General features: G+C 67.6%; 104 protein-coding genes, 1 tRNA gene, 1 pseudogene and 1 riboswitch (1 of these 107 only partly in view). Of the genes and pseudogenes, 62 read left to right on the top strand and 44 right to left on the bottom strand.

Features of this window, described 5'->3' with window-relative positions:
• From LRH25_RS17810 to LRH25_RS17775, 8 genes are all read left to right on the top strand, one after another.
• Positions 1–878, top strand: the 3' portion of a protein-coding gene (locus LRH25_RS17810) for an acyl-CoA dehydrogenase family protein (protein WP_141286909.1). 370 nt of this gene lie to the left of the window's left edge; only the last 878 of its 1248 coding nucleotides appear in the window; the start codon falls outside the window, past its left edge; it ends in the stop codon at positions 876–878.
• Between the two features lie 69 nt (positions 879–947).
• The gene (locus LRH25_RS17805) at positions 948–1871 is read left to right on the top strand and encodes an AraC-like ligand-binding domain-containing protein (RefSeq protein WP_141286907.1); all 924 of its coding nucleotides are present in this window, start codon (positions 948–950) and stop codon (positions 1869–1871) included.
• 280 nt (positions 1872–2151) lie between these two features.
• Complete coding sequence (locus tag LRH25_RS17800) at positions 2152–3666, top strand: amidase (protein WP_141286905.1); 1515 nt, start codon at positions 2152–2154, stop codon at positions 3664–3666.
• 54 nt (positions 3667–3720) lie between these two features.
• A complete protein-coding gene (gene nthA / locus LRH25_RS17795) occupies positions 3721–4344 on the top strand; it encodes a nitrile hydratase subunit alpha (protein WP_141286903.1) in 624 nt (207 codons plus the stop codon).
• Between the two features lie 25 nt (positions 4345–4369).
• On the top strand, positions 4370–5023 hold the full coding sequence (nthB, locus tag LRH25_RS17790) for a nitrile hydratase subunit beta (RefSeq protein ID WP_141286902.1): 654 nt from the start codon (positions 4370–4372) through the stop codon (positions 5021–5023).
• On the top strand, positions 5020–5457 hold the full coding sequence (locus LRH25_RS17785; RefSeq protein ID WP_141286900.1) for a nitrile hydratase accessory protein: 438 nt from the start codon (positions 5020–5022) through the stop codon (positions 5455–5457). The genes nthB and LRH25_RS17785 overlap by 4 nt, the downstream gene beginning before the upstream one ends.
• 79 nt (positions 5458–5536) lie before the next feature.
• Positions 5537–6220 (top strand): energy-coupling factor ABC transporter permease, encoded by a 684-nt coding sequence (locus tag LRH25_RS17780; protein WP_141286899.1) that lies wholly within the window; start codon positions 5537–5539, stop codon positions 6218–6220.
• Positions 6221–6377: 157 nt separating this feature from the next.
• The gene (locus LRH25_RS17775; RefSeq protein WP_211361341.1) at positions 6378–7244 is read left to right on the top strand and encodes a transporter; all 867 of its coding nucleotides are present in this window, start codon (positions 6378–6380) and stop codon (positions 7242–7244) included.
• 45 nt (positions 7245–7289) lie between these two features.
• Here the strand turns inward: LRH25_RS17775 and LRH25_RS17770 are convergent, their stop codons facing one another.
• Together LRH25_RS17770 and LRH25_RS17765 are read right to left on the bottom strand one after the other, a co-directional pair.
• Complete coding sequence (locus LRH25_RS17770; RefSeq protein ID WP_231011857.1) at positions 7290–7619, bottom strand: high-potential iron-sulfur protein; 330 nt, start codon at positions 7617–7619, stop codon at positions 7290–7292.
• Position 7620: 1 nt separating this feature from the next.
• On the bottom strand, positions 7621–7821 hold the full coding sequence (locus LRH25_RS17765) for a heavy-metal-associated domain-containing protein (protein ID WP_231011856.1): 201 nt from the start codon (positions 7819–7821) through the stop codon (positions 7621–7623).
• A gap of 216 nt (positions 7822–8037) precedes the next feature.
• Here LRH25_RS17765 and LRH25_RS17760 point away from each other — a divergent pair, with 216 nt between their 5' ends.
• From LRH25_RS17760 to LRH25_RS17725, 8 genes are all read left to right on the top strand, one after another.
• Positions 8038–10263, top strand: coding sequence for a heavy metal translocating P-type ATPase (locus tag LRH25_RS17760; RefSeq protein ID WP_310742432.1), 2226 nt, complete (start codon positions 8038–8040; stop codon positions 10261–10263).
• 22 nt (positions 10264–10285) lie between these two features.
• Positions 10286–10747, top strand: coding sequence for a Cu(I)-responsive transcriptional regulator (cueR, locus tag LRH25_RS17755; RefSeq protein WP_310733397.1), 462 nt, complete (start codon positions 10286–10288; stop codon positions 10745–10747).
• A 63-nt stretch (positions 10748–10810) separates the two neighbouring features.
• Positions 10811–11215: a hypothetical protein gene (locus LRH25_RS17750; RefSeq protein ID WP_231011854.1), complete on the top strand. Its 405-nt coding sequence runs from the start codon at positions 10811–10813 to the stop codon at positions 11213–11215.
• Between the two features lie 116 nt (positions 11216–11331).
• Complete coding sequence (locus LRH25_RS17745) at positions 11332–12720, top strand: TolC family protein (protein WP_231011852.1); 1389 nt, start codon at positions 11332–11334, stop codon at positions 12718–12720.
• An 11-nt stretch (positions 12721–12731) separates the two neighbouring features.
• On the top strand, positions 12732–14132 hold the full coding sequence (locus LRH25_RS17740; protein ID WP_231011851.1) for a multicopper oxidase family protein: 1401 nt from the start codon (positions 12732–12734) through the stop codon (positions 14130–14132).
• A gap of 135 nt (positions 14133–14267) precedes the next feature.
• A complete protein-coding gene (locus tag LRH25_RS17735; protein ID WP_141289765.1) occupies positions 14268–15197 on the top strand; it encodes a hypothetical protein in 930 nt (309 codons plus the stop codon).
• Positions 15198–15279: 82 nt separating this feature from the next.
• Positions 15280–15687, top strand: coding sequence for a hypothetical protein (locus tag LRH25_RS17730; protein ID WP_141289766.1), 408 nt, complete (start codon positions 15280–15282; stop codon positions 15685–15687).
• Positions 15684–16520: a leucine-rich repeat domain-containing protein gene (locus LRH25_RS17725; RefSeq protein WP_141289767.1), complete on the top strand. Its 837-nt coding sequence runs from the start codon at positions 15684–15686 to the stop codon at positions 16518–16520. Before LRH25_RS17730 ends, LRH25_RS17725 begins: the two co-directional genes overlap by 4 nt.
• 9 nt (positions 16521–16529) lie before the next feature.
• Here the strand turns inward: LRH25_RS17725 and LRH25_RS17720 are convergent, their stop codons facing one another.
• The 9 genes from LRH25_RS17720 to flgA all read right to left on the bottom strand — a co-directional run bounded on the left by LRH25_RS17720 (position 16530) and on the right by flgA (position 23124).
• Positions 16530–17033, bottom strand: a complete 504-nt coding sequence (locus LRH25_RS17720; RefSeq protein ID WP_141289768.1) for a GNAT family N-acetyltransferase — start codon at positions 17031–17033, stop codon at positions 16530–16532.
• The gene (locus LRH25_RS17715; protein WP_231011850.1) at positions 17030–17950 is read right to left on the bottom strand and encodes a winged helix-turn-helix domain-containing protein; all 921 of its coding nucleotides are present in this window, start codon (positions 17948–17950) and stop codon (positions 17030–17032) included. The genes LRH25_RS17720 and LRH25_RS17715 overlap by 4 nt, the downstream gene beginning before the upstream one ends.
• A 143-nt stretch (positions 17951–18093) precedes the next feature.
• Entirely contained in the window at positions 18094–18732 is a 639-nt protein-coding gene (locus LRH25_RS17710) for a YceI family protein (protein WP_170201129.1), read from the bottom strand.
• 152 nt (positions 18733–18884) lie between these two features.
• Entirely contained in the window at positions 18885–19295 is a 411-nt protein-coding gene (locus LRH25_RS17705) for a type II toxin-antitoxin system VapC family toxin (protein ID WP_141291182.1), read from the bottom strand.
• Between the two features lie 2 nt (positions 19296–19297).
• Positions 19298–19570: a type II toxin-antitoxin system Phd/YefM family antitoxin gene (locus tag LRH25_RS17700; RefSeq protein ID WP_141291180.1), complete on the bottom strand. Its 273-nt coding sequence runs from the start codon at positions 19568–19570 to the stop codon at positions 19298–19300.
• Between the two features lie 120 nt (positions 19571–19690).
• Entirely contained in the window at positions 19691–21151 is a 1461-nt protein-coding gene (locus tag LRH25_RS17695) for a M20/M25/M40 family metallo-hydrolase (RefSeq protein ID WP_231011849.1), read from the bottom strand.
• 119 nt (positions 21152–21270) lie between these two features.
• On the bottom strand, positions 21271–21657 hold the full coding sequence (locus LRH25_RS17690) for a hypothetical protein (RefSeq protein ID WP_231011847.1): 387 nt from the start codon (positions 21655–21657) through the stop codon (positions 21271–21273).
• Positions 21658–21803: 146 nt separating this feature from the next.
• On the bottom strand, positions 21804–22103 hold the full coding sequence (gene flgM, locus LRH25_RS17685) for a flagellar biosynthesis anti-sigma factor FlgM (RefSeq protein ID WP_141289757.1): 300 nt from the start codon (positions 22101–22103) through the stop codon (positions 21804–21806).
• Between the two features lie 112 nt (positions 22104–22215).
• Positions 22216–23124, bottom strand: a complete 909-nt coding sequence (gene flgA, locus LRH25_RS17680) for a flagellar basal body P-ring formation chaperone FlgA (RefSeq protein ID WP_231011845.1) — start codon at positions 23122–23124, stop codon at positions 22216–22218.
• Positions 23125–23309: 185 nt separating this feature from the next.
• Here flgA and flgB point away from each other — a divergent pair, with 185 nt between their 5' ends.
• From flgB to flgF, 6 genes are all read left to right on the top strand, one after another.
• Positions 23310–23723: a flagellar basal body rod protein FlgB gene (flgB, locus tag LRH25_RS17675; RefSeq protein WP_141286388.1), complete on the top strand. Its 414-nt coding sequence runs from the start codon at positions 23310–23312 to the stop codon at positions 23721–23723.
• 28 nt (positions 23724–23751) lie between these two features.
• Complete coding sequence (locus LRH25_RS32840; RefSeq protein WP_259374078.1) at positions 23752–23880, top strand: hypothetical protein; 129 nt, start codon at positions 23752–23754, stop codon at positions 23878–23880.
• Positions 23877–24326, top strand: coding sequence for a flagellar basal body rod protein FlgC (gene flgC / locus LRH25_RS17670; protein WP_141286390.1), 450 nt, complete (start codon positions 23877–23879; stop codon positions 24324–24326). The genes LRH25_RS32840 and flgC overlap by 4 nt, the downstream gene beginning before the upstream one ends.
• A gap of 43 nt (positions 24327–24369) precedes the next feature.
• Positions 24370–25023, top strand: a complete 654-nt coding sequence (locus tag LRH25_RS17665; protein ID WP_141286392.1) for a flagellar hook assembly protein FlgD — start codon at positions 24370–24372, stop codon at positions 25021–25023.
• Between the two features lie 78 nt (positions 25024–25101).
• Positions 25102–26364, top strand: a complete 1263-nt coding sequence (flgE, locus tag LRH25_RS17660) for a flagellar hook protein FlgE (RefSeq protein ID WP_141286394.1) — start codon at positions 25102–25104, stop codon at positions 26362–26364.
• Positions 26365–26383: 19 nt separating this feature from the next.
• Positions 26384–27115 (top strand): flagellar basal-body rod protein FlgF, encoded by a 732-nt coding sequence (gene flgF, locus LRH25_RS17655; RefSeq protein ID WP_141286396.1) that lies wholly within the window; start codon positions 26384–26386, stop codon positions 27113–27115.
• A gap of 13 nt (positions 27116–27128) precedes the next feature.
• Here the strand turns inward: flgF and LRH25_RS17650 are convergent, their stop codons facing one another.
• From LRH25_RS17650 to LRH25_RS17640, 3 genes are read right to left on the bottom strand one after another with little or no spacing between them, the layout of a single operon-like run.
• On the bottom strand, positions 27129–28925 hold the full coding sequence (locus LRH25_RS17650) for an ATP-binding protein (protein WP_141286398.1): 1797 nt from the start codon (positions 28923–28925) through the stop codon (positions 27129–27131).
• Between the two features lie 15 nt (positions 28926–28940).
• Positions 28941–29333, bottom strand: coding sequence for a response regulator (locus LRH25_RS17645; RefSeq protein WP_141286400.1), 393 nt, complete (start codon positions 29331–29333; stop codon positions 28941–28943).
• Positions 29334–29335: 2 nt separating this feature from the next.
• Positions 29336–30835 (bottom strand): PAS domain S-box protein, encoded by a 1500-nt coding sequence (locus LRH25_RS17640; protein WP_259372429.1) that lies wholly within the window; start codon positions 30833–30835, stop codon positions 29336–29338.
• A 212-nt stretch (positions 30836–31047) separates the two neighbouring features.
• Here LRH25_RS17640 and flgG point away from each other — a divergent pair, with 212 nt between their 5' ends.
• The 7 genes from flgG (at position 31048) to LRH25_RS17605 (ending at position 39143) form a co-directional block, all read left to right on the top strand.
• Positions 31048–31830, top strand: a complete 783-nt coding sequence (flgG, locus tag LRH25_RS17635) for a flagellar basal-body rod protein FlgG (RefSeq protein WP_141286402.1) — start codon at positions 31048–31050, stop codon at positions 31828–31830.
• Between the two features lie 20 nt (positions 31831–31850).
• Positions 31851–32597, top strand: a complete 747-nt coding sequence (locus tag LRH25_RS17630) for a flagellar basal body L-ring protein FlgH (RefSeq protein ID WP_141286404.1) — start codon at positions 31851–31853, stop codon at positions 32595–32597.
• Between the two features lie 61 nt (positions 32598–32658).
• The gene (locus tag LRH25_RS17625; RefSeq protein WP_211361322.1) at positions 32659–33786 is read left to right on the top strand and encodes a flagellar basal body P-ring protein FlgI; all 1128 of its coding nucleotides are present in this window, start codon (positions 32659–32661) and stop codon (positions 33784–33786) included.
• A 1-nt stretch (position 33787) separates the two neighbouring features.
• The gene (gene flgJ / locus LRH25_RS17620; RefSeq protein WP_141286406.1) at positions 33788–34708 is read left to right on the top strand and encodes a flagellar assembly peptidoglycan hydrolase FlgJ; all 921 of its coding nucleotides are present in this window, start codon (positions 33788–33790) and stop codon (positions 34706–34708) included.
• A gap of 10 nt (positions 34709–34718) precedes the next feature.
• Entirely contained in the window at positions 34719–36668 is a 1950-nt protein-coding gene (flgK, locus tag LRH25_RS17615) for a flagellar hook-associated protein FlgK (protein WP_141286408.1), read from the top strand.
• Between the two features lie 68 nt (positions 36669–36736).
• The gene (flgL, locus tag LRH25_RS17610; RefSeq protein WP_141286410.1) at positions 36737–37930 is read left to right on the top strand and encodes a flagellar hook-associated protein FlgL; all 1194 of its coding nucleotides are present in this window, start codon (positions 36737–36739) and stop codon (positions 37928–37930) included.
• A 16-nt stretch (positions 37931–37946) separates the two neighbouring features.
• Positions 37947–39143, top strand: coding sequence for an EAL and HDOD domain-containing protein (locus LRH25_RS17605; protein WP_231011842.1), 1197 nt, complete (start codon positions 37947–37949; stop codon positions 39141–39143).
• Between the two features lie 235 nt (positions 39144–39378).
• On the opposite strand, the gene LRH25_RS17600 is transcribed toward LRH25_RS17605, so the two are convergent.
• The gene (locus LRH25_RS17600) at positions 39379–39819 is read right to left on the bottom strand and encodes a hypothetical protein (RefSeq protein WP_141290562.1); all 441 of its coding nucleotides are present in this window, start codon (positions 39817–39819) and stop codon (positions 39379–39381) included.
• Positions 39820–40361: 542 nt separating this feature from the next.
• Positions 40362–40823 (bottom strand): MarR family winged helix-turn-helix transcriptional regulator, encoded by a 462-nt coding sequence (locus LRH25_RS17595; protein WP_141290560.1) that lies wholly within the window; start codon positions 40821–40823, stop codon positions 40362–40364.
• 54 nt (positions 40824–40877) lie between these two features.
• Between LRH25_RS17595 and LRH25_RS17590 the strand changes: the two genes are divergently transcribed.
• The 3 genes from LRH25_RS17590 to LRH25_RS17580 all read left to right on the top strand — a co-directional run bounded on the left by LRH25_RS17590 (position 40878) and on the right by LRH25_RS17580 (position 45188).
• Positions 40878–41246, top strand: a complete 369-nt coding sequence (locus LRH25_RS17590) for a VOC family protein (protein WP_141290558.1) — start codon at positions 40878–40880, stop codon at positions 41244–41246.
• Between the two features lie 132 nt (positions 41247–41378).
• On the top strand, positions 41379–44429 hold the full coding sequence (locus LRH25_RS17585) for a PAS domain S-box protein (protein ID WP_231011840.1): 3051 nt from the start codon (positions 41379–41381) through the stop codon (positions 44427–44429).
• 66 nt (positions 44430–44495) lie between these two features.
• Entirely contained in the window at positions 44496–45188 is a 693-nt protein-coding gene (locus tag LRH25_RS17580; protein ID WP_231011839.1) for a response regulator, read from the top strand.
• A gap of 285 nt (positions 45189–45473) precedes the next feature.
• Here LRH25_RS17580 and LRH25_RS17575 read toward each other — a convergent pair whose 3' ends face one another.
• Positions 45474–47117, bottom strand: coding sequence for a sensor histidine kinase (locus LRH25_RS17575; protein WP_231011836.1), 1644 nt, complete (start codon positions 47115–47117; stop codon positions 45474–45476).
• A gap of 232 nt (positions 47118–47349) precedes the next feature.
• Here LRH25_RS17575 and LRH25_RS17570 point away from each other — a divergent pair, with 232 nt between their 5' ends.
• The 3 genes from LRH25_RS17570 to LRH25_RS17560 all read left to right on the top strand — a co-directional run bounded on the left by LRH25_RS17570 (position 47350) and on the right by LRH25_RS17560 (position 51917).
• Positions 47350–47730: an Hpt domain-containing protein gene (locus LRH25_RS17570; RefSeq protein WP_141290495.1), complete on the top strand. Its 381-nt coding sequence runs from the start codon at positions 47350–47352 to the stop codon at positions 47728–47730.
• Positions 47727–50039: a putative bifunctional diguanylate cyclase/phosphodiesterase gene (locus LRH25_RS17565; RefSeq protein ID WP_231011833.1), complete on the top strand. Its 2313-nt coding sequence runs from the start codon at positions 47727–47729 to the stop codon at positions 50037–50039. The genes LRH25_RS17570 and LRH25_RS17565 overlap by 4 nt, the downstream gene beginning before the upstream one ends.
• 114 nt (positions 50040–50153) lie before the next feature.
• The gene (locus tag LRH25_RS17560; protein WP_231011830.1) at positions 50154–51917 is read left to right on the top strand and encodes a GGDEF domain-containing protein; all 1764 of its coding nucleotides are present in this window, start codon (positions 50154–50156) and stop codon (positions 51915–51917) included.
• Between the two features lie 30 nt (positions 51918–51947).
• Here the strand turns inward: LRH25_RS17560 and LRH25_RS17555 are convergent, their stop codons facing one another.
• The gene (locus LRH25_RS17555) at positions 51948–54530 is read right to left on the bottom strand and encodes an ATP-binding protein (RefSeq protein WP_231011827.1); all 2583 of its coding nucleotides are present in this window, start codon (positions 54528–54530) and stop codon (positions 51948–51950) included.
• Between the two features lie 76 nt (positions 54531–54606).
• Here LRH25_RS17555 and LRH25_RS17550 point away from each other — a divergent pair, with 76 nt between their 5' ends.
• Positions 54607–54879, top strand: coding sequence for a DUF4242 domain-containing protein (locus LRH25_RS17550; RefSeq protein WP_141292070.1), 273 nt, complete (start codon positions 54607–54609; stop codon positions 54877–54879).
• A 5-nt stretch (positions 54880–54884) separates the two neighbouring features.
• Here LRH25_RS17550 and LRH25_RS17545 read toward each other — a convergent pair whose 3' ends face one another.
• On the bottom strand, positions 54885–55811 hold the full coding sequence (locus LRH25_RS17545) for an AraC family transcriptional regulator (protein ID WP_231011825.1): 927 nt from the start codon (positions 55809–55811) through the stop codon (positions 54885–54887).
• A gap of 147 nt (positions 55812–55958) precedes the next feature.
• Between LRH25_RS17545 and LRH25_RS17540 the strand changes: the two genes are divergently transcribed.
• Together LRH25_RS17540 and LRH25_RS17535 are read left to right on the top strand one after the other, a co-directional pair.
• A complete protein-coding gene (locus tag LRH25_RS17540) occupies positions 55959–56846 on the top strand; it encodes an SDR family NAD(P)-dependent oxidoreductase (RefSeq protein WP_231011823.1) in 888 nt (295 codons plus the stop codon).
• Positions 56843–57406, top strand: a complete 564-nt coding sequence (locus tag LRH25_RS17535) for a DNA-3-methyladenine glycosylase I (RefSeq protein WP_231011817.1) — start codon at positions 56843–56845, stop codon at positions 57404–57406. The genes LRH25_RS17540 and LRH25_RS17535 overlap by 4 nt, the downstream gene beginning before the upstream one ends.
• Here LRH25_RS17535 and LRH25_RS33150 read toward each other — a convergent pair.
• Positions 57400–61113 (bottom strand): patatin-like phospholipase family protein, encoded by a 3714-nt coding sequence (locus tag LRH25_RS33150; protein WP_310742431.1) that lies wholly within the window; start codon positions 61111–61113, stop codon positions 57400–57402. The two genes, LRH25_RS17535 and LRH25_RS33150, sit on opposite strands and share 7 nt — an antisense overlap.
• A gap of 233 nt (positions 61114–61346) precedes the next feature.
• Here LRH25_RS33150 and LRH25_RS17520 point away from each other — a divergent pair, with 233 nt between their 5' ends.
• Both LRH25_RS17520 and LRH25_RS17515 read left to right on the top strand, forming a co-directional pair.
• The gene (locus LRH25_RS17520) at positions 61347–62921 is read left to right on the top strand and encodes a methyl-accepting chemotaxis protein (RefSeq protein ID WP_141286307.1); all 1575 of its coding nucleotides are present in this window, start codon (positions 61347–61349) and stop codon (positions 62919–62921) included.
• A 124-nt stretch (positions 62922–63045) separates the two neighbouring features.
• A complete protein-coding gene (locus LRH25_RS17515; RefSeq protein WP_141286305.1) occupies positions 63046–64155 on the top strand; it encodes a beta/gamma-crystallin in 1110 nt (369 codons plus the stop codon).
• A gap of 57 nt (positions 64156–64212) precedes the next feature.
• Here LRH25_RS17515 and LRH25_RS17510 read toward each other — a convergent pair.
• Together LRH25_RS17510 and LRH25_RS17505 are read right to left on the bottom strand one after the other, a co-directional pair.
• Positions 64213–64302: transfer RNA gene (locus tag LRH25_RS17510), tRNA-Ser, on the bottom strand.
• Between the two features lie 23 nt (positions 64303–64325).
• The gene (locus tag LRH25_RS17505; protein WP_141286303.1) at positions 64326–65147 is read right to left on the bottom strand and encodes a symmetrical bis(5'-nucleosyl)-tetraphosphatase; all 822 of its coding nucleotides are present in this window, start codon (positions 65145–65147) and stop codon (positions 64326–64328) included.
• A 70-nt stretch (positions 65148–65217) separates the two neighbouring features.
• Here LRH25_RS17505 and LRH25_RS17500 point away from each other — a divergent pair, with 70 nt between their 5' ends.
• Together LRH25_RS17500 and LRH25_RS17495 are read left to right on the top strand one after the other, a co-directional pair.
• Positions 65218–66522: a hemolysin family protein gene (locus LRH25_RS17500; protein WP_141286301.1), complete on the top strand. Its 1305-nt coding sequence runs from the start codon at positions 65218–65220 to the stop codon at positions 66520–66522.
• Positions 66519–67268 carry a SapC family protein gene (locus LRH25_RS17495; RefSeq protein WP_170200782.1) on the top strand — a complete coding sequence of 250 codons (750 nt, stop codon included), beginning with the start codon at positions 66519–66521 and terminating at the stop codon, positions 67266–67268. Before LRH25_RS17500 ends, LRH25_RS17495 begins: the two co-directional genes overlap by 4 nt.
• Before the next feature lie 78 nt (positions 67269–67346).
• Here LRH25_RS17495 and LRH25_RS17490 read toward each other — a convergent pair whose 3' ends face one another.
• Positions 67347–67925 carry a tRNA-uridine aminocarboxypropyltransferase gene (locus tag LRH25_RS17490; protein WP_141286309.1) on the bottom strand — a complete coding sequence of 193 codons (579 nt, stop codon included), beginning with the start codon at positions 67923–67925 and terminating at the stop codon, positions 67347–67349.
• Positions 67926–68412: 487 nt separating this feature from the next.
• Here LRH25_RS17490 and LRH25_RS17485 point away from each other — a divergent pair, with 487 nt between their 5' ends.
• Positions 68413–70404 carry an alpha/beta hydrolase family protein gene (locus LRH25_RS17485; protein ID WP_141286297.1) on the top strand — a complete coding sequence of 664 codons (1992 nt, stop codon included), beginning with the start codon at positions 68413–68415 and terminating at the stop codon, positions 70402–70404.
• Between the two features lie 161 nt (positions 70405–70565).
• Entirely contained in the window at positions 70566–72416 is a 1851-nt protein-coding gene (locus tag LRH25_RS33145; protein ID WP_141286295.1) for a S9 family peptidase, read from the top strand.
• Here LRH25_RS33145 and LRH25_RS17475 read toward each other — a convergent pair.
• The 3 genes from LRH25_RS17475 to LRH25_RS17465 all read right to left on the bottom strand — a co-directional run bounded on the left by LRH25_RS17475 (position 72413) and on the right by LRH25_RS17465 (position 75871).
• Positions 72413–74944 (bottom strand): GspE/PulE family protein, encoded by a 2532-nt coding sequence (locus LRH25_RS17475; RefSeq protein ID WP_141286293.1) that lies wholly within the window; start codon positions 74942–74944, stop codon positions 72413–72415. The genes LRH25_RS33145 and LRH25_RS17475 overlap by 4 nt on opposite strands.
• A gap of 135 nt (positions 74945–75079) precedes the next feature.
• The gene (locus LRH25_RS17470; RefSeq protein ID WP_141286291.1) at positions 75080–75304 is read right to left on the bottom strand and encodes an anti-sigma factor family protein; all 225 of its coding nucleotides are present in this window, start codon (positions 75302–75304) and stop codon (positions 75080–75082) included.
• Between the two features lie 6 nt (positions 75305–75310).
• A complete protein-coding gene (locus tag LRH25_RS17465) occupies positions 75311–75871 on the bottom strand; it encodes a sigma-70 family RNA polymerase sigma factor (RefSeq protein WP_141286289.1) in 561 nt (186 codons plus the stop codon).
• A 205-nt stretch (positions 75872–76076) separates the two neighbouring features.
• Here LRH25_RS17465 and LRH25_RS17460 point away from each other — a divergent pair, with 205 nt between their 5' ends.
• The 4 genes from LRH25_RS17460 to LRH25_RS17445 are packed head-to-tail and all read left to right on the top strand — an operon-like array spanning position 76077 to position 78623.
• Positions 76077–76358 (top strand): BufA1 family periplasmic bufferin-type metallophore, encoded by a 282-nt coding sequence (locus tag LRH25_RS17460; RefSeq protein ID WP_141286287.1) that lies wholly within the window; start codon positions 76077–76079, stop codon positions 76356–76358.
• Between the two features lie 38 nt (positions 76359–76396).
• Positions 76397–77275, top strand: a complete 879-nt coding sequence (locus tag LRH25_RS17455; protein WP_231011816.1) for an MbnB/TglH/ChrH family RiPP precursor modification enzyme — start codon at positions 76397–76399, stop codon at positions 77273–77275.
• Positions 77272–78111, top strand: a complete 840-nt coding sequence (locus LRH25_RS17450; RefSeq protein WP_231011815.1) for an HvfC/BufC family peptide modification chaperone — start codon at positions 77272–77274, stop codon at positions 78109–78111. The genes LRH25_RS17455 and LRH25_RS17450 overlap by 4 nt, the downstream gene beginning before the upstream one ends.
• Positions 78108–78623, top strand: a complete 516-nt coding sequence (locus LRH25_RS17445; protein ID WP_231011814.1) for a DoxX family protein — start codon at positions 78108–78110, stop codon at positions 78621–78623. The genes LRH25_RS17450 and LRH25_RS17445 overlap by 4 nt, the downstream gene beginning before the upstream one ends.
• Positions 78624–78646: 23 nt before the next feature.
• Here the strand turns inward: LRH25_RS17445 and tolA are convergent, their stop codons facing one another.
• The 10 genes from tolA to ribD form a co-directional block, all read right to left on the bottom strand.
• Positions 78647–79597, bottom strand: coding sequence for a cell envelope integrity protein TolA (gene tolA / locus LRH25_RS17440; RefSeq protein ID WP_231011812.1), 951 nt, complete (start codon positions 79595–79597; stop codon positions 78647–78649).
• Between the two features lie 4 nt (positions 79598–79601).
• The gene (locus LRH25_RS17435) at positions 79602–80030 is read right to left on the bottom strand and encodes an ExbD/TolR family protein (RefSeq protein ID WP_141290444.1); all 429 of its coding nucleotides are present in this window, start codon (positions 80028–80030) and stop codon (positions 79602–79604) included.
• Between the two features lie 16 nt (positions 80031–80046).
• Positions 80047–80733, bottom strand: coding sequence for a protein TolQ (gene tolQ / locus LRH25_RS17430; protein ID WP_141290446.1), 687 nt, complete (start codon positions 80731–80733; stop codon positions 80047–80049).
• Positions 80730–81161: a tol-pal system-associated acyl-CoA thioesterase gene (gene ybgC, locus LRH25_RS17425; RefSeq protein ID WP_141290448.1), complete on the bottom strand. Its 432-nt coding sequence runs from the start codon at positions 81159–81161 to the stop codon at positions 80730–80732. Before ybgC ends, tolQ begins: the two co-directional genes overlap by 4 nt.
• 80 nt (positions 81162–81241) lie before the next feature.
• Entirely contained in the window at positions 81242–82543 is a 1302-nt protein-coding gene (locus LRH25_RS17420; protein WP_231011808.1) for a serine/threonine-protein kinase, read from the bottom strand.
• 70 nt (positions 82544–82613) lie between these two features.
• Entirely contained in the window at positions 82614–83798 is a 1185-nt protein-coding gene (locus tag LRH25_RS17415) for a pyridoxal phosphate-dependent aminotransferase (protein ID WP_231011807.1), read from the bottom strand.
• A gap of 66 nt (positions 83799–83864) precedes the next feature.
• Positions 83865–84359, bottom strand: a complete 495-nt coding sequence (nusB, locus tag LRH25_RS17410) for a transcription antitermination factor NusB (RefSeq protein ID WP_231011806.1) — start codon at positions 84357–84359, stop codon at positions 83865–83867.
• Complete coding sequence (ribH, locus tag LRH25_RS17405; RefSeq protein ID WP_141291016.1) at positions 84356–84820, bottom strand: 6,7-dimethyl-8-ribityllumazine synthase; 465 nt, start codon at positions 84818–84820, stop codon at positions 84356–84358. The genes nusB and ribH overlap by 4 nt, the downstream gene beginning before the upstream one ends.
• A gap of 66 nt (positions 84821–84886) precedes the next feature.
• Positions 84887–85984: a bifunctional 3,4-dihydroxy-2-butanone-4-phosphate synthase/GTP cyclohydrolase II gene (gene ribBA, locus LRH25_RS17400; RefSeq protein WP_231011805.1), complete on the bottom strand. Its 1098-nt coding sequence runs from the start codon at positions 85982–85984 to the stop codon at positions 84887–84889.
• A gap of 87 nt (positions 85985–86071) precedes the next feature.
• The gene (ribD, locus tag LRH25_RS17395; protein ID WP_375142180.1) at positions 86072–87193 is read right to left on the bottom strand and encodes a bifunctional diaminohydroxyphosphoribosylaminopyrimidine deaminase/5-amino-6-(5-phosphoribosylamino)uracil reductase RibD; all 1122 of its coding nucleotides are present in this window, start codon (positions 87191–87193) and stop codon (positions 86072–86074) included.
• A gap of 200 nt (positions 87194–87393) precedes the next feature.
• Between ribD and LRH25_RS17390 the strand changes: the two genes are divergently transcribed.
• The 7 genes from LRH25_RS17390 to LRH25_RS17355 all read left to right on the top strand — a co-directional run bounded on the left by LRH25_RS17390 (position 87394) and on the right by LRH25_RS17355 (position 95078).
• Positions 87394–87975, top strand: a complete 582-nt coding sequence (locus LRH25_RS17390; RefSeq protein ID WP_141287547.1) for a GspH/FimT family pseudopilin — start codon at positions 87394–87396, stop codon at positions 87973–87975.
• 114 nt (positions 87976–88089) lie between these two features.
• Positions 88090–88674 carry a GspH/FimT family pseudopilin gene (locus tag LRH25_RS17385; protein ID WP_141287546.1) on the top strand — a complete coding sequence of 195 codons (585 nt, stop codon included), beginning with the start codon at positions 88090–88092 and terminating at the stop codon, positions 88672–88674.
• A complete protein-coding gene (pilV, locus tag LRH25_RS17380) occupies positions 88671–89243 on the top strand; it encodes a type IV pilus modification protein PilV (RefSeq protein ID WP_141287545.1) in 573 nt (190 codons plus the stop codon). Before LRH25_RS17385 ends, pilV begins: the two co-directional genes overlap by 4 nt.
• Positions 89244–89257: 14 nt before the next feature.
• A complete protein-coding gene (locus tag LRH25_RS17375) occupies positions 89258–90151 on the top strand; it encodes a PilW family protein (RefSeq protein ID WP_170200847.1) in 894 nt (297 codons plus the stop codon).
• Positions 90148–90696 carry a pilus assembly PilX family protein gene (locus LRH25_RS17370; RefSeq protein WP_141287543.1) on the top strand — a complete coding sequence of 183 codons (549 nt, stop codon included), beginning with the start codon at positions 90148–90150 and terminating at the stop codon, positions 90694–90696. The genes LRH25_RS17375 and LRH25_RS17370 overlap by 4 nt, the downstream gene beginning before the upstream one ends.
• Before the next feature lie 66 nt (positions 90697–90762).
• A complete protein-coding gene (locus tag LRH25_RS17365) occupies positions 90763–94578 on the top strand; it encodes a pilus assembly protein (protein ID WP_141287542.1) in 3816 nt (1271 codons plus the stop codon).
• A gap of 62 nt (positions 94579–94640) precedes the next feature.
• Complete coding sequence (locus LRH25_RS17355) at positions 94641–95078, top strand: type IV pilin protein (RefSeq protein WP_310733319.1); 438 nt, start codon at positions 94641–94643, stop codon at positions 95076–95078.
• 53 nt (positions 95079–95131) lie between these two features.
• Here the strand turns inward: LRH25_RS17355 and nrdR are convergent, their stop codons facing one another.
• The 3 genes from nrdR to LRH25_RS17340 form a co-directional block, all read right to left on the bottom strand.
• The gene (nrdR, locus tag LRH25_RS17350; RefSeq protein ID WP_141287540.1) at positions 95132–95575 is read right to left on the bottom strand and encodes a transcriptional regulator NrdR; all 444 of its coding nucleotides are present in this window, start codon (positions 95573–95575) and stop codon (positions 95132–95134) included.
• 124 nt (positions 95576–95699) lie between these two features.
• Positions 95700–96950 (bottom strand): serine hydroxymethyltransferase, encoded by a 1251-nt coding sequence (glyA, locus tag LRH25_RS17345; RefSeq protein ID WP_141287539.1) that lies wholly within the window; start codon positions 96948–96950, stop codon positions 95700–95702.
• Between the two features lie 77 nt (positions 96951–97027).
• Positions 97028–97145: riboswitch (ZMP/ZTP riboswitch) on the bottom strand.
• Positions 97146–97298: 153 nt separating this feature from the next.
• Positions 97299–98273, bottom strand: coding sequence for a lytic transglycosylase domain-containing protein (locus LRH25_RS17340; protein WP_231011798.1), 975 nt, complete (start codon positions 98271–98273; stop codon positions 97299–97301).
• Between the two features lie 262 nt (positions 98274–98535).
• On the opposite strand from LRH25_RS17340, the gene LRH25_RS17335 reads away from it, so the two are divergent.
• The 4 genes from LRH25_RS17335 (at position 98536) to LRH25_RS32830 (ending at position 103905) form a co-directional block, all read left to right on the top strand.
• Complete coding sequence (locus LRH25_RS17335; RefSeq protein WP_141288815.1) at positions 98536–100110, top strand: UbiD family decarboxylase domain-containing protein; 1575 nt, start codon at positions 98536–98538, stop codon at positions 100108–100110.
• Positions 100111–100582: 472 nt separating this feature from the next.
• A complete protein-coding gene (gene msrA / locus LRH25_RS17330) occupies positions 100583–101143 on the top strand; it encodes a peptide-methionine (S)-S-oxide reductase MsrA (protein ID WP_141288817.1) in 561 nt (186 codons plus the stop codon).
• A 6-nt stretch (positions 101144–101149) separates the two neighbouring features.
• Positions 101150–101551, top strand: a complete 402-nt coding sequence (locus LRH25_RS17325; protein ID WP_141288813.1) for a hypothetical protein — start codon at positions 101150–101152, stop codon at positions 101549–101551.
• Positions 101552–101754: 203 nt separating this feature from the next.
• Positions 101755–103905, top strand: coding sequence for a TonB-dependent receptor (locus LRH25_RS32830; RefSeq protein WP_259374077.1), 2151 nt, complete (start codon positions 101755–101757; stop codon positions 103903–103905).
• Between the two features lie 187 nt (positions 103906–104092).
• Here the strand turns inward: LRH25_RS32830 and pdxH are convergent, their stop codons facing one another.
• Positions 104093–104728 (bottom strand): pyridoxamine 5'-phosphate oxidase, encoded by a 636-nt coding sequence (gene pdxH, locus LRH25_RS17305; protein ID WP_141288405.1) that lies wholly within the window; start codon positions 104726–104728, stop codon positions 104093–104095.
• Between the two features lie 162 nt (positions 104729–104890).
• Here pdxH and LRH25_RS17300 point away from each other — a divergent pair, with 162 nt between their 5' ends.
• The 3 genes from LRH25_RS17300 to eda all read left to right on the top strand — a co-directional run bounded on the left by LRH25_RS17300 (position 104891) and on the right by eda (position 108245).
• Positions 104891–105508, top strand: a complete 618-nt coding sequence (locus LRH25_RS17300; protein WP_141288404.1) for a nucleotidyltransferase family protein — start codon at positions 104891–104893, stop codon at positions 105506–105508.
• 228 nt (positions 105509–105736) lie between these two features.
• Positions 105737–107566 carry a phosphogluconate dehydratase gene (gene edd, locus LRH25_RS17295; protein WP_141288403.1) on the top strand — a complete coding sequence of 610 codons (1830 nt, stop codon included), beginning with the start codon at positions 105737–105739 and terminating at the stop codon, positions 107564–107566.
• Positions 107567–107621: 55 nt separating this feature from the next.
• The gene (gene eda, locus LRH25_RS17290) at positions 107622–108245 is read left to right on the top strand and encodes a bifunctional 4-hydroxy-2-oxoglutarate aldolase/2-dehydro-3-deoxy-phosphogluconate aldolase (protein ID WP_141288407.1); all 624 of its coding nucleotides are present in this window, start codon (positions 107622–107624) and stop codon (positions 108243–108245) included.
• 1 nt (position 108246) lies between these two features.
• Here eda and LRH25_RS17285 read toward each other — a convergent pair whose 3' ends face one another.
• The 4 genes and pseudogenes from LRH25_RS17285 to LRH25_RS17270 all read right to left on the bottom strand — a co-directional run.
• Positions 108247–108957 (bottom strand): FMN-binding negative transcriptional regulator, encoded by a 711-nt coding sequence (locus LRH25_RS17285; protein ID WP_231011796.1) that lies wholly within the window; start codon positions 108955–108957, stop codon positions 108247–108249.
• Positions 108958–108964: 7 nt separating this feature from the next.
• Positions 108965–109930 (bottom strand): MBL fold metallo-hydrolase, encoded by a 966-nt coding sequence (locus LRH25_RS17280; protein ID WP_141288402.1) that lies wholly within the window; start codon positions 109928–109930, stop codon positions 108965–108967.
• A gap of 58 nt (positions 109931–109988) precedes the next feature.
• Positions 109989–111194, bottom strand: a complete 1206-nt coding sequence (locus tag LRH25_RS17275) for a hypothetical protein (RefSeq protein ID WP_141288401.1) — start codon at positions 111192–111194, stop codon at positions 109989–109991.
• A 181-nt stretch (positions 111195–111375) separates the two neighbouring features.
• A pseudogene (locus LRH25_RS17270) lies at positions 111376–111468 on the bottom strand (biopolymer transporter ExbD); the annotation flags it as partial.

Here is a 111468-nt window from a genome sequence, read left to right as displayed (position 1 = left end):
ACGGCTCGCGCCTGGCCGCACTGGCATTCACCGAAGTCACCGGCGGGGCCAACTACGACAACCCCGACCCGTCCGTTGGCGTGCAGACCTTTGCCCGGCGCGAAGGCGACGAATGGGTCATCAATGGCGCCAAGCACTACACCACCAACGGCACCGGCTGGGATGGCAAGGGCGCGCACTTGTACAGCGTCATCTGCCGCACCGACCCGGCCCTTTCGCCGCAGGATTCACTGGCGGTCATCATGGTGCCGGGCGGCACGCCGGGCATCGAGATCGTGGGCATTCTCGACACCGTGGGCCACCGCGCGACGATCTCGCCGCGCATCCACTTCAACAACGTGCGCGTGCCGGCCGCCAACATCGTGGGCAAGCCCGGCGACGGCATCGCCATGGTGGAGGGCGCCTTCGCATGGACAGCGGCGCTGATCGGCGCGGCCTGCGTGGGCGTGATGCGCGCGGCCTTCGACGTGGCGTTGAAATTCGCCCGCAGCGACAAGCGTTCCGGCACGGTGCCGGTGATCGAGCACCAGAACGTCGGCTTCATGCTGGCCGACATCAAGATGCGCATCGAGGCCGCGCGCTACCTGACCTGGAAAGCCTGCCACCAGCTCGACCTCACCGAGGGCCGCAGCCGGGAGCTGGCCATCATCACCAAGGTGCACTGCTCGGAGCTGTGCGTGCAGGCGGTGTACGACACCATGCGCGTGGTCGGCGTGGACGCCTACACCGACATGCACCCGCTGGCCGGCCTGATGCAGGACGCGCTGTGCTTCCCGCTTTACGACGGCGGCAACATGGGCGTGCGCCGCCGCCAGCTGCATGCGCTGCTGCGCTCGCCGGACTACAACCCCATGGCCTCGGCCGAGGCGCTTGGATGAGGCCTGCCGCCGCTTGATTGTTCGACCGTCTGACCGTTTGACCGTTTGACATCGCCGAGGGTCACGCCGATGAAGCTCCAATACTCTACCGAGATCGTTGACGCGCCCAGGCGCTTCGACTACTGGAACGAGGTCGTCTGCCGCCATTGCCTGCTGGCGGACAGCAAGTCGCTCAAGGAGAGGCCGTTCGACGGCAAATTGCATGTCGGAGCGGCGGGCACCGTGGGTGTCAGCATCATGTCCGCCCCTTGGCATCACTGGCGGCGGGACGCGCACCACATCCGCATCCGGCCGGACGACGACCTGTGGTTGGCGTACATGGTCAGTGGCGAAGCCCGCATCAGCCAGGACGGACGCCAGGCGCATCTGCGCAGCGGCGACATGGCCCTGTACGACGCGACGCGGCCTTTCGAGTTCGACATGGCGCCGGAGAAGGTGTGCGTGGTGCGCCTGCCGCGCAAGTCCATGCTCAGCCGCGTGCCCTGCGCAGACCGCATGACGGCCCAACTGATCGACCCCCGGCGGCCGGGGGGTGCCGCTGTGCGTTCGATGATCGAGGAAGCCGCGCGCACCGAATTCTCCGATGCGGATGCTGCTGCCCGCTACGGAAGTGCGCTGCTGGATGTGCTTTCGCTGCACCTGGACATGCCGTCGGACGCGAGGACCGTGGTCAGGGAACGGGATCTCTACGCGCGCCTGGTGGCCCATATCCGCGAGAACTTCGCGGACACCGGCTTGACGCTGCAATCGCTGGCGCAAACGCACCACGTGTGCGAGCGCACCGTCGCGCGCGCCTTTGCGCGCCACGGCCAGACCCCCATGGAAGTCCTGCGCCGGGCGCGCCTGCAGGCCAGCCATCGCGCGCTGGCTGAAAGACAGGCCGACAGCGTGACGACGGCAGCCTTGAGCTGCGGCTTCACCGACCTGTCCCACTTCAGCCGCGTGTTCCGTGTGGCTTACGGCTACACCCCGCAGAGCCTGCTGTCGCATTGAGCTTGGCGGCGACCGCCGCTGCGTGCTTCGACAGGTCGCGTTGCGCATCAGGCACGCGCCCGGTGCCGTGAAACCGACAGCCCCGCAGCTTGTCATTCCTCGTCAAGCGCATGTCCTTCTGAAGCAAGCGCCGGCACCCGGTTTGGCCAACCATGGCATCCACCCGCTGCACGAAAGCGAGCGGGGCCTGTGGCCCCTCCCGCCTTCGATGTGTGCGTCCTTCATCTTTCGTTTTCAGTTTCCGGATCGGCTGGCCGACCGGAACCAGGAGCAGGCATACATGGCCATCGACCGTCCCACGACCGAGCAGCTTGCGGCGCTTGCAAGCCGTCTTCACATGCGGCTCACGCCCGAGGAGGCCAGCGAGTACCTGGCGCTGATGCAGCCCAGCTTCGACGCCTACGACCTGATCGACGAACTGCCCGACGAAGTGCCCGAGCTGCGCTATCCGCGCGCCGCCGGCCATCGCCCCAGCGGTGACATGAACCGCTACAACGCCTGGGCCTGCAAGACCGAGGTGAAGGGTGCACCCGCGGGCAAGCTGGCCGGCCGCACGGTGGTGCTCAAGGACAACATTGCGCTGGCAGGCGTGCCGATGATGAACGGGTCTTCGACGCTCGAAGGCTTCGTCCCGGCCTATGACGCCACCGTGGCCACCCGGCTGCTGGACGCGGGCGCCACCATCGTCGGCAAGGCGACCTGCGAGCATTTCTGCCTTTCGGGTGGCAGCCACACTTCGGATCCCGCGCCGGTGCACAACCCGCGCCGCCATGGCCATTCGTCGGGCGGTTCATCTTCCGGCAGCGCCGTGCTGGTGGCCGCTGGCGAGGTGGACCTGGCGGTGGGCGGCGACCAGGGCGGCTCGGTCCGCATTCCCGCGGCGTGGTGTGGCATCTACGGCCTCAAGCCAACGCACGGGCTGGTGCCCTACACCGGGATCATGCCCATCGAGTCCACCCTGGACCACACCGGTCCGATGACCGCCAACGTGCGCGACAACGCGCTGATGCTGGAGGTCATGGCGGGGGCCGACGGGCTCGATCCGCGCCAGGCGGCGCCCAAGGTCGATGCCTATACCGAGGCGCTGGGGCGCGGCGCCGATGGCCTGCGCATCGGCATCCTCAGCGAAGGCTTCCAGCTCGCCAACCTGGACCCGCGGGTGGCCGACAAGGTGCGCAATGCCATCGCCAGGTTCGAGGGCCTGGGCGCGCGCGTCGAAGAGGTCTCGGTGCCGGCCCACGGCCTGGCCGGCGCGCTGTGGAGCCCCATCGGTTGCGAGGGGCTGACCATGCAGATGATGCACGGCAACGGCATGGGCTTCAACTGGAAGGGCCAGTACGACGTGGCGCTGCTGGACCGGCACACCGGCTGGCGCGAGCAGGCCGATGCCTTGTCGGCCTCGCTCAAGGTCTGCATGTTCGTCGGCCAGTACGGCCTGGAGCGCTACAACGGGCGCTACTACGCCAAGGCGCAGAACATCGCGCGCCGCGCCCGGGCCGGTTACGACCAGGCGCTGGCGCAGTACGACCTGCTGGTCATGCCGACGGTGCCGTTCGCCGCCCAGCCGCATCCCGAGCCCGGCTGCTCGATCACCGAGTACGCGGCGAGGGCGCTGGAAATGATAGGCAACACCGCGCCGCAGGACATCACCGGCCATCCCGCCATGACCCTGCCTTGCGGCCTGGTCGACGGGTTGCCGATCGGTTTGATGCTGGTGGGCCGCCACCACGCAGAAAGCACGATCTACCAGGCCGCCGCAGCCTTCGAAGTCAGCGTCGACTGGCAGACGCTCTGACGCTGTTTCGTTTCCCTTCCTTCCCGGATTCATCGCGCACAGAAAGGCCCAACCATGAGCTCTCCCCCCGACCATGACCATGACCACACGCAGCCGCCGGATGCGATGGCCTTGCGCGTCAAGGCACTCGAGTCCCTGCTGACGGAGAAGGGCCTGATCGATCCGGCCGCGCTGGACGCGCTGATCGACACCTATGAGCACAAGATCGGCCCCCGTAACGGGGCGCAGGTGGTCGCCAAGGCCTGGAGCGACCCCGCGTACAAGGCGCGCCTGCTGAGCGGCGCCACCGAGGCCATTGCCGAACTGGGCTTCTCGGGCGTGCAGGGCGAGGACATGGTGGTGGTCGAGAACACCCCGCAGGTCCACAACGTGACCGTGTGCACGCTGTGCTCCTGCTACCCCTGGCCCACCCTGGGCCTGCCGCCGGTCTGGTACAAGGCCGCGCCCTACCGGTCACGCATCGTGATCGATCCGCGCGGCGTCCTGGCTGAGTTCGGTCTGAGCATCGCTGACGACAGGGAGGTTCGCGTCTGGGACAGCAGCGCCGAGTTGCGCTACCTCGTGCTGCCGGAACGCCCGGCCGACACCGAGGGCTGGAGCGAGGCGCAACTGGCCGAACTGGTCACGCGCGACTCGATGATCGGCACTGGCCTGGCCAGGCAGCCTGCCGCTGTTTGAACCCTTCCACGACAAGGAGCACAGCATGAATGGCATTCACGACCTGGGCGGCATGCACGGCATGGGTCCCATCGATCCGCCGCAGGACGACCCCCGGTTCCATCACGAATGGGAGCGACGGACCTTCCCCCTCTTTGCCTCGTTGTACGTGGGCGGGCATTTCAACGTGGACGAGTTTCGCCACGCCATCGAGCGCATGGCGCCGGTGCATTACCTGGACGGCAGCTACTACGAGCATTGGCTGCACGCCTTCGAAACGCTGCTGATGGAGAAGGGCATGATCACCGCCGCCGAGTTGCGCGGCGAGGCCCGTCCTGCCAAGCCATCCGTGCCGCCGCCGGTGCTGACCGTCGACATGGTTCAGCCGGTGGTGCTGGGCGGCGCCTCTGCGCGGGCCAAGGAGGACGTGCCGGGCCGCTTCCACGCAGGAGACCGGGTCCGGACCCAGAACCTGAACCCGCTCACGCACACGCGGCTGCCACGCTATGCGCGCGGGAAGGTCGGCACCGTCGAGATCGTCCACGGCGCTTTCGCGACACCGGACACCATGGCACATGGACAGGGCGAGCAACCCCAGCAGGTGTACGCCGTGCGCTTCACCGCGAAGGAACTGTGGGGCGTGAACCGGCCCGACAGCGTGTGCATCGACCTGTGGGACAGCTACCTGGAGGCCGCATGAACACCGGCATTGACAGCGGCCTCGATGTCACGGCCTCGCGGCTGGACGGGGAGGGCCCAGCGTTCGACAAGCCCTGGCAGGCCGAGGCATTCGGCCTCGTCGTCAAGCTGCACCAGGCCGGGCTCTTCCCATGGGCTGATTGGGTGCGGATCTTCAGCGAAGAGATCAAGGCCGCGCCGGCCCTGCCTGGTGAGAGCGTCAACGACGCCTATTACCGCCAGTGGGTTCCGGCGATGGAGCGGCTGGTCGCCTCCCTGGGCCTGGCTGCGGAAGACGATATCGCTCGCCGTGCCTCGGAGTGGCGGCTGGCCTACCTCCATACGCCCCACGGACAGCCGGTGTCATTGGTCAACGCGAGTTGCCCTCCGGCCCATGCGCATGAGCACACACCTCGACGAGTGCCGGTGGCCGTCAGCCTGGCCTGCGCGGGCTGAAAACCGCGGTCCAAGCCCCTTTCGCTTTCTCACCTTCGTTCATCACTGAAGCCGCCGACGCGGTGGCAAAGGAAACATCATGCACATCGAACCTGGCCTGGTAGATGCCGGAAAAATCGGCCTGAGCTATGTCACTGCGGCAGGGGCGGGCGCCTACGCCCTGCATCTGGCCGCAGCCGCGCTGCGCCAGCGTGGTGCCCTCTCGCTGCTGGGACGCACTGCCGTCACGACGGCCCTGGTGTTCTGCTTCTTCGAAGTGCTGCCGCACCAGTCCGTCGGTGTCTCCGAGGTCCATCTCATCCTCGGCTCGACGCTGCTGCTGCTGTTCGGTGCCGCACCGGCAGCCATCGGCCTTGCGCTTGGCCTGCTGCTGCAGGGCCTGTTCTTCGCGCCGTTCGACTTGCCGCAATACGGCATGAACGTCACGACCCTGCTCGTTCCGCTGTTCGCCATCTCGGCCCTGGCCCGTCGCATCGTCAAGCCCGACACGCCGTACGTCGACCTGCGCTACCGGCGGGCGCTCGCGCTGTCCACCGTCTACCAGGCGGGCATCGTCGGCTGGGTGGCCTTCTGGGCCGTCTATGGCCGAGGCCTTACGCTGGAGAACCTGGCGACGATTGCCACTTTCGGCAGTGCCTACATGACGGTGATCCTGGTCGAACCCTTGGTTGACCTGGCCGTGCTGGCCATCGCCAAGCGCGCTGCACGCCTGCAAGGCACGCCGATGTTCGAGCACCGGCTTCACCACGCCGAGGCGCTCTGAAGTTCCCCGCTTGGCCGAACCTGCTTCGGCAAGTTCGGCCCCCCACAGGAGTTGCATGATGACCCCCGCATTCCCCCGCGGCGGCCGCAGGAGCGGCCAGCCGTCGCAAGCCAGGCCCGGTCTGCCGTTGCCCCGCAGCAAGAAGGTGCAGTCCCTGATGGGCCTGCTGATGTTGGGCCTGCTGATGTCGGCCCTGGCGCCGATGACCGCGCAGGCCGTCGACGTGGACGCCGGCGATTTCGTCCCGGCGCCGGAAGGCACCACGACCGGGCTGCTGTACCTGCAGCATGCCGAGCGCAACAGCCTCTACGCGCATGGAAGCCAGGCGGTGAGCGACCCGCTGCTGGTCTCGGACGTCGGCATCGCCAGGCTGGTGCATTACACAAGCATCGGCGGGCTGACCGTCGCCCCCCAGATCCTGCTGCCCTTCGGCCGGCTCGACGCCGGCCGCGCCACCGAGGCACTGGGCAAGACCAGCGGCCTGGGCGACGTCATCCTGGCCGCGCCCGTGTGGCTGGTCAACGATGCCGCGTCTCCCACTTACCTCGCCATCGCGCCCTATCTGTTCCTGCCCACGGGCAGCTACGACAGCGGCCGCTCGCTCAACCTGGGCGAGAACCGCTGGAAGTTCGACCTGCAGGTGGGCTTCGTCAAAGGGCTCACGGACAAGTGGTCCGTCGACTTGACCGGGGATGTGATGTTCCACGGCAAGAACAACGATTTCGGCGCCACCAGCGCCACGCTCGAACAGAAGCCGCTCTACCAGGGGCAGGCCTATCTGCGCTACCAGTTCGCGCCGGGACTCAACGGCTTCGTCGGCCTGTCGCAGACCTGGGGCGGGGAGGATCGGGTGAACGGCGTGGACAGCGATGACCAGGCGCAACAGCGCAAGCTCAGCCTGGGCGGCAGCTATTTCATCCGCCCGACCACGCAACTGCTCGTTTCCCTCGGGCGGGACCTCAAGGTGGAGAACGGCTTCAAGGAAAACGCCCGCGTCAACCTGCGGCTGCTGCAGGTCTTCTGACGCGTCTTTGCGGGGGCGGCAGGCGCTCGTCCCCGCGAGCGCAGCTCAGCCCGCCTTCTTGTCCCAGGCGTCGCACCAGCCGGCAGCCGCCACGTCCTTGTCGATGAACAGTCCGCAGCCGCCATCGGTATCGCCCGGCGCGCCGGCGTAGAGGCTGCAGTTGGCGCAGGTCTGGCCGGGGACGTATTTGGGCACCTTGGCGCGGTCGACCTTGCTCGCGTCGCGCTTGTAGTGGATCTCGACCGCGGTGGGGTCGTCTTCCTGCAGGTGACTGAGTTGCTGCGCGGCGGCCGGGCCGGCGCGCAGCGTGGCGGCTGCGGTGAAGGCCGCGAGCGTGCCAAGCGGCACCCGGGCCAGGGCCTCGCGGCGGTTCATGTCAGACCGGCACCGGCGTGAAGCCGGCATCTTCGATCGCGGCCTGCAGGGCCTGCAGCGGTGCGCTGCCGGTTTCGATCTCCACGCGGTGCTGCGCCAGGTCCACCTGCACCTTGGCCTGCGCATCCACCGCCTGCACGGCGCGGGTCACGCTGGCCACGCAGTGGCCGCAGGTCATGTCCTTGACTTCGAATGCCACCATGGTGGGCTCCTTTGATGTGGATGAAGAAAGTGGCGGGATCATCCGCCTATGCTGCGCCAACTTTGAAGCTTCCGGCAGTGGCAAGGTCAAGCCTGAGATTCTCAAAACCCTTCTGGGTCAATAGAGGGCCGCTTGACCTTGCCACGGTTGGAATCCTGAGAATCGACACCAACTGCCTGACCTGTGCATGATCCATTTTCTCCCCGGAGCCACTGAATGACCACCGCCACCGTCTCGTCCGCCAAGGCCCCGCCCCAGGGGCTGGTCCAGCTCGACGTGACGGGCATGAGCTGCGCCTCCTGCGTGGCGCGGGTCGAGAAGGCCTTGCTGAAGGTGCCGGGCGTGGCGTCGGCTTCGGTGAACCTGGCGACCGAGCGGGCCTCGGTGCAGGCCTTGCCCAGCGTGCCGGTGGCGGCGCTGGCGGCTGCGGTGGAGAAGGCGGGCTACGGTGCCAGCGTGGTGCCGGAGACGCCCGCGCCTTTGCCGGCTGCGTCTGCCTGGCCCAGTTGGTGGCCGGTGGCGGTCGGCGCGCTGCTGACGCTGCCGCTGGTCACGCCCATGCTGCTGGAACTGTTCGGCCTGCACTGGATGCTGGGCGGCGCCTGGCAGCTGGCGCTGGCCACGCCCGTGCAGTTTGGGCTGGGCGCGCGCTTCTACCGTGCCGGCTGGAAGGCGCTGCGGGCGGGGGCCGGCAACATGGACCTGCTGGTGGCGCTGGGCACCTCGGCGGCCTACGGGCTGTCGGTCTATGAACTGGCTCGCCACGGCGGCCACGGCATGGCGCACCTGTACTTCGAGTCTTCGGCGGCCGTCATCACGCTGGTGCTGCTGGGCAAGTGGCTGGAAGCCCGCGCCAAGCGGCAGACGGCCGACGCGATCCGCGCGCTGAACGCGCTGCGGCCCAGCACGGCCCGCGTGCGGCGCGGCGGGCAGGAGCTGTCGCTGCCGGTGGCGCAGGTGCTCGTGGGTGACCTGGTGGTCGTGAAGCCCGGCGAGCGGGTGCCGGTGGACGGCAAGGTCACCGAAGGCCACAGCCACCTGGACGAATCGCTGCTGACCGGCGAAAGCCTGCCGGTGGCCAAGGGCGTGGGCGAGCATGTGACTGGCGGCGCGATCAACGGCGAAGGCCTGCTGCTGGTGCTCACGCAAGCCGTGGGCGCCGAGACCACATTGGCCCGCATCATCCGCATGGTCGAGTCCGCCCAGGCCGCCAAGGCCCCGATCCAGCGCATCGTCGACCAGGTCAGCGCCGTCTTCGTGCCGGTGGTGCTGGGCATTGCCTTGCTCACGCTGCTGGGCTGGGCCGGCGCCACCGGTGACTGGGAGCGTGCGCTGATCAACGCAGTGGCGGTGCTGGTCATTGCCTGCCCCTGCGCGCTGGGCCTGGCCACGCCCACCGCCATCATGGCCGGCACCGGTGTGGCCGCGCGCCAGGGCATCCTGATCAAGGACGCCGAGGCGCTCGAAGTGGCGCATGGCGTCACCACCGTGGTCTTCGACAAGACCGGCACCTTGACGGCCGGCAAGCCCACGCTGGTGGCCGCCGTGCCTGTGCCGGGCGGCTCGCGCGACGAACTGCTGCGCCTGGCCGCCGCGCTGCAGCTGACCAGCGACCACCCGCTGGCTCGCGCCGTGCTGGACGCTGCGCCGAAATCATTGCCCGCCGCGCAAGCCGCCCGCGCGCTGCCTGGCCGCGGGCTGGAGGCCACCGTCGAAGGCCAGTTGCTGGCGCTGGGCAGCAGCCGGCTGTTGCAGGAGCGTGGCCTGGTGCCTGGCGCGCTTTCCGCCGAGGCGGCGCAATTCGCGAAGGACGGCCGCACGTTGTCCTGGCTGATGGCCCAGGAACCGGCAGGCGGCGCGCGCCTGCTTGGGCTGCTGGCCTTTGGCGACACGCTCAAGCCCGAGGCCAGGCAGGCCGTGCAGCGCCTGCATGCGCTGGGCCTGAAGACCTTGCTGCTGACGGGCGACAACGCTGGCAGCGCGCAGGCCGTGGCGCAGGTGCTGGGCATTCGCGAAGTGCGCGCCGAGGTGCTGCCTGGCGACAAGGCCGCCGTCATCGAAGCCCTGCGTGCGGCTGGCGAGCATGTGGCGATGGTGGGCGACGGCATCAACGACGCCCCCGCGCTGGCCGCGGCCGACGTGGGCATGGCCATGGGCACCGGCACCGACGTGGCGATGGAAGCCGCCGGCATCACGCTGATGCGTGGCGACACCCGGCTGGTGGCAGACGCCATCGACGTTTCGCGCCGCACCTACGCCAAGATCCGCCAGGGCCTGTTCTGGGCCTTTGCCTACAACGTGCTGGGCATTCCGCTGGCCGCGGCCGGCCTGCTCAGCCCGGTGATTGCCGGCGCAGCGATGGCCTTCAGCAGTGTCAGCGTGGTCAGCAATGCGCTGCTGCTGCGGCGCTGGCGCGGCGCGGCCGATGAGCTTCCCGAATGAACCCGCGAACCCAGGAGCGCGCATGTCCCCACCCATGAACATCGGCGAGGCCGCCAAGGCCTCCGGCGTCTCGGCCAAGATGATCCGCCACTACGAAAGCGTGGGCCTGTTCCCCGAGGCCAGCCGCACCGAGGCCGGCTACCGGCAGTACAGCGAGAAGGACATCGCCACGCTGCGCTTCGTGCGCCAGTCCCGCGACCTGGGCTTCTCCATCGAGCAGATCCGCGAGCTGCTGGGCCTGTGGCAAAACCGCCGCCGGCCCAGCCGCCAGGTCAAGGCCCTGGCCGAGGCACATTTGCAGGAGCTCGATCAGAAGCTGCAGGAACTGCAGGCCATGAAGTCCACGCTGCAGCACCTGGTGCACTGCTGCCACGGCGACGACCGGCCAGACTGCCCCATCCTCGACAACCTGGCCCAGGGCGAGCCGGTGGCCGTGGCGCACGGTCCGCGCAGCGGTTTGAGGCCGGGCAAGGCATCTGCATGAATGCCCCGATTCCCGTGGCCAGGGGCTTGACCTCCCCACCCGGAAAGGCCTGATACTGCGGGCGTGAAGACGCTTCGCTTCTACCGACTGTGCCGACTTTGCCTGCTGATGCTGCTGGCTGTGCTGCTGCCCCTGCGCGGCGCGGTGGCTGCGGCCATGCTGTGCCCGGGCGGCCAGGCAGCGCAGCTGCAGCTGTCGGCCGTGCCTGCGGGCATGACCATGCATGACCATGCGCACATGCAGGCGCATGAGGCACAGACCGGGCAGGCGCATCACGCACAGGCCTCTGGCGAGCTCGCCAAGTGCAACACCTGCTGCGACTTCTGCGCGATGACGCCGCTGCCGGCCACCGAGCCGCTGCTGCCAGTGGCGCAGGCGCTGGCCACCGTGCGCTACCCGCACCTGTTGGCGCCCGCGCCGAGCTTTGTCTCGGGCGGGCAAGAGCGGCCGCCCAGAGCGACCGGCTGAAGCGGCCTTTCGGGCCGATGGCACCCGTTTCGTTTTGACGGGTGAAGCTCGCCCGCGCTGGTCGCGGGTGCTGGCTGGCGGCCTGCGGGCTTGCCGGCGCCTTGCGCACTGCATCCATGTTCATATCTTTTTTCCCCGTTCGCAGCACCGCGGCGCTGGCCGCGCTGGCCGTGCTCGGTGGCTGTGCCTCGTTTTCACCAGACGGCGGCTTCGGCGACGTTGCCCGGCTGACCCAGGCCCGCAGCGGCCAGGTGCCGCGCTGGCAGCGCACGCCGGCCGACGAAGCCGCCGCGCAAACCCGCGTCACCGAACTGTTGCAACAGCCGCTCAGCGCTGAGGCCGCAGTCGAGCTGGCGCTGCTGCACAACCGCGGCCTGCAGGCCCGCTTTGCCGAGCTGGGCCTCGCCGAGGCTGAGCGCGTGCAGGCCGGCCGCCTGGCCAACCCCGCGCTGCGCTACGGCCGCATGAGCGGCGGCGGCGTGACCGAGATCGACAGCGCGGTGCTGTTCAACCTGCTGGGCCTGTTGACGCTGCCGCTGGCGAGCGAACTCGGCCAGCAGCACTTCAAGCAGGCCAAGCTGCAAGCGGCGAGCGACGCCGTGGCCGTGGCCACCCAGGCCCGGCGCGCGTTCTTCAACGCGGTGGCCGCGCAGGCCTTGGTCGCCTACGCCCAGCAGGTCAAGTTGGCTGCCGAAGCCTCGCGCGAGCTGGCCACCCGCATGCAGCAGGCCGGCAACTTCAACAAGCTCGCGCAGATGCGCCAGCAGTCCTTCGATGCGGATGCCACCGCGCAGCTGCTGCGCGCCCAGCACCGCGCGGTCGCCGAGCGTGAACAGCTGGTGAAGGCACTGGGCCTGTCCAGCGAAGAACTTGGCAAGCTGCAACTGCCCGAGCGCCTGCCCGACTTGCCAGCCCAGCCGGCTGCGCTGGTGCAAGCCGAGCAGGCCGCGATGGACCGGCGCCTGGACGTGCTGCAGGCTCGCCGCAGCGCCGAAGCCACGGCGCGCCAGCTGGGCCTCACCCAGCGCACCGGCTTCGTCAACCTGCTGGACCCGAACCTCACGCTGGCCCGCCACGGCCAGACCGGCGAGGCCACGCGGCGCGGCTTCGAGCTGGAACTCACGCTGCCGCTGTTCGACTTCGGCGCCGGTGGCAGCCCGGCTGCGGTGCAGGCCGAGCTGCAGTACGGCCAGGCCGTGCACCACGCGGCCGAGGTGGCGGTGAATGCCCGCTCCGAAGTGCGCGAGTCCAGCTCGGCTTACCTCACGGCTCACGCGCTGGCGCGCCACTACCGCGATGAAGTGCTGCCGCTGCAGCAGCGCATCGCCGACGAGAACCAGCTTCGCTACAACGGCATGCTGCTCAGCGTCTTCGAGCTGCTGGCCGACGCGCGCGAACAGATCACCAGCGTCACCGGCTACACCGAAGCGCTGCGCGACTTCTGGCTCGCCGACGCCGACCTGCAACAAGCCCTGGCCGGCCCGCTGCCGCAGCCTGGCCAGTGAAAGCAATCCCCATGACTTCTTCCCGCCGACATTTCCTGCGCGCCGCCGGCGCCACCGCCGTGGGCGCCGCAGCCGTCAGCCGCGCCGCCGTGGCTGCGGTCCCCGAAGCCACCGAAGCACCGTCTGCTGCCACCCAGCCGCCACCGCTGCCGCCGAGCGGCCGGCCGTTCAACCCGGTCGTCACGCTCAACGGCTGGTCCTTGCCCTGGCGCATGAAGAACAACGTCAAGGAATTCCACCTGGTGGCCGAGCCGGTGGTGCGAGAACTCGCGCCTGGCATGAAGGCCAGGCTGTGGGGCTACAACGGCACCAGCCCTGGTCCGACCATTGAGGCCGTCGAAGGCGACCGCGTGCGTATCTTCGTCACCAACCGCCTGCCCGAACCCACCAGCACGCACTGGCACGGCCTGATCATCCCTTCGGGCATGGACGGCGTGACCGGCCTCACACAGCCTGCCATCGCCCCCGGCAAGACCTATGTCTACGAGTTCGTGATGAACCATTCAGGTACCTACATGTACCACCCGCATGCAGACGAAATGCTGCAGATGGCCATGGGCATGATGGGCCTCATCATCGTGCACCCGAAAGACCCGCGCCAGCACCGCGTGGACCGCGACTTCGCCTTCCTGCTGGCTGCCTACGACATCCAGCCCGGCGCCGCCACGCCCAGCGTCAACACCATGCTGGACTTCAACCTCTGGACCTGGAACAGCCGCGTCTTCCCGGGCATCGACCCGCTGGTCGCCCGCACCGGCGACCGCGTGCGCATCCGCGTCGGCAACCTGACAATGACCAACCACCCGATGCACCTGCACGGCCACCGCTTCGAGGTCACCGGCACCGACGGCGGCTGGGTGCCACCCTCGGCCCGCTGGCCGGAAGTGACGACCGACGTGGCCGTCGGCCAGATGCGCGCGCTGGAGTTCAACGCCGTGGCCGGCGACTGGTCGCTGCACTGCCACAAGTCCCACCACACGATGAACGCGATGGGCCACGACGTGCCCACGATGATCGGCGTGGACCAGCGCGCCGCCACCGAAAAGATCATCCGCCTGCTGCCCGACTACATGCAGATGGGCGACAAAGGCATGCACGAGATGAGCGAAATGGAAATGCCGCTGCCCGACAACACCCTGCCCATGATGACCGGCCAAGGCCCCTTCGGCGCCATCGGCATGGGCGGCATGTTCAGCGTCCTCAAGGTCCGCGACGACCAGAAGCCCGGCGACTACCGCGACCCTGGCTGGTTCAAACATGCAGCCGGCACACAGGCCAGGGAATACACCGGTGAGCTGCCAGTGCCGGTGCGCGGTGCGGCGCCGCAGGCGGAGGCCAACCTGCCCGAAGCACGCAAGCCCATGGAACATGGCGGGCATGAAGGGCACATGGGCCACGACATGGGGCATTGAGCTGCAGGCGCATCGTGCGCGGTGCCGGGGGCCTGCCGGGGCCGGTCTATGATGCGCCGCTCGGCCACGCCGGCCACGATTACCCTCGTGCGTAGGCGTCCGCAGCGTCCAGTCAACTCCTACCGGTACGACGCCATGCTGTTCAAGACTCTCCGCATCGAACGCCGATGCGCCCGCGCCGCCACCTTGCTGGCCCTGTCCGCACTGCTGACCACGGCGGCTCACGCCGCCGACTTCGGCTACACGCTGCTCCATGTGGACGGCGGCCTGGCCACCCAGGCGTCGGGCATCACCGCCGACGGCACCATCGTCGGCAGTTACCAGCAGCCGCAAGGCCAGAGCGTGGTGATCCGGCCCTTCAGCTACCGAGACGGCATGTACCGCAAGCTTCCAGCGGTCGAGCCTGCTGTCTACAGCTTTGACGATGTCAACGACAAGCGCCACCTGGTGGCCAACCTGACCCACCGGGACCGGTCCTCGCAGGCCCTGCTCATCCGGGGCAAGCAGAAGACCGCGATCGAAGTCCCCGGCGCCGTGATGACGCGTGTCGATGCGCTCAACAACCTCGACACCGTGGTTGGCTCCTACGACCACGACCCCGATCAGTACGGCATCCTCACCACCAGCGGCTTTCTCTGGACCGAGGCTGGCGGCGTCGTGCCGTTCGACGCGCCCGGTGCGGTGGGCCTGACCATCCCCTGGGGCCTGAACAAGGCGGGCACCGCCGTGGGCGTGTACATCGACGCGGACTCCGTCTATCACGGCTTCGTGCGCGGCGCCGGCGGCACCGTGACCACGCTGGACTACCCCGGGTCGCCCTACACGCAGCTGATGGACATCAACGACAGCGGCGACATCGTCGGCTTCTACCAGGACCCGGTCGATTACATCATCAGAGGCTTCCTGTACCGCGCCGGCAAGTTCATCCCGGTCGGCCCGGCCGAAGCCACGCAGGGCGCGTACCCGTGGCGCATCGCGGCCAACGGCCGCATTGTCGGCTGGTACGCGAACGACCAGGGCCTGGTGAACAGCTTCCTCGCGACGCCTTCGACTGTGGGGGAATGAGGCAGCGGTGCGCCGGGAGGGCGCCCATGCAAACGCCTGGCAGGCGCCAGAATCGTGTTTCCTCCCATCTGTCGCCACGCCCATGCTGCCTGCCATTGCCGCTGTGCTGAGTGTCGAGATGCTCCGGGAGGGCGGCTCGCTGGAGGCGCGCTTCCAGGGCATCGACGGCAGTCGCCACTGCCTCCACTTTCCTCTGCTTTCGGCACGTGGGCCCAACAATGAGTTCCTGCGCTTGGGCTACGCAAAGCCAGTGGTGTTCCAGCGCGTGGAGTATTGGGAAGGCACCCGGCGAGGGTGGCATTCAGTGCACGAGGTTGAAATCTCCTGGCCCCACGCGACGGTGTTGCTGCGCCAGATGCGCAACCACATTGACAGCGAAATGGACGCGCGCTGGTTGATGGCGATGGAAGAGGCCGCTGCAAGCGAAGGCGAGCTGCCCGGCGGCATCGAACCCGTGCTGCAGCCAGCAGCGCGCCGAGCCGGCACGTGAGCAGTGATGTGCAGGGCGCCTCGGCGGTCAGCTTCGTCGGCGAGGTGGACGAGCTGTCCGCGCGGCGCTTGGCGACGTTGGGGCCGGTCCGGCAGATCTCGCTGACCCACATTCCGCTGGTGACCGTGCGGCAGGCCCGCCGCCTGCAGGTCGTGACCTCGGTCGAGCAAATCTGGCTTTGGTGCGATGTGACCCGTCTGGCGCTGAATCAGATTGTTCAGCTGCCGGGGCTCAGGCAGTTGGACGTGCTGCGCGTCGTGGCGCAAGGCCAGCGGCTTCGAGGCTTTGGCAAGGCAGCTGACCTGCAGGTGCTGAATGCCAATCTGTCCTTGACTGCGCAGGACCTGCTGGCGGTGTGTGAATGCCAGTCGCTGCGGGTGCTGGGCATCCAGGGCGCGGAGCTGACCCTCGCCTCGTTTGCCGCGGTCGCCTCGCTGCCGGCGTTGCGCTCGCTGGACCTGGAAGCCACGGCGTTCGACGACCGCATGGCCCGCTGGCTCGGCCGCGAGGCACACTTGGCCTCACTGGACCTCGGCGGCACGCGCATGACCGCCGCAGGCCTGCGCCATCTGGTCGCGATGCAGTCTCTCCAAGAGCTCGACTTGTGGGCCACGCCACTCACCGAAGCGCACCTGGAACTGCTGACCGAACTGCCCGAGCTGCGCTACGTCTCACTGGGTGGCTACGAACACCAGGCGTCGCTGGACCCGGAGCGCGTGACACGCTTGCTGCTGCGGCTGCAGCGTTTGCAGCGCGCCTGGCTCGACGGCATTGTGCTGAACGATGGGCAGCGGGCGGCACTGCGAGAGCGCGGCATCTCGCTGCGTTGCTGAGTCCCGCACTCAGGCCAAATCTCGCTCCATCCACATCGAGCGGATGCTGCGCCCGTGCTTCACGGCGTAGTCGTGGAAGGTGCCGACTTCGGTGAAGCCGAGTTTGCGGTGAAGGGCCAGCGAGGCTTCGTTGGGCAGGGCGATGCCGACCACGGCCTTGCGCAGTTCGTGCGGCGCGAGGAAGGCGAACAGGGTTTGGTAGAGCTGTTCGCCGTGCCGGCGGCCCGTCTGGCCGGGGGCGACGTAGATGCTGGTCTCGATGGTGAAGCGGAAGGCCGGATGGGCGCGATAGGGCTGGCTGCAGGCGCAGCCGAGCAGTTGGTCGCCGTCCATGGCCAGCCAGAGCTGGTGCGGCGAGCCCGGATCGAAGACGGCGAGCCATGACCGCATGTCCTGCTCGGACAGCAGTACTTCGTCGAAGGTGGCGAAGGAATTTGCGACGTAGTGGTTGCGAAGCACCCGCAGGGCATCGATGTCCGAGTGGGCGGCCGGGCGGATCGCGTGGTGGCTCATTTCTGTCCGCCCCAGGCCGCTGCCAGCGCCCGACCCACTTTTGCCGCAATGTCATCCTGAATCGCCAGCACGTCGGTCGCCTGGCGGTCGTAGGTTTCGGACCAGAGTTGGGTGGCGTCGCTGGCGCGGACGAGGCGGGCGGTGACGCGCAGGGTCTGGCCGGATTTGCGCACGCTGCCTTCGAGCACGTAGGCCACGTCCAGTGCGTGGGCGATCTCGGGGATGGTGGCTTGCTTGTCCTTGTAGAAGAAGGTCGAGGTGCGGGAGGGCACGCGCACGCCGGGCAGGTGGGCCAGGCTTTCGATCAACTGCTCGGTCATGCCGTCGGCGAAGGGCTCTTCATCCATCGCGTTGGTGAGGTCCAGGAAGGGCATCACGGCGACCGAGGTGCCGGGCGCGCTGTGCCATGGCGCCCACCAGGCCAGGCCCAGCGTGAGTGCGAGCAGCAGGATGGCCAGGGCGCTGACGAGGCGCGCCGCCTTGCGGCCTTGATGCGCGGCAGGCGCTGGGCTGGGCGGCGGGCCGGATGCCACGGCCGGTGCAGCCTCGGCTGCGGCGACGGCCCGCGGTGCTGGCTCGACGGGGCCCACCGCCGCGATCAGCCGGTAGCCGCGGCGCGGCACGGTGGCGATGTAGCTGGGCTCGCGGGTGCTGTCGCCCAAGGCGCGGCGCAGCGTGGTGATGGCCTGGTAGACGGAATCCTGCGAGACGACGACGTCGGCCCAGGCGGCCGAGAGCAGTTCGTCGATGCTGACGACTTCGCCAGGGCGGCTGGCCAGGTGCGCCAGCATGGCCATTGCCCGACTGTCCAGCGGCGTGGCCTCGCCGCCGCGCCAGAGGCGGTCGGTGGCGGGGTCGACCTGCCAGTCGCCGAGGCGGAATGTGGTGGGCGAGGCTGCGTGCCCTTGTGTGTCCATGTGCTCCCTGGGTCGCCGCGTTGTGGCTCGCGGCGTGGCCGGGATCTTACGCATGCTGGCGCGCAGCGGAGCGCCGCCGCCACTGGCCCAGCCGCGCCGCAGCCGCCTGCGGCGTGCGGCGGCTGCGCGCATGGCGCGGCCCTTCAGCGTTTCACGCCGTTGGCCGCGTTCTTGTTGCGAGCATCCCCGTCTGCCCCGGCGGCGGCCTCGATCTGGATCTGCACCGCGAGTTCGTCGCCCACCAGGTCCGAATAGGCGTTCAGGCCGTAATCGGAGCGCTTGATGGAGGTGGTGGCGGAGAAGCCGACCGAGGCGAACTTGGTGATCTGGTTGACGCCCAGCTTGTTGAAGCGCAGCTGCAGCAGGACCGGCTTGGTCACGCCGGCCAGCGTCAACTCGCCGGCCAGCGTGCCATGCGTGGCGTCAATGCGTTCGAGTCTGGTGCTGCGGAAACCCACGGTGGGGCTCTTGAACAGCTTGGCCCAGGCATCGTCGCCACGGATCTGCTGGTTCCAGGTCGCGTCGCCCATGTCCAGCGAGCGTGTCGGCATGCTCACGGCAATCGCCGAGTTCTTCCAGTCCTCGTCATCGAAGCTGAAGCTGCCTGGCGCCATGCGCAGCGTGCCGAAGAGCTGGATGAAGCCCTGGTGCTCCAGCGAAAAGCTGACGCGGGAGAGCTTGCTGACGATGGTGTAGGTGACGGGCGCGCAGGGCGCCGCAGCGGCCGACAGGACCAGCGCAGCCGCCAGGGCGGCCCGGCGGGCGGTTTTGAAAGCGGACATGGACTCCTCGGTTCGGTGGATGACAACGGCCCGCTTTGTAGCCAGCGGGGCCCGAAGTCGTCCTGAAACCGCCCTGAAAAGTCCTGATTCGGGCTGAAACCGATGCTGCGCCGCCCGCTGGCGAGCGTTCGCGTCAGCGGCTGTTCCATGCATCAAACGAATGGATCGATGAGTCGCACGCCGGTTCCGGCAAAGTCCCGCACGTTGCGGGTGACGAGCGTCATGCCGTGCTCCAGCGCAGTGGCTGCGATCACGGAGTCGCGCCAAGCGCGCGGATTGGGGACGTGCAGAGGCGCGCACAGTCGCGCGCCGCGCGCTGTGAAGGGCAGCGTTCGACCGTCATAGGCAGCTTCCAGCCCCTCGATCCATGCCTTGAGACCGGCTGCCTGGGCTGCGTCGGTGCGCGCCTTGAGCTCGTAACCCAGCCACAACTCCAGCAGCACGACGGCCGACAGATAGAACTGCTCTGCCGGCAATTGCGCCGCCCAACTGCGCACCGTGGCCGAGGGTTGCTTCTTGCCCGTTCGCAGCTCGGAGACGACGTTCGTATCGAGCAGGAACATGTTCAGTCCAGATCGGCCGCCACAGGCTGGTCGATCAGGCGCGGTGGCTCGAAGTCAATCCCGCCCGTCTCTGGCAGCCCGTCCATGAGCGCCAGCAGGCTGCGACTGGGCTGACGCTCGCCGCCGAGCGCGTAGAAGTCATCGATGCGCAGCAACGCGTACGCAGGATGGCCGCGGTCGGTGATCAGCACCGGGCCCATGTCGGCCGCCCGCTTGGCGCCGGCCAGATCGCGTGCGAACTGGCGCGCCGGGATCGTCGTGATCGGTTTTGGCATGGGTTGACTCCTGCAGGAGGTTTGCGGAATGTCGGTATGTTATGACATTCGTTCGCCTGAGCGTAAACCCATGGCATGCAAGGGGCGCGCATTGCCGCCGGTTGGACGGTAAGGTTTGGCTCAATGCCCTGCCGGCACGCGCGCCAGCGGCGTTTTCATCTCCGCCAGGGCATAGCTCAGCACCGCCAGCAGCGCGACCTGCTTGCGCAGCGCTTGCGGGTCGACCTTGTCCAGCGTGTCGGCGGCGGTGTGGTGGTAGTCGAAGTAGTGGCGGGTGTCGACCAGTGGCGCGAAGCCGGGCACGCCGGCCTGCTGCAGCGGTTCGATGTCGGTGCCGGCTTCGCCGGCGCGGGTCGTCATCACGCCGGCGCCGATGCTGCGCAGCACCTGGGCCACCGGCGCCAGGCGCTTCAACTCGGCTTCGCTGATGGCGCCGAAGAAGCCCAGCGGGTCGCCCAGGCCGAAGTCGCTTTCGATGGCCGCGACCTGCGTGGGCAGCTTGCCCTTGACCGACTCGAAATAGGCCTTGCCGCCGCGGGCGCCGTTTTCCTCGTTGGCCCAGGCGACCATGCGCACCGTGCGGCGCGGCGAGAGGCCCAGCGACTTCAGCACCTGCACTGCGCCCATGGCCGCGGCCACGCCCATGCCGTCGTCCATCGCGCCGGTGCCCAGGTCCCAGCTGTCCAGGTGGCCGGAGACGATGACGACCTCGTCCGGGTGCTCGCGGCCGGGCAGGTCGGCCAGCACGTTGTGGCCGTCGGCATCGGGCAGCGTGCGCGGCGTAAGCACCAGCTTCATCGTCACCGGGCCTTCGGCGGCCAGGCGCTCGATCAGCATCGCGTCTTCGGCGCTCAGCGCGGCGGCAGGCAAGGGCTGCACGCCGGGCGCAAAGCCGGTGGCGCCGGTGTGCGGCAGGCGGTAGTTGGCGGCGCCGACCGAGCGCACCAGCACCGCGGCAGCGCCCAGTTTGGCTGCCACGGAAGGCCCGCGGAAGCGCGGTTCGCCGGCTTGGCCGTAGGCGGCGCCCGCCAGGCCGTTGTCGGCCAGGTGCTGGTCGAACGGCACGCTGATCAGCACGATCTTGCCCGGCACCTCGGCTGCGCGGGCGGCCAGTTCGTCTATGCCGTGCACCAGCAGCACCGGCGCGGTGAGGCCTGCGGCTGGCGTCGCGGCCGAGCCGCCCAGCGTGGTCAGCACCAGGCGCTGGGTGATGCCGGCCGGGCGGCCGGCGTAGTCCACCAGCTCGGCGCGCTCTTCGCCGCGCTCCCAGTGCGGCACCTTGACGGGTTGCTGCGTCACCGCGAGGCCGGCGGCCGCCATCGCGGCGCCGACCTGGGCTGCTGCGGCCTCGGCACCGGGCGAGCCGGCCAGCCGTGGGCCGATCTTGTCGGCCAGATTGGCCAGCCGCTGCCAGGCAAAGTCGCTTTGCAGTGCGGCGTCGCGAATGCGCGCCAGCGTGGCCAGGTCAACTTCGGGCGCCGGGGCGGCGGTCTGCGCTTGGCCGAGCTGGCTGGCGAGCACCAGCAACGAAGCGGCGATGAACTTGAGGGAGGGACAGAAGGGCGGGGCCGGCTGGCGCATGCGAGAGGTTCCTGGCGTTCTTGACGAAGGCTGGAGCTTACTCAAGGTGCGGACTTCGGCGCCGCAAACGACAAAGCCCGCCAAGGCGGGCTTTTGGAGAGGCAGTGGCAGGCGGTGCGTCAGGCCTGGGCCAGCCCGCTGGTGCGTCCTGCGCTGCTTTGGCCGTAGACGGACGAGGCTGGTGCTTCGGAAGGCAGCAGCACGTCGATCGCGCGGTCCAGCGCGGTGGTGGCGCGGGCCACGGCGTCGCGCTGGGCGGCCACCTGGCCACTGGTGCGCACCAGGCGGCGGCGCAGCGCGGGCGGCACGCCGCCGCTGCGCTCGGCATTGCCAAAGCGGGAGACGGCCTGGGCCAGCGCCCGGTGCAGCGCTGCAGCGGCCTCTTCGGCGGCTGGGGCATTCTGCAGCTTCAGGGCATTGCCCAGGGCCGACAGCTGGGCTTCGACTTCGGCCAGGGTGGCTTCCAGGTCGCGGGGCGCGGAGGTGGGGACGAGATTGGGGCGCATCGGGGGTGCAGGTGAGCCTCGGCCTGCGCGGGTGCGCTGGGCCGATGCGGGCTTACGGCGGAAACAGGCAGGAGCTGGGCGAGTTCAGGCCCTGGGGTGCGGCGGAGCCGCGCACCAGGCCGGGCAAGTTCAGCGCTGGCGCGGCCTCAGGAAGGCTGGCGACCCAGCAGTTCCTGCGCGTTGCTGATCAGCTTGTCGGCGATCTTGCCGGCGTTGACCTCGAACTTGCCGTCGCGGATGGCTTGCGCCATGCGCTGGACCTTCTCGGTGTCGAAGGTCGCGTCGGTCGGGGCGTTGCGCAGCTCGCTGGCGGTGGACGAGATGGCCACTTCGGCACTCACAGGTTCCGCTGCGGCGCTGCCCGATTTTTTGTCGGTGCCAGCGGCCTTGCGGTCGTTGACCAGCTGGCTGATGCCAGGCTGGCTGTCGGGGGAACCGATCTTCATGATGTTGCTCTCCTGCTGGCCCGGGGAAACTCCAGGGATCCGGTGCACTTGGGTGCTGTATCGGAACACTTTGGCGGGACTTTAGCCATTTCGAATCGAGAAAAGCGGGTTTTCACAAGGCCACTTCGACCAATCGGTCGGCCACCGCGCGGCCCATCAAGACCTTGCCGGCCTCGGTGCGCACGCGAATGGTCTGGCCCTCTATGCCCGGGTTCATGGCCTGGGCTTCGGTGGCGATGGCCCAGCCGGCACCGCCGGCCACCACCTTCACCGTCTCGCCAGCGGCAAACCACTGGCGTGCCTTGAGGTCTGGCGGGCGCAGCGCGCTGCCGGCGGCCATGCCGCGCTGCAGCGAGCGGCCCACCAGGCCATTGGCTTCGGCAACCGGCATGCCGGTGCCGGCGGCCAGGTCGACCTCGGCTTCCATCAGGTGGCTGGCCAGCAGCACGGTGCCGGCGGGCAGGGCGTCGCGCAGCACCATCGCGGTCCGCCAGACGTGCACCGTCAGCGGCAGGCTGACGTTCCAGGCCTTGCTGCCCTGCACGCATTTCAGGCCGATGCGGGTGCGGCCCCAGGTCGGCAGGCCAGGCGGCAGATAGGGTTCGATCTTCTGGCAAGGCGCCAGGCGCAGCCGAGGGTCCAGCGCGCCGACCTCGATCTCCACGCGGGTGTTCTTGTTGCCGCTGCCCAGCACCGCGCTGTCGTGCGCCAGCTGCTGGATGCGGCCGCTCAGCTCGCCGCCAAGGGCCGCCAGGGCGCCGTCCTGCGGCGGCGGTGCCACCATGGCGCTAGATGGCGCAGTCGCTGCCGAAGCAGCAGCGGCGGTTGTGGGGGCGGACGCGGGCGCGGCGGCCGGTTTGATGATGCGGGTGTTCGGCGGCAAGGTCTGCACCAGGCCGGGGTTGATGACGATCTCTTCAGCCGACACGCCGGCCCAGGCCGCGGCCAGCGCAGCGCACAGCAGCGGCTGCATCAGCGCGCGGCGGGCGGTACGGGGCAGGGCGGGGGTTCGGGCTGGCATGGCAGTTTCCTGGAGCGTCAGGTTTTGCACTGTAGGCAGCCAGGCGCTGTCGGACGGTCCGAAATGCGGGGCCGGTGGCCGCCATTTCGCGCCTTCAGAGGGCGGCGCGCACTTTCACAATCGCTCCACGCCGCAAGCCATGCCTGCTTATCGGCTCACCTCGGCAACTTCTGAAGGACGTTCGCATGATCAACCGCTTGACCGACAGCATGGACTTCCAGTCCCAGGCCCTGTCCCTGCGGGCCGAACGCCAGCGCCTGATTGCCAGCAACATCGCCAATGCCGACACCCCTGGCTACACGGCCCGCGAAATGGACTTCTCGCAAGCCCTGCGCGAAGCCACCGGCAGCGCCGCGGTGAATGGCCGCATGGCGGCGACCCAGGCCGGCCACATCCAGCCCGCGGCCGGCGCCACCAGCGAGACCGGCCTGAAATACGCACTCGCCTCGCAGACCAACCTGGACGGCAACTCGGTCGACATGGACCGCGAGCGCGCCAGCTTCGCCGAGAACTCGGTCAAGTACGAGGCCACATTGAGGTTTCTGAATGGCCAGATCAAGGCCTTGTCCGACGCGATGAAGAGCCCGAGCCAGGGCTGATGCCCGGCCTGACTGAAGGAGCCCCGAGATGAGCCACTGGACTTTGCAACCCGCCTCGCCGCCGCAGCGTCCCGTGTCCGGCGACTGGCCGATGGCACCTGCGCCGCGCAGCCCGGTCTCTCCTGTTCCCACCAAGCCGCAAGGAGCTGCCAAATGAGCATGTTCAAGGTGTTCGACATCTCGGGCAGTGCGGTCAGCGCGCAAAGCCAGCGGCTGAACGTGGTGGCCTCCAACCTGGCCAACGTCGACACCGTCGCCGGCCCGGATGGCCAGCCCTACAAGGCGCGCCAGGTCGTGTTCCAGACGGTGCTGATGGACGCTGCCGGCAATGTCTCGGCCGGCCGCCAGAGCGATGACGGCCTGACCGCCAGCGCCGGCGTGCGGGTCTCCAACATCCAGGAAGACCAGACCGCCGGCCGCAAGATCCACGACCCTTCGCACCCGCAGGCCGATGCGCAAGGCTATGTCACCTACAGCAACGTGAACCCGGTCGAAGAGATGGTCAACATGATCTCGTCCTCGCGTTCGTACCAGAACAACATCGAAGTCATGAACACGGCCAAGAGCCTGCTGCTCAAGACGCTGCAAATGGGCCAGGGCTGAGTCCCGCGCCGTCCCCGCCCACCTGATTTCATAGGAGGCCCTCATGGCCGTCGATTCCGCCACTGGCACCAACAGCACGAACAAGACCGGCACCACCGCCGGGCTGAACAGCACCTCCAGCAGCGAGGCCTCGGACCGCTTCCTGAAGCTGCTGGTCACGCAGATGCAGAACCAGGATCCGCTGAACCCTTTGGACAACGCGCAGGTCACCAGCCAGATGGCGCAGATCAGCACCGTCACCGGCCTGGAAACGCTCAACACCACGGTCGGCGGCCTGAACACGCAGTTCCTGCAGATGCAGACCATGCAGGGCGCGGCGCTGGTCGGCCACGAGGTGGCTTACGAAGGCAACACGCTGACCCAGGCCGCGGGCAAGGGCAGCGGCGGCTTCGAGATCAGCAGCGCCTCGGACGAAGTCAAGGTCGAGATCCAGACGGCCGACGGCACCACGCTGGACACGGTCACGATGAAGAACCTCGAAGCCGGCCGCCACGACTTCAACTGGGACATTCCGACCGAACGCCAGGGCAATGCGCTGACCTTCAAGGTCACCGCCACCGCCAAGGGCGCCGCGGTCGATTCGATGCCGCTGCAAACCGACAAGATCACCGCCGTCAGCACCTTCAACAACACGATGGCGCTGGAACTCTCCAATGGCGACCGGGTGGCCTATGACGCCGTCTGGGCCTTCCTCTGATCGCCGGCCGGCACAGGTCGCCTTCCCCCGTCTCCGCCCCGTCTTTCCGCTTTCCTCTTCCAGCCCCAGGAGCAATCCATGAGCTTCCAGCAAGGCCTCTCCGGCCTGAACGTCATGTCCAAGAGCCTGGACGTGATCGGCAACAACATTGCCAACGCGAACACCTACGGCGCCAAGTCCTCGCGCGCCGAGTTTGCCGACATGTATGCCAGCGCGCTCAACGGCGCCGGCACCAACAATGTCGGCATTGGCGTGCAGCTGGCTTCGGTGTCGCAGCAGTTCACCCAGGGCAACATCACGGCCACCGAAAACCCGATGGACGTGGCGATCAACGGCGGCGGCTTCTTCCAGCTGACCGACGGCCACAGCCCCGTCACCTACTCGCGCAACGGCCAGTTCAAGGTCGACTCCACCGGCAACATCGTCAACAACCAGGGCCTGAAGCTGATGGGCTACCAGGCCGACAACACCGGCACCATCCAGCCTGGCCTGGCGGTGCCGCTGCAGCTGCCCACCGCCGGCATCAGCCCCCAGGCCACCACGTCGATCGACATGGAGTTCAACCTGGACTCGCGCCTGGCCACCACCGATCCGGGCAGCGGCGTGTCGCCCCGCATCAACTTCACCGATGCCACGACCTACAACAAGGCCACCTCGCTGACGACCTACGACGCCAAGGGCCAGCCCGTGGCGCTGACCTACTACTACCAGAAGACCGACACCGACAAGTGGAACGTCTACGTGACCGCCAACGGCACCTCGGTCGGAGGCAGCAGCACCGACCCGCAACCACTGACCGAGCTGGACTTCCAGTCCGACGGCTCCTCGGCCACGCCCACCGGCGTCACCTTCGACATTCCCGCCTCGCAGAATTCGGCTGGCTCGCAGACGCTGCCGATCACGGGCATCGACCTGAGCTTCAAGGGCTCGACCCAGTACGGCTCCGACTTCGCGGTGACCAACCTGGCGCAGGACGGCTACGCCCCGGGTTCCCTGTCGTCCATCGCGATCGACGACAGCGGCATCATCATGGCGCGCTACTCGAACGGCCAGTCCAAGCCGGCGGGCCAGGTCGAGCTGGCGACCTTCCGCAACATGCAGGGCCTGCAGCCCATGGGCGGCAACGGCTGGCAGCGCACCTATGCCTCGGGTGACCCGGTGGTCGGCACGCCTGGCGTGGGCAACATCGGCTCGCTGCAGGCCGGTGCGCTGGAAGAGTCCAACGTGGACCTGACCGGTGAGCTGGTCGGCATGATCACCGCGCAGCGCAACTACCAGGCCAACGCACAGACCATCAAGACGATGGACCAGGTGCTGCAGACGCTGGTCAACCTCCGCTAACCCGACTTAGGAATCCGCCATGGACCGCATGATCTACCTGTCGATGTCCGGCGCGAAGGCGGCGATGCAGCGCCAGGAAGTGATCAGCCACAACCTGGCGAACGTCAACACCACCGGCTTTCGCGAGCAGATGGCGGCGTTCCGCTCGGTGCCGGTGCGCGGCGATGGCGCGTCCACGCGCGCCTATGCGCTCGAAACCACCATCGGCTACAAGGGCGACGCGGGGCCACTGGAAGTCACCGGCCGCAACCTGGACGTGGCGATGAAAGGCCAGTCCTGGATGGCCGTGCAGGGGCTGGACGGCACCGAGGCCTACACGCGAGCCGGTGCGCTGGAAGTCAACAGCGAGGGCCTGCTGGTCACGCGCAATGGCCTGCAGGTCATGGGCGACGGCGGGCCTGTCACGGTGCCGACGAATGCCGAGGTGCAGATCGGCGACGACGGCACGATTTCGGCCACCGTGCCCGGCGGCAAGCCGCAGGCGGTGGGCAAGCTCAAGCTGGTGACGCCCGAGGCCGGCAACCTGCTCACGCGCGGCGAAGACGGCCTGTTCCGCGCCGCCACCGGCGACCTGGAGGCCGATCCGAATGCCAGGGTGCAAAGCGGCTCGCTCGAAGGCTCGAACGTCAGCCCTGTCGAGACCATGGTGGCGATGATCTCGGCCGCGCGCCAGTTCGAACACCAGATGAAGCTGCTGCAGACCTCCGAGAAGCAGGACCAGGCCGCTTCGCGGCTGCTGAGCAGCAGCTGATGGCAGGCCGTGCTCAGTCGCCTGCCGGCAGCTCGCCGGCATTGGCGTCAACAGCCTGCGGGCCGAAGCTGACGTAGAAGGTCGCGCCCTGTCCGGGCAGGCTCTCGGCCCACACCCGGCCGCCGTGCCGGTCGACGATGCGCTTGACGATGGACAGGCCGACACCCGAGCCCGCGAACTGCGCGCCGTGAAGCCGGTGGAAGGGCTTGAACAGCCGGTCTGCCTGGCTGGGATCGAATCCCACCCCGTTGTCCCGCACGAAGAGCACGGGCGGCTGCTGGTCGCCGACCACGCCGATCACCACCGATGCAGGCTGTGCCGAAGCGCTGGCGAACTTCAGGGCGTTGCCGATCAGGTTGAAGAACACCTGCTGCGCCAGATCGGGGTCGGCGTCGATCTGCGGCAAGGCTTCGATGCAGACCGGCAGCGGCAGCGCATCCGGCAGTTGCAGCAAGCCCAGCGCCGTCTGCACCACGGGCCCGGCATCCACGGTCTGGCGACGCAGTTGCACATCGCTGGAGCGCGCCAGGACCAGCAGCGACTCCACCATCCTGCCGGTCTGCTCGGCCTGGTCCGCAATCACCTCCAGGAATTGGTCGACCTTGTCGTGGCGCTGCTGCGCGACAAAGCCGCGTGCCAGCCTGGCCGCGCCGGCAATGCCGCCCAAGGGCCCGCGCAGGTCGTGCGACACGCTGCGGGTGAAGCTTTCGAGACCATCGATGATCTCGTGCAATTGCGCGGTGCGCTCCTGCACGCGCAGTTCCAGCGTCTCGTTGGCAATGCGCAGTTTTGCGGCGGCGGCCTTGCGCTCGACGACTTCCAGCTCCAGCTGTTCGGCCGTGTGCTGCACCCGCTTGTAGAGGCTGCCGTTTTCGTAGATGCGGCCGGCCTGGGCCGCGTGAATCGCCAACAGGTCCAGGTCCTGCGCGCTGAACTCGCCATCGCCGAGCTTGTCGAGCAGCAGGATCCAGCCATAGCTGTGGTGCAGCGAGACAATGGGTGCCAGCAAACCGTGCTGCCAGGGCGGAAAACCGGGTGGCAGCTGGGTCTGGCCGTCCTCGAAGGAGAAGCGCCGGGACCGGCCGTCTTCCATCACCTGACCTGGCAGCCCTGCGCCAAGGTCCAGCTGTGCCCTGAGCTGCGTCGTTTCGTCCTGTGTCAGGCCCCATGTGGCCAGGTGGGTCGTGGTGGTCCCGTTCTTGTACCTGGCCGCCAGCACGGAGCGCCGGGCACCGGTGAGCCCGCGTGCGCCACGGCAGACCTTGTTGAGCAGCTCGTAGGGATCTCGCTCCGAGGCCAGCTGCAGGCTCAGGTCGGTCAGTGCCGACATCCGGTGGTTGGTGTGCTCCAGCTCCTCGACCTTCAACGCGAGCTTGTTGGTGAGCACACGCAGGTGCTCGCGGTCGAAGCTTTCCGCGTCCAGGGCGATCGCCGGCGTCTGATGAGAGGACAGGGCTTCGGCCACCACACGCAGGATCTCTTCCGGCTCGCAAGGCTTCACCAGGACGTGGTTCACACCACAGGCATCGGCCAGGGCGCGCGCCTCCCTTTCCATGAAGGTGGCGGTGTAGAAGATGATGTGCGTGGCAGCAATGGCGGGTTCCAGCCGCAACTGGCGCACGAACTCGTAGCCGTCCATCGTCGGCATCAGCAGGTCACAGATCACCAGCTCGGGCGCGTGTTCGCGCACCAGTGCCAGCGCGAGCTGGCCGTCGGCCGCCTCCAGCGAGCGGTGACCGGCGTAGCGCAGCAGGGTCACGACCAGCGCCCGGTTGGGCGCCTGGTCATCGACAACGAGCACGAGGGCCATGAGCGTGTGCGTCGGTCAGCCCGCTGCGGGGCCGCGCAGCGCGGCGGGCAGGTAGGCCTCGATCTGGCCGACAAACAGCTCCGGTTCGATGGGCTTGGACAGGTAGCCATCGAAGCCGGCGGTGAGGACGCGTTCGCGGTCATTGGGCATCGAGAAAGCCGTGACAGCCACCACCGGAATGGCCGCGGTGTGCGGATCGGCACGCAAGGCCGCCAGCGTCTGGTAGCCGTCGAGCACCGGCATCTGCAGGTCGCAGACGATCAGCGCCGGCAGGGTTGACCGAGCAACCGCCAGACCTTCCTGGCCGTTGACTGCCATCAGCACCGTGTGGCCGCGGTGCGTGAGCAGGTAGCGCACCAACTCCATGTTGGCGGGGTTGTCTTCGATGACCAGGAGGGTTGCAGGCATCTTCACGCTTCCGGCAACAGCAAGGAAAAACTGCTGCCGCGATCACTTTCGCTTTGCACCACGATACGCCCTCCCAGCACTTCGGCAAGCCGTTGGCTCAGGTGTAAACCCAGGCCGGTACCTTCGGGCGCGCCCGGCCGGCTCTGGTTGACGCGGGCGAAAGCGCCAAACAGCTTGGCCTGGTCTGCTGGTGCGATGCCGATGCCGCTGTCGTCGACCCGGATCTCCACCCAGGCGCCGCCATCGCCCGCAGACAGGTTGCGTCCGGGCGCCAGCGTCAGCTGCACGCTGCCGTGTTCGGTGAACTTGATGGCATTGCCCACCAGGTTCAGCACGATCTGCTTCAGGGCGCGGCTGTCACTTTCCAGCACCACGGCTTTGCCGGGCAGGTGCAGCGAGAAGTCCAGGCCCTTGGCACGGGCCTGGGGTGCCAGCGTCGCATCGATCTCCCGCAGCAAGGCGCCGCAGTCCACCGGTTCAAAGTGAAGCTGCACCTTGCCGGCCTCGATCTTGGCCACGTCCAGCAAGTCGTTGATCAAGGCCAGCAGGTGCCGGCCGCCGGCCTGCACGGTGCGCAACTGCTGCTCCTGCTCTTCGTTCAATGGGCCGGGCAGCTTCATCAGCAGCGTGCCGGTGAAGCCGATGATGGCGTTCAGCGGCGTGCGCAGCTCATGGCTCATGCCGGCCAGGAAACGGTCCTTGGCCTGGTTGGCCAGCGCGAGTTCCTGGTTCTTTTCCTGCAGCGCCTGCTCGAAGCGCTTGCGTTCGCTGATGTTGCGGATCGCGCTCATCACGTAGGTGTGGCCCTCCGCGCGAAGTGGGCTCAGGCTGATCTCGACCGGGAACTCGCTGCCGTCCTTGCGCAGGCCGGCCAGGTCCAGGCCCGAGCCCATCGAGCGTTTGCGCGGCTGGAGGAAATAGTTGGATCGATGGCCCACATGTGCCTGCCGGTAACGCGGTGGCAGCAGTTCGTCCACCACCCGGCCCCGCAGCTCGCCGGGCGCGTAGCCGAACAGCTGCTCGGCCTGGGTGTTGGCAATGACAATGTGGCCGGTGGGGTTGGCCATCACGATGCCGTCGGGGGTCGAGTCAAGCAGTTCGCGATAGCGCTCTTCCATCAGCTGCGCATCGCGCTGGACCCGCAGGGCCGTGACATCCTTCTCCGCCGCGACGATCAGCGGCTGGCCCTCGCCGTCCAACAGCCTGCGTGCCGACACGTCCACATACAGCAGCGAGCCGTTGCGACGCTGGCGCACCGATTCCCAGGCGCCTGTGCCCGTCGCCAGCACACTGGCCAGGTGACCCGCATGGTCTGCATGAAGGTCTGGCGGCACCATCAGGGCTTCGAAGCGCTGGCCGCAGACCTCGGCCGAAGTGTGGCCATAAATGGCCTCGGCCCCCTGGGCCCAGCGCAGCACTTCGCCGTCTGGCCGGATCAGGATCAGTGCGTCCGGCGCATGGCCCAGCATCAGCCTGAGCAGTTCGTCTTCGGGGATGGGCAAGCCGCTCCTCCTGTTGATTGCCCGATTCTGATCAGTTCTGAGGAGGGCGACGGCCTGGGTCGGCTGCGTTACATCCTTCAGGCTGAGGATGCGGCCCGGCAAGGCTGGCCGCTGGCTGGCGAGGAATGTCGGCGCTTAGGCTGGCTTTTCCGGCGCTAGGCGCCCTCAAGTTCCCCGCATCATTGGATTTACCGCTTGACGGGGGTGCCCCAATGCTTCGATCGCTCTGGATTTCCAAATCCGGGATGGAGGCCCAGCAGATGCAGCTGGACCACATCTCCCACAACCTCTCCAACGTGGCCACCAATGGCTACAAGCAGTCGCACGCCAGCTTCGAGGACCTGATGTACCAGAACCTGCGCCAGACGGGTTCGAACAGCTCGGAGCAGACGCAGCTGCCGACCGGCCTGCAGGTTGGCCTGGGCACGCGCGCGGTGGCCACCACGCGCAACTTCAGCCAGGGCACGCTGCAGCAGACCAGCAACATGCTGGACCTGGGCATCAAGGGCAACGGTTTCTTCCAGGTGGCGATGCCCGACGGCACCACCGGCTATACCCGCGACGGTGCCTTCCAGCTCGACGCGCAGGGCCAGATGGTGACCAACAACGGCTACCTGGTGCAGCCCGGCATCACCATCCCGACCAATGCCACTTCGGTGAGCATTGCCGCCGACGGCACGGTCTCGGTGACCACGCCGGGCCAGGTCGCGCCGCAGAACGTCGGCCAGCTGCAGATCGCCAACTTCATCAATCCGTCCGGCCTGGAGCCGCGCGGGCAGAACCTGTTCACCGAGACCGCCTCGTCCGGCACGCCGACGACCGGCGCCGGTGGCACCAACAGCCTGGGCACGGTGCAGCAAGGCTTCACCGAGGCCAGCAACGTGAACGTGGTCGAGGAGCTGGTCTCGATGATCCAGACCCAGCGCGCCTACGAACTCAATTCCAAGGCCGTGTCGACCTCCGACCAGATGCTGCAGCGCCTGTCGCAGCTTTGATCCTTCCCTGGAGACCCGTCGTGACCCTCGCCCGTTCTTCCCTGCGTTCTGTCGCGCTGCTTGCCCTGCTGTCCTGCGGCGCGCTGGCCGCCTGCAGCACCGTCTACACCACACCCGAGGTGCAGTTCCCCACCGCCACCGCGCCGGCCATGCCAGCCAGCGGGCCGACGCCCTGGGAAGCCCAGATGCCGGTGCCCGTGGCCACCCGCCAGGCCGGCATGGTCAACGGCTCGATCTACCAGGCCGCGGCCTACCGGCCGATGTTCGAGGACCACCGCGCGCGCATGGTGGGCGACACGCTGACGGTGCAGATCAGCGAGCGCGTGACCGCCAGCCAGAAGGCCACCAGCACCATCGACAAGACCGGCGCGGTGACCGGCGCGCTCAGCGGCCTGCCGCTGATCAGCCCCAGCCTGCTGGCCAAGGTGGGCGTGAACGCCGCCGGCAGCAGCAGCAACACCTTCGCCGGCAAGGGCTCGACCGACACCGCCAACGACTTCTCCGGCACCATCACCGCCATTGTCACCGGCGTGCTGCCCAACGGCCACCTGCTGATCGCCGGCGAAAAGCAGGTCGGCGTGAACCACAACGTGGACACGCTGCGCTTCACCGGCCAGGTCGACCCGCGCAGCATCCTGCCGGGCAATTCGATCGCCAGCACCCAGATCGCCAACGTGCGCGTGCAGCACAAGGGCGACGGCGCGATGGCCGATACGCAGGGAATTAACTGGCTCTCGCGCTTCTTCTTGAACCTTCTGCCGGTTTGAGTTTGCCCAGAATCGGCCGAACCCCTCCCGCTTTGTGTCAGCTTTGCAAACGCCCGCCACCATGACCCTGATCACCCGCCTTTCCCGCTGTGCAGTCGTGCTCACCGGCCTGGCCCTGGCGGTGGGTGCGGTGCTGCCGGCGCAGGCCGCGCAGCGCATCAAGGAGGTCGCCTCGGTGCAGGGCGTGCGCAGCAACCAGCTGATCGGCTACGGCCTGGTCGTGGGCCTGGACGGCACTGGCGACCAGACGGCGCAGGTGCCGTTCACCGCGCAGGGCGTCAGCTCGATGCTGCAGCAGATGGGCATCTCGGTGCCGCCCGGCACCTCGATGCAGCTGAAGAACATTGCCGCGGTGCTGGTCACCGCGACGCTTCCGGCCTTTGCCCAGCCCGGCCAGCAGATCGACGTCAGCGTCTCGTCCATCGGCAATGCCAAGAGCCTGCGCGGCGGCTCGCTGGTCGCCACGCCGCTCAAGGGCGCCGACGGCGAGGTCTATGCCGTGGCCCAGGGCGGCCTGATCGTCGGCGGTGCTGGCGCTTCGCAAGGCGGCTCCAAGGTGCAGATCAACCATTTGAGCGGTGGCCGCGTGCCCGAAGGCGCGACGGTGGAGCGCACCGTGCCCACGCCGCTGTCGCAGGGCGACTCGATCCAGCTCGACGTGAATTCGGCCGACTTCAACACCGCCCGCGCGGTGGCCCAGGCCATCAATGCCGCCAAGGGCCCCGGCACCGCGCAGGCGGTCGACGGGCGCGTGGTGCGCGTGCGTGCGCCGCAGGACATGAACGAGCGCGTGAGCTTCCTGGCCGACATCGAGAACCTGCCGCTGGAGCTGGCCAAGCCGGCTGCCAAGGTGGTGATGAACCCGCGCACAGGCTCCATCGTGCTGAACCAGGCCGTCTCGCTGGCGCCTTGCGCGGTGGCCCATGGCAGCCTGTCGGTGACCATCAATTCCACGCCCACGGTCAGCCAGCCCAATGCGCTGTCCGGCGGCACCACCACCGTGACCGAAAAGACCGACATCTCGATTGCCCAGCAAGGTGGCAACGTGATTCAGCTGCCGGCGAGCGCCCAGCTGGCCGACGTGGTGAAAGCCCTGAACGCACTGGGCGCGACGCCGCAAGACCTGCTGGCCATCCTGCAGGCCATGAAGGCGGCCGGCGCGCTGCAGGCGGACTTGGAGGTCATCTGACATGACCAAGCTCGCCACCACCGGCCTGGGCGCCAACGCAGGGGCGGCCAATGTGGCCAGCAGCACCGGCTTTGGCGACGCGCGCGGTGTCGAGTCGCTGAAGAGCCGCGCGGCCAAGGATCCCAAGGCCGCCGTCAAGGAAGCCGCCAAGCAGTTCGAGACGCTGTTCATGCAACAGCTGCTCAAGAGCATGCGCGAGGCCACCAAGTCCGACAGCAGCATGGACAACGACGCTTCCAAGCTCGGCGCCGAAATGCTGGACACGCAGTGGTCCACCAAGCTCTCCGGCCGACCCGGCGGCCTGGCCGACGTGATCGCCCGCCAGCTGGACCGCCAGGTCAGCGGCAGCGCGACTTCGATTGCCAGGCCCGACAGCGCCAACCTTGCCGCCACCCGTTCCACTGCCAGCCTGGCCCGGCCGCAGGCGGCCGTCGGCATGCCGCAGCAGTCGGCCTCCGACTTCGTGACGCAGCACACCGAAGCCGCGACGCAGGCCGAAGCCACCACCGGCATCCCCGCCTCCTTCATGATCGCCCAGGCGGCGCACGAGACCGGCTGGGGCAAGCACGAGATCCGCCACCAGGATGGCACCACCGCGCACAACCTGTTCGGCATCAAGGCCGGCAGCAACTGGACCGGCGACACGGTGGACGTGACCACCACCGAATACAGCAACGGCCAGCCGCGCAAGGTGGTGCAGAAATTCCGCGCCTACGGCAGCTATGCCGAGTCCTTTGCCGACTACGCCAAGCTGATGAAGGACAACCCGCGCTACGAGCGCGTGGTCGCCTCCGGCAGCGACGCCCACAGCTTTGCCCATGGCCTGCAGAAGGCCGGCTACGCCACCGACCCGGCCTATGCGCAAAAGCTCAGCCGCGTGATCAACACCACCCTGCGCCTGCAGCGCAGCGTGCAGACCTGAGGCGCCCGCCATGTCCGGTTTGATGACCATCGGCCTGCGCGGCATGTTCGCCGCCCAGGCTGCGCTGGATGTCACCAGCCACAACATCGCCAACGCCAACGTCACCGGGTATTCGCGCCAGGAAGCGCTGATCGAGACCTCCAAGGGCCAATACACCGGCCGGGGTTTCTTCGGCAAGGGCGTGAATGTGGCCAACGTCAAGCGGGCGCACGACGACTTCCTGACCATGCAGGCCGCTGCCGCGCAGTCGCTGAAGTCCATGGACGCCACCCGCTCGGGCCAACTGCAGCAACTGCAGGACGTGTTTCCTTCGGGCAACCAGGGCATTGGCTATGCCATGGGCGACTTCCTGAACTCGATGGTCGACCTGGCCAACACGCCCAACGATGCTTCGGCCCGCCAGGTGGTGCTGGCCCGCGCCGCCGACGTGGCCGACCGTTTCAAGGCCGGTGCCGAGCGCATCCGGGTGCTGCAGGAGGGCGTGCAGTCCGACATGCGCAACTCGGTGTCCACGCTGAACACCTTGGCCGCCAAGGTTGCCGACCTGAACAACCAGATTGCCGGTTATGCCGGTGCGACCCAGCAGCCCAACGACTTGCTGGACCAGCGCGACCAGCTGATCTCGCAGATCAGCGACATCGTCGAGGTCAGCACGCTGAAGGCGTCCGACGGCTCGATGGGCGTGTTCATTGCCGGCGGCCAGCGCCTGGTGCTGGGCAGCGAAGCCTCGACGATGACGGTGCAGGCCGACCCGGCCGATCCGTCGCGCAGCGCGCTGTCGCTGCAAAGCTCGGGCGACACGCTGGCACTGCGCGAGGACATGATCACCGGTGGCTCGCTGGCCGGCCTGCTGAAGTTCCAGAACGACGACCTGGTCGATGCACGCAACGAGCTCGGCCAGATGGCCGCCGCGTTTGGCTCGCGGGTCAACGAGGTGCAGTCGCTGGGCATCGACATGGGCAACCCGGCCGGTGCTGGCGCGCCGCTGTTCAGCCTGGGCGCACCCAGTGCCAAGCCGAATGCCAACAATGCCAAGGACGGCAGCGGCATCTTCATCGCCCAGGTCCAGCTGACGGTGACGGACGCCACCCAGCTGCAGGCCAGCGACTACGAGATGCGCGCCGACGGCACGGGCAACTACACGCTCAAGCGCCTGTCCGACGGCGTGACCCGCACGGTGGCCAACGGCGACACCGTGGACGGTTTCAAGATCGACGTCAACCCCGACCTGCAGACCGGCGACCGCTTCCTGCTGCAGCCGGTGGGCGAAGCGGCCAGCGGCATGAGCCGCATCATGGACGACGTCAACGGCATTGCCGCTGCGTCGCCGGTCACCGCGACGATGGGCGTGGCCAACACCGGCACCGCCACCGTCAGATCGTTGACCGTGACCGACAAGTCGATCGACCCCACGCTCACCGCCAACGTCAGCTTCACGTCCGACACCGGTGACTTCAACTGGGAGCTGCGCGACAGCAGCGGCAACGTCACCACCAGCGGCACCGGCACCTGGGTCTCGGGCCAACCGATCTCGCTCAACGGCTTCGAGGTCCAGCTCAACGGCGTGCCCAAGAGCGGCGACTCGATGAGCGTGGCGCCCACCACCTACACCGACACCAACAACGGCAACGCACTGGCCTTTGCCGCGCTGCGCGACGAGCGCATGGTCGGCCGCTTCCAGCGCACCGACGGCACGATTGCCGACGGCGCCACCGCCACCGACGCCTACGCCGCGGCCATGGCCGACATCGGCGTGCGCGTGCAGGGTGCGATGGCGGCGGCCAACATCTCCGCCTCCGCTGCCGACCAGACCGCGCAGACCCTGGCCTCCAAGACCGGCGTCAACCTGGACGAAGAGGCCTCGCGGCTGATCCAGTTCCAGCAGGCCTACCAGGCCGCCGCCAAGGTGCTGCAGATTGCCCAGACCGTGTTCGACACCATGCTGCAGCTGGGCCATTGAGCCCTGCGGCATGGTTGCCTGATGATTGACTGCCTTGACCGCGCGGCGAGAGCCGCAGGAGCCCCGCGATGACCCGCATCACCACCGCCTACGCGTTCTCCTCTTCGGTGGAAAACCTCCAGCAGCGCCAGGCCGAACTGGTCCGTGCGCAGGAGCAGATGACCAGCGGCAAGCGGGTGCTGAAAGCCAGCGACGACCCGACCGCCGCCGCCCGCGCCGAGCGCGCCCGTGCGATGGAGCAGCGCGCCGACGCAACGACCCGCGCGATCGACGCCAGCCGCAATTCGATGACGCTGACCGAATCGGCGCTGTCCGACGCTGGCGAACTCGTGCAGCAGGCGCGAGAACTCATCGTCGCGGCCGGCAATGCCTCGTACAGCGATGCCGAGCGTGCCGACACCGCCAACCAGATCGCCGCGATCCGCAAGCAGCTGCTGGCCGTGGCCAACCGCGGCGACGGCACCGGCGGCTATGTGTTTTCCGGCCAGGGCAGCAGCCAGGCCCCGTTCATCGACCAGCCCGGCGGCGTGGGCTACACCGGCAGCGGCGGCGCCACCCAGGTCGCGTCCGACGAACAACTGCCGCTGACGCTGGACGGCAACGAGACCTGGCTGGCCGCGCCCACCGGCAACGGCGTGTTCACCACCAGCAGCAACAGCGCCAGCGCCTGGATCGACGCCGGCCGCGTGACCTCGCCGGCGGCCATCACCGGCTCGGCCTACCAGATCCAGTTCACCGTGGCCAACGGCGCCACGACCTACTCGGTCATCAAGGACGGCAGCACCGCCGTGCTGTCCGACCAGCCCTACACCTCGGGCCAGGCCATCCAGGTCGACGGCATGGCGCTGAGCGTCAGCGGCACACCCGGCCAGGGCGACAGCTTCGACATCCAGCCGTCCACGCCGAGTGCCTCGATCTTCAGCGTGCTCGACAAGGTCGTGGCCGAGTTGAAGACACCTTCGCGCAGCGCGGCGCAGACCACGCAGACGGTGCAGTCCGGCCTGCGCGACATCGATTCGGTCGCTAACCACCTGCAAAGCACCCGCAGCATGACCGGCGAGCTGCTCAAGCGCATCGACAGCGTGCAGGGCCGGGTCGACGATTTGAAGCTCTACGGTAAAACCACCGAGTCAAATGCCGAAGACCTCGACATGGCCCAGGCCATCTCGGACTTCTCGAACAAGCAGACCGGCTACTCTGCCGCGCTGCAGACCTACGCGTCGATGCAGAAGCTGTCCTTGTTCAACTACATCAACGGCTGACAACAAGAAAACTGTCATGGATCATCCTGTGCTCGACCAGCTGGTGCTGGCCTACGGCGCCCTGTTCAATGCCAAGCGCCAGCCGGCGATCTCGCGGCTCACGCTGCACCCGCTTGTTGGCTCGCCGGCCGAACTGGCCGATGGCGTGCTGGCCATGCTGGCGGCCGACTGGTCCGAGGCCAACGGCCCGCTGGCGCTGAACCCGACCAGCGAGCCGCTGCTGCACGCGCTGCTGGCCCGGCCTGCACCGGCCCACATCCAGCTGGAAGTGCCGGCCTTCATGGCCGCCGACCCGGCCGGCGCCGAACTGCTGCGCGAGCATGCGAAGTCCGGCTCGGTGCTGGTGCTCAAGGGCCGGCCGCTGGCTCCGCTGCCGCCGGACCTGGCGGGCTGCTTCAAGCACGTGATCGTGGATGCCGCCGAAGACCGGCGTCAGCAACCCGCGCCTGCCAACGCCCCCGCGCGCAGCACGCCTTGGGTGATTGCGGCCGCGCCGACCGCAGCCGTGGCCGCTGACGCGCTCAAGCGCGGCGCGCTGGCAGTGCAGGGCTGGCCGCTGGGCGAGGCGCCGGGTGCCAACGTCGCCCGCAAGGACGTGCCGGCCAGCGCCCAGGTGGTAATGAACCTGATCCAGCGCGTGGACCGCGAGGAGCCGGCCAACAAGCTCGATGCCGTGCTGCGCGGCGACCCCGCGCTGGCCTTCAAGCTGATGCGGCTGATCAACTCGCCGGCCTTCGGCCTGTCGGTCGAGGTCAGTTCCTTCCAGCACGCCATCATGATCCTCGGCTACCAGCGCCTGAAGCGCTGGCTGGCCCTGTTGATGACCAGCGCGGTCGACAGCCCGGACCTGAAGCCACTGATGTTCCTGGCCGTGCGCCGCGGCCTGCTGATGGAAGACCTGGCGCGCAGCCTGGGCGACGAATCCGCCCGCAGCGAAGCCTTCATCTGCGGCGTGTTCTCGCTGCTGGACCGCATGCTGGGCCAGCCCTTTGACCGCCTGCTGTCCAGCCTGCCGGTCGCCGAAGGCGTCGCCCAGACCCTGGTCGGCGAAAACGGCCCCTACCGCCAGTCCCTGAACCTGGCCATCGCCATCGAAGCCGAATCGCCGCACGACATCACCGATGCGGCCGGCGAGATGCTGCTGTCGGCCGGCGAGGTCAACCGCGCCGCCTGGAAGGCATTGCTCGCGTCGCGGCAAATGCAGCCGGAGTAGTGCTCCGTTCGGGCTGAGTAATTATCCGTTCGGGCCTGTCGAAGCTTGCCTTGTATTCCTTGCCATCAAAGTCCGAGACACGGCAACAAAGTCAGGAACGTTGGAGCGCGAGGAAGCACGGCATTGCAGCGGGTGCGGTCCTTCGATGTACTGAACTCGAGGCCCTGAAGTAGTCGTTCAACGTTCGCGCGTGACCCCGAGCCTGCGAGGCCCGATCTCTGCGGGGGTCGGCCGCTCATACCTTGGCGAGGAAGGCCGCCGCATCACCCGCTTCACACTTCCAGTCTGCGAAGACCCCGACCAGATTGCATTCCACGCAGCGGCAAGCGATGTAGTACCAGCGCACGTCATGTGTGCCCTCGTACACAGAGACGCCGGACATCAGCTCGAACACCTCGTTCTCGCAGACGCACTCGTGCGTCTCGGGCGCGGCTTCTTCAACGTAGTCCGCGCTGTCGCCCATCAGGTGTTCCTGCCCGCAGTCTGTGCAGGTGCGGATCGCCACGCCGGCTTCTTCATCGGTCTGCAGCGCGAAGGTCCGGCACCCGCAATCGCATTTGGACGCGGCAAACCGGACGGCCTCATGGCAATTTGCAACGCTGTAGCTGCGCAGCTCGGCTTGGGTGTCGCCGGACGTCGTCCCGTACCAGAACTCGCCCTTCTTCGTCAGTGCCATTGATGCTGCTCCATTCAAGGTGGGCTTCCCGGCAGGCCCGACGCCAGGCTCGCCCCGATCATCTGGATTTTGCCTGGAGGCCCGGCGAGTCGTCGTCAAGAGCCCGGGTCCGGGTGGTCGCCGACAAGAGCTGCGGATATCCTTAGATGCCGATTCTTGGAGATTGCAGCCATGTGGCGGCCTCTCCGATTCGAACGGCTCCTATCAGCCTGGAGCGCACATTGCGCCATCCGCTTCCATGCCCAGGACATTGAAGCCGAGCCGTGCGCCCCGCGGTTCCGCTGGCGGTGATGTCCCAGACTCTCGCTGCGAGCCCTCCGTCGACACGCTTCCTGGGTTCGCCGTCTCGGAGTTCATTGGCGATGGGCATTTGTGATGGGCATTTGTGAGGGGCATTTGTGAGGGGCATTTGTGAGGGGCTTGCAAACCCTTCGACAGGGAGAACGGCGGAAATGCCTTCGGCAAGCGCAGGGCGGACAGGGTGGACATTCGCTTTCCCGTCCCCACCTTTTCTGGTTCCGTGCCATCGGGAAGACAAGCCGCTAGCCGTGGGACGGCTCGTCGCCCAGTCCGGCGGCGCAGCGCTTGAGCAACGCGCAGAGCAGCTGGGCCTCTTCGGGCGACAGCAGGGAGAGCATCTTCCTTTCGACGGCGTCGGCGGCTTTTGCGCCATCGGCGACGGCTTTTTGACCGGCCTTCGTCAGCTCGGTCATGATGACCCGGCCATGCTCAGGGTGCGGGCTCCGCACGATCAGGCCTGCGCGTTCGAGATTGACGAGGATCGCCTGCATGGTCTGTGGCGTCACGAACGCCGCGCGAGCCAGTTCGGCATTCGAGATTCGCGGATTGCCGGCGACGGCAAGCAGCACTGCGTTCTGAGGTGCCGTGATGCCGATCTGCGCGAGCTCGGCATCCAGGCGTTGCCTCAATCGATGTTGCGTGATCTTCAGGTTGTAGCCAATCCAGTCGACTCCGCTGCGAGGCGTCGGCTTCGCCGTTGACATATCAGGGCCCTTACATTAATATCAGTCCACTGATATTAATGGACAGGAGCCATCATGACAACGCCAGTCGGCCCGGATTTCATCGCCTTGCAAGTGCGCGATCTCGCCGCATCCCGCAAGTTCTACGTCGAGACCTTCGGTTTCGAAGCCGCGCCCCAGAGTCCCCCCGGGGCGGTCGTTTTCAAGACCGAGCCCATCCCGCTGGCGCTGCGCGTGCCGCTGCGTGCGCTTCCCGAAGCAGGGCCACTCGGCGTGGGCATGGTGCTCTGGATCGCATGCGCCGACGCCGATGCGCTGCACGACCGCATCGTCGAGCGGGGCGGTGCGATCCTCAGCCCGCTGGCCGACGGCCCCTTCGGCCGCTTCTTCGTTGCCGGTGATCCCGATGGCTACGCGATCACCTTTCACACGGCGCGACGCTGACTGGGCGTTCATTGGCGGTGCACCCGTGTGAGGGGCTTGCAAACCCTTCGACAGGCTCAGGGCGAACGGAAGGAACCCTTCCACCCGATGCTACGGGGGCTAAACTGGCTTTTCCCCCTCAAGCTGGCGCCCATGTCGTTCAAATCCAAGCTGCTGCCTTCGTTGCGGGCCGCGCCGGAATCGGCGGGGCTGGTGACCTCGAGTTGGACGGGTGCGCCATTGCCGCCCGAGCTGCTGGCGCTGCTGGAGATCAACCCGCTGGCTTTGCTGGCATGCGACAGCACTGGGCGGATTGCCTGCGCCAACGCGCCGATGCAGGCGCTGATGGGCGTGGCGGATGCGAATCAGCTGGGGGCCTTGTCGCCGGCGCTCTGTGAGCTGATCGGCTGGCCGGGCGCGATGCCCGGGCCTGGCCAGAGCCACCGCATGGAAGGCTGGCTGCCGAGCGCGGCTGGCGGCCAGCGTCATCTGCGCGCCACCACGCGCGCGCTGGATGGCGTGCCGCGGCGCTGGCTGGTGCAGCTGGAAGACTGCAAGCTGGAAGACGCGCAGGAGCTGTCGCGCATCGAGATCGCGGCCTTGATGGGCACGGCCGGCCTGGGGGTGGCGACCTTTGACCCGGCGCGCGGCTGGATCACCGCCGCGCCCGGCCGCCCGGATGCCGGGGAAGGCATGGCCGAGGCCGCGCCAGCCGGGCAGGGCGCGGGGCTGATGTCGATTGGCCGTGACCTGGTCGAGCCTGAATCGCTGCCCGAATACGAGCGGCTGCAAAGCGCGCTGCGCCAGCGCCAGCGGGTGGAGGTGCGCTACGCCGTGCGCCACCGCGACATGGGCCGGCGCTGGCTGCTGACCCGGGTCGAGCCGACGGCGCTGGGCGACGATGGCCGCCATGGCTTCAGCGTCGTCACGCTGGACGTGACCGAAGAAGAGAACGCCCGCCGCCGCAACGAGCAGTTGCTGCAGGAGCTGGGCACCATCCTCGACACCTCGCCGGCCGGCATTGCCTACCTGCGCGGCCCGCGGCTGGCGCGCTGCAATGCGCGCTTCGAAGCCCTGCTGGACCTGGCGCCTGGCGATGGCACGGGGCTGAGCATGGACGCGCTGCTGGCGCGCTGTGGCGTGACCGGCACGGCCGCGCGCCAGGCGCTGGCCACGCTGGCCCAGCAAGGCAGTTTCGAGACCCAGTTCCAGCCGGCGAGCGCGCAGGCCTCGGGCAAGCCGGTCTGGTACTCGCTGGCGCTGCGCCGCGCCGGGGTGTCCGGCCCGGGGCAGGACGAGGCGGTCGCGGTGCTGACCGACGTGACGCGGCTGCGCACCCAGCAGGCCGAGCTGGAGGGCCTGGAGCGTGAACGCGAGCTGATGTTCAGCCTGTCGGATGTGGGCATCGTGCACCAGCGCGAAGGGCGCATCGAGCGGGCCAACCAGGCCATGGCCGAGTTGACCGGCCACAGCCAGGCGGAGCTGCAAGGCCTGCCGCTGGCCGAGCTGTACGAAGACGAGCGGGTCTACCAGCATCACCTGGCGCAGGAGAAGCGCGACCTGGCCTTGCATGGCCGGGCCCGCGGCGAGCGCCGCATCCGCCGGCGTGACGGCACCGAGCTGTGGGTGCAGGTCAGCCAGAGGCCGGTGGACGCGAACGATCCGACGGCAGGCGCGATCAGTTCCTTCGTCAGCGTGGACGAGCGGCGGCGGGCGCGCGAGTCGCTGCTGGCGCAGGCGGACCGCACGCGCGCGATCCTGGATTCGGTGCTGGTGGGCATCGTCACGCTGGGCGAGAAGGGCATCGAGTGGATGAACCGCTCGGCGCGGCGCATGTTCGGCGGCGAGCTGTCGGATTTCCTGGGCCAGCCGATCAGCGTGGTCGCCTCGCCCGAGGCCGATCACCCGCTGCGCCGCACCGACTGGCTGGCCACGCTGCAGGAGGGCCAGGCCGAGACCTTTGAATGTCGGCTGGTGGGCCGGGATGGCCGCACTTTCTGGGTTGTCGGCAACGCGGTGGTCACCGGGCTTGACCAGGGGGGCGGGCAGCAGCTGACCTTTGCGCTGCTGGACATCGAGCGCCGCCGCGAGGCCGAGAACCAGATCACCCAGGCCCGCACCAGCCTGCAACGCATCATCGAGACCGCGCCGCTGGCGATTGCGCTGTTCGATGCGAACAACCAGCAGGTGCTGCAGCTCAACCAGATGATGGCGGCGTTTGCGCGCCGCCCTGCGGCGGAGATCCTCGGCCGCCAGCCGGCGCTGTGGCTGCCGGGGCCGGAAGCGGCTTCGCTGTCGGCTGACCTGCATCGCGCTCAGGAGGAATCGCTGGGCCGCCTCAAGACGCCTTCTCCCCCCCGGGGGGCGGGCTGGGCGCAGCCCGGCCCTGGGGGCGCACCTGAAGCCAGCGACACGCTGCGCCGTGAGCTGCACCGCGCGGCCGACCCGGAGAGCGGCGAGCCGGGCCAGGTCTGGGACATGCGCATCGTCTCGCTGGTCGACCCCGGCGAGGCCGGCGCGCAGTTGCTGCTGGTGGCCAGCGACGTGACCGAGCAGCGCGCCGCAGACGAGGCGCGGCTGGAAGCCGCCATTGCCCAGCGCGAGATGCTGGTCAAGGAAGTGCACCACCGCATCAAGAACAACCTGCAGGGTGTCGCCGGCCTGTTGCAGCAGAGCGCACAGCGCACGCCGGCCGCCGGCCCGGCGATTGCCGAAGCCGTCAGCCAGGTGCATGCGATTGCCCAGGTGCACGGGCTGCAGGTCGGCATGACCGGGCCGCTGCGGGTGCGCGGCGTGATGGAGGCCATCGCCCAGTCGGTGCAGCGCATGTTCGGGCGGCAGATCGAAGTGGAAGTGCAGGGCCCGGCACCGCATCGCTTCGCGCTGACCGAGGCCGATTCGATCCCGGTGGCGCTCACCGTCAATGAGTTGCTGACCAACGCCATCAAGCACAGCGAGGGCGGCGTGATCGTCTGCCGCATGATTTGCGGCGAGGCGGAGGTGAGCCTGTGCGTGTTGAATCCAGGCCGGCTGGCGCCGGACTTCAGCCTGGCGCAGATCCCTTCGGGCATTTCCGGCCTGGGCCTGGTGCGGGCCTTGTTGCCGCGCAAGGGCGCAACGATTTCGCTGACCCAGGAAGGCGAGGCCGTGGTGGCACGGTTGCGCCTGGTGCCGCCGGCAGTCGCCCTGCTGGAGCCGCTGTGAGCGTCCCGATTTTCCCCCACCATATTTGGTGACCTGGTTCGCAGCAGTTCAGCGAAAATCCCACGCATGGTCGATCCCCTCTCGATGAACAGCAAAGGCAAGGTCCTGGTGGTCGATGACGACCGCCTGGTCCTGGCCACCGTCACCCACGGGCTGTCGCGCGCGGGGTTCGACGTGATCGACGCCGACAACGGCGACGATGCGATCCTGCTGGCGCGTGAGCACCGGCCGGACCTGGCGCTGCTGGACATCCGCATGGAAGGCAAGTCGGGCTTCGACGTGGCCGACTACCTGCGCGAGTCGCTGTCCATGCCCTTCATGTTCCTCTCGGCCTTCGCCGATGCGGCCACGGTGGCCAAGGTCAAGGAACTCGGTGCCGTGGCCTACCTGGTCAAGCCGCTGGACATCGCACAGATCGTGCCAACCGTCGAAGCCGCAGTCGCGGCCGTGCGGGCCCGCCGTGGCCGCGCACCGGCGCCCGCACCCGCGCCTGCTGTCGTCGCCCCCGCGTTTTCGGTCACGCCAGTGGCGGCACCCACGCCATCCGTTGCCGCCCAGCAGGCTGCAGAACCTGCCGGCGCGCTGGCCGACCCGATCCCACTGGCGGTGGGCGTGCTGATGCACCGATACTCGCTGCCCCGCACCGAAGCGCTGGCCCGGCTGGTGCGCCTGGCCGAAGCCGATGGGCGGAGTTTGGCTGCTCAGGCTGCGGCGCTGGTCGATGCGGTCGAACTGCTGGCTCGGCCTGGGAACGCTTGAACTTTTCCTGCTGAGGTGGGTGCAGGATCAGGCCGCCGGGGCGCATTGCTCCGCTCATGTCCCCCGCCCGGACTGCGTCCGTTCTCCTCCTTTACTTCGCTGCGCAACACGCCCCACCGTCCTGATCGGCACGGTGTTGGCTGTTCAGGGGGCAAACACCAGCGCTGCCGCAGAGGGCGTTGGGTGGCCGATGCAGTGAAGTAAAGGAGGAGCCGCAGGCGGGGGACATGAACGGAATCGGCTACCCGACGCCCTCTGCTCGCGCCGACCGACGAGAAAGAAACACTAGACCGTGAAGTAGAAGCGAGCGCCTTTGCCGACTTCCGACTCGGCCCAGATGTCGCCGCCGTGGCGGCGCAGGATGCGGCGTACCGAGGCCAGGCCGACGCCGGTGCCCTGGAAGTCTGTGGGGCTGTGCAGGCGCTGGAAGACGCCGAAGAGGCGGTCGGCAAAGCGCATGTCGAAGCCGGCGCCCTGGTCGGCCACGACATAGACGCGGCGGCCATCGGCCTGGCGTTCGCAGCGGAATTCGATCACCGTCTGCGGGTTCTGGCCGCTGTACTTCCAGGCGTTGCCCAGCAGGTTTTCCAGTGCAATGCGCAGCAGTGTGGGGTCGCCCTGCACCACCAGGCCGGCTTCGATGTGGATGCTGGCCTGGCGGTCCGGTGCTTCGCGGCGCAGGTCTTCGATGATGAAGCCGGCCAGCTGCGACAGGTCCACCGGCTTGCGCGCCAGCGGCTGCGACTGCAGGCGCGACAGCGCCAGCAGTGCGTCGATCATGCTGTTCATGCGCGCGCCGGCCGAGAGCACGCGGTCGACGTGGTCATTTCCGATGCGGTCCAGGAAGCGGCCGTAGTCTTCCTTGAGGATGCGCGCAAAACCTTCGACCACGCGCAGCGGCGCGCGCAGGTCGTGCGAAACCGAATAGATGAAGGACTCGTGATCGGCCGCGCTGATGGCGGCTTCTTCAGGCGCTGCGCCGGGCAGCGGGCGCAGCAGCAGCAGGCGGCCGGGTTGCTGGCCGGTTTCGCTGTCGAGTGGCAGCATTTCGAGCTGCCACTGGTCGGTGGTGGCACTTTGGCCCGGGGCCAGGCCTTCGATCACGCCGATCAGCTCGCGCGGTGCCTTGGCCAGTGCGCCGGCCCAGTCGCGCATGCCCTCGGGGGCATGCGGGTCGAGCTGGAGCAGGCGCGCCGCGTCGGGGCTGATCGCGGCAATGCGCCAGCCGCGGCCGTCTGGCACCAGCGCCACTGCGGCCACGTCCAGCTCGGGCCACAGGCGCTGCAGCACGGCCTGGTCGAACACACGTTGTTCGCTCTCGCCCAGCGGAGTTGCGGTACCGAGGTAACCGAGGAAGTCACCATGGGCATCGAACTGCGGCAGTGCGCGCAGCCGCCACACCGGCTGGCCCGGCATGCCCAGCCGCACCACGCGCAGCTCGGGGATCAGCGCGTGCGCGTCCAGCCTGGCCTGCAGCGCGCCGGGGCGGGTGTCGGGGTCCAGCACCTCGAAACGGTCGAACAGCTTCAGGCCCAGCGCCTGCTCGGCCACCCAGGCTGCAGGCGCAGCGCCATGCGGTGGGCGCCAGCCCTGCACGCGGTGCTGGGCGTCGCTGCGCCAGACAAAGCTGTCGGCCAGCTCGGTCAGGCTTTGTTCGTTCTGGGTGGCGCTGCGCAGCTGATGTGCCAGGCTTTGGCGGCCCCACAGCAGGCCGGCGAGTGCGCACACGCCGCCAAAGGCCAGCATGGGCAGCCAGGACCAGGGCCCGCTCAGGCCTTCCGGATTGCCCGGCGCGGCGGCGAGCGACCATACCAGCAGGATGGCCAGCGCCAGCAGGCCGGCCCACAGCACCGTGGCCGTGAGGCTGCGCCCGCGCGATGCGCGAGCAGACGCCGGGGCGAACGCGCAGGCAGACAGGGATCGGCGCATGGCGCGGATTGTAAGGAGACGATCCGCTTGCAAGGGGCAAACCGCACAGTCGCGCGACATATTCCCGCTGCTCGTATTCACGATGGCGGCAATTCCGCCTTGACGTGCATGGGATGCCGCATGATGCTTGCGCAAGGCCGTTTCCTTGGGAGTGCCAAAATCGCGTGTGGCGAAGGCAGAATGGCGACACAACCAACTGCCGGTCGGCACCCCGACCGGACAAGATTGCAAGATGCTAGATGCCGGCGACAACGCACCTGTGCTGGACTCTGCCAGCCTCGACCAACTGCGGGCGCTCGATCCCCAGGGCAGTTCGGGCTTCGTCAAGCGGGTGCTGGACACTTTTCTTCGCTCGCTGCAGAACCAGCGCGACGCGGTCGCGGCTGCGCATGCGGCGGGTGACCTGAGGGCCTTGTCGCATGCCGCCCATGCGCTGAAGTCGGCTTCGGCCAGCGTGGGTGCGCTGCCGCTGTCGCGCCTGTGCGCTGCGCTGGAAGAGGCGGTGCGGCTGGACCAGCCCGAGCGGGTGCCGGCGCTGGCGCTGAAGTTCGATGCGGCCGCAGTGGCCGCCGATGCCGCGGTGAGGGCCTTGCTCGAAGGCGGGGCCGCATGATGGGGAGCAATGCTTCGGCGTTGCCCTTGACCGAGGAGCGACCCAAGGTGCTGCTGGTTGACGACGACGACGTCAACCTGATGCTGGTGGCCGCCGCGCTGACCCAGCACGGCTTCGACGTCACCCAGGCCAACAACGGCGACGAGGCGCTGCGCATCCTCGGCGGCTGGATACCCGACCTGGTGGTGCTGGACGCGCGCATGCCTGGGCTCGACGGCTTCGAGACCTGCGAAGAGCTGCGCAACATGTACGGCCTGGAAAACGTGCCGGTGCTGATGCTGACCGGCCTGGCCGACGAAGCCTCCATCCAGCGCGCCTACGACGCCGGTGCGACCGACTTCTTCGTCAAGTCCAACCAGTGGAGCCTGCTCGCCGGACGGCTGCGCTACATGCTGCGCTCGGCCCGCACCCAGCAGGAGCTGATCCGCAGCCGGGCCAAGCTGGCGCGCGCGCAGGACCTGGCCCGCATGGGCAGCTTCGAATGGTGGCAGCAGCCGGGCCACGGCCTGCCGGCCGGGCTGGAGCTTTCGGAAGAGGCGCTACGCGTGTTTGGCAGCGGGCCGGACGACCGCCTCAGCTTCCGCGACCTGCTGCGCATGATGACGCGCGACGAGCGGCATTCGCTGGTGCGCGGCGTGCGGCAGATCGTGCGCCAGGTGTTCGGCATTGCGATGGACGTGCCGCTGTCGCGCGGCGTCAAGCGCAACCGCATCATCCACGTCGAAGGCGAACCTGAGTTCGGCGAATACGGCCAGTGCATCGGCTACACCGGCATCGTGCAGGACGTGACCGAGCGCCACCAGGCCGAAGACTCGATCCGCAAGCTGGCCAACAAGGATCCGCTGACCCAGCTGCCGAACCGCCGCCAGCTGCACTGGCGCGCCGAGCGGGCGCTGGAACAGGCGCGCCGCATGGGCCACCAGATGGCGGTGCTGATGATCGACCTGGACCGCTTCAAGAAGATCAACGACACGCTGGGCCATTCGGCTGGCGACGAGCTGCTGCTGTCGGTTTCGATGCGGCTGCGCAGCTGCGTGCGCCACAGCGACCAGATCTTCGACGGCACCGTCGAAGCGGTCGGCGCGCGTTTCCACAGGGCGCTGGAAGCGGTGGGCCGGCTGGGCGGCGATGAATTCGTCGCGCTGCTGCCCGAGGTGGCCGGCGAGGCCGACGCCCAGGCCGTGGCGCAACGCATCCTCGAAGCGCTGCGCGAGCCGGTCTACGTGGCCGACCAGGAGTTCTTCGCCACCGCCAGCATCGGCATTGCGCTGTACCCGCGCGACGGCCAGACGGTGGCCGACCTGATGCGCAATGCCGACGTGGCGATGTATGCCGCCAAGGACCGCGGCCGCAACGACGCGATGACCTATTCGCCCAACCTTGCGGTGCGTGACCGCGAGAAGCTGGAGCTGGAAACCGCGCTGCACAAGGCCATCGAGCGCAACGAGCTGGTGCTGTATTACCAGCCCAAGGTCGAGGCGCAGACCGGCAGGCTGGTCGGCGTGGAAGCCTTGATGCGCTGGCGCCGTGGCGAGACGCTGGTGCCACCCAACGAATTCATCCCGATGGCCGAGGAAACCGGCCTGATCGTGCCGCTGTCCGAATGGGCACTGCGCGAGGCGGCGCGCCAGGCGCGCGAATGGCAGCTGGGTTTTGGCTTTTCGGAGTCCATCGCGGTCAACATGCCCAGCCGCATGTTCCTGCGCCACGACCTGGTCGAGCTGATCCATGCCTCGGTCAGCCCTTACGGCATTCCGCACCGCATGCTGCTGCTCGAAATCACCGAGAGCAGCCTGATGAAGGACCTGCAAAGCATCCTGCCCACGCTGCGCCGGCTCAATGAAGTGGGCGTGCAGATCTCGGTGGACGATTTCGGCACCGGCTATTCGTCGCTGCAGTACCTGACCGAATTGCCGATCTCCGAGCTGAAGATCGACCGTTCCTTCGTCAACAAGCTGGGCCGGGAGCCCAAGGCCAGCGAAGTCATCCACCTGATCATCTCGCTGGCGCAGGCGCTGAACCTGCGCGTGGTGGCCGAAGGCGTGGAAACCAGCGCGCAGATGAACCTGCTGCGCAGCCTGCAGTGCCGCTTGATGCAGGGTTACCTGATCGGCCGGCCGATGCCGGGGCCGGACCTGCCTGCCTGGCTGCGCGCGCATGCCACCGTGATGCCCGGCCCGACACTGGATGCCTTGCCGGTCGCCCAGGCGGAGATGGACCTGGAAGCGGACACCGGACCGGTGACGGCCCCGGTGGAGATCGAGGCGGCCAGCGGCGAAGCCACGGCCGCCTCGCGTCGCGGCCCCTGAAGCGGGGTGGCGGGCGCGGCATCCCAAGCGTCCGCACTTCACGCCGGCTGCCGCTTTGCGCGCGGGTGGCCGTGCGGTCCTCAAGTCGCTGCCCGCCATGCCGACAAGAAGACGATGAGCAGCGTGACCGAACTGACCCCGGCCCAGATTGCCAAGGCGGCCTTGCGGCGCCTGGCCCTGGCCAAGCAGGAGCCCACACCCGAGAACTATGCCCAGGCCTGGGCGGAGGAATCGGGCGGGAAGGTCGCGTCGGCTGCGCTGCCAGCGCGCGCCAAACCGGTGATCGACAAGCTGGTGCAGCGCCTGACGGACGACCCAGCCCAACGCACCGAGCTGCAGCAGGCCGTGCTGCAGGGCCAGTGGGACCAGGCGATGCACCTGGTCGAGCGCTCCGGCGGCAGCCTCAGTGCCCAGTCGCAAGCCTGGGCCCAGATGATCGAGCGCCTGGCCCGCGGGCTGGAGCGCGGCGGCAAGCAATGGACGCTGGCGCGCAAGAAGGACAGCCTGCAGCGCGTGCTCGACAGCAGCCGCAGCGACATGCAGCGCCTGCAGCACCGTCTCAAGCAACTGATGAGCAACTGGGACAGCGACGGCGAAGCGGCGACCACCGGCGACAAGTCGCTGGACGCCGAGCTGAACGCGACGGCTGCTGCCGCGCCGGCGGCACCGGCTGAGGCCGCACGCCTGCTGCATTGGCCCGCCGTTGTGACGCCGCTGGCCGGCACCGTGGGCGCTGCCCTGCCGCCGGACGCGCCGCGCGCCGCCGCGTTGGCCGACGAGCTGGCCGCACTCGCGCAGCGCCTGGCCACCGAAGGCGCCAGCGCCGAGCTGGCGCGCCAGGTGGCGGACGTGTGCGAGCGGGCGCGCAGGCTGCTGTCGCACCGTCACCATTTGCTGAATGAGACCTACCAGCTCAGCCGCGAACTCGCCGGCAGCCTGGCCGAGCTGGCCGAGGACGATTCCTGGGTCCAGGGACAGCTCGAAAGCCTGCGCGAGCGCCTGGGCGAAAGCCCCAGCTCACGCGCGGTGCATGCCGCGAGCGAACTGCTGGCCAGCACCCGCCAGCGCCAGGGGGCCTTGCGTGGCGACCGTGACCAGGCCCGCGATGCGCTGAAGTCCCTGATCCACCAGATGCTCAGCGAGCTGGGCGAACTCGACCAGCACACCGGCCGCTTCAGCGACAGCATGCAGCGCTACGCCGACACCATCGACCAGGCAGACTCCCTCGAAAGCCTGGCCGGCGTCGTGCACGAAATGGTCTCCGAGAGCCGCAGCGTGCATGCGCTGGTGCATGCCACTCGCGAACGCCTGCAGGACGGCCACAGCCGCGCCAGCGAACTCGAAGCCCAGGTGCGCACGCTGGAAGGCGAGCTGCGCCGCATGTCCGACGAAGCCTCGACCGACGCGCTGACCCAGGTCGCCAACCGCCGCGGCCTGGCCCAGCTGTTCAGCGTCGAACAGGCCCGCTTGCAGCGCGAAGACAAGCCACTCTCCGTCGGCCTGCTGGACATCGACAACTTCAAGCGCCTGAACGACCAGCTCGGCCACGCCGCCGGCGACCAGGCCCTGGTGGCACTGGCACAGCGGGTGCGCGATTCGCTGCGCCCGGGCGACGTGGTGGCCCGCTTCGGCGGCGAAGAGTTCGTCGTGCTGCTGCCGGCCACGCCGGTGGACGAAGCCCAGCAGGTGCTGACCCGCCTGCAGCGCCTGCTCAGCGCCAGCCTGTTCATGCACGAAGGCAAGGAAGTCTTCGTGACCTTCTCGGCCGGTGTGACGATCTACCGCGGTGCCGACACGCTGGAAGAGACGCTGGAGCGCGCCGACGAAGCCTTGTACGAAGCCAAGCGCACCGGGAAGAACCGGACCTGCATCGGCTGAGGGCTCAATCGTCCCCGAGCTTGGCGCCCCTCAATCGGCGCCCGTGAACGCCAGCTGCAGCGCGTCGCCCGTCGCCATGGCCCAGCCTTCGGCGCGCCAGGCTGAAAGCTGAGTCTCGCCTGCCTGGGTGGCGAGCACGCGGTCCAGCCGGGCGCGGTCCGCGGCCTCGTTGGGCTGGCGTTTGTCTTGGCCGTGGTCGTGGTACGCCCGGTCAGCGGCGCCGGCCAGTTGGGCGGCGATGCGGGTCCGGCCGTCCAGCGCGTGCAGCAGTGCAAATGCGTCCAGCGTGCACCACATGCAGCTGTCCTCGGCGAAGTGGCGCATGCGCTGTTGGCATTCGGCGACGACCTCGCGGGCGCGTGCCACATTGCCTTGTGCCAGCAGCACGCCCAGCAGGTTGCCCAGCAGGTTGAAGTCGTCCAGCGAGGGCTGGCGGGCGCGCAGGCGCGGCAGGAACTGGTTGGCCAGGCGCACGGCTTCATCAAGCCGGCCGGCGGCGCGTTCGAGGTCGGCCAGGTTGGCCACCGCGCGGGTCAGTGCGTCCCCCACATCGCCGTCGCGCTCGCGCAGCGCCACCACCGAGGCGAACAGCTCACGGGCCAGCGCGAAGTCGCCGCTGTCGGTGGCCAGCGTGGCTTCGGTGATGCGACGGCGGGCTTGCAGCCGCGCCGGCCAGGCGGGCTGCTCCAGCGCCTTGGCGCGTGCCAGCGCGGCGCGGGCTTCGGGGTGGTCCACCCGCCAGTTGAAGGCCAGGTCCACGCAGGCCAGGTACTCGCCGCGCGTGTCGCCCAGTTGCCGGTAGAGCGCCGCGGCTTTCGTGGCGGCCTCGCGCGTGCGCTGCGGGTATTCGACCGTGTGGCAGTGCACCACGCTTTCCCAGAAGCGGGCGCGCAGCGCCGCGGGCCAGGTGCCGTCCAGCAGTGGCAGCAGCTGTTCGCTGCGCTGCCGGCCCTCGGACAGCAGCGACAGCGCCTCCCACAGCGGCCAGGCGTTGGCGAACAGCGCGGCGGCCGTCTCGGCGTCGTGGGCCGTGGCCTCGTCCAGCGCGGCGCGCAGGTTGTCGATCTCCGGCAGCCAGCGCTCGCGCCAGGCCTTGGGCGGGTCGCCCCAGTGCGCGTCGTAGGCAACGGCCAGCACCTGGCTCAGGCCGCGGGCGAAGCCGCGCCGAGCCTCGTCGGCCTGCGGGTCGGCGGCCAGGCGCGCCTGGGCGTAGAGCCGGGTGGTTTCGAGCAGCCGGTAGCGCGCCGCGTGCGCGCGGTCCAGGCCCACCAGCGAGCGGTCCACCAGATCCAGGATGGCTTCGACCACGCGCTCAGGCGGCAGCTGCGCATCGGCCAGGCACAGCGCGGCGGTGTCCAGCTCGAAGGCGCCGGGGAAGACCGCGAGGCGGCGGAAGACCTGCTGTTCGGTTTCGCTCAGCAGGCCGTGGCTCCAGTCCAGCGCGGCGTCCAGCGCATTGCGGCGCGAGCGGGGTGTGGCGGTGCCTGGCCCGAGCAGGCCCAGGCGCTGGTGCAGCCGCCCGGCCAGCCCGGCCAGGCCCAGCGCCGGCAGGCGGGCCGCGGCGAGTTCGATGGCCAGCGCGTTGCCGTCCAATTCGCGGCAGACCTGCGCGGCGAGCTGCACCTCGGCGTCGCTGGCCGCGCTGTCGTGACTGTGGGTCCAGGCCAATGGGCGACCCGCGCTGCCGGCGCGTGCGGCCAGCAGCTGCATCGCACCGCTGCTGCGGGCCTGCGCGGCGCTGCAGCCTTCGGGCGGCAGCGCCAGCGGCGCCAGGCGGAACAGCTGTTCGCTGGGCGCGCGAAGCGGCACCTGGCTGGTGACCAGCAGCGACAGCGCGCGCGTGGCCGCCACCAGCGCCGCCGCCAGCGCGCTGACGGCCTCGGCCAGGTGCTCGGCGTTGTCCAGCACCAGCAGCATCTGCACCGGGCGCAGTCGGCGCGCCAAGGCGGCCAGCGGGTCCTCGCCTTCGGCCGGCTTGAAGCCCAGCGTGCGCGCGATGGTGGGCGCGAGCTGGGCCGGGTCGGACAGCGGCGCCAGGTCCACCCACCAGGCGCCGTCGCGCTGCTGGGGCTGGCGCTGCACCGCAGCCGTCATCGCCAGATGCGTCTTGCCCACGCCGGCTTCGCCGCACACCGTGACCAACGGTTGCGTGGCCAGAAGCGCCAACAGGTCCAGCAGCTCCGCCTCGCGGCCGATCAGCGGCGCGGGCCGGGCTGGCAGGTTGCCGGGCAATTCGTCCGACGGTGGGCGGGTGGCGGGCAGTTTCGGCGCTGCCAGCGCGCCGGCCTGCACCGGCAGCGCAAAGCGGTAGCCGCAACCAGCGATGGTGGCGATGGCGCGTGGCCCCAGCGCCTTGCGCAGCTGCGCCACATGCACGGCAATGTTGTTGTCCTCGACGATCAGGCCGGCCCAGACGCGCTGCATCAGCTCGTCCTTCGAGACCAGCTGGCCGGCGCGTTCGACCAGTGCCACCAGCACGCCAAAGGCGCGCGCCGTGAGCGCCACCGGCTCGCCCTGGCGCAGCAACTGGCGCTCGGCCGGCCACAGCTCGAAGTCGTCGAAGCGCAGGCAGGTGGGTGGGGCTGAAACTTCGGGGTCTGACCTTGAATTCATCGCGATTTCATCGGCGCTTCAGGACCGGGCGCGGCCGGCGCCGCAGCATGGAGGCCTTGTTCAACAGGAGGCCAACATGCCCAAGTTCGTGATCGAAAGAGACATCCCCGGTGCCGGCCAGCTTACACCGCAGGACCTCAAAGCCATCTCCCAAAAGTCATGCGGCGTGCTGAACAGCATGGGCCCCGGCATCCAGTGGATCCACAGCTACGTGACCGATGACCGCGTCTACTGCATCTACCAGGCGCCCGACGCGGCCACGGTCCGCCAGCACGCCGAACTCGGCGGCTTCCCGGCCAACAAGGTTTCGGAAGTGCGCACGGTGATCGACCCGGCCACGGCCGAGTGAGTCCCTCACGCCTCCACGGGTGAGGGCACGTCTTCGCGCAGCGCATCCACGTCGCGCTGCGGCGACCGGCCATAGAGACGGCTGTATTCGCGGCTGAACTGCGACGGGCTCTGGTAGCCCACGCGGTGGCCGGCGTTGGCGGCGGTGACCTGCTCCAGCAGCATCAGCCGGCGCGCCTCGTGCAGCCGCAGCTGTTTCTGGTACTGCAGCGGCGACAGGTTGGTCACCGCCTTGAACTGGTGGTGCAGCGAAGACACGCTCATGCCCACGCGGGCGGCCAGCGCTTCCACGCTCAGCGTTTCGGCGTGGTGCTCGCGCAGCCAGGCGGCCGCGCGGGCCACCTTGTTGCCGGGGGTTTCGGCCAGTGCCATGTGCAGCAGCCGGCCGCCCGCCGGGCCGACCAGCAGGCGGTAGAGGATCTCTTCCTGCAGCAGCGGCGCCAGCGCCGGGATGTCGCGCGGCGTGTCCAGCAGCCGCATCAGCCGCAGCGTGGCCTCCAGCAGCGCCGGGCAGGCCTTGTGCACGGCCACGCCGCGCGGCGCCCCCTGCGCAGGCGTGAGCGTGGCGGGCGGCAGGCGGCGCAGCAGGGCTTGCAGGCGGTCCGCCGGAATGGCCATGCCCAGCCCCAGGTGCGGTCGCTCGGGGCTGGCTTCGAGGATGCGCGAGACGACCGGCAGGTCGACCGACATCAGCAGGTAGTCGCCCACGCCGTAGTGGTAGACCTCGTTGCCCACGGTCAGGCTCTTGCGGCCCTGCAACACCATGCCGAAACACGGCCACTGGGCACCGAAGGAGGTGGCCGCGCCTGCGGTGCGGCGGTGGCAGCTGAAGCCTTCGATCTGGGTCTCGCAAGGGCCTTCCTCGCCCGCCTGCTCGGTAAAACGGGCAAGGCGTTCAGTCAGCTCGGCACATTGGGCGTCAATCGAGGGCATGCAAAAGGCTTGGCGGGACAGAGGTATGGGCAGGTTCTCATCTTGCCGCAGCAGCCCGGCCAAAGCAGCGGCGCTGAGGCCGGTTTGCAGGATCGGGCAAGACACTCGCAGGAACAAGCTACCGCCGGGTGGGCGAGGCGCCGGATCATGCAGGCCTTCACGCTTGCGGCCGAACTCGCCTTGGCCAGCCCCCTTCAGACGCCCCCCACGCCCTTGCCCACGATGCCGCTTGCCACGCTCGCCCCGCCGCCTTCACCTGCCCGCCGCCCCGCCCTGGCGCTGCCGCGCCCGCCCGGCCAGCGGCTGCGCGGGCGCGTGGCGCTGGTGACCGGTGCCACCCGTGGCGGCGGCGCTGCCATTGCCCGCGCCTTTGGCGCCGAGGGTGCGGCGGTGGTGGTGCACTACGCGACCGACCGCGCCGCCGCGCAGCGCGTGGTGGCCGACATCGCCGCCCAGGGTGGCCGTGCCTTCGCGGTGCCGGCCGACCTGGCCAGGCCGGAGGACGTGCGGCGCCTGTTGATCGAAACCCGCGCAGCTTTTGGCCGGCCGGACCTGGTGGTTAACCATGCGGCGATCCGGCGCAGCGTGCCGATCGAGCAGATCAGCGAGGCCGAGATCCGCCAGCTGTTCGAGGTCAATGTGTTTGGCGCGCTGCGGGTGGTGCAGGAGGCACTGAAGCACTTCGGCCCGGAGGGCGGCTGCATCATGAACATCGCCGCGCCCGAGCCTGCCCCTGGCGGCGTGCCGGCCAGTGCCCACGCCGCCACGCAGGGCGCACTGGCGCAGCTCACGCGTGGCCTGGCGCATGAGCTGGCCGGGCGCGGCATCCGCGTCAATGCCATCGTGCCGGCGCCGGACCTGCCGCTGCCAGCGGAGGCCGATGGCGAGCTGACCTGGGAACCACACGCCGCCAGCGACGCCGTGGCCCGCCAGGCCTTGCAGTTCGCACTGGCCGGCGCCGCGCTGGACGAGCTGCCGCCACTCCCCGCGCCGCGCACTCGCCGCCGGCCGGCTGCGCGACACTCCAGCCCATGAGTGTTTCCACCCCGCCCACCCGCTGCGCCTGGGCCGGCAGCGACCCGCTGATGCGGGCCTACCACGACACCGAATGGGGCGTGCCCGAGCATGACAGCCGCGCGCTGTGGGAAAAGCTGATGCTGGATGGCTTCCAGGCGGGCCTGGCCTGGATTACCGTGCTGCGCAAGCGCGAGGCGCTGCGGGCCGGTTTCGCCGGCTTCCAGCCTGAGAAGGTGGCCCGCTTCGGCGAGGCCGACGTGGCGCGGCTGCTGGGCGACGCCGGCATCATCCGCTCGCGCGCCAAGATCGCGGCGACCATCAAGGGCGCGCAGATCTACTGCGAGATGGCCGAACGCGGCGAGTCCTTCAGCGAGTTCTGCTGGGGCTTCACCGATGGCCGTGTGCTGATGGGCGACGGCCACCAGCGGCCCACCGAAACGGCGCTGTCGCAGCAGATCTCCAAGGCCCTGAAGCAGCGCGGCTTCAAGTTCGTCGGCCCGGTCATCGTCTATGCGTGGATGCAGGCAATGGGCATGGTGAACGACCATGACCACGCCTGCTTCCGGCGCGTTCAGTAGCCCGCGGGCGCCTGCGCCGTGGCGGCGGGTGGCGCCAGCCAGACCTCGATCACGCCCGGCGTGGGCGTGAGGCGCGAGGGCAGCGGCTGGATGGTCCAGCTGCCTTCGACCTTCACGCGGCTGGTCAGCAGCTTGGCGCAGGCGTCCCAGTCCGGTGCCTGGTGGTCATGCACCACCAGGCGGTTGACGGCCGCGGCCTTGGGCGCGTGTCGGCCGTTGCGCCGCGCGCTGTCCCACACGTCTTCCACCGCCGGCACCTTGGCGCCCAGCAGCTGCCACTGCTCGCGCAGTGCCGCCACGCTGTCGCGCTGCTCGGGCCCGAAGATCTGCACGTAGACCGTCTTGCCGGCGCACAGCTGCGACGGCGGTCGCTCGACCTTCTTGCCCGGCTGCGGTGGGGGCGGCGGCGGAGGTGGAGGCGGCAGGGTTTCGCTGGCAGGGCCGTCGGGGCTTGAGCCAACGATCACTGGCAGGTCTGGTGGCGGTGGTGGCGCCGTGGGGGCGGGCTCCGGCGGCGGGGGCGGCGGCAGGGCCGCGGTGACCAGCTTCGGGGCAACCGGCGGGCAGTTGACACGGTCTCCGGCCGAGGCGCCGTAGTCGCGGATCCAGTACTGCGGCAGGCAGACCGGCGTGGCGTCGTCGAGCAGGCACGAGAGGTTCTGGTCGCGGTTCAGCAGCAGCTCGCAGGATGGGTGGCGAGGGGACGAGGCCTTGCAGCTGTCCCGGGTGCTGGTCAGGATGGTCTGCAACAGCCGCGATTGGTGGAAGGCTTGGCTGTTGCTGTCGTTGCACGAGGCATCGCTGATGCGCAGCAGCGCGGTGGCGATCTCGCCCAGCCCGGTGTCCGCCGGGTGCAGGCCGGGGCCGGGGGCCAGGTGGCCGTAGAGGTCGGTCAGTTCCTTCAGCACCACCGGATCGACGTTGCGGGCCTTGTGCACCTTGTCCAGCTGCTCGTTGATGGCCTGCCAGCCGGTGGCACCCAGCGTGGCCATCGCGCCCAGGCTGATGGACGCGGTGACGGCGCCGGTGGCGGCAATGCGCGAGGGCAGGCGCTTGGGGGCGGTCTGGCTGTGCTTCTCGCCCGAGGTGTCGGCCACGGCGATGCTGCCGTCGTCCGGCTCGAACCAGTCGCCGGCATGGTGGCAGAGGTGGCAGATGAAGCTGTGGCTCAGCTGGCCGCCCAGTGCATCGCCGAGCTGAAAATAGCTTTCCCACTGGGCTTCGCTGAAGAACTGGTCGGTCGTGGGCTCCTGCGGGAACAGCGGGTTGTCGGCCTTGAAGTTGACCAGGTCGACCGGCAGGCCGTCGCACATGTTGGGCTTGACGATGACCAGGTGGCCGGTCTTGCCGCTGCGCCGGTAGTGCACCTGGGCCAGCGCCAGGCAGGCCTGGCTGTCCGCGGAGGCCAGGTCGTTGAGCGAGCCGAAGGCGGTTGGGACCTGGGTCATCGGCGGTTCGCAGGGTGGGCAATCGGCGGCTTCGGCCGGCGGGGGCGGTGCGGCGGATTGCTGCAGGCGCGGCTTCAGGAAGACGATGTCGGCCTGCAGGTCGATGCGGGCCTTGCGCACCAGGTTTTCCAGGTCACCGAAGGCGTAGCGCGGGTCGGCTGCGCAGTCCGCCAGCACGATGAGCTGGCATTCCTCGCGCAGCAGGGCGTAGGCGCCGGTGTTCTCGAAGTGGCCGCCGTCGCTGAGGAACCAGTCGCGGCGCAGGTCGCCATCAAAGCGGCCGCGCAGCTCGGCCAGCAACTGGCCGTACTTGCCGGTGATGGGCGGCAGCGGCTCGCCAGCGCCGCGCTGCACCGGGCTGCTGTCCCACCAGTGGCCCAGGCGCACGCCGGCCAGCGTGAGCAGCGCGGCCAGGCCCGAGCGGGTGCTGGCGCCCAGGCCGGGCGCCACCGCGGCGCCGGAAATGGCGGTCCAGCCGCCCAGGCTGAGGCAGCCGGGCGCGGCCACGCTGCGCCAGTCGCCCGGGCCCACGCGCACCTGGCCTTGCGGGCCGACGCTCATCGGCAGGCCCTTGCGGTCCTGGTTGAACAGGCCGCCACGCGGCACGCGGGTCTGGTTCAGGCAGACGTTGATCAGGTGCACAGGCCCGCCGGCCAGGTGGGGCTGGTAGTCGGCCATGGGCACGTCGTCGGCCGGGTGCACCTCGGCGATGGCGACCTGCAGGTCTTGCGCCGAGAGCTGGCGCGGATAGGGCGCGGTGGCGGCGGGGGTGCCGGGCGTGAAGCGCTGCACGTTGGCAGCACCGAGGTAGCTGCGCACCAGCCGCGCGCGGTAGAAGGCGAACAGCGAGGAGCGGTTCAGGAACTCGCGGTTGTGCGCCGAGACCAGCAGCATGCCCAGCGGCGGCAGCACGCCGATGGCCAGCCACTCCCAGCTCAGCCGGTACTGCAGCAGCTGCGAGCTGCGGTTCAGCGGGAACAGCGAGAGCGTGGCGCTGCGGTGCAGCAGGCTGATCCAGAACACCAGCAGCACCAGCACGGCCAGCGCGCCCAGCACATTGGCCAAGTCCATCAGCCGGCCGCGCATCGCGGGCGTGAGGCTGCGCGGCAGGTCCGAGATCTTGGGCAGCACCGCGCGCAGCACCACCACCGTCAGCGCGATGGCGGTGCCGGCCGCGCCCTGGTTCCAGTCGGTCACCTTGGCCAGGGTCCAGGCCAGGGAGTCCACCAGGCCCAGCCCGGCGATCACCAGGCCGAGCTGCAGCGTGGCGGCGAGCCGGCTGGTCAGCTGGTTGCGCGAGCGGTCGGGCTCGCTGGTGGCGGCGCGGGTCAGGCGCCAGGCCATCAGCGTGCCGGCGGGCCAGGCCAGCAGCATGCCGCCAGCGCACAGCATCAGCAGCGCCGGCACCTGCAGGTCGCCTTCCGCCGCAGCGCCATCGGCGCCTTGAGCGCCTTGCCACTGGTAGACCAGCCACAGGCACAGCGCGAGGCTGACGGCCGCCGTGAGCCAGCGCGAGCCGGGCAGGCAGCGGCCGGCGGTGGCCGGCAGGATCCAGTAGGTGGTGGAGAGCACCGCGCCCCACCAGACCAGCGGCGGCAGCAGCAGCCAGGGGGTGGGCCAGTTGGACAGCACGGCCAGCGTGTCCACCGAGACGCCCGGCGGCCGCCAGCAGCCAGGGCTGCCGTAGATGCAGTCGGCCCAGGCCCAGATGGCCAGGTCGAAGCCCACCAGCAGGCTGCCCAGCAGCAGGCTCATGACGGCCAGCTCGACGTGCACGCCGACGAGGTTGCGACCGAAATTGGCCGCCGCGAACAAGGTGTCCTGGCCGCCGCGCGGGATCAGGTAGCGGCCGTTGGCGCGCAGCCAGAAGGCAAACCAGCGCCGGTCGGCATCGGCCAGCGCCTGCTCGATCTTGTCCGCCCCCTGGCCGCTGCTGCGCGCCTCCTGGAACAGCTTGCCGATCATCGCGCCGATGTAGCCGCCGCCCGAGACGGTGGACATCAGGTCGAAGCGGTGGAAGATGCCGTTGCCGGCCAGCGCCTTCAGCAGCCCGAAGCAGAAAGTGGCACTGCGCACGCCGCCGCCCGACAGCGCCAGGCCCCAGCGGCCGCTGTCCAGCCCGGCCCGCAGCTCGGCTGAGAGTTTGGCCCGGCGTGCGGCCACCAGCGCGGCCATGCCGTCGGTGGCGGCATCGGCCGGCGGCGCTGCTTGCGTCGCTGTTTCAGGCGGCTCGACGGGCGAAGGGACGGGTGGCGTCATCGAAGGCTCCAGGGCAGGCCTGGCCGCCTGCGGGCGTTGGCGCCAGCCTGCGCGCCGCCCCGGGGCGCGGCAATCCCTCTTCGGAGTGAGCAGGTGCACCCGCCGGGCAGGCTGCGCCGCCTGCGCGCACCGAAGAGTGCGGCAAATCACGCTGCGCCCATGGCGTCCCTTGAGCTTGGCGTTTCGGTGCCGATACAGCGCAAGATCAATCGGCATCGGCAAGGGAGCGTGTCATGGGCATGACCAGCAACATGAAGATCGGGACCCGTCTGTCCCTGGGGTTTGGCGTCGTCATCGCCATTGCACTGGGCATGGCCGGCGTCGGCTTTGCGAAGCTGTCCGAGATCCAGCGCTCGGTCGAGCAGCTGACCAGCGACCGCCTGGTCAAGGTCGACCAGCTCTCGCAGACCAAGGACAACATGAACGTGGTGGCGCGTGGTGTGCGCAACATCGTGCTGATGTCCGAGCCCGAAGGTCGGGCCAAGGAAAAGCAGCGCATCGACGAGATGCGGGCCAAGAATGCCGAGCTGGCCCGGCTGCTGGATGCCTCGGTGCACAGCGAGCGTGGCCACGCGCTGCTGGCCGCGGTGCAGGCAGCGCTCAAGCCGTATGAGGTGGCGATGGACAAGGCCATTGCGCTGGGCATGGCCAACGACGACGAAGAGGCCACGCGCATGCTGCTGAAGGACGTGCGGCCCCTGCAGCAGACGTATTTCAAGGCAGTGGACGAGCTGGTGGCGATGCAGCAGCAGGAGATGCGCGACGCGGTCACGCAGATCCAGGGCGACGCCGCCTCCAGCAGCGTGCTGATGCTGGTGCTGGCCACGGTGGCGGCGGTCTGCGGTGGCCTGCTGGCCTTCCTGATCCGCCGATCGGTGGTGACGCCGCTGCGCCAGGCCGTGGGCGTGGCGCGCACGGTGGCCTCGGGTGACCTGAGCTCGAAGATCGAGGTGACCTCACGCGACGAAACCGGTGAGCTGCTGCAGGCCATGAAGGACATGAACGAAGGCCTGGTGCGCCTGGTCTCGCAGGTGCGCGACAGCAGTGAGAGCATTGCCACCGGCTCGGCCGAGATCGCCACCGGCGCGGCCGACCTGAGCCAGCGCACCGAGGAGCAGGCCAGCAACCTGCAGCAGACGGCGGCATCGATGGAGCAGCTGACCGGCTCGGTGCGCAACAGCAGCGATTCGGCCCGCCAGGCCAGCGAGCTGGCCGCGCGTGGCGTGGACGCGGCGCTGCGTGGCGGTCAGGCGGTTGGCCAGATGGTCAGCACGATGGCAGACATCTCGCAGGCCTCGCGCCAGGTGGCCGACATCCTGTCGGTGATCGACGGCATTGCCTTCCAGACCAACATCCTGGCGCTGAATGCCGCGGTCGAAGCCGCGCGGGCCGGCGAGCAGGGCAAGGGTTTTGCGGTCGTGGCCAGCGAAGTGCGCACGCTGGCGCAGCGCTCGGCCGAAGCGGCCAGGCAGATCAAGACGCTGATCCAGCACAGCGTGGAGCGGGTCGAGGCCGGCACGCGGCAGGTCGCGCTGGCGGGTGGCGAGATGGACGCGATCGTCGCCGAGGTGCGGCGGGTCAGTGGGCTGATCGGCGAGATATCCACTGCCAGCGCCGAGCAGAGCACCGGCATTGGCCAGATCGGCGACGCCGTCAGCCAGCTGGACGACGTGACCCAGCAGAACGCCGCGCTGGTCGAGCAGAGCAGCGCAGCGGCCGAGAGCCTGCGCGAGCAGTCGGCCAGGCTGGCCGGCCTGGTGCGCGCGTTCCGGCTGGAAGGCGCAGCGGCCGTGCCGATGCCGGCCTGATCCATCGCACTACACCCGCTTACCAACACGCCAACAGGGCCTTGTCATCAGGGAGGGCGGGCGGTGCGTTGTGCTGACCGGGCCGGCTGACGCTGGTCCGGCTTTCCACAACGACATTCGCCCGATGAAACCCCTCTTCAAACTGGCGCTGGCCGTGTTGGCCACCGCGGCCGCCTGCCACGCCTCGGCCGAGATCACCTTCTTCGAGCACCCCGACTTCCAGGGTCGCGCCGTCACGCTGCACCACCCGGTCGACAACTTCGAGCGACGCGGGTTCAACGACCAGGCCTCCTCGGTCATCGTGCGCGGTGAGCCTTGGGAGGTTTGCGAACACGCCGACTTCGGTGGGCGCTGCGTGGTGCTGCGGCCGGGCGAGTACCCGTCGCTGCATGAATTCCACCTGAGCAACAAGCTCTCTTCGGCCCGCGAGGCTGGCCGCGATGAGGGGCGTTACGACCCACCCCCGCCGCCACCCATTCAGGCGCAAGGCCAGGTCACGCTGTTCGAGCATGACGGCTTCCGCGGCCGCTCGTTCAGCGCCGAGCAGGACATCCCTGACTTCCGCCGCTTCGGTTTCAATGACCGTGCCTCGTCTGTGACGGTGGCCGGCGGAGCCTGGGAGGTCTGCGAGCATCCTGAATACAGTGGCCGCTGCATGATCCTGCGACCCGGCCGTTACCCGGATCTCGGCTCGATGGGCATGAACGACCGCGTGTCGTCGATGCGCTGGCTGCGTCCGGCGGCGCACTACGAAGAGTGGCGCTACGCCCCGTCACCGGTGCCGCTGCCTGCTCCGGTCCCGGTTTACGACTGGCACCGCCGTCCCCAGGAACGCCTGGTCGAAGTGCCGGTGAGCGCGGTGCATGCGGTCTACACCGGACCGCAGCAGCAGCGCTGCTGGATCGAGCGTGAACAGGTGGTGCAGCGCGAACCCAATCCGGCCGGTGCGCTGGTGGGCGGCGTGATTGGCGGCATCCTGGGTCACCAGATCGGTGGCGGCCACGGCAGTGGCGCGGTTGGGGCTTTTGCGGGCGCGGTGGTCGGCGCCAATGCTGGCGGTGGGACGGTGGTGTCGACCCAGGGTGTGCAGCGCTGCGCCAGCAGCCCGCCGCAAGGCCGCCCGGACTACTGGGACGTGACCTACTACTACCGCGGCGTGGAACACCACGTGCAGACCTCGAATCCGCCCGGCCCGTCGCTGACGATCAGCGAGGACGGCGAACCGCGGCTGTGAGGGTTGTGAGTGCTTTCGCCAGAGCTGCTGAACGGGCCGCGGCGCGGCTGGCAGGACTGGCGGAAGCGGTGAGATTCGAACTCACGGAGGGGATGAACCCTCGCCGGTTTTCAAGACCGGTGCCTTAAACCGCTCGGCCACGCTTCCCTTGCTGGGGCAGAGATGGTAACTCAGCCCGGTGCCTGCGCTTGCTGGCACTGGACCTGGATGACCTCGCGGCGGCCGCCGTCCACGCGCACGGCGGTCAACTGGCCACCCCAGATGCAGCCGGTGTCCAGCGCCAGCAGTTCGGGGCTGTCGATCAGGCCCAGCGTGGACCAGTGGCCGAAGGCCATCGGTTGGCCTGCCGTGAGGCGGGTTTCGTGCGCGAACCAGGGGCGCATGCCGGGTGGGGCGGCGTCGGCGCCGTCCTTGGTCGCGAAGTCCAGCGTGCCGTCGGCCGCGCAGAAGCGGATGCGGGTCAGCACGTTGACGACTGCGCGCAGCCTGTCGTTGCCTTGCAGCGTGTCGTCCCAGCGGGCGGGGCGGTCGCCGTACATGACCTGCAGGAAGTCGTTCAGGCCGGGGCCATGGATCATGGCCTCGACCTCGCGCGCCAGCGAGAGCGTCTGCCCGGGGGTCCATTGCGGCACCACGCCGGCATGCACCATCAGCCAGCCGTCGCTGAGGTCGGCCAGCTTGCGCTGGCGCATCCAGTCCAGCCAGGCTTCGCGCTCGGTGTCTTCTAGGATGGGTGCCAGCGTGTCCTTGCGGTTGGGCTTGCGCACGCCAGCGGCCACGGCCAGCAGGTGCAGGTCGTGGTTGCCGAGCAGGCAGGTGGCGCTGGCGCCGAGCGCGCGCAGGCTGCGCAACGTGCCGAGTGAATCAGGGCCGCGATTGACCAGGTCGCCGAGCAGGTGCACGTGGTCGCGAGAAGGCGAGAAGTCGATCTGGGCGAGCAGGCGCGCCAAGGCGTCGCAACAGCCCTGGAGGTCGCCGATGAGGTAGTGCATGGGGCGATTCTGCTACGCTCGCAACCCCATTCACTTCGCGTTGCGGCCCGGAATTTGCAGGCCGCGTTCCATGGACTTTGCCCTACTTGCGTTCCTGATCTTCATCAACGGGCTGTTCGCCATGTCGGAAATGGCGCTTGCCGCCAGCCGCAAGGCGCGGCTGCAGGTGATGGTGGAGGCCGGCGAGCGCGGCGCGAGCGCAGCGATTGCGCTGCACGAGAACCCCACGCGCTTCCTGTCCACGGTGCAGATCGGCATCACTTCGATTGGTGTGCTGAATGGCATCGTCGGCGAGGCGGCCTTCTCTGCGCCGGTGGCGTTGTGGCTGAGGTCGATCTTCCCGCTGCTGGGCGAGCGCGCAGCGGACCTGACGGCCACCGCGCTGGTGGTGATGATCATCACCATCCTCAGCATCATCTTTGGCGAACTGGTGCCCAAGCGCCTGGGCCAGATGTACCCGGAGACGGTGGCGCGGCTGGTGGCCCAGCCGATGCAGTGGCTCTCCGTGGGAGCGCGGCCGCTGGTCTGGCTGCTGGCGGCCTGCACCGAAACCACGCTGCGGCTGTTCGGCATCAAGGGCGGTCCGTCACGCAGCGTGACGGAAGAAGAGATCGCTGCCAGCCTGGAAGAGGGGCTGGATGCGGGCGTGATCGAGGCGCAGGAGCACCAGATGGTGCGCAATGTGTTCCGCCTGGACGACCGGCAGATCGGCTCGATGATGATTCCGCGCGCGGAAATCACCTGGCTGGATGTCAACGCGAGCATCGAGGAAGTGCTGCGCGTGGTGGCCGAAGAGGAGCACTCGCGCTACCCGGTCTGCCGCGGCGGGCTGGACGATGTGATTGGCGTGGTCGCCGCGCACAGCCTGATCCGCCCGGTGGCCGAGAGCCGGCTGGCCTCGCTGGCCGACCACTTGCAGCCGCCGGTGTTCGTGCCGGAGACGCTGTCGGGCATGGAGCTGCTGGAGCATTTCCGCACCACCGGCGCGGACCTGGTGTTCGTGGTCGACGAATATGGCGCGGTGCAGGGCGTGATCACGATGCGCGAGGTGATGGAAGCCATCACCGGCGAATTCAGCAACCCGGGCGAAGAAGACGCCTGGGCGGTGCAGCGTGCCGACGGCAGCTGGCTGGTCGACGGCCTGATGCCGACGCCCGAGCTGAAGGACCGGCTTGAATTGAAAGAATTGCCCGAGGAAGACCGCGGGCGCTACAACACCCTGGCAGGCATGATCATGCTGTTGCTGGGCCGGCTGCCGCACACCACCGACACGGTGGAGTGGGGCGGTTGGCGCTTCGAGGTGGTGGACCTCGATGGCAAGCGCGTCGACAAGGTGCTTGCCAGTCGCCTGCATGAATCTGGAGAACCCGATTGATCAACCCTGAACTGCACAAGAAACCCACCGCGCTGGATCGCGACAAGCATCGCAACCTGAAGCTGCGCACGGCCCTCAGCAACCTGAAGGCTTCCACCGGCCTGAACTCGCTGTTCCTGACCACCGCCGAATTCGGCGATGCGTGCAAGGAATACCCCATCCTGTTCCTGGCCGCTGGCAAGGACGAGCAGGGCAAGGAGCAGGTCGCACCGGTCGCCGTTTTCGGCGTCACCCAGGGCGAAAACCTGTTCCTGCAGGCCGATGGCCGCTGGGACGCGTTCTACGTGCCGGCGGCCCTGCGCGCCTATCCGTTCACGATGGCGCGCGTCGGCCCGGACCAGTTCGCCGTGGTGCTGGACGAAAGCTGGGAAGGCTTCTCGACCGAGGAAGGCGAAGCCATCTTCGGTGCCGACGGCCAGCCCACGCCGATGATCACCGAGCTGCGCAAGTTCATCGAGCAGCTGGAAGTCGAGACCGAGCGCACGCGCCTGGCCGGCCAACGCATGATGGAGCTGAAGCTGCTGCAGCCCAAGCGCTTCGACGCCACGCTGCCAGACGGCAGCACGCTGACGGTCGATGGCTTCCTGGCCGTGGACGAAGAGCGCCTGGCGCAGCTGACCGATGCCGAGACGCTGGAACTGGCCCGCAATGGCCTGCTATCGCTCATGCACGCGCACCAGATCTCGATGGGCAACATGCGTCGCCTGATCGACCGCCGCGTCGCGGCATTGGCCAACAAGGCCTGATCGGCTCAGCCGGCCAGCTCGCCTTCCACGGCGAGCGCCGGCGCCTGTCTGGTCGGATCTCGCGCGGCCCGCATGCCATCAAGTGACCAGAGCCCGCTGCCGCACGAAGTCGTCGAACGCGGCCAGCAGCGGCAGGTAGTTTGCGGGGGCTTGTTCGAGTTGACCCAGCGCCAGGCAACAGGCTTCCAGCGTCGAGCGCTGGGCGGCCTGTGGCGCCTGGCGCAGCGAGCCATAGCGCGAAGGCGGCGGCGTTTGCAATGACAGGCGAGGCAGGGCTTGCAGGCCGGGGTTCAGCAGCAGCATCTTCAGGCTCTTGCGCCAGGTGCCGTCAATGACTACCAATTGGCCTGGCATGGCAGCGACGGCCGCAGGCACTGCTGGCTGCGAGCCCAGCACTGCTTCGGGATAGAGCAGCAGGCTGTGGCCCGGCGGCCCCAGCCAGTCGGCCAGCAAGCCTGGGTCGAACCGCTCGCCTGTTTCCACGCGACAGTCGGCCAGGCTCAGCTGCAGCAACGGCACGCTGCCCTTCGGATGGCCGGTTTCCAGCGGATGCTGCAGCACCAGCACAGGCACCTCATTGGTTACCGGTCGCGCAAAGCTGCACAGGCAGCCGCGCAGGGGTCGGTGGCAACGCGGGCAAGCGGGCCGGGAGGCCATGGCGGGGCGGTTCAACGGATGGCGGTGGAGGGCGGCCAGGATCTTGGCATGCCGTTGCCTGTCTCAGCCGAAAAACACATGGCGCCGCACCATGCCCGAAACCCTTTCCGGGCCACTATGCCCCGGGATAGCGGGCTGTCTGTGGACGAAGCTCATGCCCGCATTGCAGCCGCGCCACAGCCGTTTGACTGGCTCGGCGGTAGACGGTGGGCGGTGCCGCTGGCCGGCAGGGGTCCGGGCCGTTGGACGAGGTCCGGGGCACCGCCCGAGGCGGGCGATGAGGTTCAGGTGTGGCCGCTTGAAGGGCTGGTCTAAGCGATTGCCCTGAACGAGTCATCCGCCAATCTCATGATGATCCCCCTGAGCTGGGGGGACGACGAGTTCAGGTGAGCTAGGTAACATCCTCGGCCGCAGCCCCGCCGGTCGAACGCAGTGAAACCATTGAGGTCAGGCGGTAGGCGTTGTACAACAAGGTGGAGGGATATTCATGAGGTCCAGTTTGCGTGCGCAGTGGCGTGCTCCGATGACATTGGCGTGGGGCATGGCTTTCGGCATTGTGTTTGGCAGTGCAGTTGCCGCACCGCCAGCCGTTGAGGTCTTTGCTGCCCAGCCATTGTTGGACGACTTCCGTTTGTCGCCAGATGGTCTGCGCCTTGTGGGTTTCATGAACATCGGCGGCAAGTCGTCGCTGGTCACCGGCAACTGGGACGGTTCAGGCATTCGGCCGATACTGGACACGGACAACAACAAGTTCCTGTTCAACTGGGTGCAGTGGGTCAACAACGAGCGCTTGGTGGTCAGCCTTCGGTTCCCTTCGACCACGCGAGGGGCCGTGGCCTGGGAAACCCGGGCACTGGCCATGGACCTCAAGGGCGAGAACGTTGTCAATCTGGTGCCGCCGCCTCGCCAGTCCAACAGCAAGTGGCTGGCCCAGCACCAGGACAACGTGATCGATTGGCTGCCCCAGGACGGGCAGCATGTGCTGATGTCCATCGTTGAGGACTTCTACATCTTTGCCCCTGGGGTCTATCTGGTCGACGTGAACACGGGCAAGCGCACTCAGGTCCTGGGTCCGCGTGAGAACGTTTGGACGTGGCTGACGGACGCCCAGCATCAAATACGCGTCGGTGTTCGTGCGGACGAGGAAAAGGACTTGGTCGAGGTGATCGGCCGGGATTCCGACAAGGGCGACTGGCGCAAGCTCTGGAGCTACAGCTTCTTTGATCGCAAGGACATCCACCCAATTGCCTTCGGTCGTGATCCGCAAACGCTGTATGTCACGGCTTTGAAGGGGGACTATCAAGCGCTCTACCTTGCACACCTCGACAAGCTGGATGCCCAGGGGCAACCGACCATGGACCTGGTTGCTGCGCGGGAAAATGAGCATGTAGCGAATATTCGCCGGTTGTCAAATGGGGAACTGGTGGGATTTGGCTACGTGCGCGAGGGTGATGCGGCTCGGGCATTCATTGACGAGTCTCTGAAGGATTTGGCCACGGACATTGACCGTCTCCTGCCCAAGCGCTTCAACTTCATCTATGGATTCAGCCAGGACCGGAACAGATACCTGGTCAACTCTTCAGGCAACGGCGTTCCCGGGCAGTTGTTGGTGGGAGACCGCAAGGCTGGCACGCTCAAGCTGATTGGCGATCGCTATCCCGATCTGAAACCCGAAGACCTGTCCGGCAAGCGCCGCATCAATTTCAAGGCCCGTGACGGCCTTGAGATCAAGGGTTTCCTGACGGTGCCCAAGTCCGATACCCCCGAGGAAGGCTGGCCCATGGTCGTGCTGCCTCACGGCGGGCCGATTTCGCAAGACGACATCGACTTCGATCCTTGGACGGAGTTGCTGGCATCTCGTGGCTATGCGGTGTTGCAGATCAATTTCCGAGGTTCGAGCAATCTGGGACGGAGCTTCCAGGATGCCGGCCTGCAGCGCTGGGGCATGGAGATGCAGGATGACCTGACCGATGGCGTGCAATGGGCCTTGGGCGCTCACATTGCGAACCCCAAGCGCATGTGCATCGTCGGTGCGAGCTATGGTGGCTACGCTGCCTTGATGGGTGCGGTGAAGACGCCGGACCTGTACCGCTGTGCGGTCAGCTTCGCCGGGGTCAGCAACCTGGTCGACATCTCAAGGAACTGGGCGGGCTTTGGCGGCAGCAAGGTGGCCGACAAGCAACTCGGCAACTACTGGAACGACCGGGACCGGCTGAAGCAAACCTCGCCCGCTTACCGTGCTGCCGAGATCAAGGTCCCTGTCCTGCTGGTGCATGGGACGGTGGATGCCCAGGTGCCCTACGACCAGACCGTGCAGATGGACAAGGCGCTCAAGGCCGCCGGCAAGAATCACCGCTTCGTGACGCTGGAGGGGGGCGACCACAACCTGGTCCGCCAGAGCGATCATGTGAAGTTCCTCGACGAAACGCTGAAGTTCCTGGACCAGAACATCGGCCCTGGTTCGGCGGCGGTGAAGTGATTCCGGAGTTTTTGCGAGTCGCAGTGGCCGCGCCAACATCGCGTTCGGTATCGACCCTCTGCGTCCTGGCGGTCGCTGCCGGCGCTGGCTGGGCGCAGACACCTGGCGGTGGGGCGCCGTCTTCAGGCGATGAGGTTCCGGCGTCGCCGCGTGCTGTTCCGGTGGCTGCGTTCGCCACCCTGCCCGCCATCCAGTCCCTGGCCTTGTCGCCCGACGGACAGCATCTGGCAGGCATTGCCCACAAGGCCAACGGTTCGGTGGTATTCACCAGCCGGTTTGATGGTTCGGAGTTGAAGGGCGCGCTCGAAACCGATGATCGGAAGTTCCAGCTGAACTGGGTTCGTTGGGCGAACAACCAGCGACTGGTGGTGAGCACGGGCTTCACTTCGAAAATCCGCGGGGTTTCCATCCGGCAGTCGCGAGCGTTGGCGATGGACGCCGACGGTGGTCACCTAGTGCAGCTCGCACCTTCGGAGTCCTTTTCGCAGGATCGCGTCGTCGACTGGAATCCGGACGATGGGCAACACGTCCTGATGCGTCAGTTCGGCATGATCCTGGAAGTGGACGTCAACACCGGCAAGGACAAGATGCTTCAGTCCGGACGGGATTACACCAGCTGGCTGGTCGACGCGCAGCATCGCGTGAGGTTGGCGGTGCGCGGGCGCGAGGACGGGGTTCAGATCTCCGTGCGGGACAACGCCGGCGCAGACTGGCGGGTGCTATGGCGCTTCAAAGCTGAAGATCCCAAGACTGTCTACCCGATCGCGTTCGGCGACGATCCCAATTTGTTGTATTTCACGGCCGAAGAGAATGATCGGCTGGCCCTTTTCTCGGCCAAGCTCGACGACCTGGACGAGGCGGGTGAACCCAAGAGGCACTTGCTGGCAGCCAGCGACGCAGATGATTTTGCTGGTGTGCGGTTTGCGCCCGGCACACATCGTCTGATTGGCTACACCGGCCCTGGGGAAGGTGATGCAGCCAGGGCGTTCATACCCGAAGATCTGAAGGAGCTTGCGCGGGCCATCGATGAAGTCCTGCCCGGCCGCTTCAATCGCATTGGGCCTTTCAGCGCGGACAGCGAGCGCTATGTGGTGTCGTCGAGTGGCAATGGCGTGCCGCCGGAACTGTATGTGGGCGAAAGGCGCAGCGGCTTGCTGAGGCTGGTCGTGCGGCAATATCCCGAGCTCGATCCTTCCCAGATGACAGGTAAGCGAAGCATCGGCTACAAGTCACGCGATGGTCTAGCCATCCGCGGCTACCTCACCTTGCCCAAGGGTCAGAAGCCCGCTGCCGGATGGCCCATGGTCCTCATGCCACATGGCGGCCCCATCTGGTCCGACGACAAGGATTTCGATCCCTGGGCGGAACTGTTGGCATCGCGCGGCTATGCCGTGCTGCAGGTGAACTTCCGGGGGTCCGATTCACAAGGCATCAGCTTCATCAAGGCCGGCCTGAAGAAGTGGGGCCTGGAGATGCAGGACGATCTCACGGACGGCGTGCAATGGGCGGTCGCCGAACGTCATGCCGATCCGTCGCGCATCTGCGTGGCTGGCGCCAGCTTTGGTGGGTATGCGGCCCTGATGGGCGCCGTGAAGACGCCGGATCTTTATCGCTGTGCCGTCAGTTTCGCGGGGGTTTCCGATCTGGTAACCCTGTCTCGCCACACGGCCGACCTGTTCAACACCGCGGGGCTGGACAAGATGATGGGCAACTACTGGTACGACCGGCAGCAGCTCAAGGCCACATCTCCAGCCCAGCGGGCTGCGGAGATCAAGGTACCGGTGCTGCTGGTGCACGGCACGGCCGACGCATCAGTGCCCTACGAGCAGTCTGAGCTCATGGCCAAGGCGTTGAAGAGCGCCGGCAAACAGTTCGAGTTCATCACCCAGGAGGCTGGTGACCATCAACTATCCCTGCAGGAGCACCGTCAGGAGTTCTTCGCCGCCCTGGTGCGTTTCCTGGATACCCATCTCGGTGCCGGGAAACTGGTGACGAAAGCGGCCGCCAACTAAACATTGCTTGTCGCCCGCACCTCTTCCAAGGTCGTCAACCCCGCCAGCACCTTCTCAATGCCATCCTGCCGCAGCGTGCGCAGGCCTTCTGCCAGCGCTTGCTGCTGGATGTCGTCGGCGCGGGTGCTGGTCTGGATCAGGTGGCGGAGTTGGCGGGAGACGGTGAGCAGTTCGTGCACGCCGACGCGGCCGCGCACCCCCGTCTGGCTGCAGTGGCTGCAGCCGGGGCTGTGGTAGCGCAGCAGGCGGCCTTGTTCGTCGCCGAAGCGTTGCTGCCATTCGCTCAGCAGGCCGTCGCGCGTGGGGGAGCCTGCGCGGCCGCGGGACCAGGCGTGCAGGTAGTCGTCCAGCAGTTCGTCGCGCTGTTCGGCTGACATCGGCTCGGTCGTGCGGCAGTGGGCGCAGAGCTTGCGGACCAGGCGCTGGGCCAGCACGGCGAGCAGCGAGTCGGCGAAGTTGAACGGGTCCATGCCCATGTCCAGCAGTCGCGTGACCGTTTCGGCGGCGCTGTTGGTGTGCAGCGTGGACAGCACCAGGTGGCCCGTCAGCGAGGATTCGACGGCGATCTTGGCGGTCTCCTGGTCGCGGATTTCGCCGACCATGATGACGTCCGGATCGGCGCGCAGGAAGGCGCGCAAGGCCTTGGCGAAGGTCCAGTCGATCTTGGGGTTCACCTGCACCTGGCGCAGGCCGGGCTGGGTGATTTCGACCGGGTCCTCGGCCGTCCAGATCTTGCGCTCGGGCACGTTGATGTGGCTGAGCGCGGAGTGCAGCGTGGTGGTCTTGCCCGAGCCCGTGGGGCCGACGCACAGCACCAGGCCGTAGGGGCGCTCCACGGCCTCTTTCAGGGCTTTGACGTTGCGCGGCGACAGGCTCAGCTGGTCCAGCGGGATGGGCCGGGCCGAGGCCAGGATGCGCAGCACCGCGTCTTCAAGGTTGTTGCTGGTCGGGATGGTCGCCACGCGCAGCTCGACCGGGCAGGACGGCACGAAACGCGCGAAGTTGATCTTGCCGTCCTGTGGGCGGCGGCGCTCCGAGATGTCCAGGTCGCACATGATCTTGATGCGGGCGATCATGGCGCTGCGGTAGCTGGGCGGCAGCTCCAGGTAAGGGCGCAGCATGCCGTCGCGGCGGAAGCGGATGCGCAGCTTCTCCGAGCCTGGGTGGCTCTCGATGTGAATGTCGGACACGCCCTGGCTGTAGGCCTCGACGATCATGGTGTTGATCAGCCGCACCAGCGTGTTGTCGGATTGCTCGATGGTGTCGTCGGCCGGCACGTCCACGGTGCGGCTCAACTCCAGGTCGGCCAGCAGCCGTTCGGTGCCGCCTTCGTCGAAATTCAGGCCAACCGGTTCGATCAGGCCGATGCTGAGCGAGTCTTCATAGCCGTGCTTCTGGTAGGCCACCTGGATGACGTGGGCCAGGTTGTCGCTGGCGGAGAGCACCGGCACGATCTTGCCTTGGGCGAGGAAGGCCAGTTCTTCCAGCACGTCGCCGCGCGACGGGTCTTCCAGTGCCACCACCAGCCGGCCGGCAAGCGCCTGCAGCGGCAGCACGTTCATGCGCCTGGCCACGGGCAGCGGAATCTGCTTGAGCGCCGCCGGGTCCACCGGGTAGGTGTCGACCTGCACCACCGGGTAGCCCATCTTGCGGGCCAGCGCGGTGCGCAGCTCGTTGCGGTCGATGTGGCCGCCGCGCACCAGCAACTCGCCCAGTGGCACCGAGCGGTTGCCGCGTTGTTCTGCCAGCGCGTGGTCCAGTTGCGCAGGCGTGATGAAACCGAGCGCCAGCAAGGCTTCGCCGATGCGCACCATCGGCATGCGGGACTGCGAGGACAGCGCAGTTTCCAGTTGCTCGCGCGAGAGCACGTTCTGGTTCATCAGCACGTCGCCCAGGCGCTGCTCGCGCAGGCCTTCCTGCTCGGCCAGCACGTTGGCGATCTGGGCCGGCGTGGCGCTGTGAGCGGCCAGCAGCACCTCGCCCAGCACCGGGCCGAAGCTGGCGCGCGCGTACACGCCCTTGGCGCAGAAGACGCGCCGCACCGTGCCACCTTCGTCCAGCGGCTGAAACAGGAACAGGCCATGCACGTTCTCGACGTGGCCAATGGTGCGGCCAGTGAGTTGCGTGCCATCGCCCAGCTCGAGCTGATACGCCACCGTGGGGTGGAAGTCCATCAGCTCGGCGGGCGCCGCCCCGCGACTCATGAACGAAGGCGACAGCGGGGCCAGCAGGGTCAGCCTGCGGAACTGCGAGAGCTTGACTGGTACCGTCGTGCGCGAAGGCGGCAGCTGCACCAGCAGCTGATCCTCGGCCGGCGAGAACAGCGTCATGCGCGCCTTCATGATCTTGCCGTTCAGGCCCTCGATCTCGCAGGCCTCGGGTTCGCACTGCGGCAAGCCTGGCGAATAGCAAGGGTAGGGCGGCGTGGGCCAGACGAAGCCGCCTGGGGCAAGGCCCTGGCCTGCGGCAGGCGGCGGGTGGCCCTCCGGCGGGGCCAGTGACAGCGGCGGAAGCGACAGGTCGGTCATCTCGGGCGGGCAGCGCGGCGGCAAGGCCCCGGTGGCCGAACGGCATCCGGGGAAACGGCCCCATCGTAGGGTGCTCGCGCTGGCAGGAAAGCCAGGAGAAACGGGTGGAAAGCGCGGCTGATGCCGGCCCGGGCATCAGGCGTGCGGCGGGCCGCCTGCGTCGTCTTCCAGCGTGTCGCGGTATTGCTTCCAGCGGCCGGTGGCGCTGCGCATCACGCGCAGCTGGCCCTTGAAGCGGGTGCAGGCCTCGCAGATCATCAGGTGCAGCCGCAGGCCCAGGCGCTCGCCGGTGCGCAGCGTGCGGTCCTCGGATTGCAGCAGCAGCGTGCTGGCCTGGCGGCAGTTGAGCTTGAAACGCATGGAAGATTAGGCGGCTTTTTGGCCGAACCAGTTGAGCTGCAGGCAGTCGCGCAGCCGCAGGCGGGCACGGTGCAGCAGCACCCACAGGTTGGTCGTGCTGATGCTCAATTCCTTACAAACTTCGTCGGTCTCCAGTTCCAGCCATTCCCGCATCAGGAACACCCGGCCCTGCGTTGCCGGCAGTTTTTCGACGCAGGCGTCCATCACCTTCAGGAACTGCTGCTGGCCCAGCGAAGCTTCCGGGTGGTCGCTCCAGTCGGCCGGCACTTCGCGCCAGTGGCCTGTGGCGTCGAACAGCTGTTCGTCCAGATCCTCGCAGTCGTCCTGCGACAGCACGTTGAGCTCACGCGAGTGGCGGCGCAACTGGTCGATCAGCTTGTGCTTCAGGATGCCGACCAGCCAGGTCTTCAGCTGCGACTGGCCGGTGAAGGCCTGCGGCTTCTCCAGCGCCGCCAGCAAGGTGTCCGACACTGCGTCTTCGGCCAGCGCGTCGTTGCGCAACTGCGAGCGGGCGTAGCGCATCAGCTGGGGCCGCAAAGTCTCTACCGCACGGGCAAAGTCGGTCATGGTCGACGCCGCCTGCGAAGGCGGTGGCAAAAACAAGTCAGCGCGCAGTGTAAGGAATGCGGCCTGGCCGCCGACACAGCCATGTCGCCGTGCTGCAAGCCGTGAAAGTCCACCGGGCCTCGCGGTCAAGCACCAAGACCACAAGCCTTCGGCTTGACCTAATCTCGCTTCATTTCATCCGCCCCATTTCTCCAAGGAGCTTTTCATGAACTCGCATCAACTCGTTTCTTCCGCCCTGGCCGCTGCCCTGTCGCTGGGCCTGGGCGCCGCTGCCACCACCGCCCACGCGGCAGAGGCCAAGGAGAAGTGCTACGGCATCACCAAGGCCGGCGCCAATGACTGCGCGAACCTGAGCGGCAGCCATTCCTGCGCCGGCCAGGCCACCACCGGCACCGACCCGGCCGAATGGAAGTACGTGGCCAAGGGCACCTGCAAGTCCATGAAGGGCATGACGGCCGAAGAGGCCAAGGCCGCGATGAAGAAGTAAGCCCTGCCCGACTTCTTCGATACCCACCACGCGCCGCCATGTCCCACCCGCTGTCTCCCTTGCCTTCCACCAGGGTGGGCATCGGCTGGCGCCAGTCGCACGAACGCGAGCTGCTGGAAGGCGGCGCGCCGCAGCTGGGCTTCATCGAAGTCCATTCCGAGAACTTCTTTGCCGCTGGCGGCGCGGCACTGGCCACGCTGTGCAGGGCGCGCGAAAGCCACGCGGTCAGCCTGCATGGCGTGGGCCTGGCGCTGGGCTCGGCCCTGGGGTTGGACCCGTGGCACCTGGACCGGCTGGCGGCGCTGGTCGAGCGCATCGAGCCGGTGCTGGTGTCCGACCATGCCTGCTTCGCCCGCGCCGCGCTGCCGGGCGGCCAGGCGGTGCTGCATGGCAGCGACCTGCTGCCGCTGGCCTTCAACCGCGCCTCGCTGGCGCTGATGGCCCGGCACGTCACGCAGGTGCAGGAACGGCTGCGCCGACCGATGCTGGTCGAGAACCTGTCGGCCTATCTGCGCGCCGAGCCGGTCAGCGACGAGATGGCCGAGCCGGAGTTCTTCAATGCACTGGCGCGGCAGACCGGCTGTGGCCTGCTGCTGGACGTCAACAATCTGGTCGTCAACGCACTGAACGATGGCGGGCCGGACCCGGTTGTTGCGGCGTGTGCCTGGGTCGACGCACTGGACCCGGCCATCGTCGGTGAGATGCACCTGGCCGGCTACAACGACAGCGGCGCGCTGGTCATTGACGACCACGGCTCGACGGTGCGCGAGCCGGTCTGGCAGGTCTACCGCCATGCGCTGGCCCGGCTCGGCGCGCGGCCCACGCTGGTCGAATGGGACACGGACCTGCCGGCGTGGCCAGTGCTGCTGGGCGAGGCCGAACGGGCCCGCGCAGAGATGCAAAAGGTGTCGGCATGACCGACAACGCCATTCGCGCCGAAGCCCAGCGCCAGGCCGCTTTGCTGGCTGCGCTGCTGGCACCGCACACGCCGGCAGAGCTGCCCGCCGGTTGGGCGGCGGCGCCAGGCCGTGGTGCAAAGTCTGCGGCTGGCTTGCAGGCCTACCGCGGCAACGCAGCGGCGCACGCGGCTCGCGCGTTGGCCGATGCGCATCCCGTCTTCGCCCAACTGGTGGGCGACGAAACCGTGGCCGCGCTGGCCTGGCGCCTGTGGTGCAGCCAGCCGCCATCGCATGGCGACCTGGGTGGCTGGGGCGAAGGGCTGGCCGAGCTGGTGGCCTCGCTGCCGGAGCTGGCCGAAGACGCCTACCTGCCCGATGTGGCACGGCTGGACTGGTGCGTGCACCTGGCCTCGCGCGCCGCCGATGCAGCACCTGCAGCCGAAGGCGTTGCCGGCCTGGGCTTGCTGGCCAGCCATGCGCCGGACGCGCTGCGCCTGCAGTTCACCCCGGGGTTGGCATTACTGGCCTCACGCTTTCCCGTCGTGTCCATTTGGCGGGCGCACCAGCCCGTGGCGGAGGCTGACAACGCCGACCGCTTTGCCGCGGCTCGCGTGGCGCTGGCCGAAGCGCGGGGCGAGGCGGCGCTGGTTTGCCGCAGCGGCTGGCGCGTGCAGGTCAGCGAACTGTCCGCTGCAGATGCCGCATTCACCACCGCACTGCTCGCCGGCCACAGCCTGGGCCGGGCGCTGGCTGGGCAGCCGCCGGAAGACTTCACCGCCTGGCTGGTGCGCGCGCTGCAAGCCGGCTGGTTGCAGGCGGTCCACCCCCACATTCCTGGAGACACCCCATCATGATCAAGCCTCTGCAGACCCCTGTGATGCCGATGGCGCCCATGGGCAACACGCGCCGCTCGCCATTGCCCGCATTCGTGACCCCGGCCTGGGCGGCGGTCGAAAGAAGTCTTCAAGCCCTGCAGCCGCTGGCCCAGCTGGCGGCGCGCGTCTACGTTGCGAAGGTGTTTTTCCTCTCCGGGCTGACCAAGATCCGCGACTGGGACACCACGCTGGCGCTGTTCCAGGACGAATACCACGTGCCGCTGCTGCCGCCCGAAGTGGCGGCCTACGCGGGCACCTGTGGCGAGCTGGGCCTGCCGGTGCTGCTGGTGCTGGGGCTGGCGGGGCGATTTACCGCGGCGGGCCTGAGCGTGGTCAACGTCATGGCCGTGCTGAGCCTGGCCGAGATCACCGCGCCGGCGCTGCAGCAGCACCAGTTCTGGGGCACGCTGCTGGTGGCGCTGTTGCTATGGGGACCGGGGAAGTGGTCAGTGGACGCGTGGCTCAAGCCGCGCCTGCTGCCGAACAACTGACGCGGACCCGCTTCAGGACCAGATTACTCAGATGGTTTGAAGCTGATCGTCATCGCTGACGGCACGGTGCCGTCGGTGTCGCGCGGCAGCTTGGCGGTGCGGTCGATGGCGCGGATGACGGCCTCGTCCCAAGCCGCACTGCCGCTGGATTTGCTCAGCTTGCGGCCGATGATGCTGCCGTCCGGCGCAACGCGAACCTCGACCTCGGCGGTCGGGTTGCCGGGCACGGGATCGGTCAGCACGATGTTGGGCTTGATGTAGGCCTTGATGCGGCCGGCGTAGTTGGCCGAGGGGCCGGCGCTGCGTGCGGCCGTGCCGGTGCTGTTCTCGGCACCGGTGCCGCCAAGCTGGGCGTTCATGCGGCGGATGTTGTCCTGCCGCTGGGCCTCGCGCCGGTCGGCCTCGGCCTTGTCCTTCTTGGCCTGGTCGAGCTTGGTCTTCTTCTCGGCGGCCTTGCGGTCGGCCTCGTCCTGCTCAGCCTTGGCTTCGCGCTCGGCCTTGGCCTTGTCTTCCTTGTCCTTGCGCTCCGCCTGCTGGCGCTTGTCGCGGGCGCGCTGGTCCTCGGCTTCCTTGCGGGCCTGCGCGTCGCGTTCAGCCTCCAGGCGCTCGGCTTCCTTCTGGGCCTTGCGCTTGCGGTCCTGCTCGATGGCAATTTCGGCGTCGCGCTGGTCCTGCGCGGCCGTGTCGGGTGGCGGTGGCGTGGCGGCCTTGGGCGGCGGCTGGGTGGTTTCCTGCGCCGGTTCCGGTGGCGGTTCGACGGCTGCGGGTGCCGCGATCTGTGGCGTGGCGGCCCAGAGTTCGGCTTCCACGCCCTCCGGGTCCTGGGTGTGCCACTGCACGCCCAGTGCCAGCCCGGCGATCAGCAGCCCATGGGCCAACAGCGAGACCAGCAGGCCGACGCTTTGCCGGTCGGCGCTGGGCGGCCGCAGCGACTCGCGCGGCAAGGCCAGGGACTGCGGCAGGGGTGACGCCACCTCGTCAACCGCCTTGCTTGACCGACAGGCCCACGCGCTGCACGCCGTTTTTCTGCAGCGTGTCCATGACCTTCACGATGGTCTCGTAGCGCACCTGCTTGTCGCCCGAGATGACCACCGGGATGTTGGCGCTGCCGTTCTGGGCGGCTTTCACCTGCGCGGCGAGCTGGGTCAGCGTGATGGTGCTGGGCTCGCCCTTGTCGATCTTGATCTTGAGCTGGCTTTCGCTGGTGACCAGGATCTCGATCACACCCTCGGGCCGCTGCTTGGCCTTGCCCACGCTGGGCAGGTCCACCACGCTGGTGGTGATCATGGGCGCGCTGACCATGAAGATGATCAGCAGCACCAGCATCACGTCGATGAACGGGACCATGTTGATCTCGTTCATCGAGCGGCGGCGGCCGCCGGCGCCACGGGAAGCAACTGCGGGCATGCGGTGCTCCGGTGGCTCAGCGCTGCGCGCCGGCAGGGCCAGCCACGTTGCGCTGCAGGATGTTGGAGAACTCCTCGATGAAGCTCTCCAGCTGGATCGCCACGCGGTCGATCTGGCGCGCGAAGCGGTTGTAGCCGACGACCGCAGGAATGGCCGCGAACAGGCCGATGGCTGTTGCCACCAGCGCTTCGGCAATGCCCGGTGCCACGGTGGACAGCGACACCGTCTGCAAGCTGCCCAGGCCGACAAACGCGTTCATGATCCCCCAGACGGTGCCGAACAGGCCCACGTACGGGCTGACCGAGCCGACCGAGGCCAGGAAGCCGAGGTTGCCTTCGATCGCGTCCAGCTCGCGCTGCAGCGTGGCGCGCATCGCGCGGCGGGCGCCGTCGAGCTGGCTGCCCGTGTCGAGCTGGCGCTCGCGCAGCTTCATGAACTCACGCATGCCGCTGGCGAACAGGCGCTCTATCGGTGCGCCGTCCGGCTTCGCGCTGGCGTTCTTGTACAGGTCGTTGAGGTTCTTGCCGGACCAGAATTCCTGCTCGAAGGCGTCGTTGCCGCTCTTGATGCGGGCCATGCCGAACAGCTTGGCGAAGATCAGGCTCCAGCTGACCAGCGAGACCAGCAGCAGGCCGGCGACGACGAGCTGCACGACCAGGCTGGCATGCAGCACGAGCGAGACGATGGAGAGATCCTGATTCATGGTGGCGTGAGGCGGCTGAGCACGTCGGAGGGAATGCGTTGCGGGCGAAAGCTGGTGTGGTCCACGCAGGCGATCTGGATGTTGCCTTCACAGAGCAACTCGTCGCCGCGCCAGGCGTGTTGGTGCACGGTGAGCGTGGCACGGCCGAGTTCGGCGCGGGTCACGGCGATCTGCAAGGCGTCGTCCAGCCGGGCGGGCCGCAAATAGCGTACCCGCGTGTCAATGACGATGAAGATGGCGCCGGTGCGCTCGCGCAACTCGTGCTGGCCAACACCGGCCGCGCGCAGCCATTCGGTGCGCGCGCGCTCGAAGAACTTCAGGTAGTTGGCGTAGAAGACGACGCCGCCGGCGTCGGTGTCTTCCCAGTAGACACGCAGCGGGTGCATGTGCAGCAGCGGCGGTGCCGGGATGAGGGCAGTCTGACTCATGGGTGCTGGCGATGATACGCGAGCACTGTTGCGCCGCAGCAGCCTGGCCTGCCGCGCCGTCTTCCGGCAGAGGCCTGGCTTCAGGGCGCCGATGCGCCGACCGTTGCCGCGCTCGCCGATGCCGGTTCGGAGGCAGCCACGCCGGCCACGATGCCGGCCGCGGAAGCCGCGTCGCTGGCCGCCTCTGCGGGTGCCGGGGCGGGTACGGCTGCGGCGCTGGCCGGCGCGCTCGCGGGCATGGCCTGGGTGATGACAGGCGCTCCGCCCAGCAGGCCGTGCAGGCCGGGGCCCTTGTTGAACCACCACCAGGCAGCACCCGCCGCCAGCCCGGCCACCAGCACCAGGCTGAGCAGCGGCAGCATGCGCCCGCCCTTGCTTTCAGGGTTGGACAGGCCCTGGGCTTCGTCCGAACTGCGCCATTCGCGCAAGGCGGCTGCCAGGTGGCGGGCCGAGGGGTAGCGGGCCTCGGGTGAGCGGGCCATGGCGCGCGCGGCGATGGCCGAGAGGCCGGCCGGCACGGCCGGGTCCACCATCCTGGCCTGCGGCTGGGTCGAGTTCAGCACCGCGTGGCTGATCTCTTCCATGCTCTGGCCGGTGTAGGGCTGGCGGCCGGTGAGCAGCTCGTACAGCACCACGCCCAGCGAATACACGTCGCAGCGGCGATCGACCTTGGTGTGGCGCAACTGCTCGGGCGAGAGGTAATGCGGCGAGCCGGCCGAAGGGGTGACCGAGGTTGAGCCGTCGCGCCGGGCGACGCGGGCGATGCCGAAGTCGAGCACCTTGGGCTGGCGCTTGTCGACCATGAAGATGTTGGCCGGCTTGATGTCGCAGTGGATCACGCCCTTGCCGTGGGCATAGGCCAGCGCCTCGGCCACGCGGCGCACCAGGCCTGCGGCCTCCATCGGCGTGGGCCGCCAGCCCTGGCGCAGCATCTGCCGCAGGTCCAGGCCCTGCAGCGGCTCCATTGCGACGTAGACGCCCTGGTCCGAGCTGCCGGCGTCATACACCGTGACGATGTGCGGATGCGACAGGCGCGCTGCGGCGCGGGCTTCGTTGAGAATCAGTTCGTCGGGGGCGCCGAGCGCACCGGGTTGCTGGTGCCAGCGCAGCTGCAGCGTCTTGACCGCGACACGCCGCGACAGCAGCGGGTCCCAGGCGCCATAGACGGTGCCCAATCCGCCTTCGCCGAGCACGGTGCGCAGCTGATAGCGTCCGATGACGCCCATCGCGGCTGGCAGGTCACCCGGCTCGGCTTGGCCCGCCTGTTGCGCATGCAGCAGGTCGAATTGACTCCGGGTGCGGTCTTCCACCACCGTGTTTTGGAAGACGGGCGACGCGCTGCCGGTACTGCTTTGACGCGTCTTGAAAATATTCCAGGGCATGGCGGGCAGCATAAGCAACCCGGCCCTGCAAACTGTGGCGCCGAGTCTGCTGTTGCAGAGTCAAATGGGATCAGGTTGAAACAAAACGTGATAAGCGGGCTGCCGCTTCCTGGAGTTGCGGCAGGCTGCTGGCAAATGAGAGACGCAGGTAACGCTCGGCCGCCGCGGGTCCGAAGTCTCGCCCCGGCGTGAGGGCCACATGGGCCTGCTGCATCAGGTCCATGCAGAAGTCCCAGCTGCTGTTCGAGAAGCGGCTGCAGTCGGCCCAGGCGTAGAACGCGCCGTCCGGCATCACCGGCACGGTCAGGCCGATCTCGTTGAGCGCGCCGACGATGAAGTCGCGCCGTTCGCGGAAGGCCTGGCGGCGCTGCTCGTAGACAGCCAGCGACTCGGCCTCGAAGCAGGCCAGCGCGGCATGCTGGGCAATGCTGGAGGCGCAGATGTAGAGGTTCTGCTGCAGCTTCTCGATCGGCGCAACCAGGGTGGGCGGCACCACCAGCCAGCCCAGGCGCCAGCCGGTCATGTTGAAGTACTTCGAGAAGCTGTTGATCGAGATCACGTCCTCGCCCAGCGCCAGCGCGCTGTGGGCATAGCGGTCGTCGTAGGACAGGCCGAGGTAGATCTCGTCGACCAGCGTCAGCCCGCCGCGGGCGCGGGCCTCGGTGACGATGCGGCCCAGTTCGCCCGGTGCGATCGAGGTGCCGGTGGGGTTGGACGGCGAGGCCAGCAGCACTGCGCGGGTGTTGGGCGTCCAGCGGGCGGCCACGGTGTCTGCGTCCAGCTGGAAACGCTGCTCGGGGCCGGCCGGCAGCGCCAGTGCCTTGGCGCCCGCTGCGGCCACGAAGTGCCGGTTGCAGGGATAGGACGGATCCGGCATCAGCACTTCGTCGCCCGCCTCGAACAAGGCCAGGCAGGCGAGCTGCAGCGCGGCCGACGCGCCAGCGGTGATGACGATGCGGCTGGCCGGCACGTCCAGGCCGAAGCGGTCGCGGTACCAGTGCGACAGCGCCCGGCGCAGCGCCGGCAGGCCGTTGGCATCGGTGTACTGGGTGCGGCCGGCGCGGATCGCCGCATCGGCCGCGGCCTGCACCAGCGGCGGTGCGCTGAAGTCCGGTTCGCCGATGTTCAGGTAGATCATCGGCGTGCCGCCGCGCGCCGGGTCGCACTCCGGCGTTGCTGCGATGCGCGCCGCGGCCTTGGCGCACTCCATCACGTAGAACGGTTCGATGTGGTCCAGGCGGCTGGCGAGTTTCATGGGGCCGACGGCAGAAGCGGGGCAGGGGAACGGTTGGCCATGCGCCGGCAGGCGCGGGCCGTGAGCTCAGCCGCCGCGGGCGGCGCGGGCCTTTTGCACTTCGGCTGGCCGCAGCGCCGCGGCGGTCTTGTCCAGCACGCCGTTGACGTACTTGTGGCCATCGGTGCCGCCGAAGCTCTTGGCCAGTTCCACCGCTTCGTTGATCGCCACCCGGTACGGGATGTCCAGGCAGTGCTTCAACTCGTAGGCGCCGATCAGCAGCACCGCGTGCTCGACCGGTGAAAGCTCGTTGGTCGCCCGGTCCACGCTGGCGCTGAGCACCTGGTCCAGGTCGGCGGCCTCGGCAATGCAGCCGTGCAGCAGCGCGTCGAAATGCGCATGGTCGGCCTTGTTGAAGCCTTCCTGCTCGCGCATGTGGGCGTCGATCACGCCGGCCTCGGCACCAGAGATCAGCCACTCGTACAGGCCTTGCAGCGCGACTTCGCGGGCCAGCCGGCGCGGCGACTTTGAACCGCTGCTGCGCTTCTTGGCCGGGGCGGACGGAGTAGAGGGCGCGTTCACAGCAGGTCGTCCATCAGGTTGGCCATCTCGATCGCGACGCGGGCCGCGTCGCGGCCTTTTTCTTCGGCGCGGGCCCAGGCCTGGGCTTCGTTCTCGACGGTGAGGATCGCATTGGCGATCGGGATTTCATGGTCCAGCGAAACCCGGCTCACGCCGGCGCCGCTTTCGTTCGAAACCAGTTCGAAGTGGTAGGTCTCGCCGCGGATGATGCAGCCCAGCGCGATCAGCGCGTCGTAGTCCTCGCTCTCGGCCATGGCCTTGAGGGCGATGGGCACTTCCAGCGCGCCAGGCACCGTGACCTGCAGGACGTTCTTGTCCTTCACGCCGCAGGCCGCCAGTTCGGCCAGGCAGGCCTCGGCCAGCTTGGTGGTCAGTGCGTCGTTGAAACGCGCCCGGACGATGCCGATCGACAGGTCGTCGCCGTTCAGCGAGCCGCTTTGGCCCTTGTCAGCACCTTGCATGGTGGGAAGTCCTTGGCAGGAGAGAAAGTGAAAAGAACAGAGGCGCAGACGAGCGGGCAGACCCGCTCATGCGCCCACGAAGCCGGTGACTTCCAGCCCGAAGCCGACCATGCTGGGCATGCGGCGCGGGCTGCCCAGCAGCTTCATGCGGGTCACGCCCAGCTCGCGCAGGATTTGCGCGCCCACGCCGTAGGTGCGCAGGTCCACCGGCGGCCTGGCGTGCGGCTCGCCGCCTGCTGGCGGCAGCAGCTTGCCGATCAGCGCTTCGCTGGCCTCGCGGCCGCAGTTCAGCAGGACGGCCAGGCCGGCCGGGCTGGCCTTCAGCGCGGCCAGGGCCTTGGGCAGCGGCCACGAATGGCCGTGTTCGCTGCCGGTGTCCAGTACGTCCAGCAGCGACAGCGGCTCGTGCACGCGCACCAGCACTTCGTCGCTCGGCAGCCAGTGGCCGCTGGCCAGCGCCAGGTGCACACCGCCAGAGCGGTCACGGAAGACGTGGGCCTCGAAGCTGCCTTGCGCAGTTTCGAGCGTGCGCTGGCCCAGGCGGGTGACCAGCGATTCGTTGCGGCTGCGGTAGGTGATCAGGTCGGCAATGGTGCCGATCTTCAGGCCATGCTCGGCAGCGAAAACTTCCAGGTCCGGCAGGCGGGCCATGCTGCCGTCGTCGTTCATGATCTCGCAGATCACCGAAGCGGGCATGAGCCCGGCCATCGCGGCCAGGTCGCAGCCGGCTTCGGTATGGCCGGCGCGCATCAGCACGCCGCCGTCCTGCGCCTGCAGCGGGAAGATGTGGCCGGGCTGAACCAGGTCGCGCGGCAACGCGTCTCGCGCCACCGCGGCTTGCACGGTGCGCGCACGGTCGGCCGCGGAAATGCCGGTGCTCACGCCTTCGGCGGCTTCGATGGACACGGTGAAGGCAGTGCCATGCGCCGTGCCATTGCGCGCGGCCATGGGGGGAAGCTGCAGGCGCTCGCAGCGCTCGCGGGTCAGCGTCAGGCAGATCAGGCCACGGCCGAACTTGGCCATGAAGTTGATCGCTTCTGGTGTGACGTGTTCGGCGGCGATGACCAGATCGCCCTCGTTTTCGCGGTCTTCTTCGTCGACCAGGATGACCATGCGGCCAGCTGCCAGTTCGGCAACCAGCTCGGGAACGGGTGAAATCGGCATCCCGCTATTGTAGGTGCCGGGCCCTCTGCGATGCTTTGATCGGGCCGGTGCGATGCTGCGGCTGGCTCGCCGCGGCCACGGCAAATGTCACGCTGCCGGCTCGCCTGCGCGCCGCATCAGCAAGCGCAGGTCGTCGCCCACAGCCGCCTGCGCATGGAAGCGGTAGCGCCAGGCACCGTCCAGGCTTTGCAGCGGGCCGAGTGCCGCCATCCCGCGGCCGGCGCCCAGCAGCATGGGCGCGAGGTAGACCAGGCACTCGTCCACCAGCCCTGCCTGCAGCCAGCCAGCATTCAGCCGTGGGCCGGCTTCGACGTGCAGTTCGTTGACCTGCCGCCGGCCCAGGTCAGCCAGCACGGCGGCCAGGTCGACCCTGCCTGACTCGCCCGGGCAGCACACCACTTCTGCGCCACGGGCCTGCAGCGCTGCGACGCGTTCGGTCGCAGGTTCAGCTGCGTAGAACAGCAGCGGGCCATCCGCCTCGAACAGCCTGGCGCTCAAGGGCGTGTCCAAGCGGGCGTCCACGATTGCGCGCAGCGGTTGGCGTGGTGTGTCCACCAGCCGCACGTCCAGCCGCGGATCGTCGGCCAGCACCGTGCCGATGCCGCTCAGCAGCGCACCGGCGCGGCGACGCCAGGCATGCCCGTCGCGCCGCGCGGCCTCGCCCGTGATCCACTGGCTCTGGCCGTTTTCTAGCGCGGTGCGACCGTCCAGCGAAGCGGCGATCTTCATCCGCACCCAGGGCCGGCCATGGCGCATGCGGTGGAAGAAGCCGATGTTCAGCGCTTCGCTCTCGGCTTGCGCGTCCGGCCCGGCCGTCTCCACCTGGATGCCTGCGGCACGCAGCCGCGCCAGCCCCTGGCCCGCGACCAGCGGATTCGGATCACTTGCCGCCACGGTCACCCGGGCAATGCCGGCGGCGATCAGCGCGTCACAGCACGGCGGCGTGCGCCCATGGTGTGAACACGGCTCCAGCGTCACGTAGGCCGTCCCGCCCTGGACCGACAGGCCACGGGCGGCGGCGTCCCGCAATGCCATCACCTCCGCATGCGCTTGTCCGGCTTGCTGTGTATGCCCCTCGCCCAGTGGCACTCCGTCCATAGAAGTGATGACGCAACCGACCCGCGGGTTGGGCTCCGTGAGCCCAATGGCCTGCGCCGCGAGGGCCAAGGCGCAGGCCATGGCGGCGGTCGGGGTGAGAGGGGAATTCATAGGGGCAAACCAGGAAGGAACGCGCATTTCCGCACGGAAAGGGGGAGAGGCACCGGCGGATTTTCCCCCCAAAGGTGGGGACGGCAGCAGTGTGCGCAGGCCTCCCTGAGGGGGAATGACGGCGCAGGCGGGCTTCTGAAAAATGCATTTCACGCCGTCCCTGAGTCGGTGACCCAGATCAAAACCCCGAGGAGGATCCCATGTTCAAGCGCCAAACCCGTGCCGCCAGCCATGCCAAGCGTCAAAGCGGTTTCACCCTGATCGAATGCATGGTTGCCACTTCGGTCGCAGGCGTGCTCGCCGCCGTGGGTGTGCCGAGCATGAGCAGCGTGATGGCGCGGCAAGCGGTGCAGGCGGAATTGAACGAGTTTCAGGGCGCGGTTCTGCGGGCGCGCAGCGAGGCAATGCATCGCGGCGAAGTGGTCACTGTGTGCGGGTTGGACCGCCCGTCCTCCACCACCGAGCACCCGCATTGCATGGCCAGTGGCAAGGATTGGAGCGCGGGTTGGGTCGTGTTCGTCGACCGTGGCGACCACGGGGACATGGATGAGGACGAGGATCAACTGGTGGCGGTTCACCAAGCGAGCGCGAAGGCCGGCGCGGTGGCGAGCACCTTGCGGTATCTGAGCTTCCAGCCCAGCGGCATTTCGGCCAGTGCCGCCTCGCACTTCCAGTTCCGTCCCAAGGGGGGCGATGCGGCCGTCGCCAACCCGCCCGACAGTCGCATGCTGTGCATCAGCAAGCCGGGACGGATGAGGGTGGTGAGTGCCGCGAGCTGCTGAGCCACCAGGTGCATCCCTCAGTCGGGTGACCGAGCGCCGCCGCCCGTCGGGCGTGTGTGGCCGCTGATCCTGGGCTTGCAGCGAGCCTCCGAGGGTCCGGGGCATCATGCCCCAATGGCATCGTGCATCAAGTCTGTAACGCTCGTCGACCGCCTTGTGCGCGGTGTGACATTGATCGAGTTGCTGGTCACTCTCGCGGTGGCGGCCATCCTGGCCATGATTGCGGCGCCTGGGCTGCACTCTACGCTGGCCGCCCGCGCAGTGTCATCCACCGCCGATGACCTGGCTGTCGCTTTGCGTCAAGCCAGGTCGGAGGCGCTCAAGCGGGGTTTGTCGGTGTCGGTTTGCGCTTCCAGCGATCCGAACGCGACTGGTGCGGTCTGTGCCAACAATGCTTGGGTGACAGGCTGGCTGGTTTTCACCGATCAGAACTCTAACGGTGACCTGGGTGCTGGGGATCAATTGATTCGCGCGTTTACGGCCGGTAAGTCGGTCAGCTCGATTACCGAATCAGGTGGCCAATCTTTCGCAACCTTCATGCCGAATGGCCTGCTCAAAGGCGGCACTCATCTCCAGTGGGACGTGGCTTCCAAACTGAGTAGCGACAGCCCAGGCTACGCGGCCGCGTTGCGCACGGTGTGCCTCAACCTGGCCGGGCGGGCCAAGATCATGATGGGACAGGATCAGGTGTGTCCATGACAAGACGCAACATGCCCATTTCTATAGCTTGCCGTGTACCGTGGCTTCGGCAGGCTGGAGCATCCTTGATTGAGGTGCTGGTGGCCATTTTCATCGCCTCGCTGGGCATCCTGGCGCTGGCTGGGCTAATGGGCACCTCCGCGCGCTACGGCAAGACCTCCGAGTTCCGCTCCGTGGCCACGCTGCTGGCGGCGGACATGGCGGACCGTATGCGAGCAAACGCCGATGGAGCAGCGAGTTACACCGTGCTCTCCGCCATCCTAACCACAACGGAACCGAATGCCGCGGCGAACTGTGTCACTGCGGACAGTTGCACCAAGGCCGAGATTGCTGCGCAGGACATGGCCACCTGGCAGGCTGCGCTATTCACCAGCCTGCCCAACGGCACTGGCTACATCGAGCAGACCGACACCGTCAACCATGTGTTCAACATGTGGGTGATCTGGCGCGATCCGGACGCTCTCAGTCGGCCCGAATTGAACGCCAACGACGGCACGGCGTCCGCTTGCCCCCCCCACTTTTCTGAGGAAGGTGCCCCTCGGTGCATGTTCTTTCGGGTGGGTCTATGAATCGCAGTCTCAGCATGCATTGCAAGTACAGCACCTCCCCTGGCCAACGGGGCTTCACGCTGATCGAGTTGATGATTGCCATGGTCATTGGACTGGTGGTGATGGGGGCGGTGTTTGCCGCTTACCTGGCTTCGGCCAACAGCACTCGCAGCGGAAGGGCCGTGGCCCAGATGACCGAAGACGCCACGGTTGCAATCAACATTCTGCGCAGCCATGTAGCCGAAGGCGGCTACAGCCGGCCGGTCGGCCCGGCCGCCAGCGGCACCCTGTTAGCGCGCGCCGCCGGCACTGCGCCTGGCAGTTGGCTGTTCGGCTGCGACCTGGACTTTGCGGATACCACCAAGCCCATCGACCAACTCACCTGCGGCACCGTGGCGGGTGGACACAATACGGTGGCAGTGGCCTATGAGGCTAACCTTAAAAACAGCGTGACCACCGTCAACGCGGCCGGCGAAACCGTGCCAACGGACTGCCTGGGGGCCGCGTTGACCAAAACAACGTCTGGCGGCATTGACTACTACTTGTCCTACAGCCAGTTCTACCTCAGCAACAACGCGCTCTATTGCCGCGGACCTGGCAGCACCACGGGTCAGCCGTTAGTTGAAAACATCCAGGACATGCAGATTACCTACGGTGTTGGCGGGGCTGCGAGTCCGGATACGACGCGGGTGGTGACCTACAAGGATGCGGCCGACGTGGCTGCGCTAGGCCCCTGGTCGCGCGTGCTGTCCGTGCGCGTGTGCCTGATCCTGCGCAGTGAGGATGCTGTGGCCGAGGCGCCCGACAGGTACCAGGGCTGTGATCCCTTTGCTGTAGGGGATGCCCGGCCTGCGGCACCGGACAAGCACTTGTACCGCGCCTTCACAACCACCATCGTGTTGCACAACCGAATGGGGGTACCAGCATGAACGAGCGATCGATACGCAGGGCTTCGGCAGGGCGTGGTCCGCAGCGCGGCGTGGTGTTGATCGTTGCTATGGTGATGTTGGTCATCATTGGTCTGATGTCCGTTTCGGTGATGCGGGGCGCCCTGAATGCCGATTTGGTGGCCAATAACGCGCGCGCGCAGACATCGGCGATGCAATCGGCGCAGATCGCCCTCCGTTATTGCGAGCGCAATCTGGGTGATGACACCAAAGTACCGGAAGTGATTGTTCAGAATGCGCCTAGCGCGCCGGGTACTACCAACTGGGAGACCTTCTCTAAGTGGTTCCCGGCAACCAGCCGCACGGCCGTTCCCATGTCAACCGACATCATGAAATCGGCGGACAGTTCCTTCATGCCCGCTTTCATGCCGGAGTGCATGGCGGAGAAGGCGATGCTGGAGGATGGGGTGACCGAGGTCTACATCGTCACGGCCCGCGGCTTCAGTCCAGATTACCAGCAAGACGGCACGGGTAAGGCGACCGCCGGCTCAGTGGTGTGGGTTCAGTCGACCCTTGGATTCCATTGAGTTGGCTCCCGGGTTGGATTTCTTTCCAAGACGCGTGCGCCAGTCGCCACGCTCAGGAGTGCCAAGATGAAAGTTTTCGCTATGAACATGGTGAGGCATATGCCTGCCGAGGTGGCCCCATGGGCCTTCGCGTCTGTTGCCTTTTTGTGCCTGACATCGCTTGCGCTTGATGCTGCGGCGATAGAACCTTCCCAAACTCCGCTGACCAGCCGCGTAGGCGATACGCCACCACCCAATGTGATGATCACGCTGGATGACTCCGGGTCCATGAATTCGGATTTCATGCCGGCAGGTGCTGTTACAGTCAATAATGTGTCCGTTCGCCTGGATAGTTCTACTGCGTCTGACCGGTTGGCCGCTTTCCTGAACGATCAGCGAAAAGCCAATGCGAACCAGCTCTCCGCATATATTCCAGCCGTGAAAGGCACTGGGGCCAAGTTGTACCAGATGCAGTTCAGGTCGCCCGATTTGAATACCATTTGGTATAATCCGGAAGTGCGTTATCGACCATGGTTGAAATCGACGCCGTTGGCTGATGGCACAGGCCAATACATGAACAATGCGGTCCCCACTGCAGCGTACTGGGATCCGATGCAGCCGGGGCTTGGTAGTTTTAATCTCACCACCAATTGGACAGGCGTCCAAACCACTTGGTGCCAAGCCTACAACAGTTGTGGCAGTGCGACGCTTGACTATTACCCTGGTTTGTTCTATCGCCTGAAGAGTGGTGCTGCGCCTGACAAGACTGCTAATTTTGTTCAGTACGATGTCAATGATGCTGCCAACTACAGCCCTAGCAAGACCAGCAAGGCTGCGGCCCGCACCGATTGCGCTGGCGCTACGACTTGCACCCAGGCGGAGGAGCGGATCAATTTTGCGAATTGGTTCACCTACCACCGCATGCGCGAAGCCCTGGCAAAAGGCGCGCTGACAGAATCTTTGTTCGGATTCCAAAATAAAATGCGCGCTGGGTGGGGGAGAATCAACAGCGGCACCACCAACAATGTAGATGGTTCCTTGGGCTTCAAAGTAATAAGAACTGGCATTAGAAATCTTGATAAGGCTCAGCTGCAGACCATTCTGGCGGGCGTTCAGGGTATTGCCTCCAATGGGGGAACGCCTTTGCGCACTGCCCTAGATAGCGTAGGGCCGTATTTCAACAATCGAACCGATGCTTACAGTCCATGGCTTACCACCATCGGCACAGCTGGCTCTGGAAAACTGAGTTGCCGTCGTTCTATCAATCTGCTAACGACCGACGGCTATTACAACGACAGCTATTCCGCGGCAGGTGATCTAACCAATGTAGACGGTAGCTACAGTTATACCAGTGCCGCAGACAATCCCGGTGGTTTTTCGCCTACCCACTACGTGGCGCAGCGGCCCTACATTGATGGCAGGACGAAAGATGATTCGGCCAACATCGCGTTCAATAGCCTGACCGATGCTGCGATGCGCTGGTACATCCAGGATCTTGATGGCACGGTGGTGAACAAAGTCACACCGACCGACACTGACATTGCGTTCTGGCAGCATTTGACTCAGTTCACCATCGGCATTGGCGTCAAAGGTACATTGGATTCATCGAGCCCCGATGCGAAAGCTGCTACGTTGCTGGCTCTGTCGGATCCCAACGGCTCCGCCATGTGGCCCAAGCCTTCCACCGATCCTCAGAAAATCGACGATCTCTGGCATGCCGCCGTCAATACAGGCGGTGACTTCTATTCCGTGAAGAACGGCGCAGAGTTGTCAGCCGCGATCACCAATGTGTTCAGCAAGGCCACCGGCGTAGACTCGCGAGAGGCCGGCGTGGCGACCGTCACGTCCACGCTGAGCGCGTCAAATCTGAAGTTCGTGCCGCAATACAAGTCTGGCGCGTGGTATGGCGATGTGTATGCCTACGAACTGGATACCAATGGCGATGTGGTAAGCACCAAGGCCAAGTGGCAGGCATCCACTAAACTGCCTGCCGCAGCTGCACGTAAGCTTTATACCCTGAGCGGAGGTGCTGGGGTGGAGTTCAAGAGCACCACACTTGTTGCCAGCGACTTGAGCGCAATTGGCTCAGCCGATCTCGTGAACTACATTCGCGGCGAATCGACCAACGAAGGCAACTCCCTGTCCTTCCGCCCTCGGGGGGGGCAGTTGTTGGGTGACTTCGTTAATTCACCGCCGGTATACGTGCGCGACTTGCTGGACTCTAGTTACGGAAATCTGGCGGACACGACGCAGGCGGGTAGCTACGCGAGTTTTCTTGCCGCTAAGAAGGCGAGAAATGAAGGCGCGCTGGTCGTGGGTGGAAACGCAGGAGTTTTCCACGTGTTTCGGGGCTCTGATGGCGTGGAAACCTTTGGTTATTTGCCTCGGGCCGGCTTCTCAAATTTAAATTTGGTGGCCGCCAAGAATTACGGTACTACGGATAATTTCCACCGCTTCTTCGTGGATGGTCCGGCGGTGGAAGCTGACGCCTACCTCACGCCCAAGGGTGAAACCGGGCCGCGCTGGGTGAATATGCTGCTTGGCAGCATGGGGGCGGGGGGTAAAAGTGTTTTTGCCTTGCATGTGCCCACCGACGACCCCACTGCGCAACTGGGTGCAAATTCCATCCAATGGGAGTTGAATAGCCATGCCGATCTTGGTTACGTGATGAACGACATGCGTACAGGCAAGATCCAGGGTGGCGGGGGCTGGTACGCGTTTATTGGCAACGGGCCTTACAGCACCAACGGCAAAGCTGCGCTGTTGGTGGTTAATTTGCAAACTGGTGCCGTGGTCAGAAGCATCGACGTGAACACTACCGGTGCGAACGGCTTGGGCGGTGTTCGGCTGGTGCGCAATGCCAACATGGAGGTCTACGCCGCCTATGCGGGCGATCTACAGGGCAATTTGTGGCGCTTTGACTTTGGTAACAGCGACCCCTCGAGTTGGGGTGTAGCCTTCAACGGCAGCCCGCTGTTCAAGGCGACAGACAGCACCGGCGCAGCTCAGCCGATCGTGGCCGCTCCTGCTATCGTGCCGCACACCATCAAGGGATATGTGGTTACCTTCGGCACCGGCCGGTTGATCGACACGGCAGATTCGGCGGTCATCGCTCCGCAGACTTATTACGGGGTGTGGGACGATACCGTGATCAATGCCTCGGCCGCAACCGTGGCAAGCCCGTTCTTTGCTGCCTCTCAGAGCGGCGGTGTGGCGCCCTATCGCAGTGTGCTGGTGCAACAATCCATTGGTACCTCCACGATCGCGGGTTCGGGAAGCAACGCCGGTATGACCTACTACACGGTGTCCAGTAACACGGTCGATTGGAACCAGAAAAAGGGCTGGTACATTGAACTGAACGTAAAGGCTGGTCAGCGCACCGTGTATCCGGCGCAGACCATTCTGAACTATGTTTACTTCAGCACCATCGTGCCAGCAGTGAAAGCAGCTGAGTGCGAGTTTACGTCAGGCTCTGGTTATAACTTTTTGGTGGATGCGGTCACCGGAGCGGCTAGTACTACCCCGGTATTCGATACCAATGGTGATGGGGTGGTGAGCGGCAGCGATTCGGTTGTGGCTGGCTTTGGCACGCTGGCGGACGGATCCGACAAGATGCTGACCAACAATACAGGCGTGGTGAACGAAGATTCGGCCGCACGTTGCTTGCCGGACGTCAACGCAAAGTGCCAAAATCCGGACGAAAATTGCTTGGTGGTGATTGTCGACAGCACCAATACTGGCAAAGAAGCATGCGTTAAGGGCCCTCCTTGCGTTGCTGGCGATGAACGGTGCTGCCCGGACGGTACGCCGAGAAATGGGCGGATTGGCAACTGCGCTCCTGACGTTGGTGGCATCATTACCGACCGCGTCTGGCGCCAGATCGTGAACCCGCCGCAGCCCTAATCATCCGCGCCTCTTCATCCGAAAGCTTGTGCATGGCTTCCAAAACTGGACGATCTCAGCCTGTGTGTCTTAGCTCTGGGAGCAGGGTCACATCTACGGGCTTCACGTTGATCGAGTTGATGATTGTGGTAGCCATCGTGGCCATTCTGGCGGCGATTGCCTACCCTAGCTACACCAGCCATATGCTCAAAGGCCGGCGGGCGGATGCGGAAACGGTGATGTACGAGGCGGCGCAGTACCTGCAGCGCTTCTATGCCGCAAACAATACCTACGCAGGTGCCAGCTTATCGGGGTCCGGGGTCAGCCAATCTCCCAAGTCGGGCGATGTGGTTTACTACGAGATCACGTTGGGTGATGTTGCGAACAGTGCGCAGGACTACAGCCTGCAAGCGGAGCCGAAAGGTGTGCAACTGAGTGATCCATGCGGCACGCTGACACTGTCATCTACCGGGCAGAAGGGGCAGAGTGCGGACGCTACAGTAGCGAAGTGCTGGCAGTGAGCGGGGTCCGCTCCCTGTGAGGTAAGGATTGGCGTGGGATGGAGATCCGAGCTTCATATCTCCTTGATCAACCTGCTGAACTCATCGACATCCTCAAAGCTGCGATAAACCGAAGCGAAGCGCACGTAGGCCACCTTGTCTAGGCGCTTCAATTCCCGCATCACCAGTTCGCCCAAGCGGGTTGAGGGCACTTCGCGCAGCCCGCTGGCGAGCAGCTTTTCCTGGATGCGCTCCATGGCCGCATCCACTTGCTCGATGCTCACCTGGCGCTTGCGTAGCGCCAGTTGCATGGAGCCGCGCAGCTTCTCCGGCATGAACTCCACGCGGGCGCCGCTGCGCTTGACGATCGCCGGGAGGGCGATTTCGGCGCGTTCGTAGGTGGTGAAGCGCTTGTCGCAGCTGGTGCATTTGCGTCGGCGGCGCACCACGTCCCCTTCGTCGGATTCGCGGGTTTCCGCGACCTGGGTTTCGGTGTGACTGCAGTAGGGGCAGCGCATGCGGGCTCTTTCTTTGAGGGGCTCTGGCTGGAAGCAAAACGAGCCCGGCTGTTGGGCGCGGGCTCGTCGGGGTCAACTCGTCAACAGGTCCTGGTGGCTGACCTGCGTGGGGTGATCATCTGCTTCAACGGTAGACCGGGAAGTCACGTGTCAGCGCCGCGACCTTTTCGCGCACGCGGGCCAAGTTGGTTTGGTCGTGCGGGTTGTCCAGCACGTCGGCGATCAGCTGCGCGGTCTGGCGGGCCTGGTCTTCCTTGAAGCCGCGGGTGGTCATGGCCGGCGTGCCCAGGCGGATGCCACTGGTGACCATCGGCTTTTGCGGGTCGTTCGGGATGCCGTTCTTGTTGCAGGTCATGTGCGCCGCGCCGAGGATGGCCTCGGCTTCCTTGCCGGTCAGGCCCTTGGGGCGCAGGTCCACCAGCATGACATGGCTTTCGGTGCGGCCGGAGACGATGCGCAGGCCGCGCTCGATCAGCGTGTCGGCCAGCACCTTGGCGTTTTTGGCGACCTGCTCCTGGTAAGCCTTGAACTCGGGTGCAAGCGCTTCCTTGAAGGCGACGGCCTTGCCGGCGATCACGTGCATCAGCGGGCCGCCCTGGATGCCGGGGAAGATGGCCGAGTTGATCTTCTTGGCGACCTCTTCGCTGTTCATCAGGATGATGCCGCCACGCGGGCCGCGAAGGCTTTTGTGGGTGGTGGAGGTCACCACGTCGGCATGCGGCACCGGGTTCGGGTAGACGCCTGCGGCGATCAGGCCGGCGTAGTGCGCCATGTCGACCATGAAATACGCGCCGATTTCCTTGGCGATCCTGGCGAAACGCTCGAAGTCGATGCGCAGCGCGAAGGCCGACGCGCCGGCGATGATCAGCTTGGGCTTGTGTTCGCGGGCCTGGCGTTCCATCGCTTCATAGTCGATGTCTTCCTGCGCATCGAGGCCGTAGCTGACGACCTTGAACCACTTGCCGCTCATGTTCAACGGCATGCCGTGCGTCAGGTGACCGCCTTCGGCCAGGCTCATGCCCATGATGGTGTCGCCGGGCTGCAGCAGTCCGAAGAACACGGCCTGGTTGGCCTGCGAGCCGGAGTTAGGCTGCACGTTGGCGAAGTTGGCGCCAAACAGCTGCTTGACGCGGTCGATGGCGAGTTGCTCGACCACGTCCACGTTTTCGCAGCCACCGTAATAGCGCTTGCCGGGGTAGCCCTCGGCGTACTTGTTGGTCAGCTGCGAGCCTTGCGCGGCCATCACGGCCGGCGAGGTGTAGTTTTCCGAGGCGATCAGCTCGATGTGTTCTTCCTGGCGCAGGTTTTCAGCCTGGATGGCGGCCCACAGGTCAGGATCGACCTTGGCAATCGTCGATTCGGAGCGGTCGAACATGGGAGGCATTCCTTCAATCGGGGGCGGATGAGCCCTGCCGTCCCGCTGCAGGCCGACTTCGGCTTGCGCTGCAGGAGGAGGGTTGCCCAGGCGAACGGCTGATGCAAGCGACCTGGGGCCGCTCCGCGCTTCCCGGTGGTGATCCACCTCGGGATGCCCTGTGAGGGCACCTTATCGCCAGTCGCGCGTGAAGAAGAGAAAGAGAAAACAGGTGCGGCCAAACGCGCAATGAACGCTGAGCAGCACGGCCGCTAGTGTAGCGGCTCGCCTCGTTTTGGTGGCAAGCCCGGGCGGCTCAGTGACGCACCCCGGCCTTGGCCAATTTGACTCAACTTGCCAGAGCTTGACTCAACTTGCCAGCGCGACCTGCGCGCGGCCAACTGCTGGCTCGGCCGCCGCAGACGGCCCGGGGGCATCCGGATGAACCGGCAGCGACGCGGCGGGCATGGAAGCGGGCAGTGCAGGTGCCAGCGGCGTGACCGCGCCTGGGGCGACCGACAGGGCCTGCGCATTGTTGGCCGCGGTCATCACGGCGTTCGGCACCGTCACCGGCACGCTCTGGCCAGCCGCCACGCGCAACAGGTGGCGCTGTTCGGCCAGTACCTTGCCGGCATAACCGCCGTCTTCTTCCTGGTTGCCCGCGCCCACGTAGAAACGCAGGCCGGCTTCCAGCCCACCGGCGCGGGAGATGCATTCCTTGAGCACCTGCACACCCACGCGAAGATTGGTCACCGGATCAAAAGCCGTCAGCTTGCCGCCGAAGGCCTCGTATTTCTGGTTGTGCACGCCAGTCATGACCTGCATCAGCCCTTGCGCGCCCACGGGGCTTTGCGCGAAGGGGTTGAAGCTGGATTCGATCGCGACGATCGCCAGGATCAGCGTCGGGTCCAGCTGCGCGCGCTGGCCCACGTGCCAGGCTTCCTGCACCAGGCGCGCGACAGGCTCCGGCGCCACGCGGTAGCGGCGCGACAGCCAGGTCGTCACCACGGCCTGCTGGCGGTTCAGCGCTGCCGGGTCCATCGCCAGCGCGCGGGCCAGGTTCCCGGCGTCCGGGTCGTCCGGCATGGCCACGAAATCCGTTTCGGCCGGTGCATTGCGCGCGGTGTTGCGCGCCTGCAGCCAGTCGTACATGCGTTGCTCGGTCGCGCTTCGCAGGTCAGCGCGGCTGAACGTGAAGACAATGGCGGCAAGCACCAGCAGTCCCACCAGGGCCAAAACGTTGTGGCTGACCTCCAGCAGGCCATGCCCCACATCGCGCAGGAACACGCCAGCACTGCGGCGTCCTGCGTCGGCCATGCGCTGCCACCATGAAGGTTCAGACATGTCCATCCTTTCCTCGGGCGCCACGCGTCGCAGCGTCTGCGGCAGGAAGCCGATCAGGGATGCTGAGGGTGGCGATAATCGATTGCCAAGTCGGGCCGGTGCATATGTGCACGCCAGCATCGCAAACTTGACCGAACGGCTGCCTTGTCGCGGCGCCTCTTGGCGAGGGCGCGGGCTAACCTGGATTGGTTGATGGAGCAGATTGTAGGCAGGCGAAATAACCAGTCAACCATAAGGACTTAAGTTCTTATAACGAAACAATATGAAATACCGGGATCTTCGCGGCTTCATTGGCGCTCTGGAATCGCGCGGTGCGCTCAAGCGGGTGCAGGCGCCTGTGTCGCCGCACCTCGAAATGACGGCCTTGGCCGACCAAGTCCTGCGCGCTGGCGGCCCCGCATTGCTGTTCGAGCAGCCTGCTTTTGCCTCGATAACGCCGCATTCAGCACCGAACGTGCCGGTGCTCGCCAATCTGTTCGGTACACCGCAGCGCGTGGCCTGGGGCATGGGCGCTGAAGCGGTGGACGAGTTGCGCGACGTGGGCCGGCTGCTGGCCGCGCTGAAGGAGCCGGACCCCCCTAAAAGCCTCAGGGAAGCCGGCAAACTGTGGGACATGGCCAAGGCCGTCTGGGACATGAAGCCGGCCAAGGTCGGCTCGCCGCCGTGCCAGGAGGTGGTGCTGCAAGGCGCCGAGGTGGACCTGGGCCGCTGGCCGATCCAGTTCTGCTGGCCTGGTGACGCTGCGCCCTTGATCACCTGGGGCTTGGTGATCACCCGCGGGCCGCGCAACGTGCCGCAACCTCGCTTGCGCCAGAACCTGGGCATCTACCGCCAGCAGGTGATAGCCCGCAACGAGGTCATCATGCGCTGGCTGGCGCACCGGGGCGGCGCGCTGGATTTTCGCGACTTTGCGCGCGTCAACCCAGGGCAGCCGTTCCCCATCGCCGTCGCGCTCGGTGCGGATCCGGCGACCACGCTGGGCGCCGTGACACCTGTGCCGGACAGCCTGTCCGAATACCAGTTCGCCGGCCTGCTGCGTGGTGGCCGCACCGAGCTGGCCGACAGCAGCGTCGGCGAAGGCGACCTGAAGCTGCAGGTGCCGGCGCGGGCCGAGATGGTGCTGGAAGGGCACATCCCGACCGCGCCCGCCGGCTTCACCGGCCACAGCGAGCACGGTGTGCCGGTCAAGGAAGTCGGCGGCTACCTGCATGCGCTCGAAGGCCCGTATGGCGACCACACCGGCTACTACAACGAGCAGGACTGGTTCCCGGTGTTCCGCATCGATAGGCTCACCCACCGGCGCGACCCGATCTATCACTCGACCTACACCGGCAAGCCGCCGGACGAGCCTGCCGTGCTGGGCGTGGCGCTGAACGAGGTGTTCGTGCCGCTGCTGCAAAAGCAGTTTCCAGAGATCGTCGACTTCTACCTGCCGCCCGAAGGCTGCAGCTACCGCATGGCGCTGATCTCCATCCGCAAGGCCTACCCCGGTCACGCCAAGCGGCTGATGTTCGGCCTGTGGAGCTTCCTGCGGCAGTTCATGTACACCAAGTTCATCGTGGTGACCGACGATGACGTGGACATCCGCAACTGGCAGGACGTGATGTGGGCCATCACCACCCGCATGGACCCGGTGCGCGACACCACGCTGGTCGAGCAGACGCCGATCGACTACCTGGACTTCGCCTCGCCCGTTAGCGGCCTGGGCGGCAAGATGGGGCTGGACGCGACCAACAAATGGCCTGGCGAAACCAGCCGCGAATGGGGCCGCGTGATTGCGATGGACGATGCGGTTCAGGCCCGCATGAAGGCCTTGTTCGACCAGCTCAACCTGTGAGCATCGGCCAGCCGCGGGTGCTGTGCAAGAAATAACGAATGGGTGGCACCGGTGCAGGGATACGCGCTTGCGCTGGCGCCCCCTTTGGCGCTAATCTAAACCCGCCTCTTCACTGAGGTACTTCATGAAGACGCCATCGCTGCGTCTTTGAGGCCCGGGCCCATTTCTCGCCCGATCCTCGCTGGATGGCGAATGCCGTCCACAAGACCTCCGGGCCGGCAACGGGCCGGAGGTCTTCGTACTTGTGGGCCGCACTTTCTTGCCGCACCCATGGGGTCGCACTCATGGTGCCCACTGGTGGCCTGCACCGAGGCTTGCACCGGCCGCCAGCGGCTTCAGATAAGGGGGAGCCGGCACGGCGGGCCCTCAGCCCGTCAAAATGCAACTTGTGCCGGTTTTGCCGCACCGCTTCGGATGCGCGCGTTGCGCCACCACAGGACCCGCCATGACCGCTGCCTTTGCCTCTTCCCCCATGTCCACCATGCCTGCAAACGCCGATGCGAGCGCACCCCAGCTGATCACGCTGGCGGGGGGATGCTTCTGGTGCCTGGAAGGCGTTTACGAACAGGTTCAGGGCGTGCTGTCCGTGCAGTCCGGTTATGCCAATGGGCAGGTGGACGATCCCAGCTACGAGCAGGTCTGCGCCGGCACGACCGGCCATGCCGAGGTGGTGCAGCTGCGCTTCGACCCGGCCCAGGTCAGCCTGCGCGAGCTGCTGGAAATCTTCTTCGTGATCCACGACCCAACCACGCTGAACCGGCAGGGCAATGACGTTGGCACCCAGTACCGCTCTGGCATCTATGTGAACGACGAGGCCCAGTTGCCGGTCTGCCGCGAGGTGCTGGCAGAAGTGCGGCAGGCGACCGACAAGCCGGTGGTCACCGAACTGCAGCCCTTGAAGCGCTACTGGCCGGCCGAGGACTATCACCAGCACTACTTTGCCAACCACCCGGAGCAGGGCTATTGCGCCTACGTGGTGGCACCGAAGGTCGAGAAGTTCCGACGCAGCTTCACGCGCCTGGTGCGTGGCTGATTGCAGATGACCCGCAGGCGCTTCTGGCCAAGGTCGGTCCGGCTGAGCTGGCCGGCGGCGCTGGCACTGGCGCTTGCGCTGCTGTGCGCCCAGACCCTGGGCACGCTGCACAGCCTGCAGCACGGCAACGGCTTGCCGCGAGGTGCCGCACGGCAAGCCCTTGTCGCCAAGGCGATTGCCGCGCCACAAGCCAAATCGCTTGGCGCAACGCTCTGGTCTCACGCCGCCGGCCATGCCGACTGCCAGCTGCTCGATCAACTGCTGCACGCCGACCTGCTGCCCCAGGTCACGCTGGCGCTGCCAGCCGAAAGCCCGCGGCCGCCCCGGCTTGCGGTGGTGGTCCCGGTCGCCCTCCACGGGCAGCTTGACCGGCCCTACCAGGCCCGCGCGCCCCCTTCGCTGGCCTGACGCCAGCCCCTTCGCTCCGTTCCCCGCCCACGCATTGCCGATGCGCATGCCGACCTGCGCCTTGCCGCAGGCCCTGGCCTGTGCGTCGCTGCTGGGTGGTGAGTCGTTGAGCCGACGCCTGCACGCGCCCTGCGTGCACCCGATTTGACTTGCCCGTCACCATCGCCTCGCGCAGTTCTGGTGGGGCGGGCCATGGATTTCCAATGTTGCTGCCCACTTCCCTTGTTGCTTCCTCTTCCTCCCATTTCGCGCGACAGCAGTCGCCACACGCCTGGCCGCTGGCCCGGCTGCACCATGCCACGCTGCTGGCCTTGGCGGCACTCTCCGCCGCTGCCCAGGCCCAAACCGTGACGGCAGCTGCCGCGCCGAACCAGGCCGGCACCGCCGCTGCCGGCGCCCCCGCCCAGGTCGTGATCACCGGCAACCCGCTGGGTGGCGACCCGGCCCAGGCCGCCAGCGTCTTGACAGGCGACAAACTCACGCTGCGACTGGCGCCGACGCTGGGCGAAACGCTGGACGGCCTGCCCGGTGTGTCTTCCAGCTGGTACGGCCCGAACAGCAACCGGCCCACCATCCGCGGGCTGGACGGGGACCGCGTTCGCCTGCTGGACAACGCCGGTGCCTCGGTCGACGCATCCAACCTCAGCTTCGACCATGCGGTGGCGCTGGACCCACTGGTGGTTGAACGTGTCGAAGTCCTGCGTGGCCCGGCCTCGCTGCTGTATGGCGGCAATGCCACCGGTGGCGTGGTCAACACCATTGACAACCGCATTCCCACCACCGCGCTGGACGGGCTGGGCGGCAGGGTCGAACTGCGCGCTGGTGGCGCCGCGAGCGAGAAGTCCGCTTCCGGCCTGCTGGAAGGCGGGCAGGGCGGCTTCAACTGGCACCTGGATGGCTTCAAACGCAAGACCGAGGACTTGCGCGTGCCGCGCTTCACGCCGGTGGAAGACGGCGAGGCAGGCGAGCCGAGCACCAGGGTTCGCAACTCCGCTGCCGAGACCGAAGGCGGGGCCATCGGCGCGTCCTATGCCGACGCTGCTGGCTACCTGGGCGCCTCGCTGGACACCTACCGCAATGTCTATGGCGTGACTGTCGAGCCAGACGTGACCATTCACATGAAACGTGACCGCTTCAGCCTGGCCGGCGCACATGAGCTTGACGCGCTGGGTTTCGAGCAGCTCAGCTTCCGCTACGGCCACACCGACTACCGCCACCAGGAAGTCGAAGGCACAGGCGAAGTGGGCACCACGTTCGACAGCAGTGGCAACGACCTGCGGCTGGAGGCGCGCCATCGCGGCCTGTTTGGCAACGGGGCGCAGGGCGTGATCGGCCTGCAGGCCGAAACGCTGGACTTCTCGGCGTTGGGTGAGGAGGCTTTTGTGCCCAACACCCGCAGCCGCAATGCCGCGCTGTTCGCGCTGGAAGAGGTCAATGCCGTGGGCGGCAAGCTCAGCCTGGGCCTGCGTGCCGAGCGCGCCGCCGTGCATTCCGAGGGCGATCAACCGGATGCCGAGGGCCAGTTGGGCAAGCGCTTCGGTGCGGCCACCAACCGCGACTTCACGCCGCTAAGCGCCTCGGTGTCCGGCACTTGGCCGCTCGCTTCGCAATGGTCTGTCAGCGCGTCGTTTGGCAGCACCCAGCGCGCACCGGCTTATTACGAGCTGTTCGCCAACGGCCTGCACGTGGCCACCGCTTCCTATGAGCGTGGCAATGCCGACCTGGGCCTGGAGCGCAGCACGCATGCCGACCTGGGCCTGAACTGGGCCCAGGGGGCAGACAGCGCGAGCCTGCAACTGTTCGGCATGCGCTTTGCCAACTTCATCTCGCTGGAAGCTTCTGGCCGGCAGGTGGACGAGGCTGGCGAACCCGGTGGCGATTCGCCTGAGTACGTGTTTCGCGGTGTGCGGGCGCAGCTCTGGGGTTTGGAGCTCGAAGGCCACACGCGTTTTGCCCGGCTGGGTGGCTGGCAGCTGGACTTGAGCAGCGGCCTGGACATGACGCGCGGCGAAAACCGCGACACCGGCGAGGCGCTGCCGCGCATCGCACCGCTGCGCGTGACGCTGGGCCTGGACGCCAGCCAGGGCAACTGGCAACTCGGCGCGCAGGTTCGGCATGCGGTCGAGCAGAACCGGGTGCCGGCGAGCGATGTGCGCACGCCCGGCTACACGCTGCTCAGCCTGTCGGCCAGCTACAAGCAGGCATGGGGCGCCAACACCGACGCGCTGTGGTTCCTGAAGCTGGACAACCTGGGCAACACCCTGGCCTACAGCGCCAGCTCGATCCAGACCATGCGCGAGCTGGCGCCACTGCCGGGCCGTTCTGCCTCGGCGGGGGTGCGCCTCAGGTTCTGATCGCGGGGCGGCGCAGGCCAGCGCCGGGCCGTCCCAAGCGGCCTGCGCACCCGCCCGGCGGGTGGTCTCGCGTATCCCGCGAGACCGGGTGTCCCATTCAGCAGGCCAGCGCCGGGCCGCCCCAAGCGGCCTGCGCACCCGCCCGGCGGGTGGTCTCGCGTATCCCGCGAGACCGGGTGCTCCATTCCTAAGGTGCGAGGCGTTCGCGCAGCCACTGGCCGTCGGCCAAGCGGTATCGCAGTCGGTCATGCAGGCGCGACTTGCGGCCCTGCCAGAACTCCCAGCAGTCCGGCACCAGGCGGTAGCCGCCCCAGTGGGGTGGCCGCGCGGGCTGCAGGCCGTGGCTCAGCGCGGCCTTGGCGGCGTTGGCCACCAGCACCGCGCGTGAACTGATCACTTGGCTTTGTGGTGAAGCCCAGGCACCCAGGCGAGAGTCCAGCGGCCGGGACTGGAAATAGGCGTCCGACTCCTCGGCGCTGACCTTCTCGACCCGGCCCTCGACGCGCACCACACGCTCCTGCGCCACCCAGTGGAACTGCAGCGCGGCAAACGGGTGCAGTGCCAGCTCCTGGCCCTTGCGGCTTTCGTAGTTGGTGAACCAGACCAGCCCGCGCGCGTCCGCGCCCTTGATCAGCACGATGCGGGTCGATGGCCTGCCATCCGCGCCCACCGTTGCCAGCGTCATCGCGTTCGGCTCGGGCACGCCCCCGTCCAGCGCGGCTTGCAGCCACTGCTGGAACTGCGGCAGCGGCGCATCAGCCGCCTGGTCTTCATCGAATTCGGCAAGCTCGTAACTCTTGCGCAATTTGGCGAGATCACTCATCGACAAAGTGTATGCGTGGCCTCGTGTCCAATGGCCGATTCCGCAAATCGCCTGCCTGCGCTAGGGTGAGGCCTTAAGTGAAGCTCCCACTGGCCTGGGGGCGGCAAGGCTTTCATCCTTGGGCTCGTTCTTGTTGGGCACCTGTCGCCCCCTCTTTCCGTCATGAAATCCCTTCCTGCCGTGGTGGTGCTGGGCGCCGGCCGCGGTTCCCGTTACCTGGGGCCGCGCCACAAGTTGGCCGAGCCGCTGGGCAGCCACTCCATCCTCAGTCACACGGTGCGCAACGCGATTGCCACCGGGCTACCGGTGGTCGTGGTGACCACGCCTGCCTTTGCCGACGAGGCCGCCGGCCTGGTGGCCAAACGCGACGTGGTGGTGCTGGGCCACGGCACCGGCCCGGCGCCTGGCGGGATGGGCGACTCGATTGCCGCTGGCGTGGCCGCACGCTCAGGCGCGGCCGGCTGGCTGATGTTGCCGGCCGACATGCCGATGGTGCAGCCGCTCACTCTGCTCGCGGTGGCCGGCGCGCTGTCCCACCATGCGGTGGCCTACGCCCAGCTGCGTGGGCAGCGCGGCCATCCGGTCGGCTTCGGCGCCGAGCTGTTTTCCGAGCTGATGCGCCTCAGCGGCGAAGAGGGTGCCCGCCGGCTGGTGGCCCGCTATCCGGCGCATCCGGTCGATGTGGAAGACCCAGGCGTGTTGCAGGACATGGACACCGAGGCCGACCTGGCCAGCCTGCGGGCCCGCTGGCACCAGCGCTCCAACCTCGCCGCGGGCTGAGAGGCTGAGCCCCGCGCGCATTGCCCGCGTCGCGGGCATGGAAACCGCATCCCTGCTCGCTCGCGATGCATGCTTCGCTGGCGACCTGCGTGTGCGGGCCTTGGTTTGACCATGTAATCAAGTTACTTGATAATCAAAACCAAGGTTACATCGGTGCCGCCACTCGGCCTGCACGCCAGGCACGGCCCGCAGCCAATTCTTCTTCTGTCCTGGATCAGCCAATTGCCCATGACTTCTGAAACCTCACTGCACCCTGTCATCGCGGCCGTCACCGACCGCATCCGCAACCGCAGTGCCGCCCTGCGTGGCGCTTACCTGGCCCGCATTGACGCCTTGCGCAAGCGCCCACGCGGCGTGGACCGCCTTGGCTGTGCCAACGTGGCGCATGCAGTGGCCGGTGCCTCGGCCAACGAGAAGATGCGCATCGTCGCCGAGAAGGCGCCCAACATCGGCATCGTCACCTCGTACAACGACATGCTGTCGGCGCACCAGCCGTACGAAGGCTACCCGGCGCTGATCCGCGAAACCGCGATGAAACTCGGCGCCAGTGCGCAGGTCGCCGGTGGCGTGCCGGCGATGTGCGACGGCGTGACCCAAGGTTATGCCGGCATGGAGCTGTCGCTGTTCTCGCGCGACACCATTGCGATGGGCACCGCGATTGCGTTGACGCACGACACCTTCGACGCTGCACTGCTGCTCGGCATCTGCGACAAGATCGTGCCGGGGCTGCTGATCGGCGCGCTGCACTTCGGCCACCTGCCTTGCGTCTTCGTGCCCGCCGGGCCAATGGGCTCGGGCTTGTCCAACAGCGACAAGGCCAAGGTGCGCGAGCAGGCGGCGCAAGGCCTGGTGGGCCGCGCGGAGTTGTTGAAAGCCGAGCAGGCTGCTTATCACAGCCCCGGCACCTGCACTTTCTACGGCACCGCCAACTCCAACCAGATGCTGCTGGAAGCCATGGGCCTGCACGTGCCCGGCGCGGCCTTCGTGCCGCCGAACACGCCCTTGCGCAAGGCCTTGACCGAAGACGCGGTGAGCCGCGTGCTGGCACTGCGGCAGCGCGAACTGCCGATCGGCCACCAGGTCGACGAGCGCTGCATCGTCAACGCGATGATCGCGCTGCTGGCCACTGGCGGCTCGACCAACCACCTGATCCACTGGGTTGCCGTGGCGCGCGCCGCCGGCATCCTGATCGACTGGACCGACTTCTCCGAACTCTCCGGCGTGATCCCGCTGCTGGCGCGGGTCTATCCGAACGGCGCGGCCGACGTGAACCAGTTCCAGGCCGCCGGTGGCCCGGCGTTCGTGATCCGCGAGCTGGTGCGGGCCGGTTTGATGCACGGCAACGTGCCGACAGTCGACGCCGATGGCATGGCCGCCTCCGGTCGCTTGCCCTTGCTGGATGAAGCCGGAGCCCTGCATTGGCAGGAACTGCCGGCCACCAGCGGAGACGAGACCGTGCTGCGCGGTGTCGCATCCCCGTTCTCCGCGACCGGGGGCCTGAAGCTGCTCTCAGGCAACCTGGGCCGCTCGGTGATCAAGGTTTCGGCCGTGCCGGAAGACAGGCACATCATCGAGGCGCCCGCGGTCGTGTTCGACAGCCAGGAAGCGCTGCTGGAAGCCTTCAAGAATGGCGTGCTGGAACGCGACCTGATCGCCGTCGTGCGCTTCCAGGGCCCGCACGCCAACGGCATGCCGGAGCTGCACAAACTCACGCCGCCGCTGGCCGTTTTGCAGGGCAAGGGCTTCCAGGTTGCGCTGGTGACCGATGGCCGCATGAGCGGCGCGTCCGGCAAGGTGCCGGCCGCCATCCACGTCAGCCCCGAAGCGCTGGCCGGTGGCCCGCTGGGCAAGGTGCGTGACGGCGACCTGTTGCGCCTGGACGCGGTGACCGGCACGCTGGAAGCCCTGGTGCCGGCCGAAGAGTGGGCCGCGCGCGTGCCCGCAAAGCGCAGCGACGCTCTGGCCGAGCTGCACGCCCATGACCTCGGCCGCGAGCTGTTCGCCGGCATGCGGCGCAATGTGCGCACGGCCGAAGAGGGCGCCTGCACCTGGCTGTGAAGCCACCGTCCTCATTGCATTCCAGAACCTGTCCCCCAGAGGAGATTTCCCCATGATGAACACGCTGGACCTCGCCGCCCAAGGCCCCGTGATCCCGGTGATCGTGATCGACAACCTGGCCGACGCAGTGCCGCTGGCGCAGGCGCTGGTGGCCGGCGGCGTGAAGGTGCTGGAAGTGACCTTGCGCACCCCCGTGGCGCTGCAGGCCATCGAGGCCATGGTCAAGGCTGTGCAGGGCGCGATCGTCGGCGCCGGCACCATCCGCAGTGCGGACGATGCGCGTGCCGCCAAGGCGGCTGGCGCGGTGTTTGGGGTCAGCCCGGGCTACACGCCGGAAGTTGGCGCGGCCTGCCGTGAACTTTCGCTGCCCTTGCTGCCAGGCGTGGCGACGGCCAGCGAAGTGATGATGGCCCAGGCCGATGGCCTGCGTTTCCTGAAGTTCTTCCCGGCGACCGCTGCCGGCGGCATTCCGATGCTGAAGGCCCTGGCAGGCCCGTTCCCGGATGTCGTGTTCTGCCCCACGGGCGGCATCAGCCTGCAGACCGCGCCTGACTTCCTGGCGCTGCCCAACGTCAAGGTCTGCGGCGGCTCCTGGCTGACGCCGGCTGATGCGGTGAAGGCCGGCGACTGGGCGCGCATCACGCGCCTGGCGCAAGAGGCCTCGGCGCTGGCGCGCTGATTCAGGGCGCGTTGCCTGCCACCAGCCCTGCCATGGCCGCGGCCTGAGCGGGCGTTTCAGGCAGCGCCGCCAGGCCATGCGCCACGCCGGTACGGTCCGCAGCCGGCCGGTTCTGGCTGACCTTCCATTTGCCCTGCAATTCGGTCACCTCGATGCGAAAGCCGACGATGGCTTTCAGCAGGCTGTCGACGTAGTCCGCCGGCGCGTCGTCGACCGACCAGGGATGCGGCTGGTTCGCTTCATGAGCGTCGGTCAAGGCATGCAGCAGCGCCAGCAGGGGCTCTCGCTCGGTGAAGGTCTGCAGCCGCCCGCGGGCCTGAACCACCGCGTAGTTCCAGGTTGGCACCACCTTGCCGCCGGCCGTCTGCTTGGTGGCGTACCAGTTCGGCGAGACATAGGCTTGCGGGCCCTGGAACACCGCCAGCACGGATTGGCCTTCGGCTGCCTGCCACAGCGGGTTGGCTCGGGCCACATGGCCGGTCAGCCAACCGGTGCCCGGTGTTTCGCCGGGCTGCCACAGCAGCGGCACCGGGTCGGCCTGTAGCTCTCCATTGGCATCGGTGTGCATCAGCATCGCCAGCGGGTGGGCCTGCATCAACGCAGCGAGTTGTTCGGGCGCAGTCTGTTCGAAGTGGCGCGGCTGGTACATGGCGATGACGGGCTGGCGTGGTGGGGTGCGGCCCTGACGATAGCGCAGGCCAAAGGCCTGCAAGCTTGCCTCAGGCTGGGAGCCGGTCCAGCCAGCAGGCCATGCCTTGCGCATTCAGCTCCACGTCCAGCGTCAGCAAATCGGCCACGCGTTCGGCCGGCAGCGTGCTGCCAGCGGCGCGCAGGTCGTGCTGGTAGAGCGCGAGCAGGGCGGCGCTCAGGGCAGCATGCCTTTGAGGGTGCTGGCGCAGCGCCAGGCCCAGTGTTTCGACCTCGTCCAGCAGTCGCAGCAGCGCTTCGGCCAGCGGTGCCACCGGGCTCAGCGCGCCATAGTGGGTCAGGTAGACGCGCTCGGGTTGCGCAGCCATCAGCCTGTGGATCGTCGCGCGAGCAGCATCGGGCTCGAACTGCACCGGCGTGGTGGTCGGCAGGATCCACGGTTTGCCGTTCACGTCCAGCTCGCGGTAGGACAGGCCGAAGCTGTCGCCGGTGAACCAGCCGCGCGAGACCGGGTCCCAGATGCAATGGTGGTGGCGGGCGTGGCCGGGTGTGTCGACCAGCGTCAGCGTGCGGCGGCCCAGCGTGATGGTCTGGCCGTCCGAGCTGGGCTGGGCGCGTTCGGCCGGCACCGGCACCAGCTGGCCGTAGGAGCGGTCCATCTCGGCCTGGCCGTAGACGGCGAGCGCGCCCTGGTACAGCGCGCTCGGGTCGAGCATGTGGCGCAGCCCGCGTGGGTGCACCAGCAGGGTCGCGTTGGGCAGGTGCTGCATTAGGCTGCCAGCGCCACCGGCATGGTCCAGGTGCACATGGGTGGGAATGACCCAGTCGACCTGCGCGGGTGACAGGCTCAGTGCCTGCAGCGAGGCCAGCAGGCGCGGCACGGCGTGGCCGGTGCCGGTGTCGATGAAGGCGGCGCGGCCATCGTCGACCATCAGGTAGGCAGCGTCGAAATTCGGCCGTTGGAAGCCGGTTTCCACGGCGTAGATACCGTGGCCGAGGTCTTGCAGGAAATCAGGCAGCGGAGCGGGGGTGTTCATGGGCAGAAGCTTGCCGGGTCACCACCCGCCCGGTCCAACGGTTTACGCGCGTCGGTTGTCAGGCGCCGGTGCCGAGCAAGGCCCACAGGCGGGCAATGTCGGCTGCGCCATCGTTGCCCTGCACGCTACGCAGCGTCTGCGTGGCCTTGGCCTTGTTCTTGCCGCTGTGCAGCAGTGCCAGGCCAAGGCGAAGCTTGGCGTCGTCAGGCCGCTTCAGCTGGTCCTTGGCAATGCCTTGTTCGATCAGCGCAATGCCTTTGTCGGTCTGGCCGAAAGACACCAGTTGGGTGCCGACCAGCACCATCGCGTTGCCGTCCTTGGCCTCGGCGACGTCCTTGTCCAGGCCGGCCTTGCCTTCGGCTTCCTGCTTGATGGCCAGGTCTTCGAGGCGCTTGTGGCGCGCGGCTTCCGGGCCGGTGCCCAGCACGCCGGCAGCGATGCCTTTTTCGACCACCATCTTGCCTTCGCTCGGGAATCCGGCCTGCAGCGCGAGCTGGGCCATTTCCATGTAGTCGTCGGCCTTGCTCAGGTTACCGGTGGCCAGGCGCAGGCGCAGCAGGTCAAGCGAGTAGCGATCGTTGGAGAAGCCAGGTTTGCGCGGCAGGCGGCCGAGCGCGGCGGCCCAGTATTCCTTCTTCGGATAATAGGCCAGCAGCTTCTCTAGCACGGCGCTCTGACCGGCCGCGTTGTTGGTGTGCTGGTAGGCGTCGGCCAGGCGCAGCAGGTCGCCTTCGTCGGGCTTGCGACCACCTTGCTCGGCGGCGGACACTGCAGCCGCCGCGTCCTTGGCAATCGCGTTGTAATCGCCGCTCTGGCCCTGCAGGTAGGCCTGCAACTGCTTCAGCTGCGGGCTGTTGCCGCCCAGCGAAACAGCTTTCTGGGCCCATTGGCCAGCCTTGGCGTTGTCCTTCAGCTGCGAGTAGGCAAAGGCTATGGACTCGGCCATCTGCGCCTGCTCGGCTTGCGAGAGCTTGCCGGAAGCCATGGCTGCTTCAAACGAACGTGCCGCGGTGGCGTTGTCGCCCGCACGCTGGGCCGCGGCACCGCGCATGCGGTCCACCATCAGTTGCTCGTTAGGGTTCTTGTTGGCGACGTTGTCGGCGTCACGCACCTTGGCCAGGGCTTCCTTGGCCTTGCCTGCCTTCAGCATGTCGCCGGCCTGTTGCAGCGGCTTGGCAACTTCCGGGCGCAGCGCCTGGGCGTAGGCGGTGGAGAGGCAACCTGCCATCAGCAGGGAGGCGGCAAGAACGCGCAGCTTGGTCATGGTGTACAGGGGATCCTGGGGGATCTCGAAAAAAACTCGATGAAGGGTGTGAGCCAGAAACGCCATCGGGGTTCGATCCGCTGACGGATGAGCCCCGATGGTCTGACCTGCCGGCTGACCTTGGTGAAGGTCATGGGGCAGTGTTGCGAGAGTTCTGGTTGCAGACCGGCCGGCAAGCCGCTCAGTCCATGAACTGCTCGTTGCCGATGATGCCGATCTTGGTGACGCCCAGGCGCTGGGCCTCGGCCATCACCATCGCGACGTGCTTGTAGGT

The organism is Ideonella azotifigens, from assembly GCF_021043325.1.
Lineage (GTDB): Bacteria > Pseudomonadota > Gammaproteobacteria > Burkholderiales > Burkholderiaceae_C > Ideonella > Ideonella azotifigens.
The sequence above is the reverse complement of the archived record's forward strand: the minus strand, read 5'-3'. Positions and strand labels throughout refer to the sequence as shown.

What these genes read in the sequence shown, in the direction of transcription:
- LRH25_RS17805 (WP_141286907.1), top strand. Translation starts at nt 948, where the DNA reads ATGAAGCTCCAATACTCTACCGAGATCGTTGACGCGCCCAGGCGCTTC.
- LRH25_RS17800 (WP_141286905.1), top strand. Translation starts at nt 2,152, where the DNA reads ATGGCCATCGACCGTCCCACGACCGAGCAGCTTGCGGCGCTTGCAAGC.
- nthA (WP_141286903.1), top strand. Translation starts at nt 3,721, where the DNA reads ATGAGCTCTCCCCCCGACCATGACCATGACCACACGCAGCCGCCGGAT.
- nthB (WP_141286902.1), top strand. Translation starts at nt 4,370, where the DNA reads ATGAATGGCATTCACGACCTGGGCGGCATGCACGGCATGGGTCCCATC.
- LRH25_RS17785 (WP_141286900.1), top strand. Translation starts at nt 5,020, where the DNA reads ATGAACACCGGCATTGACAGCGGCCTCGATGTCACGGCCTCGCGGCTG.
- LRH25_RS17780 (WP_141286899.1), top strand. Translation starts at nt 5,537, where the DNA reads ATGCACATCGAACCTGGCCTGGTAGATGCCGGAAAAATCGGCCTGAGC.
- LRH25_RS17775 (WP_211361341.1), top strand. Translation starts at nt 6,378, where the DNA reads ATGGGCCTGCTGATGTTGGGCCTGCTGATGTCGGCCCTGGCGCCGATG.
- LRH25_RS17770 (WP_231011857.1), bottom strand. Translation starts at nt 7,619, where the DNA reads ATGAACCGCCGCGAGGCCCTGGCCCGGGTGCCGCTTGGCACGCTCGCG.
- LRH25_RS17765 (WP_231011856.1), bottom strand. Translation starts at nt 7,821, where the DNA reads ATGGTGGCATTCGAAGTCAAGGACATGACCTGCGGCCACTGCGTGGCC.
- LRH25_RS17760 (WP_310742432.1), top strand. Translation starts at nt 8,038, where the DNA reads ATGACCACCGCCACCGTCTCGTCCGCCAAGGCCCCGCCCCAGGGGCTG.
- cueR (WP_310733397.1), top strand. Translation starts at nt 10,286, where the DNA reads ATGTCCCCACCCATGAACATCGGCGAGGCCGCCAAGGCCTCCGGCGTC.
- LRH25_RS17745 (WP_231011852.1), top strand. Translation starts at nt 11,332, where the DNA reads ATGTTCATATCTTTTTTCCCCGTTCGCAGCACCGCGGCGCTGGCCGCG.
- LRH25_RS17740 (WP_231011851.1), top strand. Translation starts at nt 12,732, where the DNA reads ATGACTTCTTCCCGCCGACATTTCCTGCGCGCCGCCGGCGCCACCGCC.
- LRH25_RS17735 (WP_141289765.1), top strand. Translation starts at nt 14,268, where the DNA reads ATGCTGTTCAAGACTCTCCGCATCGAACGCCGATGCGCCCGCGCCGCC.
- LRH25_RS17730 (WP_141289766.1), top strand. Translation starts at nt 15,280, where the DNA reads ATGCTGCCTGCCATTGCCGCTGTGCTGAGTGTCGAGATGCTCCGGGAG.
- LRH25_RS17720 (WP_141289768.1), bottom strand. Translation starts at nt 17,033, where the DNA reads ATGAGCCACCACGCGATCCGCCCGGCCGCCCACTCGGACATCGATGCC.
- LRH25_RS17715 (WP_231011850.1), bottom strand. Translation starts at nt 17,950, where the DNA reads ATGGACACACAAGGGCACGCAGCCTCGCCCACCACATTCCGCCTCGGC.
- LRH25_RS17710 (WP_170201129.1), bottom strand. Translation starts at nt 18,732, where the DNA reads ATGTCCGCTTTCAAAACCGCCCGCCGGGCCGCCCTGGCGGCTGCGCTG.
- LRH25_RS17705 (WP_141291182.1), bottom strand. Translation starts at nt 19,295, where the DNA reads ATGTTCCTGCTCGATACGAACGTCGTCTCCGAGCTGCGAACGGGCAAG.
- LRH25_RS17700 (WP_141291180.1), bottom strand. Translation starts at nt 19,570, where the DNA reads ATGCCAAAACCGATCACGACGATCCCGGCGCGCCAGTTCGCACGCGAT.
- LRH25_RS17695 (WP_231011849.1), bottom strand. Translation starts at nt 21,151, where the DNA reads ATGCGCCAGCCGGCCCCGCCCTTCTGTCCCTCCCTCAAGTTCATCGCC.
- LRH25_RS17690 (WP_231011847.1), bottom strand. Translation starts at nt 21,657, where the DNA reads ATGCGCCCCAATCTCGTCCCCACCTCCGCGCCCCGCGACCTGGAAGCC.
- flgM (WP_141289757.1), bottom strand. Translation starts at nt 22,103, where the DNA reads ATGAAGATCGGTTCCCCCGACAGCCAGCCTGGCATCAGCCAGCTGGTC.
- flgA (WP_231011845.1), bottom strand. Translation starts at nt 23,124, where the DNA reads ATGCCAGCCCGAACCCCCGCCCTGCCCCGTACCGCCCGCCGCGCGCTG.
- flgB (WP_141286388.1), top strand. Translation starts at nt 23,310, where the DNA reads ATGATCAACCGCTTGACCGACAGCATGGACTTCCAGTCCCAGGCCCTG.
- LRH25_RS32840 (WP_259374078.1), top strand. Translation starts at nt 23,752, where the DNA reads ATGAGCCACTGGACTTTGCAACCCGCCTCGCCGCCGCAGCGTCCCGTG.
- flgC (WP_141286390.1), top strand. Translation starts at nt 23,877, where the DNA reads ATGAGCATGTTCAAGGTGTTCGACATCTCGGGCAGTGCGGTCAGCGCG.
- LRH25_RS17665 (WP_141286392.1), top strand. Translation starts at nt 24,370, where the DNA reads ATGGCCGTCGATTCCGCCACTGGCACCAACAGCACGAACAAGACCGGC.
- flgE (WP_141286394.1), top strand. Translation starts at nt 25,102, where the DNA reads ATGAGCTTCCAGCAAGGCCTCTCCGGCCTGAACGTCATGTCCAAGAGC.
- flgF (WP_141286396.1), top strand. Translation starts at nt 26,384, where the DNA reads ATGGACCGCATGATCTACCTGTCGATGTCCGGCGCGAAGGCGGCGATG.
- LRH25_RS17650 (WP_141286398.1), bottom strand. Translation starts at nt 28,925, where the DNA reads ATGGCCCTCGTGCTCGTTGTCGATGACCAGGCGCCCAACCGGGCGCTG.
- LRH25_RS17645 (WP_141286400.1), bottom strand. Translation starts at nt 29,333, where the DNA reads ATGCCTGCAACCCTCCTGGTCATCGAAGACAACCCCGCCAACATGGAG.
- flgG (WP_141286402.1), top strand. Translation starts at nt 31,048, where the DNA reads ATGCTTCGATCGCTCTGGATTTCCAAATCCGGGATGGAGGCCCAGCAG.
- LRH25_RS17625 (WP_211361322.1), top strand. Translation starts at nt 32,659, where the DNA reads ATGACCCTGATCACCCGCCTTTCCCGCTGTGCAGTCGTGCTCACCGGC.
- flgJ (WP_141286406.1), top strand. Translation starts at nt 33,788, where the DNA reads ATGACCAAGCTCGCCACCACCGGCCTGGGCGCCAACGCAGGGGCGGCC.
- flgK (WP_141286408.1), top strand. Translation starts at nt 34,719, where the DNA reads ATGTCCGGTTTGATGACCATCGGCCTGCGCGGCATGTTCGCCGCCCAG.
- flgL (WP_141286410.1), top strand. Translation starts at nt 36,737, where the DNA reads ATGACCCGCATCACCACCGCCTACGCGTTCTCCTCTTCGGTGGAAAAC.
- LRH25_RS17605 (WP_231011842.1), top strand. Translation starts at nt 37,947, where the DNA reads ATGGATCATCCTGTGCTCGACCAGCTGGTGCTGGCCTACGGCGCCCTG.
- LRH25_RS17600 (WP_141290562.1), bottom strand. Translation starts at nt 39,819, where the DNA reads ATGGCACTGACGAAGAAGGGCGAGTTCTGGTACGGGACGACGTCCGGC.
- LRH25_RS17595 (WP_141290560.1), bottom strand. Translation starts at nt 40,823, where the DNA reads ATGTCAACGGCGAAGCCGACGCCTCGCAGCGGAGTCGACTGGATTGGC.
- LRH25_RS17590 (WP_141290558.1), top strand. Translation starts at nt 40,878, where the DNA reads ATGACAACGCCAGTCGGCCCGGATTTCATCGCCTTGCAAGTGCGCGAT.
- LRH25_RS17585 (WP_231011840.1), top strand. Translation starts at nt 41,379, where the DNA reads ATGTCGTTCAAATCCAAGCTGCTGCCTTCGTTGCGGGCCGCGCCGGAA.
- LRH25_RS17580 (WP_231011839.1), top strand. Translation starts at nt 44,496, where the DNA reads ATGGTCGATCCCCTCTCGATGAACAGCAAAGGCAAGGTCCTGGTGGTC.
- LRH25_RS17575 (WP_231011836.1), bottom strand. Translation starts at nt 47,117, where the DNA reads ATGCGCCGATCCCTGTCTGCCTGCGCGTTCGCCCCGGCGTCTGCTCGC.
- LRH25_RS17570 (WP_141290495.1), top strand. Translation starts at nt 47,350, where the DNA reads ATGCTAGATGCCGGCGACAACGCACCTGTGCTGGACTCTGCCAGCCTC.
- LRH25_RS17565 (WP_231011833.1), top strand. Translation starts at nt 47,727, where the DNA reads ATGATGGGGAGCAATGCTTCGGCGTTGCCCTTGACCGAGGAGCGACCC.
- LRH25_RS17560 (WP_231011830.1), top strand. Translation starts at nt 50,154, where the DNA reads ATGAGCAGCGTGACCGAACTGACCCCGGCCCAGATTGCCAAGGCGGCC.
- LRH25_RS17555 (WP_231011827.1), bottom strand. Translation starts at nt 54,530, where the DNA reads ATGAATTCAAGGTCAGACCCCGAAGTTTCAGCCCCACCCACCTGCCTG.
- LRH25_RS17550 (WP_141292070.1), top strand. Translation starts at nt 54,607, where the DNA reads ATGCCCAAGTTCGTGATCGAAAGAGACATCCCCGGTGCCGGCCAGCTT.
- LRH25_RS17545 (WP_231011825.1), bottom strand. Translation starts at nt 55,811, where the DNA reads ATGCCCTCGATTGACGCCCAATGTGCCGAGCTGACTGAACGCCTTGCC.
- LRH25_RS17540 (WP_231011823.1), top strand. Translation starts at nt 55,959, where the DNA reads ATGCAGGCCTTCACGCTTGCGGCCGAACTCGCCTTGGCCAGCCCCCTT.
- LRH25_RS17535 (WP_231011817.1), top strand. Translation starts at nt 56,843, where the DNA reads ATGAGTGTTTCCACCCCGCCCACCCGCTGCGCCTGGGCCGGCAGCGAC.
- LRH25_RS33150 (WP_310742431.1), bottom strand. Translation starts at nt 61,113, where the DNA reads ATGACGCCACCCGTCCCTTCGCCCGTCGAGCCGCCTGAAACAGCGACG.
- LRH25_RS17520 (WP_141286307.1), top strand. Translation starts at nt 61,347, where the DNA reads ATGGGCATGACCAGCAACATGAAGATCGGGACCCGTCTGTCCCTGGGG.
- LRH25_RS17515 (WP_141286305.1), top strand. Translation starts at nt 63,046, where the DNA reads ATGAAACCCCTCTTCAAACTGGCGCTGGCCGTGTTGGCCACCGCGGCC.
- LRH25_RS17505 (WP_141286303.1), bottom strand. Translation starts at nt 65,147, where the DNA reads ATGCACTACCTCATCGGCGACCTCCAGGGCTGTTGCGACGCCTTGGCG.
- LRH25_RS17500 (WP_141286301.1), top strand. Translation starts at nt 65,218, where the DNA reads ATGGACTTTGCCCTACTTGCGTTCCTGATCTTCATCAACGGGCTGTTC.
- LRH25_RS17490 (WP_141286309.1), bottom strand. Translation starts at nt 67,925, where the DNA reads ATGGCCTCCCGGCCCGCTTGCCCGCGTTGCCACCGACCCCTGCGCGGC.
- LRH25_RS17485 (WP_141286297.1), top strand. Translation starts at nt 68,413, where the DNA reads ATGAGGTCCAGTTTGCGTGCGCAGTGGCGTGCTCCGATGACATTGGCG.
- LRH25_RS17475 (WP_141286293.1), bottom strand. Translation starts at nt 74,944, where the DNA reads ATGACCGACCTGTCGCTTCCGCCGCTGTCACTGGCCCCGCCGGAGGGC.
- LRH25_RS17470 (WP_141286291.1), bottom strand. Translation starts at nt 75,304, where the DNA reads ATGCGTTTCAAGCTCAACTGCCGCCAGGCCAGCACGCTGCTGCTGCAA.
- LRH25_RS17465 (WP_141286289.1), bottom strand. Translation starts at nt 75,871, where the DNA reads ATGACCGACTTTGCCCGTGCGGTAGAGACTTTGCGGCCCCAGCTGATG.
- LRH25_RS17460 (WP_141286287.1), top strand. Translation starts at nt 76,077, where the DNA reads ATGAACTCGCATCAACTCGTTTCTTCCGCCCTGGCCGCTGCCCTGTCG.
- LRH25_RS17455 (WP_231011816.1), top strand. Translation starts at nt 76,397, where the DNA reads ATGTCCCACCCGCTGTCTCCCTTGCCTTCCACCAGGGTGGGCATCGGC.
- LRH25_RS17450 (WP_231011815.1), top strand. Translation starts at nt 77,272, where the DNA reads ATGACCGACAACGCCATTCGCGCCGAAGCCCAGCGCCAGGCCGCTTTG.
- LRH25_RS17445 (WP_231011814.1), top strand. Translation starts at nt 78,108, where the DNA reads ATGATCAAGCCTCTGCAGACCCCTGTGATGCCGATGGCGCCCATGGGC.
- LRH25_RS17435 (WP_141290444.1), bottom strand. Translation starts at nt 80,030, where the DNA reads ATGCCCGCAGTTGCTTCCCGTGGCGCCGGCGGCCGCCGCCGCTCGATG.
- tolQ (WP_141290446.1), bottom strand. Translation starts at nt 80,733, where the DNA reads ATGAATCAGGATCTCTCCATCGTCTCGCTCGTGCTGCATGCCAGCCTG.
- ybgC (WP_141290448.1), bottom strand. Translation starts at nt 81,161, where the DNA reads ATGAGTCAGACTGCCCTCATCCCGGCACCGCCGCTGCTGCACATGCAC.
- LRH25_RS17420 (WP_231011808.1), bottom strand. Translation starts at nt 82,543, where the DNA reads ATGCCCTGGAATATTTTCAAGACGCGTCAAAGCAGTACCGGCAGCGCG.
- LRH25_RS17415 (WP_231011807.1), bottom strand. Translation starts at nt 83,798, where the DNA reads ATGAAACTCGCCAGCCGCCTGGACCACATCGAACCGTTCTACGTGATG.
- ribH (WP_141291016.1), bottom strand. Translation starts at nt 84,820, where the DNA reads ATGCAAGGTGCTGACAAGGGCCAAAGCGGCTCGCTGAACGGCGACGAC.
- ribBA (WP_231011805.1), bottom strand. Translation starts at nt 85,984, where the DNA reads ATGCCGATTTCACCCGTTCCCGAGCTGGTTGCCGAACTGGCAGCTGGC.
- ribD (WP_375142180.1), bottom strand. Translation starts at nt 87,193, where the DNA reads ATGAATTCCCCTCTCACCCCGACCGCCGCCATGGCCTGCGCCTTGGCC.
- LRH25_RS17390 (WP_141287547.1), top strand. Translation starts at nt 87,394, where the DNA reads ATGTTCAAGCGCCAAACCCGTGCCGCCAGCCATGCCAAGCGTCAAAGC.
- LRH25_RS17385 (WP_141287546.1), top strand. Translation starts at nt 88,090, where the DNA reads ATGGCATCGTGCATCAAGTCTGTAACGCTCGTCGACCGCCTTGTGCGC.
- pilV (WP_141287545.1), top strand. Translation starts at nt 88,671, where the DNA reads ATGACAAGACGCAACATGCCCATTTCTATAGCTTGCCGTGTACCGTGG.
- LRH25_RS17375 (WP_170200847.1), top strand. Translation starts at nt 89,258, where the DNA reads ATGCATTGCAAGTACAGCACCTCCCCTGGCCAACGGGGCTTCACGCTG.
- LRH25_RS17370 (WP_141287543.1), top strand. Translation starts at nt 90,148, where the DNA reads ATGAACGAGCGATCGATACGCAGGGCTTCGGCAGGGCGTGGTCCGCAG.
- LRH25_RS17365 (WP_141287542.1), top strand. Translation starts at nt 90,763, where the DNA reads ATGAAAGTTTTCGCTATGAACATGGTGAGGCATATGCCTGCCGAGGTG.
- nrdR (WP_141287540.1), bottom strand. Translation starts at nt 95,575, where the DNA reads ATGCGCTGCCCCTACTGCAGTCACACCGAAACCCAGGTCGCGGAAACC.
- glyA (WP_141287539.1), bottom strand. Translation starts at nt 96,950, where the DNA reads ATGTTCGACCGCTCCGAATCGACGATTGCCAAGGTCGATCCTGACCTG.
- LRH25_RS17340 (WP_231011798.1), bottom strand. Translation starts at nt 98,273, where the DNA reads ATGTCTGAACCTTCATGGTGGCAGCGCATGGCCGACGCAGGACGCCGC.
- LRH25_RS17335 (WP_141288815.1), top strand. Translation starts at nt 98,536, where the DNA reads ATGAAATACCGGGATCTTCGCGGCTTCATTGGCGCTCTGGAATCGCGC.
- msrA (WP_141288817.1), top strand. Translation starts at nt 100,583, where the DNA reads ATGTCCACCATGCCTGCAAACGCCGATGCGAGCGCACCCCAGCTGATC.
- LRH25_RS17325 (WP_141288813.1), top strand. Translation starts at nt 101,150, where the DNA reads ATGACCCGCAGGCGCTTCTGGCCAAGGTCGGTCCGGCTGAGCTGGCCG.
- LRH25_RS32830 (WP_259374077.1), top strand. Translation starts at nt 101,755, where the DNA reads ATGTTGCTGCCCACTTCCCTTGTTGCTTCCTCTTCCTCCCATTTCGCG.
- pdxH (WP_141288405.1), bottom strand. Translation starts at nt 104,728, where the DNA reads ATGAGTGATCTCGCCAAATTGCGCAAGAGTTACGAGCTTGCCGAATTC.
- LRH25_RS17300 (WP_141288404.1), top strand. Translation starts at nt 104,891, where the DNA reads ATGAAATCCCTTCCTGCCGTGGTGGTGCTGGGCGCCGGCCGCGGTTCC.
- edd (WP_141288403.1), top strand. Translation starts at nt 105,737, where the DNA reads ATGACTTCTGAAACCTCACTGCACCCTGTCATCGCGGCCGTCACCGAC.
- eda (WP_141288407.1), top strand. Translation starts at nt 107,622, where the DNA reads ATGAACACGCTGGACCTCGCCGCCCAAGGCCCCGTGATCCCGGTGATC.
- LRH25_RS17280 (WP_141288402.1), bottom strand. Translation starts at nt 109,930, where the DNA reads ATGAACACCCCCGCTCCGCTGCCTGATTTCCTGCAAGACCTCGGCCAC.
- LRH25_RS17275 (WP_141288401.1), bottom strand. Translation starts at nt 111,194, where the DNA reads ATGACCAAGCTGCGCGTTCTTGCCGCCTCCCTGCTGATGGCAGGTTGC.